The organism is Pseudomonas pudica, from assembly GCF_015680405.1.
In the GTDB taxonomy this organism is placed as follows: Bacteria; Pseudomonadota; Gammaproteobacteria; order Pseudomonadales; family Pseudomonadaceae; genus Aquipseudomonas; species Aquipseudomonas pudica.
This window is the reverse complement of the sequence record NZ_JADLJS010000002.1, coordinates 114,141-227,263: the sequence shown is the minus strand read 5'-3', so window position 1 is coordinate 227,263 and position 113,123 is coordinate 114,141. Positions and strand designations below refer to the sequence as shown.

General features: G+C 65.6%; 100 protein-coding genes and 2 pseudogenes (2 of these 102 cut by a window edge). 28 read left to right on the top strand and 74 right to left on the bottom strand.

All coding sequences use genetic code 11. The features are described 5' to 3' along the window. Positions 1–805: the 5' portion of an APC family permease gene (locus IRZ77_RS02650; RefSeq protein ID WP_108479810.1), read on the bottom strand. 518 nt of this gene lie to the left of the window's left edge; only the first 805 of its 1,323 coding nucleotides appear in the window; it begins with the start codon at positions 803–805; its stop codon lies beyond the left edge, outside the window. A gap of 99 nt (positions 806–904) precedes the next feature. After that, positions 905–1,726: a carbon-nitrogen hydrolase family protein gene (locus tag IRZ77_RS02645; RefSeq protein WP_108479809.1), complete on the bottom strand. Its 822-nt coding sequence runs from the start codon at positions 1,724–1,726 to the stop codon at positions 905–907. A gap of 162 nt (positions 1,727–1,888) precedes the next feature. On the opposite strand from IRZ77_RS02645, the gene IRZ77_RS02640 reads away from it, so the two are divergent. Continuing rightward, positions 1,889–2,677, top strand: coding sequence for a helix-turn-helix transcriptional regulator (locus IRZ77_RS02640; RefSeq protein WP_108479808.1), 789 nt, complete (start codon positions 1,889–1,891; stop codon positions 2,675–2,677). A gap of 92 nt (positions 2,678–2,769) precedes the next feature. Continuing rightward, positions 2,770–3,423: a dTMP kinase gene (locus IRZ77_RS02635; protein ID WP_085600938.1), complete on the top strand. Its 654-nt coding sequence runs from the start codon at positions 2,770–2,772 to the stop codon at positions 3,421–3,423. A gap of 13 nt (positions 3,424–3,436) precedes the next feature. On the opposite strand, the gene IRZ77_RS02630 is transcribed toward IRZ77_RS02635, so the two are convergent. From IRZ77_RS02630 to IRZ77_RS02620, 3 genes are all read right to left on the bottom strand, one after another. Then, positions 3,437–4,570: an HlyD family secretion protein gene (locus tag IRZ77_RS02630; RefSeq protein WP_108479807.1), complete on the bottom strand. Its 1,134-nt coding sequence runs from the start codon at positions 4,568–4,570 to the stop codon at positions 3,437–3,439. Then, positions 4,567–6,216 (bottom strand): MFS transporter, encoded by a 1,650-nt coding sequence (locus tag IRZ77_RS02625; RefSeq protein WP_046614268.1) that lies wholly within the window; start codon positions 6,214–6,216, stop codon positions 4,567–4,569. Before IRZ77_RS02625 ends, IRZ77_RS02630 begins: the two co-directional genes overlap by 4 nt. Before the next feature lie 159 nt (positions 6,217–6,375). Further along, the gene (locus IRZ77_RS02620) at positions 6,376–8,892 is read right to left on the bottom strand and encodes an excinuclease ABC subunit UvrA (RefSeq protein ID WP_108479785.1); all 2,517 of its coding nucleotides are present in this window, start codon (positions 8,890–8,892) and stop codon (positions 6,376–6,378) included. Positions 8,893–9,094: 202 nt separating this feature from the next. Between IRZ77_RS02620 and IRZ77_RS02615 the strand changes: the two genes are divergently transcribed. From IRZ77_RS02615 to IRZ77_RS02600, 4 genes are all read left to right on the top strand, one after another. After that, complete coding sequence (locus tag IRZ77_RS02615; protein ID WP_108479786.1) at positions 9,095–10,270, top strand: M20 aminoacylase family protein; 1,176 nt, start codon at positions 9,095–9,097, stop codon at positions 10,268–10,270. An 81-nt stretch (positions 10,271–10,351) separates the two neighbouring features. After that, on the top strand, positions 10,352–11,662 hold the full coding sequence (locus IRZ77_RS02610; protein WP_039613655.1) for a citrate-proton symporter: 1,311 nt from the start codon (positions 10,352–10,354) through the stop codon (positions 11,660–11,662). Continuing rightward, entirely contained in the window at positions 11,662–13,116 is a 1,455-nt protein-coding gene (locus IRZ77_RS02605) for an amidase (protein WP_153670939.1), read from the top strand. The genes IRZ77_RS02610 and IRZ77_RS02605 overlap by 1 nt, the downstream gene beginning before the upstream one ends. A 65-nt stretch (positions 13,117–13,181) precedes the next feature. Further along, entirely contained in the window at positions 13,182–13,955 is a 774-nt protein-coding gene (locus tag IRZ77_RS02600) for an IclR family transcriptional regulator (RefSeq protein WP_046614263.1), read from the top strand. 146 nt (positions 13,956–14,101) lie between these two features. On the opposite strand, the gene IRZ77_RS02595 is transcribed toward IRZ77_RS02600, so the two are convergent. From IRZ77_RS02595 to IRZ77_RS02580, 4 genes are all read right to left on the bottom strand, one after another. Next, a complete protein-coding gene (locus tag IRZ77_RS02595) occupies positions 14,102–15,013 on the bottom strand; it encodes a LysR family transcriptional regulator (protein WP_046614262.1) in 912 nt (303 codons plus the stop codon). A 91-nt stretch (positions 15,014–15,104) separates the two neighbouring features. Further along, the gene (locus tag IRZ77_RS02590) at positions 15,105–15,761 is read right to left on the bottom strand and encodes an HAD family hydrolase (protein ID WP_046614261.1); all 657 of its coding nucleotides are present in this window, start codon (positions 15,759–15,761) and stop codon (positions 15,105–15,107) included. A gap of 224 nt (positions 15,762–15,985) precedes the next feature. After that, a complete protein-coding gene (locus IRZ77_RS02585) occupies positions 15,986–16,231 on the bottom strand; it encodes a DUF2790 domain-containing protein (RefSeq protein WP_052970511.1) in 246 nt (81 codons plus the stop codon). Positions 16,232–16,444: 213 nt separating this feature from the next. Further along, positions 16,445–16,840, bottom strand: a complete 396-nt coding sequence (locus IRZ77_RS02580) for a RidA family protein (protein ID WP_108481400.1) — start codon at positions 16,838–16,840, stop codon at positions 16,445–16,447. A gap of 141 nt (positions 16,841–16,981) precedes the next feature. On the opposite strand from IRZ77_RS02580, the gene IRZ77_RS02575 reads away from it, so the two are divergent. The 5 genes from IRZ77_RS02575 (at position 16,982) to IRZ77_RS02555 (ending at position 23,765) form a co-directional block, all read left to right on the top strand. After that, the gene (locus IRZ77_RS02575; RefSeq protein ID WP_108481399.1) at positions 16,982–17,896 is read left to right on the top strand and encodes a LysR family transcriptional regulator; all 915 of its coding nucleotides are present in this window, start codon (positions 16,982–16,984) and stop codon (positions 17,894–17,896) included. 138 nt (positions 17,897–18,034) lie between these two features. Then, positions 18,035–18,643, top strand: coding sequence for a transcriptional repressor LexA (lexA, locus tag IRZ77_RS02570; protein ID WP_013972727.1), 609 nt, complete (start codon positions 18,035–18,037; stop codon positions 18,641–18,643). Continuing rightward, on the top strand, positions 18,643–19,263 hold the full coding sequence (gene imuA, locus IRZ77_RS02565; RefSeq protein WP_108481398.1) for a translesion DNA synthesis-associated protein ImuA: 621 nt from the start codon (positions 18,643–18,645) through the stop codon (positions 19,261–19,263). The genes lexA and imuA overlap by 1 nt, the downstream gene beginning before the upstream one ends. Positions 19,264–19,269: 6 nt before the next feature. Then, entirely contained in the window at positions 19,270–20,688 is a 1,419-nt protein-coding gene (locus IRZ77_RS02560; RefSeq protein ID WP_046614257.1) for a Y-family DNA polymerase, read from the top strand. After that, positions 20,685–23,765, top strand: a complete 3,081-nt coding sequence (locus IRZ77_RS02555) for an error-prone DNA polymerase (RefSeq protein ID WP_153670938.1) — start codon at positions 20,685–20,687, stop codon at positions 23,763–23,765. Before IRZ77_RS02560 ends, IRZ77_RS02555 begins: the two co-directional genes overlap by 4 nt. Before the next feature lie 278 nt (positions 23,766–24,043). Here the strand turns inward: IRZ77_RS02555 and IRZ77_RS02550 are convergent, their stop codons facing one another. Next, positions 24,044–24,865 (bottom strand): aldo/keto reductase, encoded by an 822-nt coding sequence (locus IRZ77_RS02550; RefSeq protein ID WP_085600927.1) that lies wholly within the window; start codon positions 24,863–24,865, stop codon positions 24,044–24,046. Next, on the bottom strand, positions 24,853–25,758 hold the full coding sequence (locus IRZ77_RS02545) for a LysR family transcriptional regulator (protein WP_153670897.1): 906 nt from the start codon (positions 25,756–25,758) through the stop codon (positions 24,853–24,855). The genes IRZ77_RS02550 and IRZ77_RS02545 overlap by 13 nt, the downstream gene beginning before the upstream one ends. A 140-nt stretch (positions 25,759–25,898) precedes the next feature. Between IRZ77_RS02545 and IRZ77_RS02540 the strand changes: the two genes are divergently transcribed. The 3 genes from IRZ77_RS02540 (at position 25,899) to IRZ77_RS02530 (ending at position 28,898) form a co-directional block, all read left to right on the top strand. Continuing rightward, on the top strand, positions 25,899–26,597 hold the full coding sequence (locus tag IRZ77_RS02540) for a CoA transferase subunit A (protein WP_015270421.1): 699 nt from the start codon (positions 25,899–25,901) through the stop codon (positions 26,595–26,597). A 35-nt stretch (positions 26,598–26,632) separates the two neighbouring features. Then, entirely contained in the window at positions 26,633–27,289 is a 657-nt protein-coding gene (locus IRZ77_RS02535) for a CoA transferase subunit B (RefSeq protein ID WP_025339254.1), read from the top strand. 190 nt (positions 27,290–27,479) lie between these two features. Then, positions 27,480–28,898, top strand: coding sequence for a short-chain fatty acid transporter (locus IRZ77_RS02530; RefSeq protein ID WP_013972720.1), 1,419 nt, complete (start codon positions 27,480–27,482; stop codon positions 28,896–28,898). A 60-nt stretch (positions 28,899–28,958) separates the two neighbouring features. On the opposite strand, the gene IRZ77_RS02525 is transcribed toward IRZ77_RS02530, so the two are convergent. The 16 genes and pseudogenes from IRZ77_RS02525 to paaF all read right to left on the bottom strand — a co-directional run bounded on the left by IRZ77_RS02525 (position 28,959) and on the right by paaF (position 44,833). Further along, positions 28,959–29,129, bottom strand: coding sequence for a hypothetical protein (locus IRZ77_RS02525; RefSeq protein ID WP_158090599.1), 171 nt, complete (start codon positions 29,127–29,129; stop codon positions 28,959–28,961). Between the two features lie 156 nt (positions 29,130–29,285). Beyond that, positions 29,286–31,337 (bottom strand): phenylacetic acid degradation bifunctional protein PaaZ, encoded by a 2,052-nt coding sequence (paaZ, locus tag IRZ77_RS02520; RefSeq protein ID WP_153670894.1) that lies wholly within the window; start codon positions 31,335–31,337, stop codon positions 29,286–29,288. Positions 31,338–31,364: 27 nt separating this feature from the next. Then, a complete protein-coding gene (locus IRZ77_RS02515) occupies positions 31,365–32,597 on the bottom strand; it encodes an OprD family porin (protein ID WP_108481394.1) in 1,233 nt (410 codons plus the stop codon). Positions 32,598–32,637: 40 nt separating this feature from the next. Then, positions 32,638–34,206 (bottom strand): annotated as a pseudogene (locus tag IRZ77_RS02510) (cation acetate symporter); the annotation flags it as partial. Then, positions 34,197–34,505, bottom strand: a complete 309-nt coding sequence (locus IRZ77_RS02505) for a DUF485 domain-containing protein (protein ID WP_046614155.1) — start codon at positions 34,503–34,505, stop codon at positions 34,197–34,199. The pseudogene IRZ77_RS02510 and the gene IRZ77_RS02505, both read right to left, overlap by 10 nt. A 169-nt stretch (positions 34,506–34,674) precedes the next feature. After that, positions 34,675–35,751, bottom strand: a complete 1,077-nt coding sequence (gene paaE / locus IRZ77_RS02500) for a 1,2-phenylacetyl-CoA epoxidase subunit PaaE (RefSeq protein WP_025339106.1) — start codon at positions 35,749–35,751, stop codon at positions 34,675–34,677. A gap of 15 nt (positions 35,752–35,766) precedes the next feature. After that, positions 35,767–36,300, bottom strand: a complete 534-nt coding sequence (gene paaD, locus IRZ77_RS02495) for a 1,2-phenylacetyl-CoA epoxidase subunit PaaD (RefSeq protein ID WP_153670893.1) — start codon at positions 36,298–36,300, stop codon at positions 35,767–35,769. After that, entirely contained in the window at positions 36,287–37,045 is a 759-nt protein-coding gene (paaC, locus tag IRZ77_RS02490; RefSeq protein ID WP_085600921.1) for a 1,2-phenylacetyl-CoA epoxidase subunit PaaC, read from the bottom strand. The genes paaD and paaC overlap by 14 nt, the downstream gene beginning before the upstream one ends. An 8-nt stretch (positions 37,046–37,053) precedes the next feature. Continuing rightward, on the bottom strand, positions 37,054–37,335 hold the full coding sequence (paaB, locus tag IRZ77_RS02485; protein ID WP_013972614.1) for a 1,2-phenylacetyl-CoA epoxidase subunit PaaB: 282 nt from the start codon (positions 37,333–37,335) through the stop codon (positions 37,054–37,056). 25 nt (positions 37,336–37,360) lie between these two features. Continuing rightward, entirely contained in the window at positions 37,361–38,350 is a 990-nt protein-coding gene (gene paaA / locus IRZ77_RS02480; RefSeq protein ID WP_015270325.1) for a 1,2-phenylacetyl-CoA epoxidase subunit PaaA, read from the bottom strand. 276 nt (positions 38,351–38,626) lie between these two features. Then, on the bottom strand, positions 38,627–39,946 hold the full coding sequence (paaK, locus tag IRZ77_RS02475; RefSeq protein WP_046614151.1) for a phenylacetate--CoA ligase PaaK: 1,320 nt from the start codon (positions 39,944–39,946) through the stop codon (positions 38,627–38,629). Positions 39,947–40,067: 121 nt separating this feature from the next. Further along, a complete protein-coding gene (gene pcaF, locus IRZ77_RS02470) occupies positions 40,068–41,288 on the bottom strand; it encodes a 3-oxoadipyl-CoA thiolase (RefSeq protein ID WP_108481034.1) in 1,221 nt (406 codons plus the stop codon). Then, the gene (gene paaI / locus IRZ77_RS02465; RefSeq protein ID WP_085600918.1) at positions 41,281–41,721 is read right to left on the bottom strand and encodes a hydroxyphenylacetyl-CoA thioesterase PaaI; all 441 of its coding nucleotides are present in this window, start codon (positions 41,719–41,721) and stop codon (positions 41,281–41,283) included. Before paaI ends, pcaF begins: the two co-directional genes overlap by 8 nt. Continuing rightward, a complete protein-coding gene (paaH, locus tag IRZ77_RS02460; RefSeq protein WP_108481035.1) occupies positions 41,714–43,231 on the bottom strand; it encodes a 3-hydroxyacyl-CoA dehydrogenase PaaH in 1,518 nt (505 codons plus the stop codon). Before paaH ends, paaI begins: the two co-directional genes overlap by 8 nt. A 2-nt stretch (positions 43,232–43,233) precedes the next feature. Further along, positions 43,234–44,025: a 2-(1,2-epoxy-1,2-dihydrophenyl)acetyl-CoA isomerase PaaG gene (gene paaG / locus IRZ77_RS02455; protein WP_013972608.1), complete on the bottom strand. Its 792-nt coding sequence runs from the start codon at positions 44,023–44,025 to the stop codon at positions 43,234–43,236. 34 nt (positions 44,026–44,059) lie between these two features. After that, positions 44,060–44,833, bottom strand: a complete 774-nt coding sequence (paaF, locus tag IRZ77_RS02450) for a 2,3-dehydroadipyl-CoA hydratase PaaF (protein WP_108481036.1) — start codon at positions 44,831–44,833, stop codon at positions 44,060–44,062. A 354-nt stretch (positions 44,834–45,187) separates the two neighbouring features. Between paaF and paaY the strand changes: the two genes are divergently transcribed. The 5 genes and pseudogenes from paaY to IRZ77_RS02425 all read left to right on the top strand — a co-directional run bounded on the left by paaY (position 45,188) and on the right by IRZ77_RS02425 (position 50,286). After that, positions 45,188–45,787: a phenylacetic acid degradation protein PaaY gene (paaY, locus tag IRZ77_RS02445; RefSeq protein WP_046614145.1), complete on the top strand. Its 600-nt coding sequence runs from the start codon at positions 45,188–45,190 to the stop codon at positions 45,785–45,787. Between the two features lie 77 nt (positions 45,788–45,864). Next, complete coding sequence (gene paaX / locus IRZ77_RS02440) at positions 45,865–46,788, top strand: phenylacetic acid degradation operon negative regulatory protein PaaX (RefSeq protein ID WP_181381639.1); 924 nt, start codon at positions 45,865–45,867, stop codon at positions 46,786–46,788. Between the two features lie 870 nt (positions 46,789–47,658). Continuing rightward, positions 47,659–48,458, top strand: a pseudogene (locus IRZ77_RS02435) (DUF1264 domain-containing protein). Between the two features lie 120 nt (positions 48,459–48,578). Next, positions 48,579–49,328, top strand: coding sequence for an electron transfer flavoprotein subunit beta/FixA family protein (locus tag IRZ77_RS02430; RefSeq protein WP_108481038.1), 750 nt, complete (start codon positions 48,579–48,581; stop codon positions 49,326–49,328). Between the two features lies 1 nt (position 49,329). Then, positions 49,330–50,286, top strand: coding sequence for an electron transfer flavoprotein subunit alpha/FixB family protein (locus IRZ77_RS02425; RefSeq protein ID WP_153670890.1), 957 nt, complete (start codon positions 49,330–49,332; stop codon positions 50,284–50,286). Between the two features lie 62 nt (positions 50,287–50,348). Here IRZ77_RS02425 and IRZ77_RS02420 read toward each other — a convergent pair whose 3' ends face one another. The 17 genes from IRZ77_RS02420 to IRZ77_RS02340 all read right to left on the bottom strand — a co-directional run bounded on the left by IRZ77_RS02420 (position 50,349) and on the right by IRZ77_RS02340 (position 66,655). Next, on the bottom strand, positions 50,349–50,522 hold the full coding sequence (locus IRZ77_RS02420; RefSeq protein ID WP_153670889.1) for a hypothetical protein: 174 nt from the start codon (positions 50,520–50,522) through the stop codon (positions 50,349–50,351). Positions 50,523–50,575: 53 nt separating this feature from the next. Continuing rightward, on the bottom strand, positions 50,576–51,616 hold the full coding sequence (locus IRZ77_RS02415; RefSeq protein ID WP_108481040.1) for a Rieske 2Fe-2S domain-containing protein: 1,041 nt from the start codon (positions 51,614–51,616) through the stop codon (positions 50,576–50,578). Between the two features lie 129 nt (positions 51,617–51,745). Beyond that, positions 51,746–53,074: a DUF1329 domain-containing protein gene (locus IRZ77_RS02410; protein WP_375136303.1), complete on the bottom strand. Its 1,329-nt coding sequence runs from the start codon at positions 53,072–53,074 to the stop codon at positions 51,746–51,748. Between the two features lie 192 nt (positions 53,075–53,266). Next, positions 53,267–54,262, bottom strand: a complete 996-nt coding sequence (locus IRZ77_RS02405; protein ID WP_108481042.1) for a WD40/YVTN/BNR-like repeat-containing protein — start codon at positions 54,260–54,262, stop codon at positions 53,267–53,269. 174 nt (positions 54,263–54,436) lie between these two features. Next, positions 54,437–55,645, bottom strand: coding sequence for an acetyl-CoA C-acyltransferase (locus tag IRZ77_RS02400; protein ID WP_153670888.1), 1,209 nt, complete (start codon positions 55,643–55,645; stop codon positions 54,437–54,439). 6 nt (positions 55,646–55,651) lie between these two features. Continuing rightward, positions 55,652–56,122: a MaoC family dehydratase gene (locus IRZ77_RS02395; RefSeq protein ID WP_108481174.1), complete on the bottom strand. Its 471-nt coding sequence runs from the start codon at positions 56,120–56,122 to the stop codon at positions 55,652–55,654. 10 nt (positions 56,123–56,132) lie between these two features. Continuing rightward, positions 56,133–56,918: an SDR family oxidoreductase gene (locus IRZ77_RS02390; protein ID WP_108481175.1), complete on the bottom strand. Its 786-nt coding sequence runs from the start codon at positions 56,916–56,918 to the stop codon at positions 56,133–56,135. Between the two features lie 39 nt (positions 56,919–56,957). After that, on the bottom strand, positions 56,958–57,836 hold the full coding sequence (locus tag IRZ77_RS02385) for an SDR family oxidoreductase (RefSeq protein WP_108481176.1): 879 nt from the start codon (positions 57,834–57,836) through the stop codon (positions 56,958–56,960). Between the two features lie 35 nt (positions 57,837–57,871). Continuing rightward, positions 57,872–59,023, bottom strand: a complete 1,152-nt coding sequence (locus IRZ77_RS02380; protein WP_108481177.1) for an acetyl-CoA C-acetyltransferase — start codon at positions 59,021–59,023, stop codon at positions 57,872–57,874. Positions 59,024–59,026: 3 nt separating this feature from the next. Then, complete coding sequence (locus IRZ77_RS02375; RefSeq protein ID WP_196172802.1) at positions 59,027–60,085, bottom strand: acyl-CoA dehydrogenase family protein; 1,059 nt, start codon at positions 60,083–60,085, stop codon at positions 59,027–59,029. Between the two features lie 10 nt (positions 60,086–60,095). Further along, the gene (locus tag IRZ77_RS02370) at positions 60,096–61,259 is read right to left on the bottom strand and encodes an acyl-CoA dehydrogenase family protein (RefSeq protein WP_108481179.1); all 1,164 of its coding nucleotides are present in this window, start codon (positions 61,257–61,259) and stop codon (positions 60,096–60,098) included. Between the two features lie 9 nt (positions 61,260–61,268). Further along, entirely contained in the window at positions 61,269–62,021 is a 753-nt protein-coding gene (locus IRZ77_RS02365) for an enoyl-CoA hydratase family protein (protein ID WP_108481180.1), read from the bottom strand. Next, entirely contained in the window at positions 62,018–63,142 is a 1,125-nt protein-coding gene (locus tag IRZ77_RS02360) for an NAD(P)H-dependent flavin oxidoreductase (protein ID WP_258229938.1), read from the bottom strand. Before IRZ77_RS02360 ends, IRZ77_RS02365 begins: the two co-directional genes overlap by 4 nt. Beyond that, positions 63,139–64,056, bottom strand: a complete 918-nt coding sequence (locus tag IRZ77_RS02355; RefSeq protein ID WP_108481182.1) for an enoyl-CoA hydratase — start codon at positions 64,054–64,056, stop codon at positions 63,139–63,141. Before IRZ77_RS02355 ends, IRZ77_RS02360 begins: the two co-directional genes overlap by 4 nt. Positions 64,057–64,066: 10 nt before the next feature. Beyond that, the gene (locus IRZ77_RS02350; protein ID WP_108481183.1) at positions 64,067–64,864 is read right to left on the bottom strand and encodes a CoA-transferase subunit beta; all 798 of its coding nucleotides are present in this window, start codon (positions 64,862–64,864) and stop codon (positions 64,067–64,069) included. An 11-nt stretch (positions 64,865–64,875) separates the two neighbouring features. Further along, positions 64,876–65,751, bottom strand: a complete 876-nt coding sequence (locus IRZ77_RS02345) for a CoA transferase subunit A (RefSeq protein ID WP_108481184.1) — start codon at positions 65,749–65,751, stop codon at positions 64,876–64,878. A gap of 13 nt (positions 65,752–65,764) precedes the next feature. Next, the gene (locus IRZ77_RS02340) at positions 65,765–66,655 is read right to left on the bottom strand and encodes a VOC family protein (protein WP_196172800.1); all 891 of its coding nucleotides are present in this window, start codon (positions 66,653–66,655) and stop codon (positions 65,765–65,767) included. Between the two features lie 232 nt (positions 66,656–66,887). Here IRZ77_RS02340 and IRZ77_RS02335 point away from each other — a divergent pair, with 232 nt between their 5' ends. Together IRZ77_RS02335 and IRZ77_RS02330 are read left to right on the top strand one after the other, a co-directional pair. Next, entirely contained in the window at positions 66,888–68,048 is a 1,161-nt protein-coding gene (locus IRZ77_RS02335; RefSeq protein ID WP_196172798.1) for an acyl-CoA dehydrogenase family protein, read from the top strand. Then, positions 68,045–69,235: an acyl-CoA dehydrogenase family protein gene (locus IRZ77_RS02330; RefSeq protein WP_108481206.1), complete on the top strand. Its 1,191-nt coding sequence runs from the start codon at positions 68,045–68,047 to the stop codon at positions 69,233–69,235. The genes IRZ77_RS02335 and IRZ77_RS02330 overlap by 4 nt, the downstream gene beginning before the upstream one ends. Before the next feature lie 131 nt (positions 69,236–69,366). Here the strand turns inward: IRZ77_RS02330 and IRZ77_RS02325 are convergent, their stop codons facing one another. Genes IRZ77_RS02325 through IRZ77_RS02315 form a run of 3 tightly spaced genes read right to left on the bottom strand, consistent with a single transcriptional unit; the run spans position 69,367 to position 71,521 of the window. Further along, complete coding sequence (locus tag IRZ77_RS02325) at positions 69,367–70,005, bottom strand: nuclear transport factor 2 family protein (RefSeq protein ID WP_108481186.1); 639 nt, start codon at positions 70,003–70,005, stop codon at positions 69,367–69,369. Further along, positions 70,002–70,772, bottom strand: a complete 771-nt coding sequence (locus IRZ77_RS02320) for an SDR family NAD(P)-dependent oxidoreductase (RefSeq protein WP_108481187.1) — start codon at positions 70,770–70,772, stop codon at positions 70,002–70,004. The genes IRZ77_RS02325 and IRZ77_RS02320 overlap by 4 nt, the downstream gene beginning before the upstream one ends. A gap of 14 nt (positions 70,773–70,786) precedes the next feature. After that, the gene (locus tag IRZ77_RS02315; RefSeq protein ID WP_108481188.1) at positions 70,787–71,521 is read right to left on the bottom strand and encodes an SDR family NAD(P)-dependent oxidoreductase; all 735 of its coding nucleotides are present in this window, start codon (positions 71,519–71,521) and stop codon (positions 70,787–70,789) included. A 175-nt stretch (positions 71,522–71,696) separates the two neighbouring features. On the opposite strand from IRZ77_RS02315, the gene IRZ77_RS02310 reads away from it, so the two are divergent. Beyond that, positions 71,697–72,530, top strand: coding sequence for an alpha/beta fold hydrolase (locus IRZ77_RS02310; RefSeq protein WP_108481189.1), 834 nt, complete (start codon positions 71,697–71,699; stop codon positions 72,528–72,530). Positions 72,531–72,608: 78 nt separating this feature from the next. On the opposite strand, the gene IRZ77_RS02305 is transcribed toward IRZ77_RS02310, so the two are convergent. From IRZ77_RS02305 to IRZ77_RS02285, 5 genes are read right to left on the bottom strand one after another with little or no spacing between them, the layout of a single operon-like run. Then, positions 72,609–73,838 carry an NADH:flavin oxidoreductase gene (locus IRZ77_RS02305; protein WP_196172796.1) on the bottom strand — a complete coding sequence of 410 codons (1,230 nt, stop codon included), beginning with the start codon at positions 73,836–73,838 and terminating at the stop codon, positions 72,609–72,611. Between the two features lie 28 nt (positions 73,839–73,866). Next, a complete protein-coding gene (locus IRZ77_RS02300; protein WP_153670886.1) occupies positions 73,867–75,507 on the bottom strand; it encodes a DUF1302 domain-containing protein in 1,641 nt (546 codons plus the stop codon). Positions 75,508–75,552: 45 nt separating this feature from the next. Beyond that, a complete protein-coding gene (locus IRZ77_RS02295; protein WP_196172794.1) occupies positions 75,553–77,160 on the bottom strand; it encodes a FadD3 family acyl-CoA ligase in 1,608 nt (535 codons plus the stop codon). Between the two features lie 20 nt (positions 77,161–77,180). After that, entirely contained in the window at positions 77,181–78,203 is a 1,023-nt protein-coding gene (locus tag IRZ77_RS02290; protein WP_108481193.1) for a ferredoxin--NADP reductase, read from the bottom strand. Between the two features lie 26 nt (positions 78,204–78,229). Further along, positions 78,230–79,417 carry an acyl-CoA dehydrogenase family protein gene (locus IRZ77_RS02285; RefSeq protein ID WP_196172792.1) on the bottom strand — a complete coding sequence of 396 codons (1,188 nt, stop codon included), beginning with the start codon at positions 79,415–79,417 and terminating at the stop codon, positions 78,230–78,232. Positions 79,418–79,609: 192 nt separating this feature from the next. Here IRZ77_RS02285 and IRZ77_RS02280 point away from each other — a divergent pair, with 192 nt between their 5' ends. From IRZ77_RS02280 to dmpG, 4 genes are all read left to right on the top strand, one after another. Then, positions 79,610–80,383, top strand: coding sequence for a glucose 1-dehydrogenase (locus tag IRZ77_RS02280; protein ID WP_085677279.1), 774 nt, complete (start codon positions 79,610–79,612; stop codon positions 80,381–80,383). Between the two features lie 109 nt (positions 80,384–80,492). Further along, complete coding sequence (locus tag IRZ77_RS02275) at positions 80,493–81,284, top strand: fumarylacetoacetate hydrolase family protein (protein ID WP_108481195.1); 792 nt, start codon at positions 80,493–80,495, stop codon at positions 81,282–81,284. A 21-nt stretch (positions 81,285–81,305) separates the two neighbouring features. Next, positions 81,306–82,226 (top strand): acetaldehyde dehydrogenase (acetylating), encoded by a 921-nt coding sequence (locus IRZ77_RS02270; protein ID WP_108481196.1) that lies wholly within the window; start codon positions 81,306–81,308, stop codon positions 82,224–82,226. A gap of 10 nt (positions 82,227–82,236) precedes the next feature. Further along, entirely contained in the window at positions 82,237–83,259 is a 1,023-nt protein-coding gene (gene dmpG, locus IRZ77_RS02265; RefSeq protein ID WP_108481197.1) for a 4-hydroxy-2-oxovalerate aldolase, read from the top strand. Positions 83,260–83,299: 40 nt separating this feature from the next. Here dmpG and IRZ77_RS02260 read toward each other — a convergent pair whose 3' ends face one another. The 10 genes from IRZ77_RS02260 to IRZ77_RS02215 all read right to left on the bottom strand — a co-directional run bounded on the left by IRZ77_RS02260 (position 83,300) and on the right by IRZ77_RS02215 (position 96,925). Then, positions 83,300–84,133, bottom strand: coding sequence for an SDR family NAD(P)-dependent oxidoreductase (locus IRZ77_RS02260; protein WP_108481198.1), 834 nt, complete (start codon positions 84,131–84,133; stop codon positions 83,300–83,302). Between the two features lie 12 nt (positions 84,134–84,145). Next, positions 84,146–84,913, bottom strand: a complete 768-nt coding sequence (locus IRZ77_RS02255) for an SDR family oxidoreductase (protein ID WP_108481199.1) — start codon at positions 84,911–84,913, stop codon at positions 84,146–84,148. 93 nt (positions 84,914–85,006) lie between these two features. Continuing rightward, on the bottom strand, positions 85,007–86,236 hold the full coding sequence (locus tag IRZ77_RS02250; protein WP_108481200.1) for a helix-turn-helix transcriptional regulator: 1,230 nt from the start codon (positions 86,234–86,236) through the stop codon (positions 85,007–85,009). 123 nt (positions 86,237–86,359) lie between these two features. Further along, positions 86,360–88,762, bottom strand: coding sequence for an efflux RND transporter permease subunit (locus IRZ77_RS02245; protein ID WP_196172790.1), 2,403 nt, complete (start codon positions 88,760–88,762; stop codon positions 86,360–86,362). A gap of 233 nt (positions 88,763–88,995) precedes the next feature. After that, complete coding sequence (locus IRZ77_RS02240) at positions 88,996–89,940, bottom strand: bifunctional OB-fold nucleic acid binding domain-containing protein/MaoC family dehydratase (RefSeq protein WP_108481207.1); 945 nt, start codon at positions 89,938–89,940, stop codon at positions 88,996–88,998. 5 nt (positions 89,941–89,945) lie between these two features. Next, on the bottom strand, positions 89,946–91,157 hold the full coding sequence (locus IRZ77_RS02235) for a thiolase family protein (protein ID WP_108481202.1): 1,212 nt from the start codon (positions 91,155–91,157) through the stop codon (positions 89,946–89,948). Positions 91,158–91,206: 49 nt separating this feature from the next. After that, a complete protein-coding gene (locus tag IRZ77_RS02230) occupies positions 91,207–92,874 on the bottom strand; it encodes a DUF1302 domain-containing protein (protein WP_108481203.1) in 1,668 nt (555 codons plus the stop codon). Next, the gene (locus IRZ77_RS02225; RefSeq protein ID WP_108481208.1) at positions 92,852–94,000 is read right to left on the bottom strand and encodes an MBL fold metallo-hydrolase; all 1,149 of its coding nucleotides are present in this window, start codon (positions 93,998–94,000) and stop codon (positions 92,852–92,854) included. The genes IRZ77_RS02230 and IRZ77_RS02225 overlap by 23 nt, the downstream gene beginning before the upstream one ends. Next, positions 93,993–95,846 (bottom strand): long-chain-acyl-CoA synthetase, encoded by a 1,854-nt coding sequence (locus IRZ77_RS02220; RefSeq protein ID WP_108481204.1) that lies wholly within the window; start codon positions 95,844–95,846, stop codon positions 93,993–93,995. The genes IRZ77_RS02225 and IRZ77_RS02220 overlap by 8 nt, the downstream gene beginning before the upstream one ends. Beyond that, on the bottom strand, positions 95,843–96,925 hold the full coding sequence (locus tag IRZ77_RS02215; protein WP_153670882.1) for an alkene reductase: 1,083 nt from the start codon (positions 96,923–96,925) through the stop codon (positions 95,843–95,845). The genes IRZ77_RS02220 and IRZ77_RS02215 overlap by 4 nt, the downstream gene beginning before the upstream one ends. A 239-nt stretch (positions 96,926–97,164) precedes the next feature. Here IRZ77_RS02215 and IRZ77_RS02210 point away from each other — a divergent pair, with 239 nt between their 5' ends. After that, entirely contained in the window at positions 97,165–98,490 is a 1,326-nt protein-coding gene (locus IRZ77_RS02210) for a spinster family MFS transporter (RefSeq protein WP_108481101.1), read from the top strand. A 201-nt stretch (positions 98,491–98,691) separates the two neighbouring features. On the opposite strand, the gene IRZ77_RS02205 is transcribed toward IRZ77_RS02210, so the two are convergent. The 10 genes from IRZ77_RS02205 to IRZ77_RS02160 form a co-directional block, all read right to left on the bottom strand. Then, on the bottom strand, positions 98,692–100,050 hold the full coding sequence (locus IRZ77_RS02205) for a DUF1329 domain-containing protein (protein ID WP_108481043.1): 1,359 nt from the start codon (positions 100,048–100,050) through the stop codon (positions 98,692–98,694). Positions 100,051–100,157: 107 nt separating this feature from the next. Then, on the bottom strand, positions 100,158–101,846 hold the full coding sequence (locus IRZ77_RS02200; protein WP_196172789.1) for a class I adenylate-forming enzyme family protein: 1,689 nt from the start codon (positions 101,844–101,846) through the stop codon (positions 100,158–100,160). Between the two features lie 22 nt (positions 101,847–101,868). After that, positions 101,869–103,023 (bottom strand): acyl-CoA dehydrogenase family protein, encoded by a 1,155-nt coding sequence (locus IRZ77_RS02195; RefSeq protein WP_196172788.1) that lies wholly within the window; start codon positions 103,021–103,023, stop codon positions 101,869–101,871. Then, complete coding sequence (locus IRZ77_RS02190; RefSeq protein WP_108481046.1) at positions 103,020–104,225, bottom strand: acyl-CoA dehydrogenase family protein; 1,206 nt, start codon at positions 104,223–104,225, stop codon at positions 103,020–103,022. Before IRZ77_RS02190 ends, IRZ77_RS02195 begins: the two co-directional genes overlap by 4 nt. Positions 104,226–104,311: 86 nt before the next feature. Then, a complete protein-coding gene (locus IRZ77_RS02185; RefSeq protein ID WP_108481047.1) occupies positions 104,312–105,481 on the bottom strand; it encodes an acyl-CoA dehydrogenase family protein in 1,170 nt (389 codons plus the stop codon). Between the two features lie 10 nt (positions 105,482–105,491). Continuing rightward, positions 105,492–106,670 carry a lipid-transfer protein gene (locus IRZ77_RS02180; RefSeq protein WP_196172787.1) on the bottom strand — a complete coding sequence of 393 codons (1,179 nt, stop codon included), beginning with the start codon at positions 106,668–106,670 and terminating at the stop codon, positions 105,492–105,494. A 14-nt stretch (positions 106,671–106,684) separates the two neighbouring features. Continuing rightward, the gene (locus IRZ77_RS02175) at positions 106,685–107,104 is read right to left on the bottom strand and encodes a MaoC family dehydratase (RefSeq protein WP_108481049.1); all 420 of its coding nucleotides are present in this window, start codon (positions 107,102–107,104) and stop codon (positions 106,685–106,687) included. Beyond that, positions 107,076–108,209, bottom strand: a complete 1,134-nt coding sequence (locus IRZ77_RS02170) for an acyl-CoA dehydrogenase family protein (RefSeq protein WP_108481050.1) — start codon at positions 108,207–108,209, stop codon at positions 107,076–107,078. The genes IRZ77_RS02175 and IRZ77_RS02170 overlap by 29 nt, the downstream gene beginning before the upstream one ends. 10 nt (positions 108,210–108,219) lie before the next feature. Further along, a complete protein-coding gene (locus tag IRZ77_RS02165; protein ID WP_108481051.1) occupies positions 108,220–109,188 on the bottom strand; it encodes an OB-fold domain-containing protein in 969 nt (322 codons plus the stop codon). Positions 109,189–109,245: 57 nt separating this feature from the next. Then, positions 109,246–110,019, bottom strand: a complete 774-nt coding sequence (locus tag IRZ77_RS02160) for an SDR family oxidoreductase (RefSeq protein ID WP_108481052.1) — start codon at positions 110,017–110,019, stop codon at positions 109,246–109,248. A 135-nt stretch (positions 110,020–110,154) separates the two neighbouring features. Between IRZ77_RS02160 and IRZ77_RS02155 the strand changes: the two genes are divergently transcribed. Then, the gene (locus tag IRZ77_RS02155) at positions 110,155–110,940 is read left to right on the top strand and encodes an enoyl-CoA hydratase (RefSeq protein ID WP_108481053.1); all 786 of its coding nucleotides are present in this window, start codon (positions 110,155–110,157) and stop codon (positions 110,938–110,940) included. Between the two features lie 23 nt (positions 110,941–110,963). Here the strand turns inward: IRZ77_RS02155 and IRZ77_RS02150 are convergent, their stop codons facing one another. Together IRZ77_RS02150 and IRZ77_RS02145 are read right to left on the bottom strand one after the other, a co-directional pair. Continuing rightward, positions 110,964–111,731, bottom strand: a complete 768-nt coding sequence (locus IRZ77_RS02150; protein WP_196172786.1) for an SDR family oxidoreductase — start codon at positions 111,729–111,731, stop codon at positions 110,964–110,966. Continuing rightward, positions 111,728–113,123, bottom strand: partial view of an FAD-binding protein gene (locus tag IRZ77_RS02145; RefSeq protein ID WP_108481055.1) — the 3' portion only. 281 nt of this gene lie beyond the right edge of the window; only the last 1,396 of its 1,677 coding nucleotides appear in the window; its start codon lies off the right edge, out of view; its stop codon occupies positions 111,728–111,730. The genes IRZ77_RS02150 and IRZ77_RS02145 overlap by 4 nt, the downstream gene beginning before the upstream one ends.

The window sequence follows — 113,123 nt, the reverse complement described above, 5'->3', positions numbered from 1 at the left end:
CGATGTTCTGGGCAATTTCATAAGCCGCCGCGTCGGCGTTGGCAAAGTCTGTGGACGGGTGAGCAAGCTGAACGAAGTAGCTGCAGGCGATGAACAGCCCACCGCCGATCAGGGTGATCAGCAGGATGGCTTTCGGGATGTTCTTGCGTGGTTCCTTGGTTTCTTCAGTCAGGGTGCTGACCGCGTCGAAGCCCAGGAATGAATAGCAGGCAATCGCCGCACCGCTCATGATCAGCGGCAACTGGGTGCCTTCCTTGTAGAACGGCTCGAGTGTCCACAGCGCCACCGTGGGGTCACCCCATACATAGTGCACCGCGAGTGCAACGAATGCCGCCAGCACCAGCAACTGGATGAACATCAACAGGCCATTGACGGTCTTGGCCAGCCGCAGACCGATCACATTGATCGTTGTGGTGATGCCAATGAATGCCAGCACCCAGATGGCTTGCGGCACGCCCGGGAACGCCGAGTGCAGATAGGCCGCGCCAATGAGCCAGATCGCCATGGGCAGGAACAGGTAGTCGAGCAACACCGCCCAACCGGTGATGAAGCCCAGCTGCGGGCTGATCGATTTGCGCACGTAGGTATAGGCGGACCCTGCGACCGGAAAGGCACGCGCCATGTGGCCGTAGCTCAAGGCGGTGAAGAGCATGGCGATGGCGGCAGCGAGGTAGGCTGCGGGTACCTTCCCTCCCGTCGTCTCGGCGAGGATGCCGAATGTGCCCAGAACGATGATGGGGGTCATGTAGGCGATGCCGAAAAGCACCACCGAGCCCAGCGAAAGCGTTCGCTTGAGTGTGGCCATTACTGCTTGCTCCAGCTTGTGATTGTTATTCAGAGTCGAACACGCTGCCGTCCCTGGCGGCCTTGCATTCCAGTAAGAGAGCCTGGAAGGGTGGAATATTCAGGAGGGGATGATCAGTTCGCGAAGGCCGTTGGCATGCTCGACCTGTTCACCCGGCAGCCGGATGCGGCGCTGGGCGATGTAGGTGTAATCGCGCCGCGACTGCTGCAGTTGCTCCATGCCCAGCTCGACGGTCATCCGGCACTCGCCCCGGCCGGCTTCGCACAGCAACTGGCCGTACGGGTCGACGACGGCACTGCCGCCAGCGAAAACCAGGCCGCCATCACCGTCGCCCACGCGGTTGACCATGACCGCAAAGGCCTGATTTTCCATGGCGCGTGCGGTGATGGCGGTTCTGTGGGTGGGCCCGTACGGGTCCATGTTGCCGTTGGTGACGATGATCAGTTCTGCGCCCAGCTGCCCCAGGGCACGGGCGGTTTCGGGGAATTCGATGTCAAAGCAGATCAGCAGGCCGACACGGATGCCTTTGAACAGGGCTGTCGCAAAACGGTCGCCTGGGGTGAAAACCCCGCAGTCCGATGCCCAAAGGTGGGTCTTGCGGTAGGTGAGCGCTACGCCTTCAGGTGTGACCAGTACGGTGGTGTTGTAGAAACGACCGTCGTCTGCGGCTTCGGCCATCCCGACGACCACGGCAACGTTTTGCGCTTGTGCAGCCTGTTGGACTGCCGTGATGCTCGGGCCATCCAGTGGCTCGGCGAGGCGGCCGATATTCTCTTCGGTCGGGAAGCCCATCAGTTGGGTTTCCGGGAAGACCAGCAGATCGGTATCGGCGCCGCAGTTGCCGATCGCCTCGATGGTGCGCTGCAGGTTGTACGCGGTATCGCCATCGCGACCGGCCAGTTGGACAAGCTCTACCTTCATTTCCAATCCTCGACTAACAGCTTCGACCGCCATGCCCTGGCGGCATGGGGTGTAAAAAACGATCCCGGTACAGGTTCGCTCAGCGTAAGCTAGCCCGGATTATGGGGTGGTCATCATGGCGGGGGGTATTACGCCCACGTGGTAACCCAACAGGGGTAGAGGATGAATCTTACGCTGCACGACATCGCCTGGCACCGATCGGTAGGCCAATTGATCGAAACCCTCGACAAGGACCACTTCTGGACAGCCCTGGTGCGGTTACTGAACGAGTACGTTGCCTGCGACAGCTGGGTTGCGCTGCTGTTTTCCGCTGGGCGCCCACAGGTGTTCGCCGAATGCCCCAGTGCAGACGGCAACCCTGATCCGCTGTTTCAGGATTATCTGAAGGGCCTGTACCTGCTGGACCCGTTCTACGTGGCCAGTCGGGAGTCGGCAGCGTCCGGCCTGGTGCGCCTGGCGGATGTAGCCCCTGAGTGTTTCGAGCAGACGGACTACTACCAGCGCTATTTCCGGCTTAACGTGGTTGCCGATGAAATTCAGTTCAACGTGCAGCTGGATGCGCAGCGCACGCTGTGCCTGTCGTTGGGTAGCAAACGCCGATTCAGCATCGAACAGGTCACCCTGCTGGAGCTGTTGCGGCCGTGGGTCACTGCGCTGATGCGCCAGCGCATGACCTTCGAGCGGGAGTTGCTTGAAGAGGCCACCAAGCCCGCACCGCACTGGCAAAGCCGCATGGAGGACAGGGTCGAGCAGATGGAGTCGCCATTGACCGGTCGTGAACTGGAGGTGGGGCGGCTGATGCTGAGTGGGTGTTCCAGCAAAGAGATCGCGCGCAAGCTTGAAATCTCCGTGGAAACAGTGAAAGTGCACCGCAAGCATATGTACAGCAAGCTGGGTATCAAATCGCAGTCGGAGCTGTTTTCGCTGTTTCTTCAGGCCCAGCTGGGTTGATTCAGGCTGGCTGCATGCCCCAACTGGCTTGTGCTGAATGTTTTGTCACCTGGGGCCTGTGCTGCATCTTCAGATTTGACTGGTAATTAAAAATGACCCGCCCGCTGTTTGTTTCCATCGATGGGCCCAAGGGCACCGGCAAAACCACGCTTCTGGAGGCGGTTACCAAGGCCCTGAGGGCTGACAACAAGAAAGTGATCCGGCTTTGCGAGAAAAAAAGCGACCCCTACCGGGGAGAAACCATGGCCCTCGTCAATCAACTGGTCAGAAGCCCCTCCCGGGCCCTGGAAATGAGGGTATGCGAGCGCTTCGCCGAAAGCCGTGCCTGGATTTCCCGGCACGTGCTGCCCAGGCAGCCCGCGGGCAGCATCATCCTGATCGATCGCTGGTACCCGTCTGACGCCGCATTTCGGCGCAGCGTGGCGTTCGACGAGATCTTGCGCCTGAACCTCGAGCGAAATGTGCAAGTGCCCGATTTGCATGTCGGCGTTGTCACGCTCCCCGATACTTCATGGGCAAGGGCCGCGGCACGAACACGTGGGTTGGGCAGTACGGTGATCCATAGCCTGGACGAGCAGGTTGCCTGTACCGAGGCGTTCGAACGTGCGGTTGCGCAATACGGCTGGGTACTGTGCCGTAATGAAGGGGCCATCGAGGATGCAACGCGGCAGGTAGTGGCCGAGATCGATGGCGTGCTTCGGTGTATTGAGCGGGTTGGTGGGTGGCCTGTTCGCGATGGTAGCTGACTTCCAGCTTTCATCAGTGTTCGCCACGGGTATCGATACTGACCACCACCGACATTCCCGGTCGCAGGCGCCGAGCCTCCGGCTGGTCTGCATCCACGGTGATCCGCACCGGTATGCGCTGGGCAATCTTGACGAAGTTGCCCGTGGCATTGTCCGCCTGCAGCAAGGCGAACTCGGAGCCGGTGGCCGGTGATATCTGCTGCACGTGCCCATGCAGCTTCAAGTGGTTCAGCGCATCCACGGTGAAACTCACCGGCTGGCCAATGCGCACGTTGGCCATCTGGGTTTCCTTCATGTTGGCGATCACCCACAAGGTGTCGGGTACCAGCGCCATCAACTGCGCACCGGAATTTACATAGGCCCCCAGTCGCGTGCCGATCTGCCCAAGCTGGCCGTCGCGCGGGGCGGTGACACGGGTGTTGTCGAGATCGATGCGGGCCAGCTCCACGGCGGCCTTGGCGCTTTCCACCGAGGCCTCCAGCGCGGCCCGGTTGACCACCACGGTTTCGCGGTCCTGGCGGGCGATTTCCAGTGCCGCCCTGGCCTGGGCCAGGCTGGCGACAGCTGCGGCCTCGCTGGCCCGGGCCAGGTCCAGGTCGCGGCGCGACACCGAGCCGTCGCTGACCAGCGCCTGGTTGCGGCCAAGGTCGGCCCTGGCCTTGGCTGCCTGGGCAGCGGCATCGCCAATGGCCGCCTGGCGCTGCGCAATGGTGGCTTCGGCACTTTTACGTTGCTGCAGGTTGTTGGCCAGCGCCGCCTGTTGTTGCTGCAGCTGGGCGATGGCCTGAGCCAGGCGCTGCTTGTAGATGCGGTCGTCCAGTTGCACCAGCAGGTCGCCGGCCTTGACGAACTGGAAGTCGTGCACCGGCACATCGACGATATAGCCGCTCAGCTGCGGCCCGATGATGGTCACCTGGCCGCGCACCAGGGCGTTCTCGGTACTTTCGATGGCGCTGCTGAATGGCGGCAGGCGCCAGGCATAAAGCACCAGCAGGATACCGGCCAGGGCCACACAGGCGAAGCTGATCGACGACAGGATACGCACCCGCCGCGAACGCACCGGGCTGGTCGGCTCGCTGGGCGGCGTGGCGCCTTCCGGGGTTTCGGCAATGGCGGTGGTGGTCGTGGTGCGGGTGTCGTCGGTCATCGGGTGGGCGCGCCGGGGGTGGAGTCAGGGGAAATGGCCCGGCGTTTGGTGTGCCAGAGCCAGGTGCCACGGATGCAGATCCAGATCATGGTCAGGATAGCGATGCAGCCGATCAGCACGAACACATCGTTGTAGGCCATGATATTCGCCTCGCGGGTGGCGGCACTGGCCAACAGGCGCATGCCGGCTTCGCTGCGCAGCGCCGGGTCGGCAATGATGCCGCCGTAGCCGGCACCGCCGCTTTGCACGCGGGCCGTAACCAACGGTTCCAGGTAGCTGAGGCGGTCCATCAGGTGGCTGGAGTGGAATTTTTCCCGCCAGGTCTGGAAGGTGCCCAGCAGCGCCGCGCCAATCAGGCCGCCGAGGTTGTTGCAGATGCCGAACAGCACCGAGAAACTCACCAGGTTGCGCGGGTTGGCGCGCACATGGCTGATGCCCAGGGCCATGGATGGGCCGAGGAAGAAGGTGCTGCCGAACGCCAGCAGGAACTGGCTGAGGTACATCTGTGCCGGGCGGGTGAGGTTGCTCGAACTGCTGTCCATGAAGGCGCCGGTGGCCATGGCCAGCAGCGAGATGAACAGCGGGATCACCAGGTGGTTGGGGTTGATGGTGAGGGCACTGCTGGCCAGGCCGGCCACTGCGCCCAGCAGCATGACCGCGTACAGCGTGCGCATCTGTTCGCTGCCCATGTTCAGCGCCTGCAGGAAGCCGACCGCCCCGGTGGACTGCTCCGAGGTGACCATGCGGATCAGCACCACGCACAGGGCCAGGCGAATGATCGCGCCGCTGCCCAGCCAGCGGGTCATCAGCAGCGGGTTCTGGCGGTTGTGCTCGATGGCCAGGCCGCTGAAGATCAGTGCGATCGAGGCCGCCAGCGCCATGCCGATCCAGGGCGCCTCCAGCCACCAGTCGATACGCCCGAGTGACAGCACGGCGCACAGCAGGGCGGTGCCGCTGGCCATCAGCGAGAAGGTGAGAAAGTCCAGCGGCTCGAAGGTCTTGAAGCGGTCACCGGGGGGCAGCTTGAGCATCAGCACACAACCCAGCGCAGCCAGTGCAAGGCCCAGTTCGAACAGGTACAGGCCGCGCCATTCGGCGATCTGCAGCAGGTCTTCGGAAAATATCCGTGCCAGTGGCAACGCCAGCTGCGAGGCGCCCAGGCCAAGCACCATCGCCTTTAGCCGCCATTGCGCCGGGAACGCCTGGATCATGTAGTACAGCCCCAGCGAGCTGAGCGCCGCACCGACCATGCCATGGGCCGCCCGCACTGCGATGGCCGAGTTGAGGTCGTTGACCAGCAGGTGGGCGAAGGTGACCAGGGCATAGAGCACCAGGAACACCTCGGTGAACGCGCGCAGGCCGAATTGCTGGCGAAACTTCACCAGCAGCAGGTTGATGGACACGTTGGTCATTACGTAGGCAGCCGGCAGCCAGGCCATTTCCGCCGTGGTTGCGCCCAGCGCACCTTGCAGGAACACCAGGTTGGCGGTGACCAGCGCGTTGCCCAGCCCACCGGTGATCGCCACCAGCAGCCCGACGACTCCGTAGGCCAGGCGCTTTGCGGGCGTGTGCAGGGGCGTGGAGGGGGAGCCCGGCAAGCTGGGCTTTTCGTGGGGGAGCCACTGGCGGGGGGCGTATTTGTCCATGGGGCAGACTGTACTTGAGGGCGCCGGGGGATGAAAACAGTCTATCGCCTGCACTGGCCTCTTCGCGGGTAAACCCGCTCCCACAGGTACTGCACAGCTTGCAAGATCTGTGGTGACCCTGTGGGAGCGGGTATACCCGCGAAGAGGCCGGTGCAGGCGCTACAAGGCCTTGGCCAGAAACTCTGCAGTGCGGCTTTCGGCACACCCGGCCACCACCTGTGGCGTACCGCTGACCACCACCTGGCCCCCGGCATCCCCGGCCCCCGGCCCGATGTCGATCACCCAGTCGCTCTGCGCCACCACTCGCATGTCATGCTCGACCACCACCACGCTGTGCCCGCCATCGACCAGGCGGTTGAGCTGCACCAGCAGCCGGTCGATGTCCTGCGGGTGCAAGCCGTTGGTAGGTTCGTCCAGTACATACAACGTCGCCCCGCGGGCCATGCGTTGCAGCTCGGTGGCCAGCTTGATGCGCTGCGCCTCGCCGCCGGACAGTTCGGTGGCCGGCTGGCCCAGGCGCAGGTAGCCCAGGCCGATGTCCTGCAGCACCTGCAGGCAGCGCCGCGCCGCAGGCTGTTCGGCAAACACCTGCAGGGCCTGGTCGACCGTCAGCTGCAGCACCTGGGCAATGTTCATGCCCTGCCAGCTCACCGCCAGGGTTTCCGGGTTGTAGCGGGCGCCATGGCAGGTCGGGCAGGGCGCATAGACGCTGGGCATGAACAGCAACTCGACGCTGACGAAGCCTTCGCCCTCGCAGTTCTCGCAGCGCCCCTTGGCAACGTTGAAGGAGAAACGCCCGGCATCGAAGCCTTTTGCCTTGGCCTGTTCGGTAGCGGCGAACAGCTTGCGCACATGGTCGAACAGGCCGGTGTAGGTGGCCAGGTTGGAGCGGGGCGTACGGCCGATCGGCTTCTGGTCGACCTGCACCAGGCGCCTGATGCTGCCAAGGCCGGCGCTCACATGCCCGCCGCTGGCCTGTTCGGGTTCATCTTCCAGGCTCTGTTCTTCGGGCTCGTTGCGCTGGGCGGCATGGCCCAGGTGCGCACCCACCAGCTCCAGCAGGGCCTGGCTGACCAGGCTCGACTTGCCCGAACCGGAAATACCGGTGACGGCGGTAAAGCAGCCCAGCGGGAATTGCGCACTGAGGTTGTTCAGGTTGTTGCGGCTGATGCCTTCGAGCTTCAGCCAGTCGCGGGCCTGGCGTGGTGTGCGCGTGGTCTGGGACGGTGCACTGAACAGGTAGGCACGGGTGCTCGACTGCTCGACCTCGGCCAGGCCCTTGGGCGGCCCGCTGTAGAGGATGGTGCCGCCATGCTCGCCAGCGGCAGGCCCTACATCCACCAGCCAGTCGGCGCGGCGCATGGTGTCCAGATCATGTTCCACCACATAGACCGAATTGCCAGCGTGCTTCAGGCGCTGTAGCGCCTCGAACAGGGCTTCGCTGTCGGCCGGGTGCAAACCGGCCGAAGGCTCGTCGAGCACATAGATCACGCCGAACAGTTGCGAATTCAGTTGTGTGGCCAGGCGCAAGCGCTGCAGCTCGCCAGAGGACAGGGTCGGCGTGCTGCGCTCCAGGGCCAGATAACCCAGGCCCAGGTCGAGCAGGGTGTCGATGCGCTCGAGCAGCTCGTTGGCGATGCGTTGGGCAGCCAGGCGCTTTTCCAGGGTCAGGTCGTCCTGCTGTTGTGCCAGGTAGTCTGCTGCCGCCACCTTGCGCAACACCTCGGCCAGCGCCTGCAGCGACAGGTGCGACAGCTCGGCGATGTCCAGGCCGGCGAAGGTCACCCCCAGCGCCTCGCGCTTCAGGCGCTTGCCTTGGCACAGCGGGCACGGGCTGGGGCGCATGAACTGGGCAACGCGCTTGCGCATCTGCGCGCTTTGCGAGTGCATGAAGGTGTGCAGCACGTACCGCCGGGCACCCATGAACGTGCCCTGGTAGCTGGGCTCTAGCTTGCGCTTGAGGGCGGCGCGGGTCTGCGCCGGGGTCAACCCGGCATACACCGGCGCGGTGGGTGTTTCTTCGGTGAACAGGATCCAGTCACGCTGCGCCTGTGGCAGGTCGCGCCAGGGGATATCGACGTCGTAGCCTAGCGTCACCAGAATGTCGCGCAGGTTCTGGCCCTGCCAGGCCATCGGCCACGCCGCCACGGCGCGCTCGCGGATGGTCAGCGACGGGTCGGGGACCATGGTCGCTTCGTCCACTTCGTAGACCCGGCCCATGCCATGGCATTCCGGGCAGGCGCCCTGCGGCGTGTTGGGCGAGAAATCCTCGGCATACAGCATCGCCTGGCCGGCTGGGTAGTGGCCGGCGCGGGAGTAGAGCATGCGGATCGAACTGGACAGGGTGGTCACGCTGCCCACCGAAGAACGTGCACTCGGCGTGCCGCGTTGCTGCTGCAGGGCCACGGCCGGGGGCAGGCCTTCGATGGCGTCGACATCCGGCACGCCAACCTGGTCGATCAGGCGTCGCGCATAGGGCGCGACCGACTCGAAGTAGCGGCGCTGGGCTTCGGCGTAGAGAGTGGAGAAGGCCAACGAGGACTTGCCCGAGCCGGACACGCCGGTGAATACCACCAGTGCGTCACGGGGAATATCGACATCGATGTTCTTGAGGTTGTGCTCGCGGGCGCCACGGACGCGGATGAAGCCGGTGGGGGTGGTGGGGCGTGGGGGCATGACGCAGTCCTTGGCTTTGGCTGAACAGTGCGCTCAAGGTAACAGCAAAGGCACGACTTTGTGTTCCACCGTGTGAAACCAGATTCGATTGTGCTCCCAGCTTCCTCGCGCTTATCTGTCAGCCAAGCACGACCTGCCATACCCGTCGTGACCTCAAGGCGAACAACAAGAACGGGAATCCACCCGCGCGAGGAGACTCTACATGTCCCGACATCAGCACATCCTGGCCTGGCTGAACGATGTGGCCAGCGACCTGCACGCAATCCGTCACGATATCCACGCTCACCCGGAACTGGGTTTCGAAGAAAGCCGCACTTCAGCGCTGGTTGCCCGACTGCTCGAAGAATGGGGCTATGAAGTGCACACCGGCATCGGCAAGACCGGCGTGGTCGGCGTACTGCGCAGCGGCAGCAGCCCACGCCGCCTGGGCCTGCGCGCCGACATGGACGCGCTGCCCATCCACGAAGCCACCGGCGCAGCGTACAGCAGCCAGCACCAAGGCTGCATGCACGCCTGCGGCCATGACGGGCATACCACCATGCTGCTTGGCGCCGCGCGCTACCTGGCGGCGACCCGGCAGTTCGACGGGACGCTGACGCTGATCTTCCAACCGGCCGAGGAGGGCCAGGGTGGCGCCGAGGCAATGCTGGCCGATGGTTTGCTGGAGCGCTTCCCTTGCGATGCACTGTTCGGCATGCACAACATGCCCGGGCTGCCGGCCGGGCACCTGGGCTTTCGCGAGGGGCCGATGATGGCCTCGCAAGACCTGCTCACGGTGACCCTCGACGGGGTTGGCGGCCATGGCTCGATGCCGCACCTGACCGTCGACCCGCTGGTGGCGGCGGCCAGTGTGGTGATGGCCCTGCAAACCGTGGTGGCGCGCAATATCGATGCGCAGGAGGCGGCCGTGGTTACCGTCGGCGCCTTGCAGGCCGGCGAAGCGGCCAACGTGATCCCGCAGCAGGCGCTGCTGCGCCTGAGCCTGCGAGCGCTGAACGCCGAGGTGCGGGCGCAGACCCTGGAGCGGGTGCGGGCGATCATCGTCAACCAGGCCGAGAGCTTTGGCTGCCGTGCCACCATCGAACATCGCCCGGCCTACCCGGTGTTGGTCAACCATGCCGCGGAAAACGCCTTCGCCCGGCAGGTGGGGGTGGAGCTGCTCGGTGCCGAGGCAGTGGATGGCAACACCCGCAAGCTGATGGGCAGCGAAGACTTCGCCTGGATGCTGCAACGCTGCCCGGGCGCCTACCTGTTCATCGGCAATGGCGTATCGCGGCCGATGGTGCACAACCCGGCCTACGACTTCAATGACGACATCCTGCTGACCGGCGCCGCCTACTGGGGCGCGCTGGCAGAGCGCTGGCTCGCGCCCGCCTGACCTTCCTGTTGACGACTGCCGCTGGAATCCGGGCGCGACCGCGCCTGGGCGATCACCCAATCATTGTGTGGAGTGTTTCCTATGCAGACTTCGAGCACCGGCGTGTCGCGTACCCGGCAAGTGGTCGCCGCCGTCATCGGCAACGCCCTGGAGTGGTATGACTTTATCGTGTACGGCTTTCTGGCCAGCATCATCGCCCGGCAGTTCTTCCCCTCCGACGACGAGTACGCCTCGCTGCTGATGGCCCTGGCCACCTTCGGCGTCGGCTTTTTCATGCGCCCGGTGGGCGGCGTGCTGCTGGGCATGTATTCCGACCGCAAGGGCCGCAAGGCGGCGATGCAGATGATCATCCGGCTGATGACCGTGTCGATTGCCATGATCGCCTTTGCCCCCGACTACCTGGCCATCGGCATGGCCGCGCCGCTGCTGATCGTGGTGGCGCGCATGCTGCAGGGTTTTGCCACCGGCGGCGAGTACGCCAGCGCCACGGCCTTCCTGGTGGAGAGCGCGCCGGCCCACCGCAAGGGCCTGTATGGCTCGTGGCAGCTGGTGGGGCAGTGCCTGGCGGTGTTCTCGGGGGCGGCGATGGTGGCCCTGGTCACCCACTTGTGCACGCCTGCGGCGCTGGACAGCTGGGGCTGGCGTATCCCGTTCGTGCTCGGCCTGCTGATCGGCCCGGTGGGGCTGTGGATTCGCAAGCACATGGAAGAGCCCGAGGAATTCATCGAGGCGCGCCGCCAGGCCAAGGGCCAGTCGCCCAGCCTGTGGCAGGTGCTGCGTGAGCATCGGCGCAGCCTGTTGGTATCGATGGGCCTGGCCTGTGGCGCGACGGTGTCGTTCTACGTGGTGCTGGTGAACATGCCGACCTTCGCCCACAAGAACCTCGGCCTGCCGCTGGACCAGGTGCTGCTGGTGCAGATGCTTGCCGTTGGGCTGATGACCGTGGTGATCCCGCTGTCCGGGGCGTTGTCTGACCGGCTGGGGCGGCGCCCGGTGCTGATGGCCTTCACCCTGGCGTTCTTCGTCATGGTCTACCCGTTGTATGTGTGGGTGGCTGCCGCGCCGTCGCTGGAGCGCCTGCTGGTGATGCAGCTGCTGCTGTGCACCGCCATCGGTGGCTTCTTCGGGCCGGCGCCCACGGCCCTGGCCGAGCAGTTCCCGGTCGAGGTGCGTTCTACCGGTGTGTCGGTGGCCTATAACGTGGCGGTGATGGTATTCGGCGGCTTCGCCCCGTTGATCGTCACCTGGCTGAGCAAGGTACTCGGTACCCCAGTGGCGCCATCGTTCTATGTGCTGTTCGCCTGCCTGCTGACACTGCTGGGCACCTATTGCCTGAAAGAAGCCCCACGCGCGGGCAAGCCTGCTGCTTTCAACCTTGGAGTGAAACCGTGATGCCGCTAGCCATCGACCCCATCGTTGCCCTCGATGCCGAGGCATTGTCCCGGGCCATCCATGCCCGCCAGATGTCGTGCCGGGAGGTGATGCAGGCTTATCTGGCGCATATCGAACGCTTCAACCCGCAGGTCAATGCGCTGGTGTCGCTGCGCCCGGCCGAGGCACTGCTGGCCGAGGCCGATGAGCGTGACCGCGAGTTGGCCCGTGGTCATTCGCGCGGCTGGATGCATGGCATGCCCCAGGCGATCAAGGACCTGGCCGCCACTGCCGGGCTGCGCACCACCCTGGGCTCGCCGCTGTTCGCCGAGCAGGTGCCCGATCAGGATGCAATCAGCGTGGCGCGGGTACGGGCCAGTGGGGCGCTGATCGTGGGCAAGAGCAATGTGCCCGAATTCGGCCTTGGTTCGCAGACCTACAACACCCTGTTCGGCACCACCACCAACGCCTACGACCCGGACAAGGTGGCCGGAGGCAGCAGCGGCGGGGCGGCGGCGGCGCTGGCCATGCGCCTGCTGCCGGTCGCCGATGGCAGCGACATGATGGGCTCGCTTCGCAACCCGGCGGCATTCAACAACGTGTATGGCCTGCGCCCGTCGCAGGGCCGTGTTCCCCACGGGCCGGCGCCGGAACTGTTCGTGCAGCAGCTGGCCACCGAGGGGCCGATGGGCCGCAGCGTGGTGGATGTGGCGCGGCTGTTGTCGACCCAGGCGGGCTTCGATGCGCGGGCGCCGTTGTCGCTGGGTGAGGGCCGGCGCGATTTTGCCGCCGGGTTGCAGCGCGATTTCCGCGGCGTGCGGGTTGGCTGGCTGGGCGACTACGACGGTTACCTGGCGATGGATGACGGGGTGCTGAGCCTGTGCGAAGCGGCCCTGGCGGACTTCGCCGAACTGGGCTGCCGGGTCGAAGCCTGCCAGCCGGCGTTCGACCTGGCGCGCTTGTGGCAATGCTGGCTGACCCATCGCCACTTCCTGGTGCACGGCAACCTTGGTGCGGCCTATGCCGACCCTGGCAAGCGCTCGCTGCTCAAGCCCGAGGCGCAGTGGGAGGTGGAGGGTGGCCTGCAACTGAGCGCGACGGCGGTGTACCAGGCTTCGGTGGCCCGCAGCGACTGGTACCGCGCGCTGGGCAAGCTGTTCGAGCGTTACGATTACCTGCTGTTGCCATCGGCCCAGGTGTTCCCTTTCGATGCACGGCAACCTTGGCCAACGGTTGTCGGGGGGCGGACAATGGACACCTATCACCGCTGGATGGAAGTGGTGATAGGGCCGACCCTGGCCGGCTTGCCGAGCATCAGCGTACCGGTCGGTTTCAACGCTGCCGGGTTGCCGATGGGTCTGCAGATCATCGGCCCGGCCCAGGCCGACCATGCGGTGTTGCAGCTGGCCCATGCCCATGAACAGCTCACCCGTTGGGTAGCGCGGCGCCCGCCCCGGAGCCTGCAAACGCCATGAAACTGCTGGGCAGGCGCGGATCTTGCTGGCTATCCTGACCATCCAGCTACAGGGAGGTCACACTCATGGGTATCACGGCAGACAGTGGCGGCGTGCGTTCGGTGGAGCGGGCGCTGGCCATCGTCGACCTGCTGGGCGAACACCAGGCGCTGGGCCTGGAAGAACTGCATTACCTGACCGCGCTACCCAAGGCCACGGTGTCGCGCATGCTCGCCACCTTGCAGGAGCAGGGCTGGGTCTACCGCGGCCTCAGCGACCGGCGTTACCGGCTGTGCGCGCGGCGCCTGTTCGGCGACCGCCAGCTGCGTTTCAAACGGCGCCTGGTGGAGCACGCAGCGCCCATGTTGCTGGAGTTGAGCGAGCGCACCGGGCTGGTGGCCGACCTGTCGTGTTTCGACGGCGAGCGGCTGGAGGTGATGGAAAGCGCCATCCCCCAGGTATTGCGCAAGCGCTACCCGCACACCTGCCAGATCGTCGGGCACCATGCCAGCCTTTTCCACTCGGCGATGGGGCGGGCGTGCCTGGGTGAGTTGGCGGTTGATGAAGTGCAGCGCCTGGCGGCCCATGAGCGGGTGGGCGACGAGACGGTGCTGCGCGATATCGAGGAAGAAGCGAACAAAGGGTTCGGCCAGCGCACCGAAGGGCACTGGGAGTACCCGGTGCGCTTGCCGTTCCTGATCCGCGCGATAGCCCTGCCGGTGCATGCCGAAGGGCGCCTGGCCGGGAGCATTGCCTTGCACTGGCCGCTGGACCAGGCGCCGGTGGAACGGGTGTTGAACCTGCACCTGAACAGCCTGGCGACAACGGTGGGGGAGGTGCAGCGGGCCTTGGTGGTTTGAGTCAGCCTGTACCGGCCACTTCGCGGGCTTGCCCGCTCCCACAGGTACCGAGCAGGTCTCAGGCAATGCACCATCCCTGTGGGAGCGGGCGAGCCCGCGAAGAGGCCAGTGCAGCAAACAACAAAAGAAGCTGTGTCCGAGGCCCCTCAGCGCTCCAGGCTGTACATCCGGCACTCCGCCAGCAGCGCCAGCAGGTTCGGCTCACGCTCCCGCGCCTTGAGGAACACCACGCCGATGTGCTGCTGCAAGCGATATTGCGGCTTCAGGGCAATCAACCTGACCCGGTTTTCGTACACCGCCGCGATCCGCCCGGGCAGCAGGGCAAAGCCCACGCCCGAGCTGACCATGCTCAGCAGGGTGAAGATATCGTTCACCTGCATGGCCACCTTGGGTTCGAAGCCGGCCTGCTGGAACACCCGGGCGCCATCGCGGTGGGTGGCAAAGCCCTGGGTCAGGGTGATGAAGGTGGAGCCGGCCAGGTCGGCCAGGTCCACTTCGGCCTGCTCGGCGAAGGGCGAATCGATGGGCACGGCGAGGAAGATGTCGTCGGAGAACAGCGGCAGCTGCTCGCAGGCCGGGTCGCTGACGCTTTCGTCGAGCGACACGAGGATGGCCTCCAACTCGTGATTCTTCAGGCGTTGCAGCAGGTCGACGTTGGAGCCAAGGGTCAGGTCGATGTTGAGTTCGCTGCGGCGCAGCTTGAGGCCCATGACCAGCTTGGGCACGGTTTTCACCGTCAGCGAGTAGAGCGCACCCAGGCGGAAGCGCTCGGCGTAGAAGCCGGCGGCCTCGCGGGTCTGGCGGACCATCTGCTCGGCGTCCTGGATCAGCTGCCGGGCCTTTTTCTCAAGCACGTAGGCGCTTTCCAGCGGGATCAGCTGGCGGCCTTCATGCTTGAACAGCGGGCAGCGCAGTGCGCTTTCCAGCGAGTGGATGGCGCGGTGCACGCTGACGGCACTTGTGGCCAGCTCCGCGGCAGCGCGGCCGAGGTTGCCGGTGCGCATGAAGGCGAGGAAGGTTTCCAGCTTCTTGAGGGTCAGTTCTTCGTCGATCAGCATGGGGGCCTGGGGTGTGCGGCTTGGGGGGTATGGTGGGTTTGAGATCGAGCGCCGCCCGCGCGGCGCCTCGATCTCAAACCCACCAGATACCTCAAGCCCGACGCTCGATCAACGCCCACAACGCCGGGTCGTTGAAATCATCGATCACCAACCCAGCCCCCGCCGCCAGCAACCGCTCCGGCGTCTGGGTAGTGGCCACGCCCACGGTAAAGATCCCCGCGCCACTCGCTGCCGCCACCCCCGGCAGCGAATCCTCGAAGGCCAGTGCCTGGTCGGCTTCGGCACCCAGCCGCTGCAAGCCGGTCAGGTAGGGCAACGGGTCCGGCTTGGGCCGTGCCAGTTCCTCGGCCACCAGCACATGCTCGAAGCGCTGGCCCAGGCCCATGGCGTTCAACATGTGCTCGGCGTTCAGCCGCGGTGCGTTGGTCACCACGCACATGCCGATGTCACGAGCCCGGGCATGCTCCAGCAGGCGCACAAGGCCCGGCATCGGCTCGAGAGACGGCGACATGTCGCGGAACAGCGCCTCCTTGCGGTCGGCCAGCACCTGGCATTGTTCGGCACTGGCACCGGCAAACAGCTCGGCGAACAGCTCGCCGTTGGCGCGGCCGCTGACCTGGGCATCGAACTGCGCCTGGCTCAGCTCGCGGCCGTCATGCTCGCGCAGCAGTTGGCGAAAGGCCTGCAGGTGCAGGGTGTCAGTGTCGGTGAGGGTTCCGTCGAGGTCGAACAGCAGGGCAGTCAGCATTGGGTATTCAGGTCCAGAAATCGTGGGCGGGCCAGAAGGGAGATTCTTTGCCTTTGGAGTTACGTGAACTTCGCGACTTCTGAGTGTACTGGAGTACGGCAGCCTTGGCAGAGCTGTGCTCGAACTCGAGGTTGGCGCCTGCGCATCGAGTCAGCAACTGCCAAAGCTGGAAAGGCAACCGAGTAACCGGCCGTTGGCACGCTCCGGCTTTCGAAGTTTGGTCATCAGTTCTGGTTGGCGTAGGTGGCTGGGCGCAGGTAGCTGATCTTCTGTACCTTGCCGTCGCTGTCACGGTAGGTGAGGGTGGCGATCTCGGCGTTGCCGGTGGTGTGGCTCGAAGCCTCCACAGCGATCACCTGGGCGATGTCCAGGTTCATGCCGTACTGGTACGCAGAGGCTGTCTGGGCGAAGGCGCCGACGCTGCTGCCGAAGGTCAGGGTGGCGAGAGTGATTGCTTTGATGATGTTCATGGTCATGCTCCGTTAGCTTGGGTAGTGGGATCAGCGACTGCTTGCTGCCTGGGTTTAATATTGCGCGATGGTATTTAGTGCGCAAAATATATTTCCACTATCCGGTCTATTGGAGCGCTGCATCGCCTGAACGATGGTGCGGATCGCCGCGAGGGCTTCCCGCACACCGTCTTCCGCAGTCAGGTTCCCGGACCAGCCATATAGCTTTCAGCATCATTGCGGTAGTTTCGCGATCACCTTGATCTCGAAGTCGAAGCCCGACAGCCAGGTCACGCCGATAGCGGTCACCGTCGGGTAGGGAGCCTCACCCCAATACTCGGCCGCCACCTCCCAGATGGTCTCGAATTTCGAGTCCGGGTCGACCATGAAGATGGTCGTGTCAACCACATCCTCGAAACTACTGCCGGCTTCGGCCAGGATCGCGTTGAGGTTGGCGAAGGCCATGCGAACCTGCGCCGCGAGGTCCGGCTCGGCCGAGCCGTCCTTGCGGCTACCTACCTGGCCGGAAACGAACAGAAAACCGTTGGAACGAATCGCTGGCGAGTAACGGTGGCGCTCATACAAAGCATGGCGATCAGGCGGGAAGACGACATCACGTTTGCTGGACATTGCGTACCTCGTTCGGGGCGCTGGCGGCCCGGTGATTAGGGTGAAGCCACTATAAGAAAGGCCGCCGGCCTGAATAAACGGGCAGCGCTGGCCATGACTGTTTGTATAATCCAAACAATCCAGGCGCGAGTGAGACGTGGAATGGACCGTTTCGATGCAATGCAGGCATTTGTCCGCGTGGTGGAAACCGGCAGTTTCACCAAGGCGGCAGCCACGCTGCACATGAGCAAGACCACCGTGACGCAGCTCGTTCAGCAACTGGAAGCGAGGCTGCGTGTGCGCCTGCTCAACCGCACCACACGCAAGGTCAATGTCACCGCCGACGGTGCGGCCTACTACGAACGCGTCGTCCGGCTGCTGGTCGACATGGACGACGCCGAGACCAGTTTGTCCAGCGCGTCGATGACACCACGCGGGCGGCTGCGAGTCGATGTACCCAGCCCACTGGCGCGAATGCTGCTGATACCAGCCTTGCCAGGGTTCTTTGCACGCTATCCAGAAATTCAGCTGACTGTGGGCGTGAGCGATCGTATCGTCGACATCATTGGTGAAAACGTCGACTGCGTGGTGCGTGGCGGCGAGATCACCGATCAATCCCTGGTGGCAAGGCATGTGGGCGATTTGAAACTCGGCATCTATGCCGCGCCCAGCTATTTGCAGCGCTTCGGTACGCCGGTGCACCCCCGTGAGCTGGAGGAGGGCCGACACAACACCGTCGGCTTCCTCTGGTTTCGTACAGGCAAAGCCTTGCCCTACGCGATGCAGCGGGGCGAGGAGCGCATGGAAGCCCACGGCCGCTCGCAGCTGATGGTCGACGACGGCAATGCGTACCTTGCCGCCGGCTTGGCTGGCCTGGGGATAATCTGGCTCCCGCAGTACATGGCCAGACCGCACCTGGCCAGCGGCGAGCTGCTGCCGTTGTTCGAAGACTGGCAGATGACGCCAATGCCGATGTACCTGGCATTCCCGCCGAATCGCCATGTCAGCGCCAAGGTGCGGGTATTTATCGACTGGATGATCGAGTTGATGGCCGAGCATGCGCCTGTGGCTGGGTGAAACAGGGGTAAACCCATTTCGCCATCCAAAAGCATCAGCCTTTTCCCTGGAGTATCAGCCCAGCCATTGAACGCAGCCGTCAAGCCGTCGACGAAGGGGGCTGTTCAGCGCGCCCCGAAAAGAGTACAAATGTGCTCCATGGACAATCTAACCCCAAAACGCCGCGCCATCTTCGAGTTCATCCGTGAACGCATTGCCGATCACGGCCAGCCGCCGAGCCTGGCCGATATCGCCACGCGCTTCGGTTTCGCCTCGCGCAGTGTCGCGCGCAAGCACATCACCGCCCTGTGTCAGGCCGGCTACATCGACGTCACGCCAAACCAGGCGCGGGGCATACGCCTGGCCGAACGGCTGCGCCGCCCGGAAATCCTCGAAGTGCCGGTGCTGGGCCAGGTGGCGGCAGGCGCCCCCATCGGCCCGGACCTCGACATTCACGAGCAGTTGCTGCTCGACCCCAGCCTGTTCCGCCGTACCCCCGACTACCTGCTGAAGGTGCGCGGCGACTCGATGATCGACGACGGCATTTTCGACGGTGACCTGGTTGGCATCCTCCAGCAGGCCGATGCCCGCGATGGCCAGATCGTGGTCGCGCGCCTGGACGGCGAGGTGACCATCAAGCGCCTGCAGCGCCAGGGTGGCAATTACCGGCTGTTGCCACGCAACCCGGCCTATGCGCCCATCGATGTGCGGCCTGAACAGGAGTTCTTCATCGAAGGCGTGTTCTGCGGCTTGCTGAGGCGTGACTGATGGGCGCGGTGGTCGACCTCGACAGGTTGCTCGACCAGCGCCGGGTATGGCGCGGTCGGCAGGCCCAGGCGCGGCCGCTCGGCCTGCAGCCCACGGGCCATGCCACCCTTGACCAATGCCTGCCGGAAGGCGGTTGGCCCGCGGCTGCGCTCAGCGAGCTGTTGCTGGCCAGCCCCGGCTGTGGCGAATTGCAGCTGCTGTGGCCAACCCTGGCCCGCTTGAGCGCTGAGGCCAGCCGAATCGTGCTGGTGGCTCCGCCATTCATTCCTTACGCCCCGGCCTGGCAGGCCGCGGGGGTGGACCTGCGCTGGCTGGTACAGGTGGACGCCGCACCTGCCGATGCCCTGTGGGCCGCCGAGCAGTGCCTGCGCTCTGGCAGTTGCGCGGCGGTGCTGTGCTGGCCGGAACGAGCCGATGACCGCGCCCTGCGGCGCTTGCAGGTGGCTGCCGAAACCGGGCAGGCGCTGGCCTTCGCCTGCCGGCCGCAACAGGCGGCCCACAACCCTTCACCCGCAGCGCTGCGCATTGCCGTCGACACCCGTCCGGCACAATGGCGCGTGCTGAAAAGCCGTGGCGGCATGCCTCCGGCGCTGCCCATCGCCTGCCCGGGGCGGGGCTGATGCAACATGCTCTGGGCCTGCATCCTGTTCCCTCAGCTGGCGCTGGACACGGTCCTGCGTGAGCGTGACGACCCCGATACGCCCCTGGTGCTGCTTGGCGGGCCGACCCAGCGACGCGTGCTGCAGGCGGTCAACACGGCGGCGGCCGCGCTCGGCCTGCGGGCCGGGCAAACCCTGACGGCGGCGCGTGCGCTGGCCGATGGCTTCAGCTGCGTCGAAGCCGACCCCAGGCGCATCGACCAGGTGCAGCAGTTGCTGGCAGCCTGGGCCTACCGCTTCAGTGCCCAGGTCAGCCTGCACTACCCACGGGCGCTGTTGCTGGAGGTGGGCTCCAGCCTGCAGCTGTTCGGCCCCTGGCCGCTGTTCGAGGCACGCCTGCGCCAGGAACTGGCGGAACTGGGCTTGCGCCAACGTATCGTCCTGGCCAGCAACCCGGTGGCGGCGCGCATGCTCGCCAACGCTCACGATGGCCTGGCCGTGAGTGACGCCGATGCCACCCGTGCGGCGCTGCTGGGCATGCCCATCGAGCGTATCGGCCTGCCAGCCCAGGCTGCCGAGGCCTTTGCCCGCATGGGCCTGCGCCAGTTGAGCCAGGTGCTGGCCTTGCCCCGCGACAGCCTGGCCAGGCGCTTTCCGGCCCAGGTGCAACTGCACCTTGACCAGTTGCTCGGCCTGCGCAACCTGGGGCTGGGCTTCTACCAGCCGCCGGACCGTTTCGAGACCCGGCTGGAGCTGAATTTCGACGTCGAATCGCACCAGGCCCTGCTGTTCCCGCTGCGGCGCATGCTCAACGACCTTGCCGCGTTCCTCGCCGGGCGTGACTGTGGCGTGCAGCGTTTCTGCCTGCACCTGGAGCACGTCGAAGGGCCGGATACCTTGCTGAAGGTAGGCCTGCTGGCCGCCGAACGCGATGCCGCGATGCTGTTCGAACTGGCGCGCGGGCGCCTGGAACCGCTGCGCATTCCCGCACCGGTGCGCAACCTGCGGCTGGTTGCCGAGGACCTGCCACCCTTCGTGCCGCAACGCCAGGCATTGTTCGACCCGCGTGCGCAACAGGCGCAACCTTGGGAACAATTGCGCGAAAGGCTGCGTGCCCGCTTGGGCGATGAGGCGGTCAAGGGCCTGAGCGCGGCAGCCGATCATCGCCCTGAATGTGCCTGGCAAGCGGTAGAGCAGGGTGCCCAGGGCAACATGCCGGTCGTCCCTGGCAGCCGTCCTGGCTGGCTGCTGTCGGCTCCCATGGCGCTGGACGAAAGCGGCTATCGCCTGCAAGGCCATGCCGAGCGCATCGAATCGGGCTGGTGGGATGGCGGCGATGTGCGCCGCGACTATTACCGCATCGAAACCCGTGACGGCCTGCGCGGCTGGGCCTACCGCGACCTGGGCAAGGCCGGCCCGTTGTGGCTGCATGGCTGGTTCGCATGAACACCCCGGGGTATGCAGAGCTGCACTGCCTGTCCAACTTCAGCTTCCAGCGCGGCGCGTCGAGCGCCGACGAGCTGTTCCGGCGCGCGCGTGAACAGGGCTACCAGGCGCTGGCGATCACCGACGAATGCACCCTGGCCGGCATCGTCCGTGCCTGGCAGGCAGCCAAGGAACACCAGCTGCGGCTGATCGTGGGCAGTGAAGTGCAGTTGCAGGGCGGCCCAAAGCTGGTGCTGCTGGTGCAGGACCTGGCCGGCTACCAGAACCTGTGCGCGCTGATAACCCGGGCCCGGCGGCGGGCGCAGAAGGGCGAATACCAACTGTTTGGCGATGACCTGCAGCAGCACCATCAGGGCCTGCTGGCATTGTGGGTACCCGATGACAGCGGCGATGCCACCCCCGGGCAGTGGCTGCACGGTGTGTTCGGTGAGCGTCTGTGGCTGGCGGTGCACCTGCACCGCGGCAGTGACGATACCTTGCGCCTTGAACGCTTGCGTAGCCTGGCGGCCAGGGTCGGCATCCGCGCCGTGGCCTGTGGCGACGTGCACATGCACGTGCGTGGTCGCCGCGCCTTGCAGGATTGCATGACCGCCATTCGCCAGCATTGCCTGGTGGCCGACGCCGGGCGCTTCCTGTTTGCCAATGGCGAGCGGCACCTGCGCAGCCAGGCGCAACTGGGCGAACTGTATCCCGCCGACCTGCTGGCCGAGACCCTGGCCATCGCTGCGCGCTGCCAGTTCGAACTGAGCGAATTGAAATACCAGTACCCACGCGAACTGGTGCCACATGGGCATACCCCGGCGAGCTGGTTGCGCGAATTGTGCCAGCAGGGTTTGCCGTCGCGCTGGCCAAACGGGCCGAGCAGCAAGGTGCGGGATGTGCTGGCCAAGGAGCTGGCGCTGATCGAGGAGCTGGGCTACGAAAGCTACTTCCTGACGGTGCACGACATCGTCGCCTTCGCCCGCAGCCAGCGCATTCTGTGCCAGGGGCGGGGGTCGGCTGCCAACTCGGTGGTGTGCTTCGTGCTGGGCATCACCGAGCTCGACCCTATGGAACACCACCTGTTGTTCGAGCGCTTCCTGTCGCGAGAGCGCAACGAGCCGCCGGACATCGACGTGGACTTCGAGCACGACCGGCGCGAGGAGGTGATCCAGTACGTATTCCGTCGCTATGGCCGGCACCGGGCGGCGCTCACTGCGGTGGTCAACACCTATCATGCCGCCGGTGCGGTGCGGGATGTGGCGCGGGTGCTGGGGCTGCCCGCCGACCAGGTGGACGCCCTGGCCAAATGCTGTGGCCGCTGGAGCGATCGCATACCCGATGACCAGCGCCTGGCCGAGGCCGGTTTCGAGGCGGGCAGCCCTTCGCTGCGCCGTGTGCTGGTGCTGGCCGGCGAACTGATCGGCTTCCCCCGGCACCTGTCACAGCACCCGGGCGGTTTCGTTATCGCCCAGCAACCCCTGGACGAGCTGGTGCCGGTGGAGAATGCCGCGATGCCGGAGCGCACGGTGATCCAGTGGGACAAGGACGACCTGGACATGCTCGGCCTGCTCAAGGTCGATGTGCTGGCGCTGGGCATGCTCAGCGCCTTGCGCCGTTGCTTCGACCTGCTGCAACGCCACCGCGGTCGGCACCTGACCCTGGCGACCATCCCCGGCGAAGACCCGGCCACCTACGCGATGATCAGCCGTGCCGAGACCATGGGCGTGTTCCAGATCGAGTCACGCGCGCAGATGGCCATGTTGCCGCGGCTGCGGCCCGAAAAGTTCTACGACCTGGTCATCGAGGTGGCCATCGTCCGCCCCGGGCCGATCCAGGGCGACATGGTCCACCCTTACCTGCGCCGACGGCTGAAGCAGGAGCCGGTGACGTACCCTTCACCGCAACTGAAGGAAGTGTTCGAGCGCACCCTGGGTGTGCCGCTGTTTCAGGAGCAGGTGATGGAACTGGCGATGGTCGCGGCCGACTATACCCCGGGCGAGGCCGACCAGTTGCGCCGCAGCATGGCCGCCTGGAAGCGCCACGGCGGCCTGGAGCCGCACCGCGAGCGGCTGGTGCAGGGCATGTTGCGCAATGGTTACGACCTGGCGTTTGCCGAGCGCATCTTCGAGCAGATCAAAGGCTTTGGCAGCTATGGCTTTCCGGAATCGCACGCGGCCAGCTTTGCCTTGTTGTGCTATGCCAGCAGCTGGCTCAAGTGCCATGAGCCGGCGATTTTCACCTGCGCGCTGGTCAACAGCTGGCCCATGGGCTTCTACAGCCCCGACCAGTTGCTGCAAGAGGCCCGGCGCCAGGGTATCGAGGTCAGGCCGGTGGATGTGTGCCACAGTGACTGGGACTGCACGCTCGAGCCTGAGCCTGGAGAGGTGCTGGCCATTCGCATGGGCTTGCGCCTGGTACGGGGCTTTGCCGAGGCCGACGCCAGGCGCCTGGAGCAGGCGAGGGCGCAGCGGCCATGGCGCGATGTCGAAGACCTGTGCCTGCGTGCCGGGCTCGATTCGCGGGCCCGGGCCCGGTTGACCGATGCCGGCGCGCTGCGCGCCTTGGCCAGCGACCGGCACCAGGCGCGCTGGCAGGTGGCGGCGGTGCAGCCGCAACTGCCTTTGTTCGCCGATATGCAAGCCTTGCCGGAAAGCACCGTCGAACTACCCGTTCCCAGCGTGGCAGAGGACCTGATGGCCGATTACCGGGCCCTCGGTACCACACTTGGGCCGCATCCCTTGACCTTGTTGCGCTCACGCCTGCGGGCACTGGGCTGTCGCAGTTCGCGCGAGCTGCAAGGTGTCGGGCATGGTGACAATATTGCCGTGGCTGGGCTGGTGGTGGGCCGCCAGCGGCCACAGACCGCCAGCGGCGTGACCTTCGTCACCCTGGAGGACGAGCACGGCATGGTCAATGTGGTGGTGTGGCGGGAGCTTGCCGAACGGCAGCGGCGGGCGCTGGTGGGGGCGCAGTTGCTCAAGGTCAGCGGGCGGCTGGAGCAGGCGAATGGCGTACGCCACCTGATCGCGCGGCGGCTGGAGGATGTGAGCCCGTTGTTGCAAGGGCTGGACGTACGCAGCCGGGATTTTCACTGAATCCCCATCTTTGCGCGGGCCCTTGTGGGAGCGGGCAAGCCCGCGAAGCAGGCACTGCGGTGCATGGCACCGGCTTTGCGGTGTTCGCGGGCGCGCCCGCTCCTACAGGAGTCTCGCCATAGTCCGGATTGCGCTGACCTGTGGGGGCGGCCTTGCGTCGCGAAAGGGCTGCGTAGCAGCCCCAGGATTTCGGCGTCACTGCAGATAATGCTGGGGCCGCTTTGCGGCCCTTTCGCGACGCAAGGCCGCTCCTACAAAAAGCGATTTCGTGCCAGTCGCTACACCATCGCCAACCGTTGCTTGCGTGTCGGTGCCGGGAACGCCCGGTCGATCGCCCGCAGGTCTTCGCTGGTCAGGGTCAACGAACCCGCAGCCGCATTCAGCCGCACATGCTCGGGCGCCACGGCCTTGGGGATGGCTATCACCCCGTCATCCCGGGTCACCCAGGCCAGGCTGACCTGAGCCGCCGTGGCGCCATGGCGCTCGGCGATTTGCGCCAGCACCGGGTGCTGCAGCAGGCGCCCGGCCTGGGCCAGCGGGCAGTAGGCCATGGTCGGCAGGGCGCGCTTTTCGCACCACGGCAACAGGTCGAACTCGATGCCACGCTGGGCCGGGTTGTACAGCACCTGGTTGGTGGCGCAATCGGGGTTGTGCAGCTCGCGCAGGTCGTCGACGTCGAAATTGGAAACACCCCAGCGCTTGATCTTGCCTTGCTCGCGCAAGCGCTCGAAGGCCTCGACGGTTTCCTCCAGCGGGTGCTGGCCACGCCAGTGCAACAGATACAGGTCGATGCAGTCAGTGCCCAGGCGCGTGAGGCTGCGTTCGCAGGCCGCCGCCATACCGAGCCGGCTGGCATTGTGCGGGTACACCTTGCTGACCAGGAACACCTGGTCGCGGCGCCCGGCAATGGCCTGGCCGACCACTTCTTCCGCGCCACCTTCGGCATACATCTCGGCGGTATCGATCAGGCTCAGGCCAAGTTCGATGCCCTGTTGCAGGGCCGCCACCTCGGCCGCCTTGCGGGCCGGATCTTCACCCATGTACCAGGTACCCTGGCCGATGGCCGGAACGCTCGAACCTGCCAGTTTCACGTAACGCATGTCACCTCCGGTATGCGGGTATTGGTAAGCAGTACCTCAAGCAGCGCTTGCGCCGCCGTGGAAAGCTTGTGTTCGCTGAGGGCAACCACGCCAATGCGGCGCTCGACCGTGGGCTCGACCAGGGTCACGCAGCGGGCGCCAAGCTCCTGCATCTGGTTGATGCACAGTGCCGGCACGGCACTGACCCCCAGGCCACTGGCAACCATGCGGCCGATGGTCGACAGCTGGTGGCTTTCGAAAGCCACCGCCAGTTTGCCGTGCTGGGCGGCCACGTTCTGTTCCATCAGCAGGCGCACCGCCGAAGGGCGTTGCAGGGCAACGAAGTCTTCGGCCAGCAACTGTGCCCAGCTGACCCGAGGCAGCTGCGCCAAGGGCGAATCGGCGGGCACCACGGCGACGAAGCGGTCCATGTACAACGGGTGGAAATCCAGGCCATCGATGTTGTCCGGTTCGAAGCCGATGCCCAGTTCGACGCGACGATGGCGCACCAGTTCCTGCACCTGTTCGTTGATCACATCGTGCACCGTGACGTTGACCTTCGGGTAACGCTGGCGAAATACCTTCAGCGAGTAGGGCAGCAGGTTGCCGGCAAAGGCCGGCATGGCCGCCACCGAAACCCGGCCCAGTTGCAGGGTGAAACGCTGGCGCAGCATTTCTTCGGTGTCGTCCCAGTCGGCCAGCAGGCGCCGCGCCAGCGGCAGCAGCACCTCGCCCTCGGCAGTCAGGCTGACGCTGCGTGTGGTGCGGCTCAGCAGGGCGCCGCCAAGGTTTTCTTCCAGGGCCTTGATGGTCAGGCTCAGGGCCGGTTGTGAGACATGCAGGTGTTCACCGGCCTGAGCGAAGCTCTGGTACTTGGCCACAGCGACAAAGGCGCGCAGTTGCTTGACGTTCATGACAGGCCTTTTGGTTGTTTTGCAAAAGTTATCAATCGATGATGAAAACAAAATTAACAAATCAGTCGCTTACGGTGAAGATGTCCTCACACGCTCACCGACAGCCTCGTCGGTTCAACAACTACAAAAGGCGGATCAGCATGGCCGGACTGGACAAGCGCGTTGCAACCTATGAACAGGCACTCGAAGGCCTGACCGACAACATGACGGTACTGGCTGGTGGTTTCGGCCTGTGCGGCATCCCGGAAAACCTTATCAGTGAAATCAAGCGCCGTGGCGTCAAGGGCCTTACGGTGGTTTCCAACAACTGCGGTGTCGATGGCTTTGGCCTGGGCGTGCTGCTGGAGGACCGGCAGATCCGCAAGATGGTCGCTTCCTACGTGGGGGAGAACGCCGAGTTCGAACGCCAACTGCTGAGCGGCGAGCTGGAAGTGGAACTGACCCCGCAAGGCACCCTCGCCGAGAAAATGCGCGCCGGTGGCGCCGGCATCCCGGCCTTCTACACGGCCACCGGCTACGGCACCCCGGTTGCCGACGGCAAGGAAGTGCGCGAGTTCAACGGCCGCAAGTACATCCTCGAAGAATCCATCACCGGCGACTTCGCCATCGTCAAGGGCTGGAAGGCCGACCACTACGGCAACGTGGTGTACCGCAACACCGCGCAAAACTTCAACCCGCTGGCAGCCACTGCCGGCAAGATCACCGTGGTCGAAGTGGAAGAGATTGTCGAACCTGGCGTGCTGTTGCCCAGCGAGATCCACACCCCGGGCATCTATGTGGACCGCGTCATCGTCGGCACCTTCGAAAAGCGTATCGAAAAGCGCACCGTCAAGGCCTGAGCGCCATCCACCAGAACAACAAAGAGATCCTGACCATGGCACTGACCCGCGAACAGATGGCGCAACGCGTCGCCCGTGAACTGAAGGACGGCTACTACGTCAACCTGGGCATCGGCATTCCGACCCTGGTGGCCAACTACGTACCCGCCGACATGGATGTGATGTTGCAATCGGAAAACGGCCTGCTCGGCATGGGCGAATTCCCCACTGAAGGCACCATCGATGCCGACATGATCAACGCCGGCAAGCAGACCGTCACCGCCCGCCGCGGTGCCTCGATCTTCGATTCTGCGCAGTCGTTCGCCATGATCCGTGGCGGCCATGTCGACCTGACCGTGCTCGGCGCTTTCGAAGTGGATGTGCAAGGCAATATCGCCTCGTGGATGATCCCGGGCAAGCTGGTGAAGGGCATGGGCGGCGCCATGGACCTGGTGGCCGGTGCCGAGAACATCATCGTCACCATGACTCACGCCTCCAAGGACGGCGAGTCCAAACTGCTGCCGCAGTGCAGCCTGCCGTTGACCGGCGCTGGCTGCATCCGCAAGGTGCTGACCGACCTGGCCTACCTGGAAATCGAAGACGGCGCCTTCATCCTGCGCGAGACTGCGCCAGGGGTGAGCGTTGAGGAAATCATCGAGAAAACCGCCGGCAAGCTGATCGTGCCGGATGATGTGAAGGAAATGACCTTCTAATCTATCGCCGCGCACCGCCCCTGTAGGAGCGGCCTTGTGTCGCGAAAGGGCTGCACCGCAGCCCTTCGATTTTGGCATCGATGCCGAGATCGAGGGGCCGCTTTGCGGCCCTTTCGCGACACAAGGTCGCTCCTACAGGGGTTTTGCGTTTGCTGATGTATCCGATAAAACCAATAAAAGGAATTGAACTGTGGCCGCTGAAATTCAAGACAGCCGTTCCGCGCGCTTTGCCTTGCGCTGCTCCAACTGGGCCGAACGCTGGTTCCCCGATTCCTGGGTGTTTGCCGCCCTGGCGGTGCTGCTGGTGTGCATCGGTGCCCTGGCCATGGGCGCCAAGCCGACCGACACCGCCAAGGCCTTTGGCGATGGCTTCTGGAGCCTTATCCCGTTCACCATGCAGATGGCCTTTGTGGTGATCGGCGGCTATGTGGTAGCCAGTTCGCCGCCCGCGGCGCGGCTGATCGACCGCCTGGCGCGCATCCCCGGCAATGGCCGTTCGGCGGTGTGCTGGGTGGCGCTGATCTCGATGCTGGCATCGCTGCTCAACTGGGGCCTGTCGCTGGTGTTCGGCGGCCTGCTGGTGCGCGCCCTGGCCCGGCGCACCGAGCTGAAGATGGACTACCGCGCCGCCGGCGCCGCCGCCTACCTGGGCCTGGGCGCGGTGTGGGCGCTGGGCCTGTCTTCGTCGGCGGCGCAACTGCAGGCCAACCCGGCCAGCCTGCCACCTTCGATCCTGTCGATTACCGGGGTGATCCCGTTCACCGAAACCATCTTCCTCTGGCAGTCCGGCGTGATGCTGGCGGCGTTGGTGGTGGTCTCGCTGGTGATCGCCTACGCCACGGCCCCGGGCCCGAATAGCGCGCGCAGCGCCCAGGACTGCGGAGTCGACCCAAGCTTCACCGCGCCACCGGCACCCCAGCGCACCCGCCCGGGCGAATGGCTTGAACACAGCCCCATTCTGATCCTGCTGCTGGTGGCCCTGGCCGCCGGCTGGCTGTACCAGGAGTTCGCCACCAAGCCGGCGATTACCGCCATTTCCGGGCTGAACACCTACAACCTGTTGTTCATCATGCTCGGTGCCTTGCTGCACTGGCGCCCGCGCAGCTTCCTCGATGCGGTGGCGCGTGCGGTTCCGACCACCACCGGGGTGCTGATCCAGTTCCCGCTGTATGGTTCGATCGCGGCCATCCTCACGCAAGTGAAGGGCGTCGACGAGCAGACCCTGGCCCACCACATTTCGCTGTTCTTCACCCAGATCGCCACGCATGACACCTATGCCGTGCTGATGGGCGTGTATTCGGCGGTGCTGGGCTTCTTCATCCCTTCGGGCGGTGGCAAGTGGATCATCGAGGCGCCGTACGTGATGCTGGTGGCCAATGACCTGCAGTACCACCTGGGCTGGGCAGTGCAGATCTACAACGCCGCCGAAGCCTTGCCGAACCTGATCAACCCGTTCTACATGCTGCCGCTACTGGGGGTGCTGGGGCTCAAGGCACGTGACCTGATCGGCTTTTCGTTCGTGCAGTTGCTGGTGCACGTGCCGCTGGTGCTGGTGTTGCTGTGGGCATTGGGCACGACGTTGCAGTACCTGCCGCCGGTGATGCCGTAACCCGAGGGTTATGTTGGCAAGGCCGTTCCTGCAGGTATGTGCAGGCCGCCCGCATGAGTGTCAGGCACCGGACTCGGGGTCGCTGGCCGGCACGCCCGGGCGGTTTTCTTCGTCATCTGTCACGTTGGGGTCGGCATCCGGGTCATCTGCCCGGTCATTGCCCCGGTCCGGTTCGAGTTCAGGCCAGTCATCCGGTGCGCTGCCGCCACCCATACCAAGCAAGTCTTCCATCCTGCAACCCTCGTTCTCGATGAAAAAACGGCCCGCGATCAGGCGGGCCCAATACAGGAGTGAGAGGCGAAGCCATTGACCACCCCTCATTGAATGAGAGCGGCCATAGCCAGGGGAGGTCGGTTGGATACCCACCGCCCCTGACCAACGGCACTGTCAGGGCTGTTTCAGCACCAGGGTGAGAATGTCATAGCTGGCGACCAGCTCACCCAGCTGGTTGGTCACCTCCACATCCCAAGCCACCACGCCCTGGGGCTGGCCCAGCGGGCTGGTCTTGCCCTGGTCGATCTTGCGCTTGCAGGTCAGCCGAGCCTGGATGGTGTCGCCGATGCCCACCGGGTTGATGAAGCGCAGGGTATCCAGGCCATAGTTGGCCAGTACCGGGCCTGCACCCGGGGAGACGAACAGCCCGGCCGCTGCCGACAACACGAAATAGCCGTGGGCGATGCGCTTGCCGAACTGCGATTGCTTGGCGGCGATCTCGTCGAAGTGCATGTAGAAATGGTCACCCGACAGGCAACCGAAGTTGACCAGGTCGGCTTCGGTCACGGTGCGCCGGTGGGTGAGCAGCGACTCACCGATGCGCAACTGCTCGAAATAGCGGCGGAACGGGTGCACTTCGGTTTCGATCACTTCGCCACCGCGCACGTATTCGCCGGTTACCGCCGAGAGCATGCTCGGCGAACCCTGGACTGCGGCACGCTGCAGGTAATGCTTGACGGCACGCAGGCCACCCAGCTCCTCACCACCACCAGCGCGGCCCGGGCCGCCGTGCTTGAGCTGTGGCAATGGCGAGCCATGCCCAGTGGATTCCTTGGCCGCCTCGCTGTCGAGCACCAGCAGACGGCCATGCCAGGCGGCAGCCACCGGAATGGCCTTGGCTGCCACGCTGCGGTCGGCGGTGACCAGGGTTGCCACCAGGCTGCCTTTGCCCCGCGCGGCCAGCGCCAGAGCTTCATCGAGGTCGTCATAGGCCATCAACGTGCTGACCGGGCCGAACGCTTCGATATCGTGGACACCGCCTTCGGCATGCGGGTCACGGGCCTGCAGCAGGGTCGGGGCAAAGAAAGCCCCCTCGGCCACACCTTCGCCACGCGGTGCAAAACCATCGCTGGCACCGAACAGCTGATCGCAGCTCTGCAGCAGGCTGCGCACCCGTTCGGCCACATCGTGCTGCTGGTCGTGGGAGGCCAGGGCGCCCATGCGCACACCTTCCAGCGACGGGTCACCGACCACCACCTTGGCCAGCCGTTCCCGCAGGCGGGTGGCAACGGCGTCGATGTGCCTGGCCGGTACGATGGCACGGCGGATGGCGGTGCATTTCTGGCCGGCCTTGGTGGTCATTTCGCGGACCACCTCCTTGATGTACAGGTCGAACTCTTCGCTGTCCGGGGTCACATCCGGGCCGAGGATGGCGCAGTTCAGCGAATCGGCCTCGGCGGTGAATGGCACCGAGTTGCGCACCAGGTTCGGCGTGACGCGCAACTTGGCGGCGGTGTCGGCGGAACCGGTGAAGGTCACCACGTCCTGGCCTTGCAGGCGGTCGAGCAGGTCGCCGGTGCTGCCGATCACCAGTTGCAGGCTGCCTTCGGGCAACAGACCGGATGCATTCATCAGGCGCACCACGGCCTCGGTCAGGTAGCTGGTCGAGGTCGCCGGCTTGACGATGCACGGCATGCCGGCCAGGAAGGTCGGGGCGAACTTCTCCAGCATGCCCCAGATGGGGAAGTTGAAGGCGTTGATGTGCACCGCCACGCCGGCGCGCGGCACCAGGATGTGGCTGCCGGCGAAATGGCCTTGCTTGCCCAGTGGAATGGCCGGGCCTTCATGCACCAGGTTGCCCGACGGCAACTCGCGGCTGCCAATGCCCGCATAGGAGAACAGCGTGGCGTTACCGCCTTCGATGTCGATCCAGCTGTCGGCACGGGTGGCGCCGCTGTGGTGGGACAGGGCGTAAAGCTGCTCCTTGCGCTCGGCCAGGTACAGGGCCAGCGCCTTCAGGCGGGCAGCGCGTTGCTGGAAGTCCATGGCCATCAGCGCAGCCAGGCCACGGGCGCGGGCAAAGTCCACGGCTTCGGCGAAATCCGGGCGCTCTTCGTGGCTGTAGGCCAGAACGTGGCCATTTAGGGCGCTACGCAGGGCCTGGGCGCCGTGCTGGCCAAGCCAGCGGCCAGCGATGAAGCTTTGCAGGGTAGGGGCGGCAGACATGCTGTTCTCCAAAGTAGAGGGGCGCTGTTACCACAGCGCCACGGTGTAGCCGATGATCAGGCGGTTTTCGTCCACGGCGTTGGTCAGGCCATTGCCGGAACGGAAGGTGACGTTGCGCCAGCGCAGGCTGACGTCCTTGAACGGGCCGCTCTGGATGACATAGGTGATGTCGGTGTCGCGTTCGCGCTCACGGCCATTGCTGACGGTGGCGGTTTCGGCGTGGCGGCCATCGGTGTAGCGGGTCATGAAGCTCAGGCCAGGGATACCCATGGCGACGAAGTCGTAGTCGTAGCGCACCTGCCACGAGTCCAGCCCGGCGCGGGTGAAGGTGTTGTAGGTGACCAGGTTGACGGTGAACGGGTCGCCGCCGTTCACGAACGGGAAAGCACTGTCGCCGGACATCTGCTGCCAGGCGGCGGTGAACTTGTGGGCCCGTACGCCAAGGGTGAACATGGCGTTGAAGTTGCGGTTGTCGATGTTGCCGGCACGCTCGGCGCCGTCGTTGCGGCTGTCGAAGTAGCGCAGGTCGGTGCGCAGGCTCAGGCCTTCGCCCAGCGGGCGGGTATCGATCAGGCCGACGAACTGCTGGCGGTAGATGTCCTCGAGCTTGGCGTAGTAGTAGCTGACGCTGGTTTGCGGGGTGATGGCGTAGCTGCCGCCGCCGAAGTCCAGGTGGTCGCTGCTGGCGGCGCCGTAGCCGATGTCGTCGCGGCCCGAGGAATCACGCAGGTTGGCCTTGGTCAGGCGGCCGGCGTTGAACGTCAGGCCGGCCAGATCCTGGCTGGTGAGCAGGCCACCCTGGAAGGTAGATGCCAGCAGGCGCGTGTCGTTGTACACCACCACTGGCAGGATCGGTTGCAAGGTACCCAGGCGCAGGGTGCTCTTGGACACCCGCACCTTGCCGGTCAGGCCCAGTTCGCTGTAGTCATCGACCGGCTCATGGCTGTTCGGGCCGAAAGGCAGCAGGCCGGTATTGCGGCGGTCGCGGCTGGAGTCGAGCTTGATGCCCAGTTGCCCCATGGCGTCGACACCAAAGCCGACCGGGCCTTCGGTGAAGCCCGACTCCAGCTTGGCGGTAAAGCCCTGGCCCCATTCCTCGGCCTTGGCCTGCGGTGCGTTGCTCTGGCGGAAGTCGCGGTTGAGGTAGTGATTGCGCAGTTCCAACCGGGCGTGGCTGTCGCCGATGAAGTCCGCCATGGCCGGCAACGGCATGGCGAATGTGGCCAGCCAGGCGGCCGAAATGAAGTGCGTGCGGTTCATTGTTGTTGTTTTACCCGACATGGTTGTTCTTCCCTGAAAGTCAGTGCTTGCTGGCGCCGGCAGCGCCGATTCCGGTCATCGAGCGGATGAACTGGGCCAGGTAGCGGCCACGTTCCTGGCTGGCCCGTTCGGAGCTGTCCGTGACCGAGAACACCCAGGCGCCGAGGAAGGCCAGGCTCATGGAGAACAGCGCCGGGTTGCTGTAGGGGAACAGCGCCTTTTCGTGATGCAGCACGTTGACCCATACCGCCGGGCCCAGCACCACCAGCAGCACCGCCGAAACCAGGCCGGCCATGCTGCCGCACACCGCGCCGCGGGTGGTCAGGCCTTTCCAGAACATCGAAAGCAGCAGCACCGGGAAGTTGACCGAGGCGGCCACCGCCAGCACCAGGCCGGAAAGGAAGGCGATGTTCTGCGACTCGAACATCAGGCCGAGAATGACCGCCAGCAGGCCGATCAGCAGGGTGGCGATACGCGAGACGCGCATTTCCTCCTGCTCGCTGGCCTTGCCCTGGCGCACCACGCAGGCATACAGGTCGTGGGAAACGGCCGATGCACCGGACAGCGCCAGGCCGGCGACCACCGCCAGGATGGTGGCGAAAGCCACAGCGGAGATGAAGCCGAGGAACAGGTTGCCACCCACGGCCTGGGCCAGGTGCACGGCGACCATGTTGCCGCCGCCGATGATCGCGCCGGTGGCGTCACGGTAGGACGGCTCGGTACCGACCATGACGATGGCACCAAAGCCGATGACGATCAGCAGCAGGTAGAAGTAGCCGATGAACCCGGTGGCATAGAACACGCTCTTGCGCGCTTCCTTGGCATCGCTGACGGTGAAGAAGCGCATCAGGATATGCGGCAGGCCGGCGGTACCGAACATCATGCCCAGGCCCAGGGAAATGGCATCCACCGGGTTGGACAGCAAGCCACCTGGGGCCATGATCGCCTGGCCCTTGGCATGCACGGCCACGGCGCTGGCGAACATCGCCTCGGTGCTGAAGCCGAAATGCCTGAGCACCATGAAGGCCATGAAGCTGGTGCCCGACAGCAGCATCACCGCCTTGATGATCTGCACCCAGGTGGTGGCGAGCATGCCGCCGAAGGTGACATAGGCGACCATCAGCACGCCGACCAGCATCACCGCGTACAGGTAGCTGATGCCGAACAGCAGCTCGATCAGCTTGCCGGCACCGACCATCTGCGCCACCAGGTACATCAGCGCCACCACCAGGGTGCCGAAGGCCGAGGTCAGGCGCACCGGGGTTTGCGCCAGGCGGTAGCTGACCACGTCGGCGAAGGTGTACTTGCCCAGGTTGCGCAAGCGTTCGGCGATCAGGAACAGGATGATCGGCCAGCCGGCCAGTACGCCCAGGGCATACAGCAGGCCGTCGTAGCCGTTCATGAACATCATGGCCGAAATGCCCAGGAACGACGCGGCGCTGATCATGTCGCCGGCGATCGCCAGGCCGTTCTGCATGCCGGTCAGGCCCCCGCCGGCGGTGTAGAAGTCGCTGGCCGAGCGGGTGCGCATGGCAGCCCAGCGGGTGACCAGCAGGGTGAAGCAGACGAACACCATGAACATCGAGATGGCAGTCCAGTTCATTGCGCGCACTCCTGCTTGACCTTGTCGTTGAGCGGGTCGAGCACATTGTTGGCGCGGTGCACGTAGATACCGGTCAGGGCGAAGGACAGCAGCACCATCAGCACGCCCACCAGCATGCCGACGGTGGTGACGCCACCGCTGAGGGACTGGCCGAGGGTGCTGGGGGAGAACGCCACCAGCAGGACGAAGCCGTAGTAGATCACCAGCATGGCCAGGGTCAGGCTGCCGTTGAGGCGGCGTTTGCGTTGCACCAGGTGCTGGAAGTCGGGGTGGTTGACGATGCTTTCGATGCGTTCGGGTGTCATGGGTTGCGGTCTCTGGGTGTTGTAATTGTTTTGTTGAGGTCACGCGGGTGTTGCGGTGTTGCTTAGGGCCTCTTCGCGGGCATGCCCGCTCCCACAGGTGCGGCGGTGTGCTTGAGACTTGCGCTATCCCTGTGGGAGCGGGCGCGCCCGCGAAGCAGGCGACGCGGTTTCAGAGCTGGTCGAAATCGAGCACCACCTTGTCGCTCACCGGGTAGGTCTGGCACGACAGCACGTACCCGGCCGCCACTTCGTAGTCCTCCAGGGCATGGTTGCTGTCCATCTCCACTTCGCCCTCGATCACCCGGCACTTGCAGGTCGAGCACACGCCGGCCTTGCACGAGTACGGCAGCTCGGCGCCGATGGCATTGCCGGCGTCCAGCACGTTCTGGGTGTTGCGTGGCAGGTCGAAGGTGAGGGCGCGGCCGTCGCTGATCACGGTGATGTGGCTGAGCGCCGAGTCCACCTGGCGCGCCGCTTCACGAGCCTCACGACGGGCTTCGCTGCCGGCTGCGGCGAACAGCTCGAAATGGATGCGTTCCTTGGCCAGGCCATTGGCCCGCAGGCTGTCGCGCACCGTCTCGGTCATCGCCTGCGGGCCGCAGATGAATGCGGCATCCAGGTTGGCAACGTCCATCCAGCGCGAGAACAGCTGGCCGCACTTGTCGGCATCGATGCGACCGTTGTACAGGTCGACATCCTGCTGCTCGCGGCTGAACACGAAAATCAGGTTCAGGCGGTCGAGGTAACGGTTCTTCAGGTCTTCCAGCTTGTCGCGAAACAGTGCGCCGGAGCTGGAGCGGTTGCCGTACAGCAGGGTGAAGCGGCTGTGTGGCTCGCTGGCCAGGGTAGTGGCGATGATCGACAGGATCGGGGTGATGCCGCTGCCGGCAGCCACGCCCAGGTAATTGCCCTGGCGGGCCGGCTCCAGTGGCACGAAGAAGCTGCCCGATGGCGGCATCACTTCCAGTTGCTGGCCGGCCTTGAGCACGTCATTGGCAAATGCCGAGAAGCGCCCGCCAGGCACGCGCTTTACCGCCACACGCAGTTCGCCGTCCTGCACGGCACTGCAGATGGAGTAGGAACGACGGACTTCTTCGTTGTCCAGCTGGGTACGCATGACCAGGTACTGGCCCTGGGTGAAGCGGAACTGCGCCTGCAGGTGCTCGGGCACGTCGAAGGCAATCGACACCGCATCGCGGGTCTCGTTGCGCACTTGCTTGATGGTCAGGCTGTGAAACTGGCTCATGGCGTTCTCCACGGCTCAAATGCATTTGAAATAGTCGAACGGCTCCAGGCACTCGCGGCAGCGGTAAAGCGCCTTGCAAGCCGTGGAGCCGAACTGGCTGAGCAATTCGGTATGGGCACTGCCGCACTGCGGGCAACACACCTGCGGCGCCTCGCCGAGCAGGCTGCGTTTGCTGGCGCTGCCCTGTGGCGGGGCGATGCCGTAGGCGCGCAGGCGCTCGCGGCCCAGTTCGCTGATCCAGTCGGTGCTCCAGGCCGGGGTCAGCCGACGGTCGAGAGCCGGCGCGGGGAAACCGGCCTGCTCCAGCGCCTGGCGGATATCCCGTTCGATCACCTCGGTGGCCGGGCAGCCGGAGTAGGTCGGCGTGACGACCAGGTGCAGGTGCCCGGCGCACCAGTCGAGGTCGCGCACGATCCCAAGGTCGACCACGCTGACCACCGGCACTTCCGGGTCCATGACCTGGGCCAGTACCGCCCAGGCCCGTGCCAGGTCGTCGCTTTGTTGCGCGCGGGCACCACGGTCGCCGGCAATCAGCTCACCAGGTTGCATCGGGGTACGCCCTTGGCAGGAACTGCATCTCGGCCAGCAGCAGGCCCAGATGCTCGGTGTGCAGGCCTTTGCGACCGTCCAGGTAAAAGTGGCTGGCGGCCTTGGGCAGTGGCAGCTCGACCGAAGTGAAGGTTTCGCCAACCTGGTTGAGCCAGGCCGCGCCGACGGCAGCGGGGTCGGCGGCGACGCCCGCTTGCGCCAGGCACACTTCGTTGTCGCTACCAGTGGCCAGTTCGACGGTGAAGCGCCACAGTGCCGGGATGGCCGCGAGCATGCGTTGGCGGCTTTCTTCGGTGCCACCACCCAGGCGCTGCACCCACTCGCTGGAACGGCGCAGGTGGTAGGTGACTTCCTTCAGGGCCTTGGCGGCGATACCGGCGATACGTTCGTCGTTCGAGCCGGCCAGGCCCTGAAGCACGGCGAAATGCCAGGCGTCATACAAGAACTGCTTGGTCATGGTCACGGCGAAATCGCCGTTGGGCTGCTCGACCAGCAATAGGTTGCGATAGGCCCGCTCGTCACGGCGGAAGGCCAGGGCATCGGCGTCACGGCCATCATCGAGCAACTCGGCGGCGTACTCCAGCCAGTTGCGCGCCTGGCCGACCAGGTCGAGGCCGACGTTCATCAGGGCCAGCTCTTCTTCGATGGCCGGGGCGCGGCCACACCATTCGCAGAGGCGCTGGCCCTGCACCAGGGCACTGTCGCCGAGCAGCAGCAAGTAGGGGACAAGGGCTTCGTTGTGCATGGCCAACCTCACATGTGCCCGACTTCGTCGGGCAGTTCGTAGAAGCTGGCATGGCGGTAGACCTTGTCGTCCGCCGGGGCGAACAATGGGTCTTTCTCGTCCGGGGAAGAGGCAGTGATCAGTGCCGAAGGCACCACCCACAGGCTCACGCCTTCGCTGCGGCGGGTGTACAGCTCGCGGGCGTTTTCGATGGCCATGGCGGCATCGGCGGCGTGCACGCTGCCGACATGCTTGTGGTTAAGGCCGTGCTTGCTGCGCACGAACACTTCGTAGAGGGTCCAGACAGACATTTTCGATCTCCGCATCATTCGCCGCTCAGGCGGCGTTCTTGTTCTGTTGCTTGCGCGCGTAGGCCACGGCGGCCTCGCGTACCCAGGCACCGTCCTCGATGGCCTTGCGCCGGGTGGCGACACGTTCCTGGTTGCACGGGCCATTGCCTTTGATCACCTCGTAGAACTCGTCCCACTGGATTTCGCCGAAGTCGTAATGGCCGCGCTCGGCGTTCCACTTCAGTTCAGGGTCGGGGGCGGTGCAGCCGAGCAGTTCGAGCTGCGGCACGGTCTGGTCGATGAAGCGCTGGCGCAGTTCATCGTTGGTCTGGCGCTTGATCTTCCAGGCCATGGACTGGGCGCTGTTGGGGGAGTGCTCGTCGCTGGGGCCGAACATCATCAGTGCCGGCCACCACAGGCGGTTGATCGCGTCCTGGACCATGTCCCGCTGGGCCTGGGTGCCGTGGCGCATCATGGTTAGGAGGATTTCGTAGCCCTGGCGCTGGTGGAAGCTCTCTTCCTTGCAGATACGGATCATCGCGCGCGAATACGGGCCGTAGGAGGTGCGCTGCAGCACCACCTGGTTGACGATGGCGGCGCCATCGACCAGCCAGCCCACTGCGCCCATGTCGGCCCAGCTGAGAGTGGGGTAGTTGAAGATGCTCGAGTACTTGGCCTTGCCACTGTGCAGCTTGGCGATTTCTTCGTCACGGTCGGCGCCCAGGGTTTCCATGGCGCTGTACAGGTACAGACCGTGGCCGGCTTCGTCCTGGATCTTGGCCATCAGCTGCAGCTTGCGCTTGAGGCTGGGGGCCCGGGTGACCCAGTTGCCTTCGGGCAGCATGCCGACGATTTCCGAGTGGGCGTGCTGGGAGATCTGCCGGATGAGGGTCTGGCGATAGGCCTCGGGCATCCAGTTCTTGGCTTCGATCTTGATTTCGGCGTCGATCTTTTCCTGGAAGTTGCGCTCCTCGGGCGACATCTCCTCCAGCGACTTGACGCGCTTGACTCCGGTTTCCACTAGCTGTGCGTACATGTGTTCCGACTCCTGCTAAGGCATGAGTCATTTGTAAGCGATACAAAACATAACGTCAAACTGTTTTATGTGTATCGAATAAGATTTGTGTATCGCTTTGCGGGCCAAGGGGGCTGCTGTACAGCCCTTTCGCGACACAAGGCCGCTCCTACAGAAGATTGCGTTCCCCTGTAGGAGCGGCCTTGCGTCGCGAAAGGGGCGCAAAGCGCCCCCAGCAATCTCTAAGGCAAAAAAAAGCCCCGGACGATGCCGGGGCCGTAAAGGCAGCCGAATGAATCAGCTGGCCAACCGTTTGTCGAACACGTGACAGGCCTTGCCCTCGGAACGCTTGAGGGTGCCGCAGGGCTGCAGGCATACCTGGGTGCTGATGCCGATATAGGTCTTGATCTGCTTGGTCAGCTCCCCGGTCAACAGCTTGCGCTGGCCTTCATCGAGTTGCTGGCACTCCGCACGCAGTTCCACATGCACCTCGACACTGTCCAGGTTGCCATTACGATACAGGTGAATCTCATAAAGCTCTGAAAGCTGTTTTATTTTCAGCACCTGCTCCTCGATCTGGGTCGGGAACACGTTGACCCCGCGAATGATCAGCATGTCATCGCTGCGGCCGGTGATCTTGCCAATCCGCCGCATCGGCCTGGCGGTGCCGGGCAGCAGGCGAGTGAGGTCGCGGGTGCGGTAGCGCACCATGGGCAACGCTTCCTTGCTCAGCGAGGTGAACACCAGTTCGCCCAGCTGGCCGTCCGGCAGCACCGCGCCGGTGACCGGGTCGATGATCTCGGGGTAGAAATGGTCCTCCCAGATGGTCGGGCCATCCTTGGTTTCGATGCACTCCATCGCCACTCCTGGCCCCATGATTTCCGACAGGCCATAAATGTCGAGGGCATCGATGCCCAGCCTTTGCTCGATCGAGCGGCGCAGCTCATCGGTCCACGGCTCTGCGCCGAATATGCCCAGGCGCAGCTTGAGGTCTTGCGGGTCGATGCCCTGGCGCTCGATCTCGTCGGCCAGGTTGAGCATGTAGGAAGGGGTGACCATGATGATGTCGGGCTGAAAGTCGCGAATCAGCTGCACCTGCTTTTCGGTCTGGCCACCGGACATGGGGATCACCGTGCAGCCCAGGCGCTCTGCACCGTAATGCGCGCCAAGCCCGCCAGTGAACAGGCCGTAGCCATAGGAGACATGCACCTTGTCCCCCTTGCGCCCGCCCGCGGCGCGGATCGAGCGGGCGACCACATTGGCCCAGGTGTCGATGTCGTTCTGGGTGTAGCCCACCACTGTCGGCTTGCCGGTGGTGCCACTGGAGGCGTGCAGGCGCACCACCTCTTGCTGGGGCACGGCGAACATGCCGTAGGGGTAGTTGTCGCGCAGGTCGTTCTTGCCGGTGAAGGGGAACTTCGCCAGGTCTTCCAGGCACTTGAGGTCGTCGGGGTGGGCGCCGTATTCGGCAAAACGCTGACGGTACAGCGGCACGTTGTCATAGGCGTGCTTCAGGCTCCAGCGCAGGCGCTCCAGCTGGTGCTGGCGCAAGGCGTCGACACTGGCGGTTTCCATCGGGTCCAGCAGAGCACGATCGGCATCATGGTACATGTTCATGGCTTCACTCGAATTGTTCTTGTACGCCGCGCGGCACCGGTTGCAGGCCGTGCGGTGAGTGTCATGGAAGCAGCATATACGGCTGCGTTCGGTTCGGTAACAAGGCGATGGTCCCAGCCGCTCAGAGGCGTTCGATGACCATCGCGATGCCCTGGCCAACGCCGATGCACATGGTGCACAAGGCGTAGCGTCCGGCGGTTTCTTCCAGCTCGTGCAATGCGGTGGTGACCAGGCGTGCACCACTCATGCCCAACGGGTGACCCAGGGCGATGGCACCACCATTGCGGTTGACCCGCTCGTCGTCGTCGGCCAGGCCGAGCTCGCGCAGCACCGCGAGGCCCTGGGCGGCAAAAGCCTCGTTGAGCTCGATGACGTCCATGTCGGCCAGCGACAACCCGGTAAGTTCCAGCACCTTGCGGGTAGCCGGCACCGGGCCGATGCCCATCAGCCGTGGTTCGACCCCTGCCACCGCCATGCCGACTATGCGGCCGCGGGCCTTCAGGCCATGGCGACGCGCGGCAGCGCTGCTGGCGAGCAGCAGGGCGCAGGCACCATCGTTGACCCCGGAGGCATTGCCGGCGGTCACGCTGCCGCCGTCGCGGAACGGGGTACCCAGCCTGGCCAGTTGCTCCAGGGTGGTATCGCCGCGGGGATGTTCGTCGTGCTCGACCACTTTGGCCGGGCCTTTGCGCTGCGGGATCTGGACCGGCACGATTTCCCGTGCCAGGCGCCCACGTACCTGGGCGGCGGCGGCCTTGTGCTGGCTGCGCAGGGCAAAGGCGTCCTGGTCGGCGCGGGAAATACCGAACCGCTCGGCAACGTTCTCGGCCGTTTCCGGCATCGAATCGGTACCGAAGGCTGCCTTCATCAGCGGGTTGACGAAGCGCCAGCCGATGGTGGTGTCGAACAGCTCGGCCGCACGGCCGAACGCCTGCTCCGACTTGCCCATGACGAACGGTGCGCGTGACATCGACTCCACGCCGCCGGCCAGCATCAGCCCGGCTTCGCCGCAGCGCAGGGCGCGGGCTGCATTGCCGATGGCGTCCAGGCCGGAGCCACACAGGCGGTTGATGGTGGTGCCGGGCACTTCGATCGGCAGCCCGGCCAGCAGGCTGGCCATGTGCGCGACGTTGCGGTTGTCCTCGCCAGCCTGGTTGGCGCAGCCGAGGATGACGTCGTCGATGGCTTTCCAGTCCAGCCCGGGGTGGCGCTGGATCAGGGCCTTGAGCGGGATGGCGGCCAGGTCATCGGCGCGCACGCCGCTCAAGGCCCCGGCATAACGGCCGATGGGGGTGCGCACGGCGTCGATGATCAAGGCATCGGCCAAGGTGTGTTCAGTCATCTTGCGTCTCCTGCGCCAGCACGGTGCCGCGCACTTTGTAGGACTTGCCATGGAACATCGCCACCAGCTCACCGCGCTGGTTCTCGATGCGGACATCGTAAAGGCCGGTACGGCCCTTGCGGCTGACCTCGCTGGCGCGGGCGGTAAGTACATCATCGCGCAGCGCCGGGGCCAGGTAGTCGATGCTGCAGCCCAGGGCGACAGTGGCCTGGTCGTAACTGTTGCAGGCGAAGGCAAAAGCCGAGTCGGCCAGCGCGAACAGGAAACCGCCATGGCAGGTGCCATGCCCCTGGATCATGTCGGCGCGTACCAGCATGCGCAGGCACGCCTGGCCCGGGCCGGCTTCCAGCAGGCGGATGCCCAGGCCCTGGGTGGCCTGGTCGCGGGCGTACATGGCCTCGGCACAGGCTTGTGCCAGTTCGACTTCAGTCATGCAGGGTGCCTCCTTTGGCTTCGCAGCGGCGTAACAGCAGGGAAGGGCGGTAGCGGCTCTCGCCGTAGCTGCGCTGCAGGTTGTCGAGCACGCGCAGGGTGTGGGGGATGCCGATGTTCGCGGCCCAGGCCAGCGGGCCGCAGGGGTAGTTGACGCCGGCACGCATGGCCAGGTCGATGTCAGCGGCGCTGCCGACACCTTGCAGCACAGCATCGGCGGCCTCGTTGGCGAGCATCGCCACGGTACGCAGCACCACCAGGCCGGGCAGGTCGGCGACCGCCGTTACCTTCAGGCCGGCACGCCGCAGCAAGGCCACCGCCTGGTCGCGAGCGTTGTCGCTGGTGTCGGCCGACCAGCTGATGGCGAGGCGGGTGGCGGTGGTGTAGTCCAGCGCGAGGTCCAGCAGCACCAGGTTGCGCAGGCCGTCGTCCCGGGCCCGCTGGCTGGCCAGGCGGCCATCGGACAGCGCCAGGGTGGCATCGCCCACGTGGAGCAAGCCGCTGCCGGCGCGCTGGGTCACGGCGATGCCGCTTTGGCGCAGGCGTTCGATCAGCGGCTGCATCACCCCCAGGTCGCCTTCGACGACGCAGGCGTCGACGATGGCGGGGCTGTGCAGTTCGGCTGGCTGCGGGCGTTCGGCGCCTTCGGCATAGCTATAGAAGCCTTGGCCGGTCTTGCGCCCGAGGCGGCCCGCGTCCACCAGTTCCTTCTGCACCAGCGAAGGCTGGAAGCGGAAGTCGCCGTAAAATGCATCGAAGACCGAACAGGTGACGGCGTAATTGACATCGTGGCCAATCAGGTCGGTGAGTTCGAACGCGCCCATGCGGAAACCACCGGCATCACGCAGCAGCGCATCGAGGCTGGCGCAATCGGCTGCGCCTTCCTGCAGCAGGCGCAGGCTCTCGGCGTAGAACGGCCGCGCCACACGGTTGACGATGAAGCCCGGCGTGGAGCGTGTGTGCACCGGCTGCTTGCCCCAGGCCTGGGCGGTGGCATGAATGCACGTGGCAACGGCCGGGGCGGTGGCCAGGCCCGCGACCACTTCGACCAGGGCCATCAGCGGTGCCGGGTTGAAGAAATGCATGCCAACCACCTGTTGCGGGCGCTGCAGCCCGGCGGCGAGGCTGGTGATGGACAGCGACGAGGTGTTGCTGGCGAGTATGCAGTCGGTGGCGCACAAGGCTTCCAGCTGGTTGAACAGCGCTTGCTTGACCTGCAGGTTCTCGACGATGGCCTCGATCACCAGGCGAGCATCGGCCAGGGCTTCGAGGTGGTCCACCGGGCACAGCCGGGCGCTGATGGCTTCCCGTTCGGCAGCCGGCAACTTGCCTTTTTCCACCAGGCGGGCAAGTTGCCGCTCTATGCCGGCCACCGCCTGGGCTGCCGCGCCAGGGCGGTTGTCGTAGAGCTTTACCGGGTGGCCGGCCTGAGCCGCAACCTGAGCGATGCCTGCGCCCATGGCGCCCGCACCGATCACCGCCACCTGAGCGTTGCTTGCGAGTGCGCTCATGATCAACGCCCCTTGAATGCCGGCGTGCGCTTGTTCATGAAGGCACTCACGCCTTCACGATAGTCCTCGCTGCGCCCGGCCAGGCGCTGCAGGTCGCGCTCCAGTTCCAGCTGTTCATCGAAACCGTTGTCGAAACTGGCGTTGAGGCTGCGCTTGATCAGGGCCAGGCCGTAAGTGGGCTGGGTGGCGAGCTGTCGGGCAAGGGTGAGGGCTTCGTCGCGCAGCGCGGCATCGTCCACCACGCGGTGGATCAGCCCCCATTGCTGGGCCTGTTCGGCGCCCAGGCGCTCGCCCAGCATCGCCAGGGCCTTGGCCCGCGCCATGCCGACCAGGCGCGGCAGCAGCCAGGTACCGCCGGAGTCGGGTACCAGGCCAATCTTGCAGAAGGCCTGGATGAAGCTGGCCGAGCGGGCCGCCAGCACCAGGTCGCAAGCCAGCGGAATGTTGGCACCGGCACCGGCAGCCACACCGTTCACCGCGCAGACTACCGGCAGCGGCAGGTCGCGCAGGGTGCGCACCAGCGGGTTGTAGAACTTGTCGATCGATTCGCCCAGGTCCGGCATCTCGGCGCCCGGGGCGACGTTGCGGTCGGACAGGTCCTGGCCGGCGCAGAATCCACGGCCTTCGGCAGTCAGCAACAACACCCGTGCTTCGCTGCTCTGGCGTACTTGCTTGAGTGCCTCGCGCACTTCCAGGTGCATGGCGGTATTGAAGCTGTTCAGCTGCTCGGGGCGATTCAACGAGAGGAGGGCGACGCCGTCCTCGATGGAAAACAGGATGTGCTGGAAAGTCATGACAGACTCGCTCCGTCAGTCGAGGGAAAGGTGATCAGCGGCCCTGGAAGCGGGCCTGGCGTTTTTCCTGGAAGGCACGGATGCCTTCGTCGCGGTCGGCGGTGCCGGCCAGCAGGGTGAAGGCATGGCGTTCGAAACGCAGGCCGCTGGCCAGGTCGGTATCGCCGGCCTTGAGCAGCGCTTCCTTGGCCAGGCGCACCGCCAGCGGGGCCTTGGCGGCGATGCTGCGGGCGACGTGCAGGGCGCGTTCGACGGTGAGTTCCGGCTGGGTGATTTCGCTGACCAGCCCGGCCTGCAAGGCATGACGGGCGGTGATGGCTTCGCCGGTCAGCACCATTTGCATGGCCAGCGGCTTGCCTACAGCCCGCAGCAGGCGCTGAGTGCCACCGGCGCCGGGGATGATGCCGAGGTTGATTTCCGGCTGGCCGAAACGGGCGTCGCTGCCGGCGATGACGATGTCGGCGCACATCACCAGTTCGCAGCCGCCACCCAGGGCATAGCCGTTGACGGCGGCGATCAGTGGCTTGGGGAAGGCGGCGATGCTTTGCCAGTGGGCCACCCGGGGGTCGTTGAGGATGCCGACCAGATCGCGCTCGGCCATTTCGCGGATATCGGCGCCTGCGGCGAATGCCTTGCGGCTGCCGGTGATGACCACCGCGCGGGTCTGCTCGTCTTGCCCGGCCGCTTCCAGCGCGGCGGCCAGCTCTGCCAGTAGCTCGGTGCACAGGGCGTTGAGTGCCTCGGGCCGTTGCAAAGTAATGAGCAGCACACCGTGGTCGGGCGCCTGCACATCGAGATATCGCGGCATGTCGGGTTCCTCTGGCTGCACGCACGGCACATCGTGGGGCCGGCATTTCTTGGAATTGTTTGCAGGGGCGTGATGCGGGATCACGTCCAGGTGGAACCAGTATATGCATTACGCGATACAACAATGCAACATCCAAAATTGTTTCATGTATCTCTTTTTGTGTGAGTGACAACTGCCTCAGCAAAGGGTTTCATGATGTTGAATCGCTTCATCACCCTGTATTCAACGCATAATGCTGAATTTATGGGAGCGCGATGACTCCAGCAAAAGCGATACACGACCATGCTGATTGACGCACCACAAGATTGTGATACAAGATCAAGGCGCATTTGAAATCATTTCAGGAGCTTTGCCATGCCTTGCTATCGACTGGACGGCCTGACGCCCGTGGTTCATCCGACAGCCTACGTGCACCCCAGCGCCGTGCTGATCGGTGATGTCATCGTCGGCCCTCGTTGCTACGTCGGCCCCCTGGCATCAATGAGGGGGGATTTCGGTCGTATCGTGCTGGAGGAGGGCGCCAACCTGCAGGACACCTGCGTGATGCACGGTTTCCCGGGTGGCGATACGGTGGTCGAACGCAACGGGCATGTCGGGCACGGTGCCGTGCTGCACGGCTGCCGCGTGGGCGAAGACGCCTTGATCGGCATGAACGCAGTGGTGATGGATGGTGCCCATGTGGCACCGCGTTGCATTGTCGCGGCCACGGCATTCGTCAAGGCGGGCTTCGAATGTGCGGCGCAAAGCCTGGTGATGGGCTCGCCAGCTCAGGTCAAACGCCCGTTGACCGAACAGGAACTGGCCTGGAAGCAACGCGGCACGGCGGAGTACCAACACTTGGCGCAACGCTGCATGAACAGCATGGTCGAATGCCCGCCGCTGACCGAGGTCGAGCCCGAGCGCCCACGCATGGAAGACACCGGCGTCAGGCCCAAAGGCCAGGCATCGGCATGAGCCTGGCAGCGTCGCGCAATGGCCACGCGGCACGCCGCGCAGGTATAGTCGGTGCTTTAACCGCGCATAGTTCGCCCATGAGCAATCTCGCCCCACTGAACAACTTGATCACCCGCTTCCAGGAACAGACGCCAATCCGCGCCAGTTCCCTGATCATCACTTTATACGGCGACGCCATCGAACCCCACGGCGGAACCGTTTGGTTGGGCAGCCTGATCAACCTGCTGGAGCCGATCGGCATCAACGAGCGCCTGATCCGCACATCGATCTTCCGCCTTACCAAGGAAGGCTGGCTCACCGCCGAAAAGGTCGGCCGCCGCAGTTACTACAGCCTGACAGGTACGGGCCGCCGGCGGTTCGAGAAAGCCTTCAAGCGGGTCTACAGCCCGAGCCAGCCAGCCTGGGACGGTGCCTGGACGCTGGTGTTGCTCTCGCAACTGGAGGCCGGCAAACGCAAGGCTTTGCGTGAAGAGTTGGAATGGCAGGGCTTCGGGGCCATGGCGCCGAACCTGCTGGGCTGCCCACGGGCAGACCGCGCCGACCTGGCCACCACCTTGCGTGACCTGGAGGCGAGCGACGACAGCATCGTCTTCGAAACCCACACCCAGGAAGTGCTGGCATCCAAGGCCATGCGCGCCCAGGTTCGGGAAAGCTGGCGAATCGACGAGCTGGGGCAGCAGTACAGCGAGTTCATCCAGCTGTTCAGGCCACTTTGGCAAGGTTTGAAAGAGCAGCAACAGCTCGATGCGCAGGATTGTTTCCTGGCACGAACGCTGCTGATTCACGAATACCGCCGGCTGCTGCTGCGCGATCCGCAGCTGCCGGACGAGCTACTGCCTGGGGATTGGGAGGGAAGGGCCGCGCGGCAGTTGTGCCGTAACCTCTATCGGCTTGTGTTTGCCAAGGCGGAAGAATGGCTGAATGCAGCGCTGGAGACGGCTGATGGGCCTTTGCCGGATGTGAATGAAGGCTTTTACAGGCGTTTTGGCGGGCTTGTTTGAGGATTGGGTGCAGAGGCGGGTTCTATATAACTACGCTAAATGAGTATTTAGTGTAGTTATACCCATTTTGCATATTAAGCGCGGCAAATGGGGAGTGCCTTGGCCTCAAGTATCGCGCGGTCCTGATGTGTCTGATGTCGCTTGCACTGGTCATAGCGCTTGCAGGCTTGAGGCCTGCATTAAGTGTAATCAACTTTCTTCCCAATCCTGCGCGGGCCCTTGTAGGAGCGGCCCTGTGCCGCGATGGGCTGCGCAGCGGCCCCAAAGTTTCAAAGAAAAGGCATGAATTGCCGGGGGCTACCTTGCAAGCCCATGGCGACACAAGGCGGGCTCCAACAATTGACCGCGTCAAGCGATCCACCGGGTGTTCGGTTGCCAGCGATGAGCAGCGTGGCAACCTCCAAGGCACTGACTGACAGGCACTTGTCGTCAGCGTGGCAATGCATGCACCGGGTTTTCCTGGGAAACAAAGTCGAAGGTGACCGTACCAAGCTTCATTTAAACACTCTGGGTTCAGGTGCAATGGCCTGGCCTGATGTCCAGCTGTAACCAACAGTCCAAAAGACGAGGCTGACGCATACAGGCCCCAAGTTGGCGCTTGTGATGGTAAGCGAGCGACGGATCAGGACGGTTTATCTAGACCAGGGAGCATTCCTTGGTCCCAAAGTGGCTCACTCGTGGTCAAGTGACCAAATACAGACTAGCGCATAATGAGTATTATGTTAAATGACGTATTGGGTGAGCTTCGCACATGCAGTGACTGTGACTGTCACCACCGCGTTTGCTCTCTGAATCCGGCCATTCGTCTGTTGGGCTGTCCGCTTACCAAGCCAAGGTTGTCCTCTAGGGACTACAACCAGAGACATGCTCATGCGCCAGTTACTTCAATCGATTTCCTTTTCTCTCGCCTGTAGCCTGCTGTGGGCTTGCTCCGCTACCGATACAAAGTCACCAGTGGAGACACCTGGCAGGCCCGCGTCAGCCAAAACCCACCTGCTGGAAGCCGGAGCAGCCGCATTGCAATCCAAGCCCCCCATTGAGGCTATCAACGCCTACCTGGATGGCTTTCACTTTTACAACGGGCATCCGGACCTGCAGATGGAAGCGCATCATTACTGCTCCATCCTGAATGAGGATGTCATCCAGTGCGTCATCTTCGACGGCAACACCAAGGATGCGAAGATCATGGGCGTCGAGTACATCATCGACGAGAAGCTGTTCGCTTCGTTGCCGATCAAGGAGAAGTCGATGTGGCACAGCCATGGCTATGAGGTCTCCTCTGGGCAATTGATCGCTCCCGGGATCCCTGCGTCTGCTGAACATATGCTCGTGGAGCGGCTTGCTCATACTTATGGGAAGACATGGCACACCTGGCACACAGACCAGGACAAAGCACTTCCCGTCGGCGTACCACAGTTGATGATGGGATTCACAGCAGACGGCCAAGCGAACGCTGACATGGTCGAGCAGCGCAATCGCGTCTGGGAGTGGATTCTGCCAAGATCAAAGCTCAGCGGGCCAACATTCGAGTCCCAGCAGCAGACCCCCATGCTGATGGTTGGCGGCACGGTAACGTCTTCCAGATTACCGATCCGAACGGTACCTACCTGCACCATCCCGCTACATCAACCCCAGAGAAAACCAATAGCCGCTCAAGTGAGCCGCTCTGATCCGAGGTAACAGCCGGCCGCTAGTTGAAACGGACGATCCCCACCCGCACCCGCTGCGATACCGTCATTACCAGGCAACCCCCCTACCCCGCATTCGTAACATCAATGACTGGAGAGCCTATGAGGGTATTGGTAAGCGTCAAACGAGTGGTCGACTACAACGTCAAGGTTCGCGTCAAGGCGGACAGCTCCGGCGTCGACCTTGCTAACGTCAAGATGTCCATGAACCCCTTCTGCGAAATCGCCGTGGAAGAAGCCGTACGCCTGAAGGAAAAGGGTGTCGCGTCCGAGATCGTCGTCGTTTCCGTCGGCCCGGCCACTGCCCAGGAGCAACTGCGTACCGCCCTGGCCCTGGGTGCCGATCGTGCCATCCTGGTCGAAGCCGCTGACGAACTGAATTCCCTGGCCGTGGCCAAGGCGCTGAAAGCCGTTGTCGACAAAGAGCAGCCGCAGCTGGTCATCCTCGGCAAGCAGGCCATCGACAGCGACAACAACCAGACCGGCCAGATGCTGGCTGCGCTGACCGGTTTCGCCCAGGGCACCTTCGCCTCCAAGGTCGAAGTGGCTGGCGACAAGCTGAACGTCACCCGTGAAATCGACGGCGGCCTGCAGACCGTTGCACTGAACCTGCCGGCCATCGTCACTACCGACCTGCGCCTGAACGAGCCACGCTACGCGTCGCTGCCGAACATCATGAAGGCCAAGAAGAAGCCGCTGGAGACCGTTACTCCAGACGCGCTGGGCGTTTCCCTCGCCTCCACCAACAAGACCCTGAAGGTTGAAGCTCCGGCTGCCCGTAGCGCTGGCATCAAGGTCAAATCGGTGGCCGAACTGGTCGAGAAGCTGAAGAACGAAGCGAAGGTAATCTGATATGACTATCCTGGTTGTCGCTGACCTTTCACAAGGTCTGGAAAACGGTGCCGTAGCCCCGGCCACCCTGAACACTGTTGCCGCTGCCGCCAAGATCGGTGGTGATGTGCACGTGCTGGTCGCTGGCCAGAACGTGGGCGGCGTTGCCGAGTCCGCTGCCAGGATCGCTGGCGTGGCCAAAGTGCTGGTTGCCGATAACGCTGCCTACGCCCACGTGCTGCCGGAAAACGTCGCGCCGCTGATCGTTGCTCTTGTTGAGCAAGGCGGGGCCAAGGGCTACAGCCACGTGCTGGCCCCGGCCACTACCAACGGCAAGAACATCCTGCCGCGCGTTGCCGCGCTGCTGGACGTGGACCAGATTTCCGAGATCATCTCGGTCGAGTCCGCCGACACCTTCAAGCGCCCGATCTATGCCGGTAACGCCATTGCCACCGTACAATCGAGCGCTGCCATCAAGGTCATCACCGTGCGTACCACCGGCTTCGACGCCGTGGCTGCCGAAGGTGGTTCGGCTGCCATCGAAGCGGTCGGCGCTGTGCATAACGCTGGCATCTCGGCCTTCGTGGGCGAAGAGCTGGCCAAGTCCGACCGCCCAGAGCTGACCGCTGCCAGGATCGTCGTTTCCGGCGGCCGTGGCATGGGCAATGGTGACAACTTCAAGCACCTGTACAGCCTGGCCGACAAGCTCGGCGCTGCCGTCGGTGCTTCGCGCGCTGCAGTCGACGCCGGCTTCGTGCCGAACGACATGCAGGTCGGCCAGACCGGCAAGATCGTCGCGCCACAGCTGTACATCGCCGTCGGTATCTCCGGCGCGATCCAGCACCTGGCTGGCATGAAGGACTCCAAGGTGATCGTGGCGATCAACAAGGATGAAGAAGCACCGATCTTCCAGGTAGCCGACTACGGCCTGGTCGCTGACCTGTTCGAAGCGGTTCCGGAGCTTGAACAACTGGCCTGATCCACCAATGCAAGAAGCCCGGCCTTCAAATCGAGGGTCGGGCTTTTTTGTGGCTGCACCATTCAGCGAACCCCAGGGAACCCCTGGAAGCTCGGCAGAATGCTCATGCAACCCGGTATCTGCCGACAAGCCCTGGCCCCGGCAGATTCCGGTGCAGCCGAGGCCAGCAACGTCAGGCCGATGATCAACATCACCGACAGCGGCACGCAATAGGCCAGCAAGCGCTGTATCTTCATGGCAAACCTCTTGATCCGGCGCCCTGCCAGGCTGGCAGGCAGGGCGCAATCACTCAGCGTTCATCCACCGTGACGATCCTGCGCAGCTCGGCCATGCTCGCCGGTACCTGGTCTTCGTCGGTGAAAAATTGCTGGTACCACTCGCGCAGCTGGTACACCGGGCCGTCGTTTTCAGCCAGTACCGGCTTGTCGATGCGCACCTTGTGCTTCCAGATGTCCACATCCTGGTAGAATGACTCGCGGTTGCTCCTGACGTAGGCTTTGGCGATTTCGCCGTTCTGCTCATCGGTAAGGCCCGGCACGCGCTTGACCATGCAACCAAAACGCAGCACGAAGCTGTCCGGGGTCACCGGCACGTGGCTGTTGAGCAGGATCGCATGCACCCGCACCTCGCCGAACATCGAGCTGAGCTCGGTGAAGTGGGTGGCCGGGCCGTAGTACGCCGACGGCGCAATCAGGTCGCCGCCCAGGCGCTCCGAGTCGCCATGGAAGATCTGCCGGCCGATATGCCCTTCGAACTCGTTGGCGAAATACTTGGTCGGGGTGCCATGCACAGGCCCGAAATGCTGGGCGTCAACCAGGTTGTCGACCAGCTCGCGCGGGTTGGTCTCGATCAACATGGTGTCGATGTTCCAGTCATGGATCCACTCAGGGTCGTCCATCTCCGGCAGGCGCGGAATGACCACGCCCTCCTTCGGCGGGCGCCCTTCCGGGTTGTTCCAGATGAACAGCAGGTTGTTTGCCTCACAGGTCAGCCAGCTGCGGGTCTTGGCCTTGGGCGGGATGCGTTTGCAGTAAGGGATTTCCACGCACTTGCCGCTGGTGTCGTACTTCCAGTGGTGGAACGGGCAGACCACGGTGTCGTTCTCGATGGTGCCCTGGGACAGGTCGGCGCCCATGTGCGGGCAGAACGCATCGAGAATGCTGATGGCACCGGTACTGCTGGCAAAGGCCACCAGGCGCGTGCCGAACACGTTCAGAGTGTGCAGCTTGCCATCACGGTAGTCGTCGGCGACCCCCAGGCAATGCCAGCCGCGGGCGTAGCGGTGGGTGCGCTGGGCGCTGTCGATGGAGAGTTCGGCGAGTTTGGTCATGTTCTTGTTATTCCTGTAGGGGGTACGCCAATCACCGGCAATACCCCTGCGGTGCGGAGGGGATTACCTGGCAGCTATCTTTGAGCAGCCGTGCCGGGCCCTCATCCTTCATTCGGACTAGGTCGGCACTCATTGGCCAAAGCGTCGTGCCGCCTCCGGGCCAAAGTCGCGCGGGCTGAAGCCTGGACGGTTGAGCAGGTAGCCGGTGCGCTGCTGGTTGATCAGGTTGAACGCCAGGTAGCTGCCGGCGTTGAGGTCGTGGTACAGGCCGACGCCGGCCTGGGGCCGTTGCGACTCGTAGGCATAGAAGTAGTTGACCATCGAGGTCCGCCACAGCTCGCCACGGCTGTCGTAGTTGTCGGCCAGCATCGGGAACCAGGTGTCTTCGTCGATGTACAGCTTGCGCTTGCCATACAAGTGGCGGTAACCCGGTTTCAGCGTGCCTTCCAGTTCCCATACCCGGTGGCGCTCGTAGCGCATGGCCTGCGGGTTGATGTGCCCAGGCATCAGCAGATCGGCGTACTTGAGGTCCGGCGCATGCAAGCGGTATGCGTTGTAGGGGATGAACATTTCCCGTTTGCCGACGATCTTCCAGTCGTACCGCTGGCCCGAGCCGTTGAACAGGCGTACCTCATCGACGGTGATCGAGCCGCCACTGCCCGGGAACGACATGTCGAAGCCATAGCCAGGCGACTGCCGCACCCGCCGCGTGCCTGGGTCGTAACGCCAAGCCTGGCGCGGCTCGGCCTTGTCGTTCCAGAACTCGGTGCCAGTGTTGATCTCGCCCTTGTCGCGTTGCGGCAACAGGGTTTCGTTCAGGTAGAACGACGAGTTGCCCACCGTGTCGCCGACCTTCCCCGGCTCCAGTGCCGGCGCCAGGTTGCGCGAATGCACGCGGCCCCAGTTGATGTTGCCATCCCTGAGCACGTAGGCGTTGTCGGAGATGTATTCCTCGGTCCAGGCCCGCAAGGTGAAGGTCGAAGCGTTCTTCAACAGTTCCAGGCCGCTGCGCGGTACCGGGAATGGCGTGCCGCCGGTCTTGCCGACCACGCCTTCACCGTCGTCCACCAGCCTGGCCACCTTGGCGTTCTCGCGGGTCGCCTGGCACACCGCGTCGTCGAAGCGGAAATCCCGATGGCTGGGGTAGACCGGCATCCTGAAGGTGGCCGGGTACAACTTGAACAGCGCCTTCTGCCCGTCAGACAGGGCATCGGCGTATTGCCCCAGGTTGTCTGCAGTGATCACGAACAAAGGCTTCTCGTCCGGGTACGGGTCGACCGGATGCTGGCCGGTACCCTTGAACGCAACGTGCGGCGGCACGCCCAGCCACTTGCCGGAGAATGGCGGGATGCTGCCGTCGGCATTGCCGCTGGGGTCGGCGCCGACGCAGGTCAGGTCCTTGCCCAGGCGCTCGACATCCGCAGGCTCGGCCAGCGCCACACCCGGCGCTGCAACCATCAGCAGCAAGCTCAGGGCCAGGCCGTGGCGCGCCAGTGTAGTCTCGGTCATTGTTGTTCTCCTTGGTTACCGATAGCGGTGGCCAAGTATCGGCAGGCCCTCGCAGCAGCAGCATCGTCCGCACGGACTAACGCAGCGGCCGGATGCGATGGGTTCAGGCCAGCAGCGCCGGCACCAGGAATACCGCGCCGCTCATGGCCGCGCCTCCAGGCTCAGCGCCACGTCAGGTTGTGCCCCCTGGAACACGCCACGTTCGCCGGCTACCAGCAGGTGGCGACCGCTCAGGCCCACGGCCGATGTCAGGGTACCCAGGCCACTGAGCTGGTCGATGCCGAGCAGGTCACCCTTGGCATCCAGGTGAATCAGCCGGCTACCGCCGCCCACGAGCACCAGCCCGGCCTGCCCTGGCAAGCGGGCGTGACCGTAGATCGGCTGGCTGCTGCCGACCTCTACCCGCTCCCAGCTGTCGCCAAAGTCGCGGCTGCGGAAGACATGGCCACGCATGCCATAGGCCAGCCAGGAGTTGGCCGAGAGGCGCACCACCCCGAACAGCGAGCCATTGTAGAAGGCAGCCAACTGCTGCCAGTGCTGGCCGCCATCGCTGGAGCGCAGCACCAGGCCCTGCTCGCCGACCAGCATCTGGCGGCCGTCGGCGTCGCCATCAAGGCCGTTGAAGTGGGCACCGTCGCCAGGCATCTCACGCGCGGCCCAGTGCTCACCGGCATCGTCGGAGACCAGGAACTTGCCATAGCTGCCGTAGGCCACCACCCGCTTGCCGTCTGCGCTCCACACGCCCAGCAATGGCTCCCCCAGGTCGGCATCGTAGTGTTTTTCCTGCCAGGTCTGGCCCGCATCGCCCGAGCGCAGGATCCAGCCATCGTGGCCCACTGCAACCAGGACCTGATCGCTCAGGGCGGCCACGCCGGTCAGGGTTACCGCGCGCCCGGCGCCGGGCTGGCTGGCGCGCCAGCTGCGACCGCTGTCGCGGCTGGCCAGCAGCGTGCCGCGCTCACCGACGGCAATCAGCCGGTCCCCGCTGCTGATCAGCGCATTGACCTGGACCCGGTCGGCCAGCACCTCGGTGACGGCCAGCGGCGCGGGTTGACGGGGAGCGAACGCAAAGACCACGGCGGCGATGACGATGGCGCTCATGACATAACCGGTCAGCTGGCGCGAGGCAGGCTTCATTAGGATGACCCTCTTGGAATTGTGCCTGGATCATCCGGCTGGGGGGGGCTGGGGACATCGTCCAAATGGGGTAGCGGGGAGTGGGATCAGCGCCGCCCCCGCGGCACTCGATCTCACAGGCGCTGGAAAACTCAAGGCAAGAAAATCCCAGGTACCAAAAATCCCAGGCACGCTTCAAGGCAACTCGAACAACCCCGCCGCCCCCATTCCACCCCCGATGCACATCGCCACCACCACATAGCGCACCCCTCGCCGGCGCCCTTCCAGCAACACATGCCCCACCATCCGCGCACCCGACATGCCAAACGGATGCCCGATGGCAATCGCCCCGCCGTTCACATTCAACCGCTCCGGCGGAATCTCCAGCGCATCCCGGCAATGCAGCACCTGGCAGGCAAACGCCTCGTTGATCTCCCACAGGCCGATATCCGCCACGCCCAGGCCAAAGCGCTTGAGCAGCCTCGGCACGGCCAGCACTGGCCCGATGCCCATTTCCTGCGGCGCGCACCCTGCCAGGGCGATGCCACGATAGATGCCCAAGGGCGTCAGACCACGCCTGCGCGCCTCGGCGCGGCTCATCAGCAGGCTGGCCGACGCACCATCGGAAAACTGCGAGGCATTGCCCGCCGTGACGAATTCGCCGTGGCTCACCCACCTGCCCTCCTTCCATACCGGCTTGAGCGCGGCCAGGTCCTCCAGGCGGGTGCCCGGGCGGTTGCACTCGTCACGCTCGACGCGCACCCGCTGATGCCCGGCGGGCTGGCCGTCCTGGTCGAACAGCAGCTTGTCGACCTCCAGCGGCACCAGTTCATCGTCAAACAACCCGTCACGCTGGGCAGCCGCTGTACGCAGCTGGCTCTGCAGTGAATACTCGTCCTGCGCCACGCGGCTGATGCCATAACGGCGCGAAACGATCTCGGCGGTTTCCAGCATCGGGATATAGGCGTCCGGCATCACTGCCTGCACCGCCTGGGACTGCGCCCGGTAGCTGTTCTTGTGCTTGGTCTGGGTCAGCGACAGCGACTCCACGCCCCCACCGACGGCAATGTTCAGTTCGCCAGTGACGATGCCCTTGGCGGCCATGCCGATGCTGATCAGGCCAGAGGCGCACATGCGGTCCACCGCCATGCCCGGCACACTGTGTGGCAGCCCGGCGGTATAGGCACACAGCCGGCCAATGTTGTAGGCCTGGGTGCCCTGCTGCACGGCGGCGCCCATGATCACATCGTCGATCGCCGCGGGCTCGACCCCGCTGCGCTCGACCACGGCACGCACCACGTGCCCGCCCAGCACAGGGGCCTCGGTGTCGTTGAACGACCCACGGAACGACTTGGCCAACGCGGTACGGGCGGTGGCAACGATGACGGCTTCATTCTGGTCCATGACGGCTCACTCGGTAACGGGGTTGAAGGTGTAACGGCTGATGGTGTCGATCACGCAACCAGGGCGGCTTTCGCCCTCGATCTCGACGCTGACCCGCACCACCAGCTGCACGTTGTCGGCCAGCTGCTCGGCGCGCAGGATCTGGCCACGGCCCCGCACTCGCGCACCGACGCGCACCGGCGCCGGGAAGCGCACCCGGTCGCTACCGTAGTTCACCCCCATGGCCAGGTTGTCGATGGTGAGCAGCTGCGGCAGGAACAGGTTGACCAGCGACAAAGTCAGGTAACCGTGGGCAATGCAGGCACCGAATGGACCTTGCGCGGCCCGTTCCGGGTCGACATGAATCCACTGGTGGTCACCCGTGGCTTCGGCAAACAGGTCGATGCGCGGCTGGTCGATGGTCAGCCATTCAGTGTGACCCAGGTCGATGCCCTCGGCGGCGAGCAAGGCCTGGGCGCTGTCGAATACATGGCTCATGGTGCGCTCCTCAGGCTTGCTGCGAACTGACCGACAACACTTCACCGACCATGTACGACGCGTAGTCGCTGGCCAGGAACATCATCACGTTGGCGACCTCCCAGACCTCGGCGGCACGGCCAAAGGCCTCGCGGCTGGCAAGGCTGGCCAGCAACGCTTCGCTGGAGGCCTTCTTGAGGAAGTCGTGCAAGGCAATCGACGGCGACACCGCGTTGATACGCACGCCATGCTCGGCCGCCTCCAGCGCGCTGCAGCGGGTCAGTGCCATTACCCCGGCTTTGGCCGCGGCATAGTGGGCCTGCTCCTTCTGTGCCCGCCAGCCCAGCACCGAGGCGTTGTTGACAATTGCTCCGGCGCCGCGTCGCTGCATGTGCGGCAGCATCGCCCGGGTCATGCGGAAGGTGCCGGTCAGGGTCACATCCAGCACCCGAGACCACTCCTGGTCGGTCATCTCGACCACGGCCTTCTGGCCGCCGAGCCCGGCGTTGTTGATCAGCACATCGACGCCGCCCAGCAAGCTCTCGGCGCGGTCGACCAAGGCCTGCACATCGGCCTCCACGGTGACATCGCACAGCTGGCCGTAAATGGCGTGCAGGCCGGTTTCCACCTTCAGGCGCTCCACCGCCTCTTCCAGGCGTCGTGGGTGCACATCGGAAATCATCAAGGCTCGGCAGCCTTCCTCGGCGCTGCGCCGGGCTGCCGAATAACCGATGCCCGCACCGGCGGCAGCAGTGATCAGCACCGACTTGCCAGCCAGCAGCTGGTGGCCGGGTACATAAGGGGGAACGTGTATCATTGGGGGTTTTCCTCGGTTCGATGGTCTGCAGGCGCTGAATCAGCTGCCCCAGACCCGTTGTGCAGCGGGTGCCTCGGCCAGGATCTGCGCCACGGCCGGGCCGATTTCCTCGACCTGCCAGCGCCCGCCCTTGTCCTGGGTGGTGCCGGTGCGCCAGCCATCGGCCAGCGAGATCCGCCCACCCTGGCTTTCGAACACCTGCCCGGTCACCTGGGCGGACTCGACACTGCCCAGCCACACCACCAGCGGCGCGACGTTCTCCGGCGCCCAGGCATCGAAACTGCCGTCCTCCGGCGCCTTGACCACATCGGGCATCGCGCTTTCGGTCATCGCCGTACGTGCGGCTGGTGCCAGGGCATTGGCCGTGACCCCGTAGCGCGCCAGCTCCGCCGCCTGCACCAGCGTCAGCGCGGCGATGCCGCCTTTGGCCGCGGCATAGTTGGACTGGCCGATCGAGCCCTGCAGCCCGGCCCCGGAGCTGGTGTTGATGATCCGCCCGGCCACCGGCGTGCCGGCCTTGGCCAGGTCGCGCCAACGGCGCCCGAGCAGGTTGGCCAGGCAGTAATGCCCCTTGAGATGCACGCGCATCACTACATCCCAGTCGTCCTCCTCCAGGCTGATGAACATGCGGTCGCGCAGTACCCCGGCGTTGTTGACCAGTACGTGTACCTCGCCGAACGCCGCAAGCGCCGCGTCGATGATGCGCTGGGCGCTGGCCAGGCTGGTGATGTCGTCGCTGTTGCCAATGGCCTGGCCACCGCTGGCACAAATCTCGTCGGCCACCGCCTGGGCAGCGTCGGCACGGATGTCGTTGACCACTACCTGCGCGCCCTGCGCGGCAAATGCCAGTGCATAGGCGCGGCCCAGTCCGCCGCCGGCACCGGTGATGATCACGGTGCGGCCTTCACATATCGCCATGTCAGAATCCTTTTGCTTGGAATGAAGAGCGCGGCTCAAAGGCGCTCGATGATCGTCACGTTGGCCTGGCCGCCGCCCTCGCACATGGTCTGCAAGCCATAGCGGCCACCGGTGCATTCCAGTTCGTTGAGCAACGTCGTGGTCAGCCGGGCGCCGGTCGCGCCAAGCGGGTGGCCGAGGGCGATGGCACCGCCATTGATGTTGGTGCGTGCCGGGTCGTAGTCGAGTTCCTTGGCCCAGGCCATCACCACCGAGGCGAACGCTTCGTTGATTTCCACCCGGTCGATATCGGCCATGCGAAGGCCGGTACGTTGCAAGGCCCGGCGGGTGGCGGCGATCGGCGCGGTGAGGTGCCAGATCGGGTCGTCGCCAAGCACCGTCAGGTGGTGGATGCGCGCCCGTGGGGTCAAGTCATAGCGCTTGAGCGCGGCCTCGGAAACCACCAGTAGCGCCGCCGAGGCGTCGCAGGTCTGGCTCGACACCGCTGCCGTGATGGACGGAAACCGCGGATCGACCGGCTGCAGCTCGGCCATTTTCGCCAGGCTGCTCTGGCGCGGCGTTTCATCTACGCTCAGCCCCCGATAGCCAACGATCTCGCGAGCGAAGCGCCCACTGGCAGCGGCCGCCAACGCCCGACGGTGGCTTTCCAGGGCGAACACCTCCATCTGCTCGCGGCTGATCTGCCAATGGTCGGCGATACGCTGGGCAGCATAGAACTGGTTGACCGGTTGCGTGCCGAAACGTGCACGCCAGCCCTCGCTGCCACTGAAAGGGTCGGCGAAGCCCAGCGGCTGCCCGGCGAGCATCGCCGACGAGATCGGAATGCGGGTCATGGTCTGCACGCCGCCGACGGCGACGACATCCTGGGTGCCGCTCATTACCGCCTGGGCGGCAAAGTGCAGTGCCTGCTGAGACGAACCGCACTGGCGGTCGACCGTGGTGCCCGGCACCGACAGCGGCAGGCCGGCGGCCAGCCAGCTGGTGCGGGCGATGTCGCCGGCCTGGGCACCGATGGTGTCGACACAGCCGAAGATCACGTCGTCGTAATCCTCGGCCGGGATGGCGTTGCGCGCCACAAGGGCCTTGAGCACATGCGCGCCCAGGTCGATGGCGTGCACCTCGGCCAGCGCGCCCTTGCGCTTGCCGGTAGGGCTGCGCAGTGCATCGACGATATATGCCTCTGCCATGTGCTACTCCTCGAAGGTATGCCCCGGCCCGAGCCGGGTGTTGTCGGCGAACAGGTAGGCGCCGACACGGGACTTGTGGAAACCGCGTTCGCCCCAGGACGCATCCAGCGCCCAGGCCCGCTTCATGAACATCTGCAGGTCGACTTCCCAGGTGTACCCCATTGCCCCATGTATCTGGATGCCCTGACGCGCCGCCAGCCAGCTAGCCTCGCAACACGCCAGGCGGGCCTGCGAGACCCACACCGAGGCGCTCGCCTCGCCTTGGGCCAGGCCATGGGCGGCGCGGTACAGCACCGGCTTGGCCTGCTCGATCTGGCGCGCCACGTCGGCCAGGTGGTGCTTGACCGCCTGGAAGCTGCCGATCGGCCGGCCGAACTGCTTGCGCTGGGCCACGTAGTCCACCGACAGGTCGAGCATGCGCTGGGCCAGGCCGAGCAACTGCCCCGCCACCGACAGCGCGCCGCGGTCGAGCATCTGCGCCTGCAGGCGCCGGCCTTGCTCGCCGGCGGCCAGCAGGGTTTGCGGCGTCGGGTTCCAGCTGACCTGGCCGAGGCGCCGCGAGGCATCGATACTCGCGTTGGCCTGCACATCCACCGCCGCACGCGGCACCAGGTGCAGGTCGTCGCCCGCCGGCAGGATCAGCACCTCGGCCAGCTGGGCATCGCTGACCAGCGGGTTGATGCCGTGGCTGATCGCCAGGCGCACGCTGCCCTCGGCAATGCGCGGCAGCAGCTCGGCCCGCGCCGGGTGGCCGGGGTCGAGGCTGGCCAGCAGGCCGGTGGCCACATAGGCAGTGTCAGCCAACGAGTCGGGGATGCCGTAGTAGCCCAGCTCCTGGGTCATCAGGGCCCAGGCCACGTCGTCCATGCCCAGCCCGCCCTCGGCTTCGGGCACCGACAATGCGGTCAGGCCCTGGGCGGCGATGCGGTTGCGCAGGTCCGGCGAGCGGCCGGCGTCGGTTTCCCAGATTTCGCGGAGCATCTCCGGGGCGGCCTCGGTCATCAGGAAACGGCTGATGGCCTCGCGGAACGACAGCTGGTCATCGGTAAAGGTGAAGTCCATGGCCTGGTCCTTACTTGGGCAGGCCGAGCATGCGCTCGGCGATGATGTTGCGCTGGATCTCGTTGGTACCGGCGTAGATCGGCCCGGCCTGGGCAAACAGGAAGCCTTCCAGCCAGCCAGCGGCGTCGCCCGCCGCCGGTGCACCGGCCAGCAGCTCGCCACGGGCACCCAGCAGGCGCATGGCGGTTTCGTGCATCTTCAGGTCAAGCTCCGACCAGATGATTTTGTTGATGCTCGACTCGGCACCGATATGCTCGCCGCGGGCCAGCCGCCCGACCGTGTGGTAGGCCGACAAGGCATAGGCTTCGGCGCCCATCCAGCAGTCGATCACCGCATCGCCCAGCGCCGGGTCGCGCCCGGCGCTTTCAGGGTGGGCCTTGAACAGCTCCACCAGCTTGCGCGCGGTGTACTGGAAGCGCGCCGGCGAGCGCAGCAACAGCCCGCGCTCGAAACCGGCGGTGGCCATCGCCACATGCCAGCCCTGGCCCTCGGCACCGATGCGGTTGGCCACCGGCACGCGTACCTCATCGAAGAACACTTCGGCGAAGGCATCCTTGCCGTTGAGCGCCTTGATCGGGCGAATGCTGACCCCGGGCGCGTCGAGCGGCACCATCAGGAACGACAGGCCATGATGGCGGCTGGAGCCGGGTTCGCTGCGGAACAGGCCAAACAGCCAGTCGGCGAAGATCGCCCGGGTCGACCAGGTTTTCTGGCCATTGAGCACGTAGTGGTCACCGTCGAGCAGCGCCTTACTGGTGATCGCCGCCATGTCGGAGCCGGCGTTGGGTTCCGACCAGCCCTGCGCCCACATGTCGACGCTGGCCGCCATGCGCGGCAGGAAGCGGCGCTTCTGTTCGGCTGTACCGAACTCCATCAGGGTCGGGCCGAGCAACAATTGGCCGTTCTGGTTGACCCGCATCGGCGCCCCGGCGCCGTAGTACTCTTCCTCGAAGATCAGCCATTCGATCAGGTCGCAGCCGCGCCCACCGAGCTCGGCGGGCCACATCACCATCGACCAGCGGCTCTCGAACAGCTTGGCTTCCCAGGCGCGGTGCTGCTCGAAGCCTTCCCGGGTGTCGTAGCTGGCCAGCGGCTCGCGGGGCAGGTTGTGGGCAAGCCATGCCCGCACTTCGGCGCGAAAGGCCTGCTGCTTGGGGGTATAGGTCAGTTGCATGGCGTTCCCTCAGAACTTGGCGTCGCGTTTTTCGACAAACGCCCGGCGGGTTTCCGCCGAGTCGGGGCTGGAGTAGGCCTGCAGGGTGAAGCCCTGCTCCCAGCGGTACTTGTCTTCCAGGTTGCCGTCCTCGATGCCGTTCAAGGCCTCCTTGGCGATGCGGATCATCCCCGGGCTCTTGGCGGCGATGCGTGCGGCAATCTCCAGCGCCGTTTCCCGCAGTTGCGCCCGGGGCACCACGCGCTCGATGAAGCCGTAGGCCTGGGCCTGGGTGGCGTCGATGCTGTCCCCGGTGAAGAACAGGTAACGCACCTTCTGCACCGGGAACAGTCGCTGCAGGTGGGCGCCGCCGCCCATGGCGCCACGGTCCACTTCCGGCAGGGCAAAGCGCGTGCAGTCGGCGGCCACGACGATGTCGGCGGCACCGGTGATGCCGATACCGCCGCCCAGCACGAAGCCGTGCACGGCGACGATCACCGGCACCGGGTTGCGGTGCACGGCCTTGAAGGTCTCGTAGTTGCCGGCGTTGACCTCGACGATGCGCTCGGGGTGGGCGTCCAGTTCCTTGATGTCGACGCCGGCACAGAAGCCGCGGCCCTCGGCGCGGATAACGATGACGCGCACCTCCGGGACGGCGCCCAGTGCCGTGATTTGCGCGGCCAGGGCGCGCCATTGCTGGCTGTCGAGGGCGTTGACCGGTGGTTTGTCGATGACCAGCTCGGCAATGCCCTGGTCGATCTGGGTGGTGAAGGCCGGGTTCATGAGCGTTCTCCGCTGTGGGCAAGTCTGTCGTTGGGGGTTGCCGAAGGTTCGGCCGGGCAGCGGGCGAGCAAGGTTTCCAGGCACTGGTTGGCCTCGGCGACGATGCCGTCGATGACCTCGCGGCAGCTCAGCAGCTCGCTGATCACCGCCGCCACCTGGCCGCTGGGCAGGATGCCGGCGTCCGGTTCGCCATCGACCATCGAGCGCTGCAGCAGCACCGGCTGGTTGGCGGCCATGACCACCTGCGACAGCGCCGCCGGGTCTTCGCGCAGGGCCCGGACGAACACCGTGCCCATGTGCGCCAGGCTCATGCCGGTCTGTTGCTTCCATTGCCAGGCACTCGCCAGGGCGATGCGCAGGCGACCGAACGGCCCGGCCTGCTCGAGGCGATTGATGAAGCGGTTCTCGATCATGCGGTGGCGCATGCCGTCCACCGCCGTGGTCACCCGCACCTGCTGCGGGTCGTCGACCTTGAGGTAGCGCGCCAGGGTGCTGGCCGGGGTCGGCGATTCGCGAGTCATGAGGAACCGCGTGCCCATGGCGATGCCACTGGCACCGGCGGCAAGTGCGGCGGCCAGGCCACGCCCGGTGGAATGCCCGCCCGCGGCGATCACCGGCACGCTTACCGCTGCCAGCACCTGCGGCAACAGGATCGAGCCCGGTACGCCACCGGTATGGCCACCACCCTCGCCCGCCTGCAAGGTGATCAGGTCGGCGCCGAGCTGCTGGGCCTTAAGCGCATGCTTGAGAGCGCCGACGGTGGGAATGCACAGCACCCCGGCCGCCTTGAAGCGGGCGATGGTCTGCGCATCCGGCCCGCGCCCGTAGCTGACGGCGCGCAGGCGATAACGGATGGCCAGGTCGACGCACTGCGCGGCGTTGTCCTGGAACATGTGGAAGTTGAGGCCGAAGTTGCTGCTGCCGGTGGCGTCGATCACCTTGCGGATCTCGCTCTCCAGCGCCTCGGCGGCAATCGTCGCGCCGGCCAGGAAGCCGAAGCCGCCGGCCTGGGTGGTGGCGATCACCAGGTTGGCATCGGAGACCCAGCCCATGGCCGTCTGCACCACCGGGTAACGGCAGCCCAGCGCCTCGGTCAGCGCGGTGTTCATCCAGCGGCTCACCGTTCGCCCCCTTCGGCGCGCAGCGCCTGCTTGTTGGCCTGGGCCATCCCTTTGGCATCAAAACCGCCGAGCTTGTCACCCGAAAGTAGCTCGTTGTGGGCATGGGCGAAATGGTGCCAGGCGAACGCAGCATCCATGGCCGTGCGCTTGCCTTGCAGGTCTTCAACGTGGTTGATCGCCTGCTTGGTCAGGGCCAGGCCCATGCGCGGCTGACGGGCGATGCTCGCCGCCAGGGCGTAGGTCACCTCCTGCAACTGGTCGCGCGGCACCACACGGTTGACCATGCCCATCTGGTAGGCACGGTCGGCGCTCATGCGCTCGCCACAGAACAGGAATTCCTTGGCGATGCGTGGGTTCAGCTCGTAGGGGTGGGCGAAGTACTCCACCCCCGGGATGCCCATGCGCACCACCGGGTCCTGGAAGAACGCATCGTCGCTGGCGACGATCAGGTCACACACCCATGCCAGCATCAGCCCACCGGCCACGCAGGCGCCATGGACCATGGCGATGGTCGGCTTGGGCAGCTCGCGCCAGCGTCGGCACATGCCCAGGTAGACTTCCTGCTCTCGGGCATACAGTTGCTCGCCACCGGGCTTGTTGGTGTGGTCCCACCACAGGTGCGCACGTTCGAACGGCTTGTTGATGTCGCGGCCGGGGGTGCCGATGTCGTGGCCTGCGGAAAAGTGCCGGCCCTCACCGCACAGCACGATGACCTTGACGCTGTCGTCGTCTACTGCCTGGCGCAAGGCCGCGTCCAGGGCGTAGGTCATCTGCGAGTTCTGCGCGTTGTTGAACGTCGGGCGATTGAGGGTGAGCGTGGCGATCCCGTCCGCCACGGCATACAGCACCGGGTCCTGGGTCTCGTACACGGCCACGTCCTCGCGGCTGACGAATTGGCTGTCGCTGCTGTGCATGTGCGAGTCCTCAGGCGGCGCGGATGCCAGGCGGGTTGCCTTTGATCGCGCTGGCACGCAGGCCATGGGGGTCGAGACGGCGGATCAGCGCCAGTTGCTCGGCATTCGGGTGCACGGTCTCGCGCAACTGCGCCGAGCGCAGCAACGGGAAGCCGGTCTTGTCCTGCACCTCATCGAAGCTCACGCCCGGGTGCAGGGTGCGCACCTGCACGGCGCGGCCTGGGCCGTCGAAGTCCAGGGTGCACAGGTCGGTGATGACATGGCGGATGTCCATCAGGTCGCGGCGTGCGCCCTCAGGCCAGCGCTCTGCCTTGAAACCGACGCCAGAGACCATGTCCACTTCGCCACTGACGAACACCCGGGTGCTGTGGTTGGGCACGAAGAACGAGTTCAGGTGGTTGATGCTGTTGCCCGGCAAGCCACGCACGCCGAGCATCGCGGTGCGCGGCTTGTGGTAGTCGCCGACGCAGGACAGGTTGGTCTGGCCCCAACGGTCGACCTGGGTCGGCCCGATCATGGCGTGGCGGCGGCCGCCCCAGACGCATTCGAATACCCGCTCGAACGACAGGTAGCCGCTGTAGCGTGGCGCCTGCTCGCCACGCGGGCCCAGTGGGATAGGCTCCTCGACCAGGAACGCCTCGCTGTCGGTCATCAGCAGCTCAGGGCTGTGGGTGAGCTTGGCTAGGCTGGCGCCCAAGCGCGGAATCACGCCCAGGCCCGAGGCAATGATCTCGCCATTGCCGCGCCAGGCTTCGGCGGCGGCGACGATCAGCAGTTCGGCAAGGGTGAATTCTTGGGTGGCTGTCATACAGGGAATCCTCAGAACACGGGAAGGGGCAAGGCGCCCATGCGCGCGGCGCCGCCGTTGTACGCCTGGTAGGCCTGTTCGCCGCCGGCCACGCAGGCCTCGACATAGCGTTGCCAGCCGCCCTCTTCCTGGGCGCTGGCGACATAGCCCTTGAGGTGCTCCAGGTCCCAGCCGTAGTCCGACGGGCAAGAGGTCGGGTGGGCACCGAGCGGAGCATGCACCACGCCGGTCACCAGGTAACGCTCGAAGGTGTTGCCGCGGGCCTGCTCGGCGTCGAGTTGCAGGCGCTCTTCCAGGCGCTCGCAAGAGACGAAACACTGCTTGGAGGCGCGGGCGAACAGGTGGTCGAAGTACGGATCAGGGCCGGTGACCAGGCAATTGCCCAGGCGGTCGGCGACGTTCACATGCAGAAACGCCACGTCCAGCTCCAGCGCCGGCATGGCCAGCAGCACCTCACCGTCGTCATAGGGCGAGCGCACGGTCTTCAGCGACGGGTTGAGCCGCGTCACATCGGTGCCCAGGCCACAACGGGTGGGCAGGAACGGCAGGCGCATGCCCGCCGCGCGCAGGCCCCACTGGAACATGCCCTCGTCCAGTTCCATCAGCTCCAGCTCGCCCGCCTCACGGGCCTTGCGGTAGTAGGGTTCAAGCGGGATAGCATCGAGGGTGACAAAGCCGAACACCAGCTTGCGCACCTTGCCGGCCGCACACAGCATGCCGACCTCCGGGCCGCCGTAGGCGACCACGGTCAGGTCCTTGACCGGCGAGCGGAGGATTTCCCGGACGATGGCCATCGGCTTGCGCCGCGGGCCCCAGCCACCAAAACCGATGGTCATGCCGTCGCGCAACTGGGCGACGGCATCGGCACTGGTCATTTGCTTGTTCATGCTCAACTGCTCCTTACTGGCGGCCGACCGAGAAGTCGTGGCCCCAGATACTCACGCGGGTGAACTCGAAGGCCAAGTGCTCGGCCCAGTCGACCTGCAGCCCGCCATAGCCGTACTCCAGGTCGAAGCCGGACGGTGTCTTCATGTAGAAACTGGTCATGCGGTCGTTCAGGTGCTGGCCGAGCGTTGCCGACAGCTGCCCGCCGTGGGCCTGCAGGCGGTCATGGGCGCGGCCGACCTCGGTCATCGAGTCCACCTCGACCATCACGTGGACGCAGCCGGACGGCACCGGGTACTCGGCCAGTGCCAGGCTGTGGTGGCGGGCATTGGCGCAGTGCAGGAAGTGGATACGCACCGGCGGCGCCGACGGGTCTGGGCGGAAGTTGAAGATGTCCGACAGGCCGAAGCCGAGCACGTCCTTGGCAAAAGCCAGGGTTGCATCGAAGTCCGGCGCCGGCAGCACGGTGTGGCCAAGGCCCATGTCACCGGTGACGAAACGCGGTACCCCTTGTGGCGAGATGAACGGCTGGCAGTCTGAGCGGTGGCCCCAGCTCAGCTCGTGCTGGTTGCCGGACGGGTCGCTGATGGTGACCAGCGCCTGCACGCCGCGCTGCTCGACTGCAGCACGGCTGCCGACCTGCCAGGACACGCCGCAGCGTTCCAGGTGCTGCAGGGCCTGGTCGAAGGCCAGCTCGCCGGGCAGTTCCCAACCACTGGCCAGGTAGCGCGGCGAATCGCCCTCGACCACCAGCATGCGGTAGGGCCGCTCGTCCATCTTCACGTACAGGCCGCCGCCGGGGGCTGCCTGCACCTGCATGCCGAGCACCTCTTCGGCATAGCGTTGCCACTGGCCAAGGTTTTCGATCTGCGCGACGAAGTAGCTCAAACCACGTATGTCGATCATGCCCATGTTCCTCCAGGCTCGATGGGTTGCCTGGCGAACATTGTGCAAAGCGCCCACGCCTTGCTCATCGTCCGTTGAGACTAAGCGCAATGCGTGGCGCAGCGGGCCCGCAGTGGGCTGAGCCTAGTCCGTTTCAATGATTCGCAGTGCGTGGCCCAGCCCTAGATTCGCGGTGTTGTCTCCCTGAACCCCGGGGCTGCGCTGCAGCCCCACCAGCCTAGAGATGCCCCCTATGGAGTTCGCTTTCACCGAGGAACAGTTGCTGATTCGCGACAGCGCCGAACGTTTCCTCGCCCAGGCCAGCGATTCACACGCGGTACGCGCGGGCATGAGCCGTGCTGCCGATTACGACCCCGAACTGTGGCGGCAGATTGGCCAGGAACTGTACTGGCCAGCGCTGCTGGTGCCCGAGGCCTACGGTGGCATGGGCCTGGGCTTCGTCGAACTGGCCGTGCTGCTGGAGCAATGCGGGCGCTTTCTGCTCGGCTCGCCACTGTTCACCACGACTTGCCTGGCCACCCCGGCCCTGCTGCTGGCCGACAACCCCGCGTTGCAAGCCCGCTGGCTGCCGGCCATCGCCAGCGGCCAGTTGCACGCCACCCTGGCCTGCCCACTGGAGGCCGCGCAGCTGCAGGCTGAAGTGCGCCCCGATGGCGACGGCTACCGCCTCGATGGCTGCCACACCCAGGTCGTCGATGGCGCCCAGGCCGACTTGCTGCTGATCGCCGCCCGCCGCCCGGGCAGTGCGGGTGAACACGGAATCAGCGTGTTCGCCGTACCGACCGACACGCCTGGCATGGTACGTACAACGTTACATACCCTCGACCAGACCCGCCGGCTGGCACGCATCGAGTTGCAACAGGTTCCTGTCAGCGAGGCCCAGCGAGTAAGCGCCATCGACCAGGCCTGGCCCTTGCTGCAGGCCACTCAGCGTATCGCCGCCATTGGCCTGGCCGCCGAACAGCTCGGCGGTGCCCAGCAGGCGCTGGACCTGACCCTGGCCTACACCGCGGAACGTCACCAGTTCGGCCGCTCGGTGGCCAGCTTCCAGGCCATCAAGCACCGCTGCGCCGACATGATGCTGCACATCGAGTGCACCCGTTCGGCGGTGTGGTACGCCGCCTGCGTAGCCCGGGAATATCTGGCCGAAGATGGTGACCCGATGGTGCGCGGCGAACTGCTCGCCGCCGCAGCCACCGCCAAGGCCCATGCCAGCGAGACGTTCTTCCACTGTGCGGCCGAGTCCATCCAGTTGCACGGCGGGGTCGGTTTCACCTGGGAATACGACCCGCACCTGTACTTCAAACGCGCCAGGGCCAGCGAACAGCTGCTGGGCAACCCGGCCTGGCACCGTGAATGCCTGGCCACCGAACTGCTGGGAGCATGCGCATGAAGATCGGTTTCAGCAAATCAGACGAAGCATTCCGCCAGGAGGTCGCCGGCTGGTTGGCGGCGCACCTGCAGGGTGAATTTGCGCAACTGCGCTTTCGTGGTGGCCCTGGCGACGAACACAGCTTCCCTGCCGAGCGCAAAGCCTGGGAGCGGGAACTGGCGAGCGGTGGCTGGGTCGGGGTGGGCTGGCGAGCGGAAGACGGTGGGCGTGGCCTGAGCATCAGCCAGCAGGTGATCTTCCACGAGGAATATGCCCGCGCCGGCGGCCCCGGGCGCATGGGCCATATTGGCGAAGGGCTGGTCGGCCCTACCCTCGCCGCGTTCGGCACGCCCGAGCAACGCCAGCGCCTGCTGCCGGGCATTCTTCAGGGCCAAGCGTTCTGGTGCCAGGGCTATTCCGAGCCTGGCGCGGGCTCGGACCTGGCCAACGTCCAGACCCGCGCCCGCCTCGACGCCAGCGGCGAGCGCTGGCTGATCAGCGGGCAGAAGATCTGGACCTCGCTGGCCCATGAGGCCGACTGGTGCTTCGTGCTGGCTCGGACCGAGCCGGGCAGCGTCGGCCACCAGGGCCTGTCGTTCCTGTTGGTGCCCATGGATCAGGCGAACATCCGCGTGCAGCCGATCCAGCAGCTGACCGGCACCAGCGAGTTCAACGAGGTGTTCTTCGACCAGGCCGAAACTGCGGCAAACAACCTGGTCGGGCAGCCCGGTGAAGGCTGGAAGATCGCCATGGCCCTGCTGGGCTTCGAACGTGGCGTGTCGACCCTGGGCCAGCAGATGCAGTTCCATAACGAACTCGAGGAGGTGTTGCGCATCGCCCGCGCCAATGGCGCCGCCCGCGACCCGCTGCTGCGCCAGCGCCTGGCACGAGCCTGGTCGGGGCTCAAGGTGCTGCGTTACAACTCGCTGCGCATGCTCTCCGGGCCGCAGGACGGCAGCCTGGCGCGTGAAGCGATGATCTACAAGCTGGCCTGGTCGAACTGGCATGTCGAACTGGGCAAGCTGGCCATGGATGTGCTGGGGGATGCGGCCGAAGTGCTGGACAGCGCGCCTTACGGGTTGAGCCGGTTGCAATCGCTGTTCCTGTTTACCCGGGCTGACACGATCTATGGCGGCAGCAACGAGATCCAGCGCAATGTGATTGCCGAACGGGCACTGGGCATGCCGCGCGAGGTGAAGGGGCGCTGAAACCCTGGGGCCGCCTCGCGGCCCATCGCCGGCAAGCCAACTCCCACAGACACCGCACAGTATTCAAGACCTGTGGCGTTCCTGTGGCAGCCGGCTTGCCGGCGATGGGCTGCACAGCAGCCCCTTTGCAGTTAGCGAACGCGAATCTTCGGGTCCCCTGCCCCCCGCCGCATGGCCTGCAGAAAACCCTCCAGCGGCGCCGGCTCGGCAATCTGCGGGAGGGCATCCTTGTCGGGCCGCTGGGCCCAGAACGCATCCCACGACGGGAACAGCTCGTGGAAACTCCCGGCATATGGCTCGCGCCCCGGCCAGCGCATCTTCAAGCCACCTATCGGCGGCTTGTTCAGGTCAGTGGCGTACCAATAGCACGGCAACCGCCGGCGGAAGCACCAGCGCCCATCGATGCGCTCGTAATCGTCCCAGTACAGCATCTGCATGATCACCCACTCCGGCCCGGTCTCATGCTCGTTCTTCGAATAAACAACGCCCGTGGCGTGGTCGGCATCGCTGAATTCGATGATGTGCTGGCCCAGGTGGTGCGAGGTGCCGTGGAACTGCTTGCGCATGGTTTCGTCTAGCCAGGCCTTGAGGTGCGCACGGCCGAACTTGTCGCGGCCGACCCTCACGTCCTCGGCAAAACAATTGGCCATGGCGTCCATGTCGCGCATGTCCAAAGCCAGCGCGTACTTGCCTGCCAGTTGGCGGATCGCGTCCAGCGACTCCAGGCGGTCGATGCGCTGCAGCAGCGCGGTGCTTTCAAGGGCCGTCATTCCAGCACCGTGTACAGGTCCGAGCCGCGCCCGCCGTCCACCGCCAGGCTCGCCCCGGTCACGTACGAGGCCTCATCGCTGGCCAGGAACAGGATGGCATTGGCCAGTTCCTGCGGCAGGCCGACCCGGCGCATCGGGATGACCTTTTCGGTATTGGCCCGCGCCCTGGCGTCGCCAAGCATGCCCGCGGTCGCCGGGGTGTCCACCACCCCGGGGATAATCACGTTGCAGCGGATATTGTCCACCGCGCCTTCACTGGCCGCGGCCCGGCTGAAGTTGATCACCGCCGCCTTGGCGGCAGAGTAACCGGCCATCCAGGCGGTGCCGAAGAGGCCGCAGATCGAGGCGATGTTGACGATCGAGCCGCCCTTGCCCTTCATCAGCTGCATCGCTGTGCGCGTGCCCCAGAAGGTGCCATCCACGGTGGTGGCGAAGTTAGCATGCCAGTCGGCGGTGCTCATGCCGGCGATGCCGCCCCAGGTGTAAGCCATGGCGTTGTTGACCAGGATGTCGAGGCCACCGTGGCGCTGCGCGGTGGCTTGCAGTGCGGCAACATAGGCCTTTTCGTCACTGACGTCGGCCACCGCCACCTCGGCGCAGCCGCCGCGGGCGAGGATCTGCTCGCGCACCCCTTCCAGCGGCTCGCGGCGGCGCCCACACAGCACCACCAGGGCGCCTTCTTCGGCAAATCGCAGTGCGGTCGCCTCGCCTATGCCGGAGCCGGCCCCGGTGACAAAGGCGATCTTGCCTTGCAGACGTTTGCTCATCAGTCGCTCTCCTGTCAGATAAAGGCCATGCCGCCGTTGACGGCAATGTTCTGCCCGGTGATGAAGCTGGCATCATCACTGGCCAGGAACACCGCCACCCGGGCGATCTCGTCGGTTTCGCACATGCGCCCCAGCGGCACGTTCTTCAGCAGCGCCTGCATGTGATCATCAGGAATGCCAGCCATCATCGGCGTGTTGGTCGGGCCCGGTACCAGGGTATTGACGCGGATGCCCTGCGCCGCCAGTTCACGGGCGATCGAGCGGGTCAGGCCCATCACTGCGGCCTTCGAGGCGCAGTAGTGGCTCGGCCCTTCGCCGGTCAGCGCGGCGGTGCTCGACAGGTTGATCAGCACCCCCTGGCGCTTGCCCTTGAGCATGAGCCGGGCGCCTTCACGGCAGCACAGGAAGGTGCCGCCCAGGTTGACCCCGATCACCCGTGCCCAGCTGTCGTCCGGCGTGTCGAGGAAGGCATCGAGGGCGCCGACGCCAGCGTTGTTGACGACGATGTCCAGCCCACCGAAATGCGCTTCGACCTGGCCCATGGCATCGGCCACCGACGCGGCATCGGCGACGTTGCAGCCCAGCGCCAGGACCTGTTCGCCCAGGTCGGCAAGGCTGGCGGCAAGCGCAGCCTGGTTGAGGTCGACCGCCACCACCTTGGCCCCTTCGGTGACGAAGCGGCGCACGATGGCCTGGCCCATGCCCTGCCCGGCACCGGTGACGAAGGCCACCTTGTTCTGCAGTTTCATAGCGTTCTCCTTGGTTGACGCTTTTTGGTTTTCACCATCATTGGGCGCCAGCCGGTGCCGAACATCGTCCGATAGGACTAGCGCCATGCGCACCTCTTGGTCCGGATGGACGATGCCGGCACGCCCCGGGCGGGACAGGATCGACCCTCCCCCATCCGCGAACTGGAGAACCGGCATGAACCAACCCGTCGACCTGCCCTTGCCCACCGGCCATTACGCCACCCTGCCCAACGGCCTGCGCCTGCATTACCTGGACGAAGGCCAAGGCCCGGTGGTGCTGTGGCTGCACGGTAGCGGCCCGGGTGCCAGCGGTTTCAGCAACTTCAAGGGCAACTACCCGCAACTGGTAACGGCCGGCTATCGCAACATCCTGCTCGACCTTCCAGGCTTCGGCCGCTCGGACAAACCTGAAGATGTGCTTTACGAGCTGGATTTCTTTGTCGATTGCGTGGCCGCCTTGCTCGACCAGCTCGGCATCAGCAGCTGCACTCTGCTCGGTAACTCCCTGGGCGGCGCCATCGCCCTGGGCCTGGCCCTGCGCCGGCCACAGCTGGTGGAACGCCTGATCCTGCTGGCACCCGGTGGCGTCGAAGAGCGCGAAACCTACTTCCAGATGCCGGGCATCCAGCGCATGGTCGGGCTGTTCAATGCCGGCCCGATTGGCCTCGAGGAAATGCGCAGCATGATGCGCCTGCAGCTGTTCGATGACTCGATCCTGCCGGAAGAGCTGCTGCTGGAGCGGGTGGCTGTGGCGGTGACCCAGCCGAAGAACCTGTTCAGCACAATGTTGGTGCCGAACATGCGTGCGCGCCTGGGGGAGATCGAGTGCCCGATCCTCGGGTTCTGGGGCAGCAACGACAACTTCAACCCGGTCAGTGGCGCCCGGTACATCATCGATGGCGCACGCCAGGCACGGTTCATCGTGCTCAACCGTTGCGGGCACTGGGTACAGGTGGAACACCGCGAGCTATTCAACCGCAGCTGCCTGGAGTTCCTGCAGCACGGCTGACAAGGACAGGATTACGTTGTACGTGTGGGAGCCGCGCTTGCCGGCTCCCACAGAGGTCGCACAAGATTTCGCTCGTACTCAGCCAGCAGCGCGCTGGCTGTTGAGCTGGGCATCCCCCGGCTGCCCCAGTACACAGGAGGTCCCGCCGGGGGTATACATCATCGCCACGCAGCGGTTGCACGCCGTGCAGATCGAGTTGCGGCTCGCGCCACTGGCCAGCTTGTTCACGTAATCCGGCTCGGCAATCAACACCCGCCCCATGGCCACCAGGTCGAAGCCCTCGGCCATCACCTGTTCGATGCTGGCCAGGCTCTTGGCCCCGCCCAGGTAGGCCAGCGGCATTTTCACCGCCGCCCGCACCTTGCGCGCGTGTTCGAGCAGGTACAGCTCGCGAAACTCCACCACCGGGTCCATGCGCCGTTGCAGCGCCATCGCCAGGGCAATCACCGGGTTCTTCTGCTGCACGCGGTTTTCCTTGGGAAACGACGAGCCGAACATGGTGGTGATCGACTCGGCGTTCATCCCGGCGCTCAGTACCAGCAGGTGGGCGCCCTCCTGCTCCAGCATGCGGGCGATCTGTGCACCGTCCTCGGCACTGTTACCGGCGCGCACGCCCTCGGTGATGCTGTACTTGCACACCACCGCCAGGTCCTGGCCCACGGCATCCAGCACCGCCCGCAGCACCCGGCGCGGAAAGCGCAGGCGGTTTTCCAGGCTGCCGCCGTACTGGTCGCGGCGCTTGTTGTACAGCGGCGAGATGAACTGGCTGAGCAGGTAGCCGTGGCCCATGTGGATTTCCACAGCGTCGAAACCGGCTTCGCGGGCTAGCCGTGCACCTTGGGCAAAGTCGCGCACTACCTGCTCCATGTCAGCTTCGTTCATCGCCTGCTTGAGGAACATGCCGCTCATCATGCCGATCTTGTTGAACCCGCCACTGGCCGACAGCGGCCTGGGCGTGGAGCGCTCGCGGATGAAGGTGAAACAGCCGCCATGGGTAATCTGCGCGCTGGCCTTGCCGCCTTCGCGATGCACCGCATCGGTCAGGGCCTTGAAGTGCGGCAGGCTGTCACGTTCCAGGATCAGCTGGTTGGGCAGCGTGCGGCCGTCGCGGCTGACCGCGCAGTAGGCCACGGTAGTCAACGCAACGCCGCCACTGGCCAGGCCCGCGTGCAGCTTGGCCAGTTGCCGGGACGGCACGCCCTGGGCGCTCATGCCCTCGTTGGTGGCGGCCTTGATGAAGCGGTTTTTCAGGGTAAGCGGGCCAATGTTGACCGGGCTGAACGGCGATCGATCGGGGTTCTGGTGCATGTCAGGCCTCGTTCTGGTTTTACTGGGCTCAGAAGGTGTATTTGGCGTTGAACGACAGGTAGTCGCGGTCCGCCAGCAGGCGGCCCTGGGCGACGTCCGGGGAGCTCAGGTAGGCCACGTAGGTCAGGCCGACCTGGAAGTTGCCCAGGTACTTGAAGTCGCCGCCGACGGTCAGGCGCTTCTCGGCACGGCCCAGGCCCTGGTAGGCGCTGCCGTCGACGTTCTGCTGCCAGACCACGCGGGTGGTCAGGTCCAGGCCGTCGGCAATCGACGGGTAGTCCATGTAGGCGCCTACGCCCAGCAGGGTCGAGCCACGGCTCTGGGTCTTGGACTGGAAGTCGTCGAAGCGGCCATCGACGCCTGCACCGCCCCCGGTGATGACCAGGGTGTCGACGCCCTCGATGTACTGGTGCACCACTTCACCCATGAAGGTGGTCTGCTGGGCCAGCCAGCTCGGGCCGAGGATGTACGAGGCGTTGAGGTTGCCTTGCCAGATCTGCCCGGTGGTCGGTGCGCCATTGTTCAGGTACACCGAGGCGCCGTTGCGGTAGCTCAGGTCACCGGCGTACTGCACAGAATCGCCGACCTTGGAGCTGAAGCTCACCCCGGTCAGCTCGACATCCTCGAAGTAGCCCAGGCGGTAGGCCGGCGCCGCGCCGGTGTTGGCGCGTGCGCTGATGCGCGAGTTCGACGAGTACTGGGTCTGCCCGGTGAAGTCGAAGTACAGCGAGCCGACCCGCTCGTGGTAGCGGTAGTGGAACAGCCCCAGCTCGGTGTTCTCGGTGACCCGGTAGCGCACGCCCATGCCCCACTGGCCGCCGTCACGCGGCTTGACCTCGCCGGCATAGTTGACGCCGGTGAAACGCTTGTCCGGCAGGCTGTCGATGACCCCGGTATTGAGCCGGAAGAATTCCGCGCCCGGGCCGAAGTAGTCGCTGCCAAAGTAGTCGCCCACCGGGTTGAGCTGAGTCTTCTCCCACTCGTACTGGTAGAAGCCGACCAGCGCCAGGTCTTCGTTCAACGACCACGAGGCCGACACCTGGCCCACCGGCAGGTAGGCGTCCTTGGCCTCGGTGCCCGGCACGTTGAACTTGGTCGCGTCCACCGGTGCCTGGCCTTGGCTGATGTTGGCCCAGAACAGGCTCTCGCCCCAGGCCACCAGGTGGCGACCGGCCTTGAGCGACAGGTACTGGATTTCGCCCAGCGTGTAATTGCCGTACACGTAGGCATCGAGCAGGCGCGCCTTGCTGCCGCTCAGGCGACGGGTATCTTCGACGAAGCCGTCGGGGCGGCCGACCTTGTTCACCGTCAGCGGTGAGTCGTTGGCGTTGCGCTCGTGGTAGACATCGTCGTAGAAGTGGCTGCCACGGACCACAGCGCCGACATTGTCATGGCGCAGGCGCAGTTCGCCGAACAGGCTGAGACGGTTGGTGATCAGCGAACCGCGCTTGAAGTTACGCGTGCCGTCGTCATTGTTGATGTCGTTGAGGTATTGGTTGGCCTGCTTGGCGGTACGCATCGACGCCGTGTAGTTGACCGTGAGCGACGAGTCCAAGGTGGTGTCCTCGCCCAGCTCCAGGGTCGGCCCGGCATTCGCACTTGCGCTGGCCAGGCCGATGGCCACGGCCAGCCAGCAGCGCCGGGCCAGGCCCGTATTCGCGGTAGACATGCTGTTCTCCTTTGTTGTTATTGTTTTTCTCCGTGGGCGGAACATTCAGGCCTGGGCCACGGCATGCCTGAGGTCGTTCTTGGCGACCTTGTTCGACGGGTTCAGCGGCAACGCCGTGAAAAACCGCACCTGGCGCGGCACCTTGTAGTTGGCCATGCGCTCGCGGCTCCAGCCGATCAGCGCCTGCTCATCGAGCTGTTGCCCCTCGCGCAGCACCACGCAGGCGCAACCCACCTCCCCCATGCGTGCATCGGCAATGCCGATCACCGCCACCTGGGCAATGGCCGGGTGGGCCAGCAGTGCCGCTTCGATTTCCGCCGGGTAGCAGTTGAAGCCGCCGACGATGTACATATCCTTTAGGCGGTCGGTGATGGCCAGGTTGCCTTGCGGGTCCAGGCGCCCGACATCGCCGGTGTGCAACCAGCCTTCGGCGTCGATCGCCTCAGCGGTGGCGTCCGGGTCCTGGAAGTAGCCCTGCATGACGTGGAAGCCGCGCAGGCAGATTTCCCCGGTTTCACCCTCGGCCACGGCCCGGTTGGCGGCATCGCGGATGCTCACTTCGGTGCCCGGCAACGGCCGCCCGCTGGTGCTGGCAATCACCTCGGCCGGCGCCTTTGGGTCGCACAGGGTGGCCAGGCCACCGCATTCGGTCAGGCCATAGGCGGTGGTCACCACGCTGAAGCCCAGCTCGCTGCGCATGCGTTCGATCAGGCTGGGCGGGATGCTCGCCGAGCCGGTCACGGCAACGCGCAGGCTGGACAAGTCGGTTTCAGCCAGGCGCGGGTGGGCCAGCAGCGACAAGTACAGGGTCGGCGCGCCGGGTAGCACGCTGATGCGCTCGCGGGCGATGCGCTGGAACACTGCCTCGGCATCGAACACCGCGTGCGGCAGAATGGTCGCCCCGGCGATCAGGCAGGTCAGCCAGCCGGCCTTGTAGCCAAAGGCATGGAAGAACGGGTTGACGATCAGGTAACGGTCGCCCGGCACCAGCCCCAGGACCCGCACATACTCGGCAAAAGCCCGCAGGTTCTGGCCATGGGCGCTCATCACGCCCTTGGGCTTGCCGGTGGTACCCGAGGTGAACAGCAGGTCGCAGATCGCCTCCGGCTGGATGCTCAGGGCGCGGCGCCTGGCTGTCAGCCGCTCGATGGTCGCGGCGCCGAGCAGAAAGCGCTCATGGCTCAGGTCCTGGGCGACGGCGGCCTGGTCGCAGGCGAAGATCACCTGGTGCTCCAGGGTCGCTGGGCGATGGGGTGCGAGCAGCGCCGGGTAGTCGACGTCGAGGAAGCGCTGTTGCACGAACAGCACCCGGCAGCCACTACGGGCCAGCACATCGGCGGCTTCGGCACCTTTCATGCGGGTGTTGACCGGTACCAGTACCGCGCCGGCGCAGTGGATGCCCAGCGCGGCAAGGATCCACTCGCGGCTGTTGGGCGCCCACAGGCCGACCCGGTCGCCCGGCTGGATGCCCAGCGCCATTAGCCCGCGGGTCACCTGCAACACCTGCTCTGGCAGGTCGGCGTAATCCAGGCATTCGCCATGCTCCTCGATGGCGACATGGCCGGCAAAGCGTTGCGCGCTGTCGAACAGAAGGCGGGCGATGGTGGCCGGCGCAGCGGCCGGCTCGTGGGTGGTAGCGGAGTTCGGGTTCATGCAAGGCTCACTCATCGGCATCACTCGGGAAAGCGGATACGCAGCACCGGGCTGGTGGGCACGGCCTGGCACGCCAGGATCCAGCCTTCGGCCAGCTCGTCGGCATCCAGGGCGTCGTTGTGCAGTAGCTCGACCGCGCCGCTCTCCAGGGTGCACATGCACGAGGCGCAACCGCCCACGCGGCAGGCGCTGGGCGGGTCGAGGCCGGCGCGCTGCATGGCATCGAGCAGGGTCTCGCCGCTGGCGCAGTCCAGGGCGTGGTCCTCGCCGTCCAGGCGCACCGCCAGCTTCGCGGCCATCGCCGCCTCGCTGTGGCTGGCCTGGGGCAGCTCGCCTTCGCCCGGCAGCGAAACGAAACGCTCCACCTGCACGCGGGCGCTGGGCATGCCGAGGCTGGCCAGGGCTTGTACGGCGGCATCCATGAACGGCCCCGGGCCACAGATGAACGCCTGGGCATCGACCATCGGCCGGGCCAGCTCGGCCAGTTGCGCCACGGCCGGCACGCCCTGCACCGAGTCCAGCCAGTGCACCACCTGCAGGCGCTGCGGGTGAACCGCCGCGAGAAAGCGCAACTCGTCGCGGAAGATCACCGACTGTTCGTCGCGGTTGGCATAGATCAGCAGGATGCGCCCCTGCCCGGCCAGCAACGCCGAGCGCAGGATCGACAGCACCGGCGTGACGCCGCTGCCGCCTCCAAACAGCAGCAGGTCGCCTTGCAGGTCGCGGGGCACAAACACCCCGGCCGGCGGCAGCACCTGCAGGGTCTGGCCTTCCTGCAGCTCTTCGCACAACCAGTTCGAGGCGCGCCCGTCACGCACCCGCTTCACGGTCACCCGCAGCGGCTCGTCGAGCAGCGGCGTGCTCGACAGCGAATAGCAGCGTGGCAGCCAGCCACCTTCATAAGGCACGCGCAGGGTCAGGAACTGGCCGGGTTTGTAGTGAAAACGCTCGGCCAGCGACGCGGGCACATCGAACACCAGCGACCGGGCATCGGCGGTTTCCTCGATCACCCGCGCCACACGCAAGGCAAGATAGTCATTCATGGTTCAGGTACTCGCTGTCACCTGGCTCAGACGAACGGGTCCGGGTTGGGCAGGCCCAGCTGCACCGCGCCGAAGCTGCGCCCGTAGGCCATGAAGTTGTTTGCGATGTGCCCGCGCGCCTGGTGCAGGTCGCGGAACAGCCGCGCCACCGGGTTGCTGTTGTAAAGGCCCGACGCTGCCATGCTGCGCAACAAGTCGCTGATGCGTTCGGCACAGATGTTGGTCACGTAGGAGGACTGGTAGCGGTACAGCAGGCGCGTTTCGGTGTCCGGGTACTCGCCGGCGCGGGCCAGTTGCATCAGGTGCTCGTAGTTGCGTTCGAGCACAAGCTTCAGGCTGTCGACGGTGATCACTGCCTCGGCCACCGCCGTTTGCGCGACCGGGTCATCGGCGGTGCGCGCACCGTGCTTGCCGATATGCCGGGCGGCGTTTTCGCGGAAGGTATCGATCGCCCCTTGCAGGGCGCCGATAGCCGAGGTCGAGACCGCACGGGAGAACACCTGGGCGAACGGGATCGCGTAGATCGGGTTGGTGTTCACCAGGCGCCCCGGGGTCGCCTCGATCTGCCAGTTGTTGGTGCGCTGCACGCGATGGGCCGGAACGAAGGCATCCTCCACCACGATGTCGTGGCTGCCGGTGCCGCGCAGGCCGAGCACATCCCAGTTGGGCTCGATGCGGTAGTCGGCGCGCGGCAGCAGAAAGGTGCCGTGCTCGCTGGCAAAGTCACCATCGGCCGGCAGGATGCCGCCAAGCAGCACCCACTGGCAGTGCTCGCTGCCACTGGAGAAACCCCACCGCCCACTGATGCGGTAGCCGCCCGGCACCACGCTGACCTTGGCTGCCGGCATGTAGGTCGAGGAAATCAACGCACCGTGGTCCTGCTCCCAGACCTCGCGCTGCGCCTCGACCGGGTAGCGCGCCACCTGCCACGGGTGCACGCCCATCACGCCATAGACCCAAGCGGTCGACATGCAGCCTTCACCAAGGGTCATCTGGATCTCGAAGAAGGTTCGCGGGTCCACTTCATAGCCGCCAAAGGCGCGCGGTTGCAGGGCGCGCAGCAGGCCGGCCGACTGCAGTTCGGCAATGGTCTGGTCGGGGATGCGCAGGTCGCGCTCGGCCTGCGCCGCACGTTCCTTGAGCTGCGGCACCATGCGCCGCGCCCGTTCGATCAGTTCGACTTCTTCCTGGGTCTTTTCTCGCAAGCTGTACATCACTGGTCTCTCCCGGTCTCGCTGCGCCACTGCGCGAGCTGGGATCGATCATCGGTGTGGCCAGGCAATCGATCATCGTCAAAGCGGACTAGTGCCGGCGCGCCCTGGGCGCTAGTCCGTTGAGACGATGCCGGTGGCCGCCGGCGTGACCATAGTCGGTGCCATCGACAGCCCTGATGAGGAGAGACCGTCATGAGCATCCTGCAGCGATTCCGCCTCGATGGCGGCGTGGCAATCGTCACCGGCAGCGGCCGGGGCATCGGCCGTGCCATTGCCCTGGCCTATGCCGAAGCCGGTGCCGATGTGGTGTGCGCTGCCCGTTCGTTGGACGATGTCCAGGCGGTGGCCGAGGAAGTGCGTGCGCTGGGCCGCAACGGCCTGGCCTTCGCCTGCGATGTCAACGACGCCGAGCAGCGCCAGGCGTTGGTGCGCCAGAGCCACGAGCACCTCGGGCGCATCACCCACCTGGTCAACAATGTCGGTGGCGGTGGCCCCAACGACCCGCTGGGCCTGAGCCCGGAGCAGTTCGACGAGATCCTGCGCTTCAACGTGTCCAGCGCCTACGCGTTCTGCCAGCTGTGCGTGCCTCTGATGCGCGACGCGGGTGGCGGCAACATCGTCAACATCAGCTCCGTGGCAGCGCGCTACTCCCAGCGCCACTTCAGCGCCTACGGCACGGCCAAGGCGGCGCTCAGCCACCTGACCCGCCTGCTGGCCCAGGACTTCGCGCCGCAGGTGCGGGTCAACGCGGTGGCGCCTGGCCCTACCCTCACCGCCGCGCTGAACAGCGTGATGCCGGCCGCCATGCGCCAGGCCATGGAGGCCAACACCCCGCTCAAGTGCCTGGGCAGCCCCGAAGACATCGCCGCCGCCGCACTGTACCTGGCCTCGCCGGCTTCGGCCTGGGTCACCGGCAAGATCATCGATGTCGACGGCGGTGCCGACTCCAGCGTCTGGGTTGGCTGACACACCGCTTCCTCAGCCGGCCTCCCCTTTGCTCGGGCCGGCTTTTTTTATTCCCGAAAGCAGCTGCCCCTTGAAACGCTGCCCCTTGAAATGAAATGAGAGCCCAGCCATGGATGCCCATCTGATCACCGCGCTCGGCGACGAGCTGTTCGCTGCCCTGCGTGGCCGCCATACCCTGCAACCGCTGACCAGCCGCTACCCTGACCTGACCCTCGACCAGGCCTACCGCATCTCGCTGGCCTTCCTGCAGCGCCGCGAGGCCTTGGGCGAGCGGGTGGTCGGCAAGAAGATCGGCGTGACCAGCCGCGCCGTGCAGGAAATGCTCGACGTGCACCAGCCGGATTTCGGCTTTCTCACCGACGCCATGCAGGTCGCGGACGGCGGCGATGTCAGCCTGGCCCGGCACCAGTTGATCCAGCCGCGTGCCGAAGGCGAGATCGCTTTCATCCTCGGCGAAGACCTGCACGGCCCCGGCATCTCCGCCGAGGACGTGCTCGCCGCGACCCAGTCGGTGATGCCGTGCTTCGAGATCGTCGACTCGCGCATCGACAACTGGCAGATCCGCATTCAGGACACTGTGGCCGACAACGCCTCGTGCGGCGTGTTCGCCCTCGGCACGCAACGCCTCGACCCGCGCACGCTGGACCTGGCCAAGGTGCAGATGCAGCTGCTGAAGAATGGCCAGCCGGCCGGCGGCGGCCTGGGTTCGGCGGTACAAGGCCACCCCTGCGCGGCGGTGGCCTGGCTTGCCAACACCCTGGGCGAACTGGGCATCCCGTTCCGCCGTGGCGAAATCATTCTTTCCGGCGCCCTGGCGCCACTGGTACCGGTGGCCGCCGGCGACCGTATCAGCCTGAGCATGAGCGGGTTGGGCCAGTCCAGCCTGCGCTTCGTGCCCTGACCTTTGCGTGGAGCGTTTAAAATGAAGAAAATCCGATGTGCGTTGATCGGGCCGGGCAACATCGGCACCGACCTGCTGTACAAACTCAAGCGCAGCGAGGTGCTGGAGCCGGTCTGGATGGTCGGCATCGATGCCAGCTCCGAAGGCCTTGCACGGGCCCGCGAGCTGGGCCTGAAAACCACCGCCGACGGCGTCGACGGCCTGTTGCCGCACGTGCTGGAAGACAACATCCAGATCGCCTTTGACGCCACCTCGGCCTACGTGCATGCGCAGAACAGCCAGAAGCTCAACGCGCTCGGCGTGCTGATGATCGACCTCACGCCGGCGGCCATCGGCCCCTACTGCGTGCCGCCGGTCAACCTCAAGGCCAATCTCGGGCTGGGGGTGATGAACGTCAACATGGTCACCTGCGGTGGCCAGGCGACCATCCCGCTGGTCGCGGCGGTGACCAGCGTGCAGCCGGTGGCATATGCCGAGATCATCGCCACCGCCGCGTCTAAATCGGTGGGCCCGGGTACGCGCAAGAACATCGACGAATTCACCCGCACCACCGCCAGTGCCGTGGAACAGGTCGGCGGCGCCCGTCAAGGCAAGGCGATCATCATCATCAACCCGGCCGAGCCGCCGCTGATCATGCGTGACACCGTGCACTGCCTGACCGACGACGAGCCGGACCAGCCAGCGATCCGCGCCGCGATCGAGGCCATGATCGAACAGGTGCAGCGCTACGTGCCGGGCTACCGGCTGGTCAACGGCCCGGTGTTCGACGGCAAGCGCGTATCGATCTTCATGGAGGTGGAGGGCCTGGGTGACTACCTGCCGCGCTATGCCGGCAACCTCGACATCATGACGGCGGCAGCGGCGCGTACCGCCGAGCTGTACGCCGAAGAAATCCTCAAGGGCGAGCTGACGCTGCGCCCTGCCCCCACTGCCCTGGCCTAAGGAGCCGACCATGGACCTCAACGGCAAACGCATTACCGTACATGACATGTGCCTGCGCGACGGCATGCACCCCAAGCGCCACCAGATCAGCCTCGATGAAATGCAGCGCATCGCCTGCGGCCTGGATGCCGCCGGCGTGCCGCTGATCGAAGTCACCCACGGCGATGGCCTGGGCGGCAGCTCGGTCAACTACGGCTTCCCAGCGCACAGTGACGAGGCCTACCTGTCGGCGGTGATTCCGCTGATGAAGCAGGCCAAGGTCTCGGCGTTGCTGCTGCCAGGCATCGGCACGGTCGAGCACCTGAAGATGGCCCACGGCCTGGGCGTGAGTACCTTGCGGGTGGCCACCCACTGTACCGAGGCCGATGTCAGCGAACAGCACATCGCCCACGCCCGCCACCTGGGCATGGACACCGTGGGCTTCCTGATGATGGCGCACATGAACAGCCCCGAAGGCCTGGCTACCCAGGGCAAGTTGATGGAAAGCTACGGCGCCAACTGTATCTACCTGACCGATTCGGCGGGCTACCTGCTGCCGCACCAGGTCAGCGAGCGGGTGGCGGCGATGCGTGCCGCGCTGCGCCCGGAGACCGAGATTGGCTTCCATGGCCATCACAACCTGTCGATGGGCGTGGCCAACTCGATTGCCGCGATCGCCGCGGGCGCCAACCGTATCGACGCGGCCTGCGCGGGGTTGGGTGCCGGTGCCGGCAACACGCCGATGGAGGTGCTGGTGGCGGTGTGCAAGCGCATGGGGATCGAGACCGGGGTGGATGTGTTCGCCATTCAGGACGTGGCCGAGGACCTGGTGGTACCGATCATGGACTTCCCCATCCGCAGTGACCGCGATGCACTGACCATGGGTTATGCCGGGGTGTATGGCTCGTTCCTGCTGTTTGCCAAGCGTGCAGAGCAGAAGTATGGCGTGTCGGCGCGAGAGATCCTGGTGGAAATGGGCCGGCGCGGGATGGTTGGCGGCCAGGAAGACATGATTGAAGATACGGCGATGACCCTGGCCAAGCGCCGAGCCTGAGGCTAAGCGGAGTATGGCACCGGCGAAGCCGGTGCCAGCCTCAGCGCCAATCGGCGACGATCCCGTGCTCCAGCGCCAAGGCCTGCGCCGCCACGGTCCGCCTTTGGTACTGCGGAGCCTGCGGGTCAGTGGCCAGCCACAACATCACCGCCGCCGGCACTTCGGGTGGAGCGCTACCTGCGCGCAGGGCAATCACCCCCTTCTCGCCGATGGTCACCTTCAGCGCCTCGGTGGTCACCACACCTGGGTTCAGGGTATAGGCACGAATCCCCTGCTCGCCCAGTTCGGTCGACAGAATGCCCGACAGCCGCGACACCGCCGCCTTGCCGGCGCCATAGGCATAACCCCAGCCGCCCTTGTCCGCCGCCACCGGTGGATCGCTCTCGCCGGCGCCTGAGGTGACGTTGATCACCACCCCTCCGCCCTGCCCGAGCATCCGCTGCACCACCGCCTGGGTCAACAGCAAGGGCGTGAGGATATAGCCCTTGAACATCCGTTCCAGGGTGTCCGGCTGCAGCGCCAGGAAAGTCGAGTTGAGGTCATTGCCCTGGTAGATGGCATTGTTCACCAGCACATCGATACGCCCGTATTCGGACAGCACGGCCGCACAGGCCTGCTCGGCCGTGGCACTGTCGAGCAGGTCCATCGGCACCACCAGGGCGCGTGCGCCCAGCGCCCGGATTGCCTCGGCAGTACCATTGAGGCTGCCGGACAGCGGTGCCCCCGCTGCATCGCGCAGGGCGTGCTGATGTTGCTCGCCCTCCTCCAGCGTGCGTGCGCTGATCGCCACATCGTAACCGGCACGGGCAAACGCCAGCGCCGCCGAACGGCCGATGCCACGGCTGGCACCGGTAATGAAGGCCACTTTGTTCATGGGTGATCCTTGTCAGAAACGCGGCGCACGCACCATCGCGTCCATACCGCCGTCGATGAATACCACGCTGCCATGGACGAACCGCGCCTGCTCGGACTGCAGGAACGTCACCAGCGCAGCGATCTCTTCCGGGCGCCCGGCACGCCCCAGCGGCGCGACGAACTCGCGCACCGCCTTGCCGAAACGCGCATCCTCCAGCGACGCCTGATGCAACGGGGTCTGCACCGCGCCGGGCGCCACCACGTTCAGGCGCATGCCACGCTGGCCCCAGCCCGATGCCAGGCTTCGTGCATGGTGGGTGATGGCATATTTGGAACAGGCGTAGGCCAGATGGGGCTGGCCAAGGTCATTGGCCAGGTCCAGCGCCCGTGTTTCGTCGCCTTCAAGCATGGCGCCGGTCATCGGCTGCTGCTCGGCGCCAGGCTGGGTGGCGGCCACCGAGCCGATCACCAGCGCAGCCGGGTTGCGACCGCGAGCCAGGGCACCTTGCAGGCCTTCGAGCAACTGGCTCACGCCAAAGTAGTTGACCGCCAGGATCAACCCGCAGGACGGCGCGGTCACGCCGACCCCGGCGCAACAGACCAGGCCGTCAAGCACCCCGCCGCTGCGTTCGAGCACCCCGGCAATCGCCGCCGCGCGCCCTTGCTCGGTAGAAAGGTCGGCCACCACCTCGGCATCGGCACGGTCGATACCGATGACTTCATTACCCGCCGCACGCAACGCCGCGGCGACGGCGGCACCAATACCCGAGGCACTGCCGCTGATAGCTGTAACAGACATGATCGATCTCCAGGATAGGTCGGTACAGTATCGGCAGAAGGCCAGCGCGCCAGCATCGTCCTTGCGGACTACGGCTGGCGCCCTGGATGCGCCTCAGGCGCGGCGCGCCACGGCCAGCTGCGGCAGCGGCACCTTGAGGCGCTCGGGTGCCTTCAGCGCTACCTTGGGCTTGCCAAGGGCGACCACGCTGTTGAGCAGGATGCGCACCAGCTCGGTCTGCCGACGCACCCCGGTCTTGGAGAAGATCGAGCGCAAGTGCGCCCGCGCGGTATTGCGGCGGATGTTCAGTTCCTCGGCAGCCTCCTCCAGCGACAGGCCGTTGGCCAGTTCCATGGCCAGCGCGGTTTCGGCGCGGGTCAGGTTGAAGAGTTGCTTGGTTACCACCTCGCTGGCCAGCGACTTGCTGGCCGCATCACGGATGTACACCAGCGCCGCCGGCTTGCCGCGTTCATCGGCCCAGTCCAGCGAGGGGATCGACTCGACCACAAGGCCCAGATTGACCAGGCCCGAGGGGCGGGTCACCGACATCGCTTCGGCGCCCTTGGGCGCATCCGGGGAAAATGCGGCGCGAATCAGCCGCTGCAGTTCGCGGTTGTCGCTGGGGTAGGTCGCCTCCAACCGCCCGCCCACCAGCTTCAGGCCGTCGGCGCTGGCGAGAATCTCCTGGGCCACCGGGTTGACCCGCAGCACGCTGCCGCTCTCGTCCAGCACCAGGGTGGCCACCGACAGGCGGCTGATGGCCTGGGAATAGAGCTCGCTGAGCGATTCGCTGCGGTCGAGCAGGTTGTGCACCTGCAGGGCCCGGCGCAGGTGCGGCAGGAACATCCCGCACAGGGCGCGCTCATCGGCAGAGAAGTTCGGTTCACGCCTGGATCGGGTGATGCGAAAGCGCAGCTTGCCGCCGTCGGGCGTGGAAATGTCGGCGCCCATCACGTGGTATACATCCTGCTGGCTGCAGAACATCTTGAAATAGGCGCTGCGCTCCCACTCGGCCGGGGTCATGACGTCGTCGACCGTGAACACATGGTCCGGTGGCTGGTTGGTGAAGGGCGTGTTGGTTTGCGGGTAGGTCATGTAGCTGACGTCCCCGGCACCTTCGATGTCGCCGGAAATGATCATCACGCCCATGTCCGGCTGGTCCGGCACACGCAGGATCAAGGTTGCGTAGTTGGCGGCATACAGAGTGCGGAAGCTGGTCAGCGCACGGGCCATCAGCTTGGGGTCGAGGGCGCCTTCATAGACTTCACCGACCAGGCGATCGAAGGTTGCCAGGTCGCAGCCGAGTCCGGCCAGCGCATCATGGGTCAAGACAGCTTTTTCCACAGTCTTCTCCTCGCTCGGGCAGGCATTGGCCTCCCCTTCTTATTTTTATTTGGCGATGTGGCCGCGGCACAGTCTCGCTGGCCGCCCTGGCGCCGACAATAGGGCGCCAGGGTTTATTTTTTATTACCGGATGTCTCCTGCGCTTTCGCCCACCAGCACCGGCCTGGTTGCCGCCTGCCGGGCGACCAACGGTCGCCCGCGGTTGAACCAGGCCGCCAGCGCGGGGAGGAGGAAGATCGCCCCCAGCACGTTGACCAGGAACATGAACGACAGCAGCACGCCCATGTCGGCCTGGAACTTCAACGGTGCGAACCCCCAGGTACACACGCCGATCGACATGGTCAGGGCGGTGAACACCGCCGCGGTGCCGCGCTGGCACATGGCCAGGTAGAACGCCTCGCGCAGGTCCGCGCCGGCGGCCATCTCATGCTGGATGCGCTCGTACAGGTAGATGCCATAGTCCACGCCGACCCCGACACCCAGGGCCATCACCGGCAAGGTGGCGACTTTGAGGCCGATACCGAGCATCGCCATCAGCGCGTTGCACAGGATGGCCACGATGGCCAGGGGCACGAGGATGCACAGCACTGCCCGCAGCGAGAAGAAGCTCAGCCAGCAGAACAGCGTTACCGAGCCGAACAGCGCCGCCAGCATGGTCACTTCTGCACGTTTGACCGCCTCGTTGGAGGCCGCCATGACCCCGACGTTGCCACCGGCCAGCAGGAAGTCGACCTTCGGCGTGCGCACATCGGCGATGATCCGCCGCGCTTCACCGATGGCGTGGCTGATCGTGGCGCCTTCGTGGTCGGCAAGAAACACCAGGATCTGCATCTGCTGGCAGCCTTCGGTGACCAGCCCGTCGTCCGGCATGTAGGCCCGCGCCCCCTGGCTCAGGCCGCGTGCCGAACCCGGGATGGCCGCCCAGCGCGGGTTGCCTTCGTTGTTGCCGGCGATCACCCGCTTGCCCATGCCGGCCACGCTCTGCACCGACTGCACGCCACTGACCGCACGCATGCGGAAGTCGAAGGCCTCGACCGCGCGCATCACTTCTGGCGACAGGCAGCCTTCCTCCACGCCCTTGACCTCGACGAACACGGACAGCACATCGAGGCCGATCGAGTAACTGCCGATGATCCGCGCATTGTCCTGGTTGTAGCGCGAGTCACCGCGCAGCTCTGGTGCCCCGGCGCCGATATCGCCCACTGCCAGCTCGCGAGCCTTCCAGACACCGCCCACCAGCAGGGCCAGGCTCACGGCGAACACCACCAGCGCCGGGCCCGGCTCGGCCAGCGCCGACAGCCGCCACCACAAACGATGGCGGCCGGCCTCGCTGGCCTGGGCCTTCTGCAGCGTGGCAGGCTCCAAGCGCAGCCAGGACAGGATGATCGGCAACATCAGCTTGTTGGTAATGATCATCAGCATCACCCCGATACAGGCGGTGACCCCCAGTTCATGCACGATGGGGATGTCGATCAGCATGATCACGGCAAACCCCAGGGCGTTCATCAGCAAGGCCAGCGAACCGGGGATGAAGATCTTGCAGAACGCCGATTGCGCCGCCTGCCGGGCACTGGCCCCTGCCACCACATCCTGCTTCCAGGCATTGGTCATCTGCACGGCATGGGACACGCCGATGGAGAAGATCAGGAACGGCACCAGGATCGACATCGGGTCGATGCCCAGCCCCAGCAGCGGCAACAGGCCCAGCAGCCACACCACCGGCAGCAGCGCCACCACCAGTGCGACCAAGGTCAGGCGCCAGGAACGGGCATACAGCCACAGCAGCAGCGCGGTGATGGCGAAGGCAATGACGAAAAAACCGATCACGGTGTTCAGGCCTTCGACCACATCGCCGACCAGCTTGGCAAAACCGACCACGCTGATTTCGATGTCGTCGCTGGCGTATTTCTGGCGCAAGGCCTCGAGCCGTCTGGCGACTTCGACATAGTCGACCGCCTTTCCGGTCCGCGGGTCGATGTCCTGCAGGTCGGCACGCACCATCGCCGACTTCAGGTCGTTGGCGATCAGCCGGCCGATCTGCCCGGAGGCTGCGGCGTTGCTGCGTACCTGGGCGAGGTCGACGGCGCTGCCACTGAAGCGTGGCGGCACCACCACATCGCCGTAGAAGCCTTCTTCGGTGATCTCGATGTAGCGCACGTTGGCAGTGAACAGCGAGGTGACGCTGGCCCGGTTGACCCCGGAAATGAAGAACACGTCATCGGTGACCTTGCGCAGGGTGTCGAGGAATTGCGCGTTGTACAGGTCGCCCTCGCCTTTCCAGCGCACGCTGACGAGCAAACGGTTGGCACCGGTGAAGTACTGGCTGAAACGCAGGAAATTGACCATGTAGTCATGTCGTACCGGGATCTGCTTGTTGAACCCCGGGTCCAGCTGGGTATGGGTTGCGCTGTAGCCCAGGCCCAGGGTCAACAGCACGAACAGCAACAGCAGGCCTTTGCGCCCGTTCATCAACGCCTGGGCCGTGGCCTCGACACAGCGCGCGGTTCGGGAGTCAGCTCTTTTCATGGTTTGCCTCTCATTCGGCCAGCGCGACTTCGGGGCGCATGGGGATAGTCGGCCGGGGGCGATCGGGAAACATCGTCCAAATGGCCTAAGGTTTGCCTCGATCGACCTGTCGCCTTCAGGCGCGGCGTAGGCATGCCCCACAGGTAAATTGCACGACTGGACGCCGAGATAATCCTGTGGGAGCGGCTTTAGCGGCGAACACCGGCAAAGCCGGTGCCATCCAGCGCCCGGCTTCAACGCTGGTACAGGATCACCAGGTCGTTGATCACCGACGGTCGCTCCTGGCCGACCACATGGGTATTGATCTCCAGGGTCAGCTGCGTGCCGCGCTGGTTCAGCTCGACCGCCTTGAGCCGGGCCCGGGCATGGATGCGCGAGCCGGCCGGCACCGGCGCGGGGAAGCGCAAGCGGTCGGAGCCGTAGTTGATCTGCGTGGTGAAGCCGGTGATCTCGAAGCCCAGCGCCAGCTTCAGCCGCGATTGCAGCACCTGTACCAGCGCGCCATGGGCGATGGTGCCGCCAAACGGGCTGTTGCGCCGGGCCCGCTCAGGGTCGGTGTGGATCCAGTAGTCATCACCAGAGAGTTCGGCAAAGGCATCGATCAGCGCCTGGTCCACCAGCAGGCTGTTGCTCCAGTCGCTGTACTGCTCGCTGACCAGCGCCTGCAGCGCGGCCTGGTCCTGGCAGTCGACCTTCAGGCGGTTGTCGGACGCCTCGACAGGCGCTACCGCCTCGACCACCGGCGGCGTTTCCAGCGCTGCGGTGTCCTGCTCAAGGCTGGTGAAGCGCAGCAGCCGGGTACCCTTGGCATCGACCTCGGCAAACACCGGTTGCAACGGCATGCCGACGCTGATCTGGCCTTCCTCCAGGCCCACCAGGGTGGTGTTGATCCGCACCCCTTCGGCCAACTCGACTACCGCCAGCTTCTGAGGCATTTCATCGATGAAGTCCGGCAGCGTCGGAATGCGCGTCAAGGTGTAGCTGTACAACGTCGCCTGGCCGCTCACTTCACGCCACGCCGGGTCCGGCGCCAGGCAGGCCGGGCAATGCCGACGCGGGTAGAACAGCCACTGGGCACAGGCGCCACACTGCTGGATCAGCAGGCGACGGGCCTTGAGCCCTTCCCAGAACGGCGCGGAGATCTCGGTCGCCACGGGCATCGGTTTGTTGTTAGACATGATCGTCATGCTCCCTGAAGAATCAATGCGCCCTGCTCGCTCATCACGCCGCCGGTACCGGAGACGTAGACGCTGTCGCAGCGCTGCAACTGGCGTTCACCCGCAGCCCCGGCGATCTGCGTGACCGCCTCGATGACTTGGGACATGCCGCCGGCCGAGCCGGCCTGGCCAAAGCTGAGCTGGCCACCATGGGTGTTCATGGGGAAGTCGCCACGCCAGGTCAGGTCGTGCTCGCGGACGAACGCCATGCCCTCGCCCTTGCCGCAGAAACCGGCGTCTTCAAGGGTCAGCAAGGCGGTGATTGTGTAGCAGTCGTAGATCTGCGCGGCATCGACGTCTGCCGGTTTCAGCCCGGCCATGGCGAAGGCACGGCGAGAGGCCGGGCCGATCGGCGTGTGCACCATGTCCTCGGCGTAGGTTGGCGACTTGAAGGCCAGGTGCTCGCCAAAGCCTGTGATGAACGCCGGGCGTTTGCGAGCCCGCGCCGCCAGTTCCTTGTTGGTGATGATCAGCGCCGCGCCGCCGGCCACCGGCATGACGATCTCCAGCACGTGCAGCGGGTCGGCGACCATGCGGCTGGCCAGTACCTGCTCCACGGTCAGCGGCTGGCCATGGAACATCGCCTGCGGGTTGGCCTGGGCGTTGGTACGCTGGTCCACGGCGATTTTCGCCAGGGCCCGTGGGTCGTAGCCGAACTGGGCGGCGTAGCGCTGGGCGATCATCGCGTAGCCCGTGTTCTGGCCCATGTGCCCGTAAGGCAGGTCGAACTCCGCCTCCGGCGCACCGAATGCCGTGCTGTGCCCGCCAAAGCGCATGGCACGCGCCATCCAGCCGGGGTCTTCATCCGGCCCCAAGGGTGCCATCCGCGCCGGCAGCACGCACAACACCGCCTGGCACAAGCCCAGTTCGATGGCGGCAGCGGCGCGCCAGACCATGCCGACCGAGGTGCATCCGCCCAGGTCGACCACTTCGGCGAAGTTGAGCCGCAGGCCCAGGTATTCGGCGGCCATGGCCGGGACGAACACCGAGGCTTCGTGGAACTGCGGTCCGTTGATCACCAGGCCATCGAGGTCCGAGGCCTGAAGGCCGGCATCGCGCAAGGCCTGGGCAGCCAGGTCGGCGACCTGTTCGAGGTGGAACATCTTCGGTGCCGTGGCGTACTTTTCCGGCTTGTACTGTGCGGTACCGACTATTGCTGCATGGCCTTTGAGCCCCATGGTGCCTCCATGCCGGTGCCCGCGGGCACCAGCGTTGTCAGGTGATCGGTCAGAAGGTGTATTTCAACGAGAAGGTGGCGTAGTCACGGTCGGCATAGGGCCGTTTGATCGGGTCGGGCGAGCCGAGGTATCCGACATAGGTCAGCGCAGCTTCCAGGTTGCCCAGGTATTTGAAGGTCGTGCCCACGCTGATCCGCCGGTCACCCTGCACCCCGGAAATGCTCCCGGCCATCGGCGTGGAGCCGCTGAACACATTGGAGAAGCGCACCGGCACCTCAAGGTCCCAGCCCTGGAACACTCCCGGGTAACTGAACGATGCGCCAACCGTGTAGGCACTGGCATCCCGCGAGCGCCAACCGGTCGCGGTCTTGTAGGTGTAGTTGTCGGACGGCGTGACCAGGGGTGCCAGGCTCGGCAGCAGCGCCACGCCCTGCAGGTTGCCGGCCGCAGAGGTGGCGTCGACACTGTCGACCTTGACATGGATGATCTCGCCGGTGAGGGTGGTCTGGCTGGCCCATGGCCGGTCGCCCAGCACGCGCATGGCCGACAGCTGGAACTGCTGGCCCTTGCCACGCGCCGGGGTCGGCCCGAGGCCGGTGTTGACCATCACTGGCGCACCATCGCGGTACGACCATTCAGCGCCGATCTGAGTCTCGCCCAGCTTGGTCGAGGCGCTGATGCCGGTGAGTCTGATGTCTTCGAAGTACTTCACCCGGTAGCCGTTGGCGGCGAAGGCAAACAGGCCGCCACCCACCGGCACCGGGCTGTAGCCAACCAGCGCGGTGGCCGGGTTCTTGTCGTGGTAGTTGACGTGGAACAGCGACAGCTCCAGCGCCGACACCGGCCGGTAGCGCAGTTGCACGCCCCACTGGCCGCTGTCGCGGGGCTCGTCGGTGCCGCGGTAAGGCACGTTGCCGGTCGGCGTGATCAAAAACTCTCGGCCTGGGCCGATCACGTCGGTGCCCGACAGGTAGCTGCCCACCGGGGCCAGCTCGGTGCCCTTCCACTCGTACTGCATGTAGGCGCCGAAGGTGAATTGTGGGTTAAAGCGGTACGAAGCCGACACCTGGCCCACCGGCAGCAGCACTTCCTTGACCTCGACACCGGGTTGCGCGGCCTTGACCGCATCCGAGGGGTTCTGCACGCCGTTGACCCCGGGGTAGTACAGGCTCTCGCCCCAGGATTCGATATGGCGGCCGGCCTTGACGTCGAGCATCGAGTCGTTGTCGAACCGCCAGCCACCGAACACGTAGGCATCCAGCAGGCGGGTACGGCCACCGCTGTAGTACTTGGCATCGCTGGTGAATTCGTCGTTGTCACCGTCCTTGTTGACGGTGGCCGGCGAGTTGTTGTCGTTCTTGCGGTGGTAGACGTCGTCGTAGAAGGTACTGGCGCGTACCACGGCGCCGTAGTTGTCCATGCGCATGATCATCTCGCCCAGTGCGCCCAGGCGGTTGGTGGTCAGGCTGCCCTGGTTGAAGTTGCGGTCACCGTCGTCGGCGTTGACCCCCATCAGGCGGTCGCTGGGTTTGGCCAGGCGCACGCCGATGCCGTAGCTGGTGGTCACCGACCAGTCGATGGTGGCGCCATTGTCGAACTCGATGGTCTCCCCCGCCCAGGCCGACGCCGATGCCAGGGCAATCGCCGCCGTCAGGCCGGCCAGCGGCAAGCCGCGGCTGGCAAGGCCAGTATCGTTATTGTTGTTCTTGTCGATCACACGGACTCTCCTGAAGGGCAACCGGCTGGCTGCCTGGAATGGTCAACGTTGCCGTCGGGCCGGACGCAGGTTGCCCCGGCGCGCCACGGCGGTAGCGGTAGTGCGCCTGGTGCAGCTCGCGCACCAGCAGCCCTTCGGTCATGAGGTAGTTGGCATGGGCCAACGTTTCGCCAAGCGCCATCAGTTCGTCGAAACGACCTGACAGCCTGGGGAACAGCGCGGCCATCAGTTCGAGCGCGCTGCGCGGCTCGTCACAGCTGACCAGCAGGCGCGACAACTGGGCCTGGTGATGCGTCTGCAACTGGTCCAGGCGCGCATGCAGGTTGTAGAACGGCCGCTCGTGAGCCGGCAGCACCAGCACGCTGTCGGGCAGCGTGCGCAGGTGTTCGAGCGAGGCCAGCCAGTCACGCAGCGGGTCGGCCTCGGGTTCGGTGGCATGCACGCCCACCGTCGGCGTGATGCGTGGCAGCACCTGGTCGCCGGCAATAAGCACACTGCCGTCCTCGGCAAACAGGCACGCGTGCTCGGGGGAATGGCCACGCCCCACCACCACGCGCCACTGGCGGTTGCCGATGGGCAGGCGATCGCCGTCCCGCAGGCGCCGGTAGCTGTTGAAATGCAGGGGGCGGAAGTGGCCGCTCTGAATCAGCCGGTATAGCTCGTCGATCTGCGCGTCATTGAAGCCCGCCTTGGCATGGAAATCGTGGAAATCCCAACCCGGTGACTGCCCCGCGGGCACCGTCACGTACAGCGAGCGGTACTCACTGGCCGTCATGTAGATCGGACAGCGGTAGCGTTCGGCGAGCCAGGCGGCGACGCCGGCATGGTCGGAATGGTAGTGGGTACAGATCACCGCCAGCACCGGCTGCCCGGCGAACAGCCCGGCAATCACCTGCTCCCAGGCTTTACGGGTCTGTTCGGTGTTCATGCCGGTGTCCACCACGACCCAGCCGTCGCCATGGCGCAGCAGGTACAGGTTGATGTGGTCGAGGCGGTACGGCAGCGGCATGCGCAGCCACCACACGCCATCCAGCACCTCGCGCCACTCGCCACTGCCCTGTGCTTGCGCCCAGGGGTAGCGCAGGCCGTCCACCCGTGCGGGTTCGTTACCGGTGCGCTCAGCCATGCCGACCACCGATGAAGGGAGGCAGGCCGACCTGGGCCAGCACCTGCAAAGAATAGGGCTGATAGGTGGCGCTGGCTTCATCGCGGATGAACAGCGGATCGGTGCAAGCTTGCGGGCAGTAGCCCTGGCGCTGCAAATCGACCTTGCGCAGCTTGAAGGTACTGGTCAGGTCGGCTGCCGCACTCACCCGCACGAACAGCGGCGCGGCATAGCGCGGCAGGCGTGCCTCGGTCAGTTGGTAGAACGCCTGCGGGTCGAATTCCGCCCCTGGCTGCATCAGCACCGCTGCCATGCCCGCCCTGCCCTCGTGCTCCGGCACCTGCACGCCGTACACGTTGATCAGCTCAAGGCCCGGCAGGTCGCTGAGAGCGTCAGCCACTTCCTGGGTGGAAACGTTTTCGCTTTTCCAGCGGAAGGTGTCGCCAATGCGGTCGACGAAGTAGCAATAGCCATCGGCATCCTGGCGCAGCAGGTCGCCCGAGCTCCACCAGGCATCGCCCGTTTGCAGGACGTCGCGGCGGATCTTGCTTTCGGTGGCCGCCGCGCAGGTATAGCCCTCGAAGCGGCCACCGCCGATGTCGGGATGGTCGACGATAAAGCCCATGGCCTCGCCCACTTCACCGACTTCGCACAGCTGGTAGAAGCCGTTCGCGTCACGCGGGTGGCAGTCGTTTTCCACGTCGTAGCGCACCAGGCGCAGGTTGGTACGGTTCCAGTCCGGCACCCGGCCGCAGGACCCGCGATAGTTGTCGACGTTGATCAGGTTGGTGTTTGCTTCAGTGGCACCCCAGCCCTCGAACACCTGGATCGGGCCGAACCGGTCGATCCAGCGTTGCCAGGCCTCTGCCGACAGGCCGGCGCCGAGCATGCAGCGCAGGCTGTGCTCGCGTTCCCCGGCCTGGACCGGGCGGTTGAGCAGGTAGCGGCAGATTTCGCCGATGTACTGGAACACGCTGATGCGATGGCGCCTCACGTCGTTCCAGAACTCGCGCACGCTGAACTTGCGCCGTACCACGATGCTGGCACCCACGCGCAGGGCTGTGGAGGTGACCGAGGTGGCGGCCGCGCCGTGGTACAGCGGCAAGCAGCAATAGAAGACATCGGCGCGAGTGGCCTGCAAGGTGACTTCCATCACATCGCCGGACGACATCCAGCGCATGTGGCTGTAACGCGCGGCCTTTGGCAAGCCGGTGGTACCCGAGGTGAAAATCAGCAGGGTCGGCGCCTGGGCCTCGATCTGCGCACGCAGCTCCCGCGGGAAGCGACTTCGCGGCGCGGCGGCGAGGTTCTGGGCGAACGTGGTGTCGATACCGGCCGGTAGCTCACCCGACCATGGCTGTTCGGCGTCGTTGACCAGCCACATCGGCAGCTGCGGCAAACCTTCGGTCGCCTGCAGGTTGCCCAGGCACTCCTCACCGACCAGCAAGGCCTTGGCGCTGGTTGTTTGCAATGCATGCACCAAGGGTTTGCCGGCCACCTGGGTGTTGATGAATGCCACCACCACACCGAGCTTGACCAGGCCGAACCAGCAGGCGAAGAACGCCGGGCGGTTTTCCATCGCCAGGGCGCAGACGTCACCGGGGCGCAGCCCGCGCGCCTGGCAGGCATGGGCCACCTGGTCGGCAAGGCGGTCGACTTCGGCGTAGCTGAGCACCTGCTCGCCATCGATGAGGAACGGGCGTTCGCCTTGTCGATCAGCCTGCGCTTCCAGGCGGTCGGCCAAGGTGTAAAGGTCACGTGGCTTGATCTGCGCGCTGGCAGCGCTGCGCAGGTCCAGCAGGGCCTGGGTCTGTTCGCGGCTGACCGGCCGTTGCGCTGGCGCATGCAGGGGTTGAGGCAAGTTCATTGCGCCACCTCTGCCCTGGCCTGCCAGCTGGGGTAGTCGCTGTAGCCGCGTGCCCCTGGGGTGTACAGGGTCTTGCGGTCGAAGCCAGCCAGGGGCCGCCCGTGGCGCAGGCGCTCGACCAGGTCCGGGTTGCCGATGAAGTGCCGGCCGAAGGACACTGCGGCGCCCTCGCCGGCCGCCAACGCAGCCTGCGCCGAGTCACCGTCGAAACCATCGTTGAGGATCAGCGCCAGGGGGCTGCTGCTGCGCGCCACGGCGAACGCATCGAGCCCTGGTACCGGCGAGCGCATGACATGCAGATAGGCCAGGTTCAATGGCGCCACCGCCGCACACAGCGCCGCGCAGGTGATGGCCGGCTCGTGGTCGTCGATGTCGTTGTAGGGGTTGCCGGGGCACAGGCGCAGGCCGACCCTGCCCGCGCCAATGGCGCCCGCCATGGCCGCCAGCACCTCTTCGGCGAAGCGCACCCGGTTGCGGGCGTTGCCACCGTAGGCGTCGCTACGCTGGTTGCTGCCGGCAGCCATGAACTGCATGGGCAGGTAACCGCTGGTGCAGTGCAGCTCGACGCCATCGAAACCCGCCTCGCGAGCATTCAGCGCGGCCCGACGATAGTCGTCGATCACCCCGGCGATACCCTCAAGGGTCAGCGCCTCGGGCAACTCGGTGTCGACCATGCCGGCGGTGTCGCTGAACACTTGGGTGCGGGCACGGATCGCCGAGGGTGCCACCGTGGCAGCACCGAGCGGCTTGTTGTGGTGGCTGGCAGCACGCCCCACGTGCATCAATTGCAGCACGATGCGCCCCCCTTCGCCATGCACGGCGCGGGTCACCTGGCGCCAGCCGGCTACCTGTTCGGCGCTGTAGATGGCTGGGGTACGGCAGTAGCCCAGGCCGCTGGCCGAAGGTGCGGTGCCCTCGGCCACGATCAGCCCGGCGCTGGCCCGCTGACGGTAGTAGGCGACCATTTCGCTGCCTGGCACACCTTGGCGGTCGGCACGGCTGCGGGTCATCGGGGCCATGACGATGCGGTTGGCCAACTGCAGGTCACCCAGCCGCACAGGCTCGAACAAGATGCTCATTTCAGCTCCTTCATTCTTTTTGTTGCCGGTGCGCAAGGGGCGCGCGACACCGGAGATGGGCTGAATGATTCACCGTGGCCAGGTGCGAAACATCGTCCGTCGAGACTAGTCCTTAAGTGCTCGCTGCAAGGCTGGCCAAGGCCTTGGTCCAGCAGCGAAACTGGTCTGAACAGACGATGAAATCGCGCCACGATGCGTCGAGCATCGGGCGTACCCAAAACAAGAAGCGGAGCTGTGCTGTGAACCCATCCCCTCCCGTGACCTGGCGTACTCACTACGCCTTGCTGGTGCTGGCCAGCATCTATGTTTTCAACTACATCGACCGCCAGCTGATGGCGATCCTGATCGAGCCGGTCAAGCTCGAATTCGGCATATCCGACACCGGTATCGGGCTGCTTTCAGGGGTAACCTTCGCGGTGTTCTACACGGTGTTCGGCCTGCCCCTGGGGCGCCTGTCGGACCGCATCGGGCGCAAGCCGGTGATCGCCTTCAGCTGCATGGCCTGGAGCCTGATGACCATGCTCTGCGGCATGGCCGGCAGCTTCTTCACCCTGGTGCTGGCGCGTATCGGCGTGGCCATCGGCGAAGCCGGCGGCACCGCGCCGTCGGTGGCGATGGTCTCTGACCTGTACCCGCCGCAGCGGCGCTCTACTGCCTTGGCAGTGCTGATGCTGGGTTCAAGCCTGGGCGCCATCGTCGGCCTGGGCCTGGGTGGCTGGATTGCCCAGCAGCACGGCTGGCGCTATGCGTTCCTGCTGATCGGTGCGCCCGGCATCCTGCTCGGCCTGTTGCTATTGCTGACCGTGCGCGCACCAAAGCCCGTGCGCCTGCAGCAGGCCAACGCCGCACCGGCCGAAGGCTGGCTGCGCACCTTGGGCGAATTGCTGCGCATGCCGTCGTTCCCGTGGCTGGTGTTGACCGGTGGCGCAGCGGCGATCGCCGGCTATGCCATCGGCACCTGGAGCCCGAGCTTCCTGATCCGCTCCCACGGCCTGAACATGCAGCAGGCAGGCTTCCTGGTGGGAGTGATCGGGGGTAGCGGTTCGACCATCGGCACACTGGTATGTGGCATGCTCACCGACCGCCTGGCCCGGCGCGATGTCGGTTGGCAGATCGGCGTGCCGCTGCTGGGCACGCTGCTGAGCATTCCGTTTGCCCTGGCCTACTTTTTGTGGCCGCAGGGCATTGCCTTCTACATCGGCGACACGCCGGTACCCCAGGCATTTCTGTTCTACAGTGCGTTCGGTTTCTTTGGGGTGTGGTGGGCGACGCCGTGCCTGGGCGCAATCACCCATCTGTTCCCGGCCAATCGTCTGGCTCAGGCTACGGCGATCTTCGTCATGGCCATGACTTTGCTGGGCGTTGGTCTGGGGCCGTTGTTGATCGGAATGCTCAGTGACCTGTTCCTGCCACGCTTGCAGGGGGAGTCGCTGCGGTATGCCTTGGCGGCTTCGGTGGTGTTGCTGGTGTTGGCGGCAGTGTTTCTGGCGCTGGCGTTGCCACGGTATCGGGCGCAGATCAAGGGGTTGGCAAGCGGCAAGGTGGTTGGTGCGGTAGCTGTGTAGGGGCTGGAGTGCCTGCTTCTATTTATGTAGCGCCCTTGAGACCGAGCGCCGCCCGCGCGGCGCTTGATGTGTACCCCCTCTGCAAATCCCGAAACAGGCCCCAGGCAGCACTCCCGCAATCTGCCGAAAAGTCATCACACAAACAAAAGGCCTGGCAGGGTAAGCCTGCCAGGCCTTGTTCACTTGCGAGGTATCACCCCATCAACGCCCGATAGCCCGCGCCGCATCCGCGGTATACATGTCCGGCGTAAACTTGCTCTCGTTGAGAATCGGCCCCTTCTTCGCCTCGTTGGTCATGCCGTACCCGGTGTACTGCCCCGAGTTCAAGTCCATGAAGAACTGCGACCCGGCCTGCCAGCCACTCATGTCAGGATGGTAGTAGTAGTTGACCATGGCGTGTTTCCACAGCTGCCCACGGGCATCGTAGTTGTCGGCCATCACCGCGTTCCAGGTGTCCTCGTCGATGAACAGAACGCGCTTGCCGTACACATGGCGGTAGCCTTCCTTCAGGTCGGCCTCGACCACCCATACCCGGCGCAGCTCATAACGCATGAACTCGGGGTTGGGGTGGTTGGGCGTCAGCAGTTCGGCGTACTTCACCGTGCCGGCATTGGCCTTGAAGGCGTTGGCCGGGCTGTAGATCTCGCGCTTGCCCAGCAGCTTCCAGGTGTAACGCTCCGGCGCGCCGTTGAACAGGCGGTCCTCGTCCACCGTCATGGTGCCGTTGGTGCCGATCATGGGCTGGTCATAACCGTACCCCGGCATCTGCCGCACACGCCGGGTCGACGGGCTGTAGGACCACGCCTGGCGCGACGAGGTGACGAAGTTGTAAGGCTCGTGGGCAATGCTGATCACGCCATTGTCACGGGCTGGCTTGAGCGTGGTGTTGTAGCTCATCGCCTGAATCAAATCGGAGGTCTTCGGTTCCACCGTCGGCGAGTTTGCCTGCGACAGGTTGCGCGCATGGGCGCGACCCCAGCCGATGCTGCCGTTGGGCAGTACCGAGGCAAGGTCGGAAATCTTCTCCTCGGTGTAGGCACGCGCCGGCAACTGATGGTTCCACAGCACCTCCATGCCGTTCTTGGGGATCGGGAACGGCACCTGGCCCAGCCCCTCGACCCCCTGCCCATCGTTGACCAGCTGGGCGTGCAAGGCATTGTCCATCACCCGCCGGCACACATAGTCGGGGTAACGGAAGTCACGATGCCCCGGGTAGATGTTCATCTTGTAGGTGGTCGGGTACTTCTTCAGCAGCGCCTTCTGGCCGTCGGTCAGGTGCGCGGCGTACTGGTCCATGTTCTGCGCTGTGATCACCAGGATCGGCTTTTCATTGGCATAGGGGTCCACCGGCTGGCCACCGGAGAACTTCACGTGGTTCCAGCCCGGCACCTCGCCCAGGTACTTGCCGGTGTACGGCGGGATAGTGCCCTCGGCATTGCCGGCCTGCTCTGCGCCAACGCAGGTCAGGTCCTTGCCCAGGCGGGCGGCCTCCGCAGGCGGCACGGCGGCGTGGGCGCTGGTCAGCAGCCCGTTGTTGAGGGTCAGAGCGGCTGCGAGCATCACAGTTGTTGTTGTTTTCATGTACTGCCTCCTTCGCTGATAAGGCTTGTGGTATGGCTTCATTGTTCCGGTTCCAGCCGGCACGGCATCGTCCGGAGGGACTAAGATCACGCGCTGACCAGGCGCGTCTTGAGCTCGCCCTTGAGCACCTTGCCGGTGGCGTTGCGTGGCAATGGCTGGTCGACGCGGTAGACCTGGGCCGGCACCTTGTAGGCAGCCAGGCGCTCGGCGATGAACGCGCGCACCTGCTCGTCGGCCGGCAGGCTGCCCGCAATGCCGTGAATCGCCAGCGCCACCACTTCCCCATGCAGCGGGTCAGCGACCGCAAACGCTGCCGCCTCCAGCACGCCAGGCATGTCGCTGATACAGGTTTCGATCTCGGCCGCGGAAATCTTCTCGCCACCACGGTTGATCAGGTCTTTGACCCGGCCACTGATGAACAGGAAGCCCTCGTCGTCGAGGTAACCGAGGTCGCCGGTGTCGAGCCAACCCTCGCACAGGGTCTGGTGGCTGGCCTCGAGGAGGTTCCAGTAGCCCTGCATCAAGGTCGGCGAACGCAGCCAGATCAACCCTTCGCGGCCAGCCGGCAAAGGCCGCGAAGGGGCGTCGCCGATGCGCACCTCGACGATCGGCAACGGCCAGCCGGCGCTGGCCGGGCAGTAGGCGAACAGGTCACCTCCAATCGCCGCACCGATGCCGTTGCTCTCGGTCAGGCCGTAGCCACTGCCGGCGATCACCTGGGGCTTGCGCACCAGCATCTCGTTCAGCAACCCGGCCGAAGAGGCGCCACCGCCGAGGCCCAGGCCAAACAGGCTGGCGGTATCGCCGCCGTCATAGCGAGGCGAGGCCAGCAGCTGCTGCATCATCACCGGGGCGCCATTGAACTGGGTGCAGTGCTCGTCACGGATCAGGTCCAGCGCCTGCTCGGCATCCCACTTGTACATCAGCAGCAGGCGCCGACCGCCTCGCAACGCCGAGAGAAACTGCGCGTGCAGGCCGCTGACATGGAACAGCGGCACCGCCATCAGGGTGGTCGAGGCGAAGCCACTGCCGAGCATGCCCGCCACCCGCTCGGGCGAAGTCAGCGCACAGAACGCGCCCTGGAACTCCAGCGCGGTCAGCGCCTGGCAAATCGCCCCATGGCTGGACAACACGCCCTTGGCACGGCTGGTGGTGCCGGAGGTGTAAAGGATCAGCGCCGGGGCTTCAGGCGGCAGCTCCACGGCTGCCAGCGGCAGCGGTTCGGCAGCCAGCAGCTCCTCGTAGCGCAGGCAATGCGCAGGCAGCTCGGCGTCGGCGGCACGCCCGACCACGATGAAGGTGCGCCCGGCTGCTGCCAGGTCGCCCTGAAGCAAGGACAGGCGCGCATCATCGCCGATCAGCACACGCGCACCGCTGTCCTCCACACCATGCAACAGCTCATCGTGCAGGCCCCAACTGTTGAGTGGCACGCACACCGCACCGCAGCGCTGAATGGCGGCAAACGCCACCAGCCAGGCCGGCTGGTTGCGCATGGCAATCGCTACCCGCTCGCCAGGGCGCAGGCCCAAGCGGCCTGTCAGCTGGCCAGCCAGCCGGTCGACCGCGTCGAAATAGTCGGCAAAGCTCAGGCGCTGCTGCTGCCAGACGACAAATTCCTTGTCGCCGTGTACCCGTGCGGCGTCGATCACCTGCAGCAGGTTGCGCGGTGCATGGCGAAAATACCGCGGGCCACCTGCGGCTGGGGTCATCACTTCAAATGGTGCACCGGGGGCTATCAACTGTTCCCAGGCGTGCCGCCAATGGTCAATGCTCATCAGGGTTCTCCAGGCGCCGGGCTCACGCACAGGCCGCGTCGAGGGCGGAATAACGTTCGCAATGGAAGTCGCGATCACCCAGGCAGGCCTGGGCCACCCGCACCCGTTTGAGGTACAGGCCGACATCCAGTTCGTCGGTGACACCAATGCCGCCATGCATCTGCACCGCTTCGTTGGCAACCTGCAGTGCGGTATCGCCAGCCTTCCACTTGGCCAGGCTGACCAGCCGCCCGCGCTGTGGGGCGTCCAGTTGCGGGTCGTCCAGCGCGGCCAGGCCGGCCATCACCGCACTGCGCGCCAGGGCCAGCTCGGTGTACAGGTGCGCAGCGCGGTGCTGCAGCGCCTGAAACGAGCCGATCGGCACATCGAACTGGACCCGGGTCTTCAGGTATTCCACGGTGGTTTCGAACAACTGCTGCGCAGCGCCCAGCAACTCCGCCGCCAGGCACGCCCGGCCGCGGTCGAGCACTGCGTCCAGCACCTCCCAGGCTGCCCCGGGTTCCCCCAGCAGCGCTTCGCGGCTCACTCGCACCTGGTCCAGGCGCAGGCGCCCGCTGTTGCGCGAATCGATCAGGGGCAGCGCCGTGCACTGCACGCCTTGGCTGTCGGCTGGCACCAGGAACAGGCTGATGCCCTGCGCTTCGCCCGGCTGGCCGGCGGTACGCGCCGCCACCACGTAGGCATCAGCACCGACGCCATCGATGACCCAGAACTTTTCCCCGCTCAGGCGAAAACCTTCGCCCTCGGCGACCGCAGCCACGGATACGTCACTGGGGCGGTGGCGGGGCCCCTCCTCCAGCGCCAGAGCCAGGCGCCGCTTTCCCTGGATCACCGCCTGCAGCCAGTCGCTGTGCTGTTGCGCCGAACCGGCCAGGGCCAGCAGCGAGCCGGCCAGGACAACGCTGGACAGCAATGGCGTCGCCGACAGGTGCTGGCCCTTGGCTTCGAAGATCGGCCCCAGGCCCATGCACCCGAAGTCCAGCCCCCCGAGGTGCTCGGCAAACGGAATCGCACTCCAGCCCAGCGCCACGGCATCGCGCCATAGCTGGGTATCGAAGCCTTGCGCCACGCCCTGGTCACGCAAGCGCCGCTGCGCCGCAACCGGGCTGCGTGCGGCCAGAAAGTCGCGGGCACTGTCAGCCAGCAGGCGTTGTTCTTCGTTGTAACGCAGGTTCATGCCGACACTCCTTTCTTGCCGTCGGGCAAACCAAGCACACGCTTGGCGATGACGTTGAGCTGCACTTCCGATGCGCCCCCGGAAATGGTCAGGGCATAGCTGTTGAGCCAGGCGCGGGTCACGGCCAGCTCGCGCTCGCTGAAGCCCGGCGCCTGCCAGCCGAAGGCGTGGCCGCCCAGGGCGTCGAGCAGCACCTCGAACTTGTCGCGTTCCTGCTCGGTGTGCAGCAGCTTCATGATCATCATCAGGCCGCTGATGTCGTCACCGGCACGCCCCTCCTCGGCCATGCGCTGCACCGTCAGGCCGTAGGCATGCTCGTCCATGGCGCAGGCCACCGCCCGCGCCTGCAAGGCCAGCTCGCCCTGGCTGCGCGGCTGCGGCAGGTATTCGCGCAGCAGCGCCAACAGGTCGAAGTGCGACGGCAGGCTGAATTCGCCGAACTTGGACATGGCCTTGCGCTCGTGCTGCAGCAGGTACTTGCCGAGGTTCCAGCCACCATTGAGCGGGCCGATCAGCTGGCTCTTGGGTACCTTTACGCCATCGAAGAACACCTGGCAGAACGCCGACTTGCCGCTGATCAGGTCGATCGGTACCGCCTTGACCCCAGGGCTGCGCATGTCCAGCACGATCAGGCTGATACCTTCATGCTTGGGCGCCTGGCTGTCGGTGCGCACCAGCGCATACATCCAGTCGGACTTGTCGCCGTAGGAGGTCCAGATCTTGCTGCCATCGACCACGAAGTGATCGCCGGCGTCACGGGCGGCCATCTTCAGGCTGGCAAGGTCGGAGCCGGCATTGGGTTCGGAGAAACCCTGGCACCAGCGCACCTCACCACGTGCCATGGGCGGCAACAGGCTGCGCTTCTGCTCTTCGGTGCCATGGGCCAGCAACACCGGCCCGAGCATCCAGATACCCAGGTTGATCTGCGGCGGCCGGCATTTCAGGCGGCGCATCTCGCTTTCCAGTACCGCCAGCTGCTCGGCATCCAGCCCGGCACCGCCATAGGCTTCGGGCCAATCGGGGCAGAACCAGCGCTTGTCGCGCATGCGCTCGAACCACAGGCGCGCATCGTCGTTGGCGAACTGCGGCTGGCTGGCCCCCCACACCACATCGCCTTCGCCCATGGCGGTGCGCATCGATTGCGGGCAGTTGGCTTCCAGCCAGGCGCGTGTCTCGTGCCTGAATTGCTCTATCGTGCTCATCGGATGCAACCCTCGGCCCAGGCCCCGGGCACTGCCGGGGCGGGGCATTTCTTGTGGTTGTGTTGGCTGAACCGAGCGCGCTCGGCTCAGCGCTGGGTGCGCGGCATGCCCAGGCCGAACTGGGCGATCAGCTCGCGCTGGATTTCATTGGTGCCGCCGCCAAAGGTCACGGTGACCGAGGCGCGCAGCTCGTATTCAAGGTCACCGTGCAGCGCCGCTGCGGCCGAGCCGCCACGCACCACGCCATTGGCGCCGACGATGGCCGAAAGGCGGCGCAGGATCTCGATCGCCGATTCCGAGCCGTACACCTTGGTGGTCGAGCTCAACGCCACGTCCATCTGCTCGCGCTCAAGGTTGGCGGCAATGCGCAGGTTGATCAGGCGCATCGCTTCCAGGCGCGCATAGCACTCGGCCAACGAGCTGCGCACCCAGGCCTTGTCCATCGCCCGTCGGCCCTGTTCGTCGCGGGCCTTGGCCCACAGGTAGACCCGGCGGAACAGCCCGGCGACCTTGTCCGACCAGGAGCCCAGGCCCAGGCGTTCATGGTTGAGCTGCGCGGTGATCAGCTTCCAGCCGCCGTGCAGCTCGCCGACCAGCATGTCCCTGGACACCTTCACGTTGTCGTAGTAGGTAGCGGCGGTCGGGTTGCTGGTGGTCGGGATCACCGTGCTGGAGAACCCTGGCAGGCGGGTATCGAGGATCAGGATCGACACGCCCTTGTGCCGCGCCTGGCTCGGGTCCGTGCGCGCAGCCAGCCAGATGTAGTCGGCTGACTCGGCGCCCGATGTCCACAGCTTGTTGCCGTTGACCACGAAATGCTCGCCATCCAGCCGCGCGCTGGTGCGCAGCACCGCCAGGTCGCTGCCGGCATCGGGCTCGGAGTAGCCAATGGCGAACATGATTTCGCCAGCGGCGATGCCCGGCAGAAAGCGTTCCTTCTGAGCCGTGCTGCCGTGCTCCATCAGGGCGGGGCCCACCGTGCTTATGGTCACGAACGGCAGCGGTGCGCCGGCGATGTTGGCCTCTTCGAAGAAGATCAGCTGCTCGGTGGCGGCATAGCCCTGGCCGCCATGGGCCTTCGGCCAGCCCACCGCCAGCCAGCCGTCACGGCCCATCTGGCGGACGGTCTGGCGATACAGCTCGCCACCTTCCTGGCCGCGCAGTCGCTCGCGCAGCTCGGGGGTCATCAGCGCCTGGAAGTAGTCGCGCACCTGGCGGCGCAGCGCATGTTGCTCGGGGGTAAGATCGACGAACATGCTGTGCTCCTCAGGCCGCGCCCAGAATCAGGCCGCTGGTGGGCACGCCGGTACCGGCGGTGACCAGAACGTTTTCCACATCTGCCACCTGGTTGACTGCCGTGCCACGCACCTGGCGCACCGCCTCGGCGATGCCGTTCATGCCGTGGATGTAGGCCTCGCCCAGTTGCCCACCGTGGGTATTGATCGGCAGCTTGCCGCCACGGGCATGGTGCCCGGCGCGGATGAACTCCTTGGCCTCGCCACGCCGGGCAAAGCCGAACTCTTCCAGTTGTGGCAGCACGAACGGGGTGAAGTGGTCGTAGATCACCGCCGTCTGCAACGCCTCGGGGCCGAGCCCGGACTGGCGATACAGCTCCTTGGCGACCACGCCCATTTCAGGCAGGCCGGTAATGTCGTCGCGGTAGAACGAGGTCATGCTCTGCTGGCCGTGGGTGATGCCCTGGGAGCCGGCCTTGATGGTCACCGGTTTCTGCCGCAGGTCACGGGCACGCTCGGCCGAGGTGATGACCATGGCCACTGCCCCGTCGGACTCCTGGCAGCAGTCGAGCAGGTGCAACGGTTCGCAGATCCAGCGCGAGGCCTGGTGCTCTTCGAGAGTGATCGGCTTGCCGTGGAAGAACGCCTTGGGGTTGGTGGCCGCAAAGTCCCGGGCAGCCACGGCGACGCGGCCGAAGTCTTGCGAAGTGGCGCCGTAGGTGTGCATGTAGCGCTGGGCGAACATGCCGACCCAGGCGGCCGGGGTATGTAAGCCGTGGGGCATGTACCAGCCGTAGTTGGCGTTGTCGAAGATCGGCGTGGCGGCAAAGCCGTAGCTGCCGCTGCCGAAGCGGTACCAGGAACGTTCGTTCATCGCCCGGTACACCACCACCACCTTGGCCACGCCGGTCGCCACCGCCATGGCCGCATGCATCACCGGCGCGCAGGCGGCACCGCCGCCGTGGGGCACCTGGGAGAAGAACTTGACGTCCTTGCAGCCCAGCAGGCGAGCGATTTCGTACTCCGGGACCTTGTCCACCGAATAGGAGCTGAAGCCCTCCACTTCCGACGGGTCGATACCCGCGTCGCGCAAGGCCTCGAGGGTGGCTTCAAGGGCCAGGCGCAGTTCGGTGCGCCCGGAGTTCTTGGAAAACTCGGTGGCGCCCAGCCCGACAATCGCGGCACGCCCGGAAATCGAAAGGTTGTTCATGCTGCCTCCACTGGTCATGGCAGCACCAGCGCGACCGTACCGGTCACGTGGTTGCCCATGGAATTCTTGCCGCTCAGGGTCACTTCCACCGTGCGGCTCTCGGGGTCAAGGCCGGTCACGCTGCCGCTGAAGGTCATGCAGTCGCCGGGGTAGTTGGGCACGCCCAGCTTGATCTTCAGCGAGGTGAAGCGCGCCAGCGGGCCGGCCCAGCCTTCGACGAAGCGCTGCACCAGGCCATTGGTGGTGAGGATGTTCATGAATACATGGGGCGAGCCCAGTTCACGGGCGGCATCCAGGTCGTGGTGGCCGGGGAAGTAGTCGCGCGTGGCAATCGCGCCGCCGGCGATCAGCGCCACCGTGATCGGCACCTGCAGCGCTGGCAGGGTTTCGCCGGGGCGCACATCGTCAAAGCGCTTGGTGTTCTTCGAGGTCATATTTCCATCCCAGCTTGTCGTTGTCGCTCAGCCAGTCGCCGAGCCGTTCCAGGCATGCCGCCGAACCGCCCAGGGCTATGCCCAGGGCGCGGCTCCAGTACAGATAGCGATGAATCGGGTAGGTCAGGTCGACGCCAATACCGCCGTGCACGTGCTGGGCGACATGGCCGATGCGGTGGCCGGCTTCACAGGCCAGGTAGGCAGTGGCCAGGGCCTCGGACGGTGCCGGCAAGCCGGCGTCCAGCCGGTAGCACAGCTGCCAAAGGGTGCTGCGCAGGGCCTCCAGGGCGATATGCGCATCGGCCATGCTCATCTGCACTGCCTGGAAGCTGCCGATGCGCCGGTCGAACTGCTGACGCTCGCCCACATAGGCCACGGTGCGCTGTATGTGCTCGGCACTGACCCCCAGCTGCAGCGCCGCGAGGGCTGCGATGGCACGGGGCTCGATCCAGGTCAGCGCGGCGGCGGGCAATACACGGTCGGCACCGACCCGCAGGCCCTCGATGTGCAGGTCGGTGATCGCTTCACCGTGGGTCAGCAGCCCCGGCACACGGCGGATCGCCGGGTTGTCGAGCTCTAGCAGCAGCAGCCGCGGCTGGCCGTCGGCAAGCACGAGCAACAGCGCCGCGTGGGCCTGCCCACCCAGTGGCAGTGCGGCCACCCGCCCGCTCACCTGCCAGCCCTCGGCACAGGCCGTGGCCTGCAATGCGATGCCGTTCGAGGCGTGCAGGCCGTCCAGCGACAGGCTCAGCAACCGCTCGCCCGTAGCCGCGCTGGCCGCCAGCTGCGCCAGTTCACCCAGGCCGAAGGCCCCCAAGGCCGCCGCCGCCAACTGGTGCCGCCACAGCGGTACCTGGCCGAGGCTGCGCCCCTGAGCCTGCAGCACCAACATCAGCTCGGTCATGCCCAGGCCGCTGCCACCCAGTTGCTCGGGGATGGCCAGGGCGTGCAGCCCGGTTTCCTGGCACAGCGCCCAGAGTGACACCATCAGCTGCTCGCCGCTGACATCCCACTGGCGCAGGGCATCGTCATGGCAGTGGTCGCTGAACAGGCTCGCGGCCATCTGCTCGATTGCCCGCTGGTCTTCGCTCAATTGAAAGTCCATGGGCGCCCTCCTATTCAGTTACAGGCCGGAACAACGGCAGGGTCTGTTGCTCGTCGAAACGATGGAACTCGACCTGCAGGCGCTGGCCAATCTGCAATTGCTCGCGCTGCCCGCCGATCAGCCCCGCGACCAGGCGCACCCCCTCGTCCAGTTCGATGAGGCCGATCGGGTTGGGGTGGTCGAACGGTGGCACTTCGGGGTAGTGCATGACCACGAAGGAATACAGGCTGCCGCGCCCGCTCGCCTGGACGCTGTCCCACTCGAAGCTGTGGCAGTGCATGCATACGGGGGCCGGTGGGTGGCGCAAAGTGGCACAGGCGCTGCAACGCTGGATCAGCAGGCGGCCTTCGGCGCAGCCTTCCCAGAAGAACCGGGTGTCGTCGCTTACCCCTGGCAACGGGCGCTTGGCATTGGCCGGTGCGGCCTCTGGCTTGGCCACTGGTTGCGGGTTGGCCGGGCGGAACTTGAACACGCGGAACAGCAATTCGCCCACTGGCTCGTCGCCTTCGGGCTTTTCGACGAAGTGGCTCATCACCAGGGTGACGAAGAACCCGGTGCCCAGGGCGGTCGTCTTCTCGTCGCCCACCGCGTCCAGGCGAGTGGTGTAGTACAGTCGCTCACCCAACTGCACAGGGCGTGTGAAGCTCAGCTCGGAGTTCACCGCCACCACCGAGGCGTAGCCATATTCCTCGATCAGCTTGAGCACTTCGTACGGGTTCTGCTGGGTGGAGCCCGGCGGGTAGTTGTTGGCGTGCAGCCCTTCCATGGTCCACACCTGGAGCATGGCCGGCGGGGCGACGATCGCCTGGTACGGGCTGTTCTGGGCAAAGTCGGGGTCGCTGTAGAGCGGGTTGTCGACACCCATGATCTCGCACCATTGGCGGATCATCGGCGCATTCACCGCATCCCAGGCATACACCCGGCCATATTCGCGGCCCACCAGGGCGCGCACGCTGGATAGCAATTGTGGGTCAGCCAAAGTCGTCTCCTGCAACGTGAGGGCGGCGGGCCGATGCGGCCGCCGCCAGGTGGTTGATCAAGTCGGTAGGGCCTGGGCTGCGCTGAGAAACGCCGGGCGTTCGCCACCGCCGTGCAGCAGCAGGTTGCAACCGCTGGCATAGCTGGCCAGGGGTGAGGCTATGTACAGGCAGGCATTGGCGATGTCGCAGGCAGAGGCCATGCGCCCGGCGGGTATGCCGGCGCTGACGGCAGCGATGCCGTGCTCGCTGCCGTAATGCAGGTGGGCCTGGTCGGTCAGCACCAGGCCGGGGCTCACCGCGACCACACGTACTTTCGGCGCCCACTCCACGGCCAGCGATTGCACCAGTGCGAGCACCCCGGCCTTGGCCGCGCCATAGGCGGCGGTGCCAGGCGAGGCACGCAAGGCGCTGATGCTGCCGATGAAGACGATGCAGCCGCCCTGCGCCTGCGCCTGCATCAGGCGGTTGGCATGTTGAGCGGCGTTGAGCGGTGCGATCAGGTTGAGCCGCAGCACGCCCTCGTGAAAGCGTGGCGAGGCGGTGGCAGCCACGGCCGACGGGCTGCCACCGGCATTGTTGACCAGTACATCGAGGCGGCCAAAGTCGCGTTCGATGGTGTCGAACAGCGCCTGCAGCGACTCGCCATCGCGCACGTCGGCGGCGATGAACACCGCGCTGCGGCCCCGGGCGCTGGGCAGTTGCTCCGGCTGGCTGCGGGCGCAGACGATCACCTGCGCCCCGGCCGCGAGAAAACCTTCGGCAATACCCGCGCCGATCCCTTTGCTACCGCCGGTGACGAGCACCACCTTGCCGCTGTAATCAAACACCATAGCCTGTTCCTCGTTCTGCCATGGCAACCGACTCTAGAGGCTCGATGACGGTCGTACTTCGTCTGAACGGACGATGAATGGCCAGAGGTGCGGGGCAACACTGGCGGGCATTGCACCCTGTACATGAGGAACACCATGCCTGATTCAGCTGCTCCACCGGTCCTGCTCGAACGCCCGCTGGCTGGCGTTGCGCTGCTGCGGCTGAACCGCCCGCACGCCACCAATGCCCTGAGCCTGGAGCTGCAAGCGCTGTTGTCGCAGCACTTTGCCGAGCTGGGCGCAGACCCGCAGGTACGCTGCATCCTGTTGACCGGTGGCGACAACGTGTTCGCCGCCGGCGGCGATATCGGCAGCATGGCCGGGGTCGGCCCGATCGATATCTACCAGCGCCACACCGAGCGAGTCTGGGCGCCGATCCAGCACTGCCCGAAACCGGTGATAGCTGCGGTCTGCGGTTACGCCTATGGCGGCGGCTGCGAGCTGGCGATGCTCGCCGACCTGATCGTCGCCGGGCGCAATGCGCGCTTCTGTCAGCCGGAGATCCGCATCGGCATCATGCCTGGCATCGGCGGCACCCAGCGGCTGGTGCGCGCAGTGGGCAAGGCCAAGGCCATGCGCATGGCCCTGACCGGGCAGCCGATCAGTGCCGAAGAGGCCTGGGTGGCGGGGTTGGTCAGCGACCTGGTCGAGGACGACCAGGTGCAGGCCCGCGCGCTGGAGCTGGCGCGGGTGATTGCGGGGATGCCGGCGCTGGCGGCCGAGCAGATCAAGGAGGTGATCCTGGCGGGGATGGATGCGCCCCTGGACGCGGCCTTGGCGCTGGAGCGCAAGGCCAATGCGTTGTTGTTTGCATCGAGGGACCAGAAGGAAGGGATGCAAGCGTTTATCGAGAAGCGCCCGGCGCGTTTTGAGGGGTGGTGATCTACGGGCTTTCCATTGGGCATTCAGATCGACATCACCAACTGCCCACTGTCGATCCGCAGCTCCACCCCATTTACCGCCCGCGCCTCATCACTGGCCAGGTACAACACGCTGGCCGCCACATCTTCGGGTAGGCACATGCGGTTCATGGGGTCGCTGTCGATGGTCAACCGCGCCGGGTCGACACCGTCGGGAAAGCCGCCACGGGTCATGTCGGTCAGCACACCATCCGGGTGCAACGAATTGCAGCGAATGCGGTAACGCCGCCGCCGGCAGAACGCCGCCACCGAGCGGGTCAACGCCGCCACCGCGCCTTTCGAAGCGCTGTAGGCCAGGTAATCATCACGCCCGGCCAGGGCCGCCACCGACGACAGGTTGATGATCGAACCGCCCTGCGCCTTCATCAACGCGATACCGGCACGGCAACCCAGGAACACACTGGCGGCATTGACCCGCATCAGCCGCTCCCAATCGCGCAGTTCGGTGTCCTCAATGTTGCCGGGCTGCAGCATGCCGGCGTTGTTGAGCAGGATGTCCAGCCGGCCATGGCGTTCGGCGACGACCGCCATCACCTGCTGCCACTGCGCTTCATCACTCGCATCATGGACGATGAAGCTGGCCGCCGAGCCCAAACTTTCAACCAGGGCCAGCCCGACCCGTTCGTCAATATCGCTGACCAGCACTTGGGCGCCCTGCGCCACCAGCAGGCGTGCGCTCGCCGCGCCGATACCCTTGGCGCCCCCGGTGATCAGCGCGACCTTGCCTGCTACCCGCCCGTTACCCTGGTTCATGACCCTACCTCGCAGTCCGTGTTCAGGCGCGCCCCATGCACCACTGCGGCACCGGCACGACGCCCGGAAAACACACAGTCGGCCAGGGACAGGCCACTTATATAAAGATGAGAAGGAATGCCCAGCGCCGTACGCCCAGCCGCGAACAAGCCGCCAATCGCCTGGCCGTCACAGTCCACTACGGCGCCGCTGCCCTCGTCCACGCGCAGGCCACCGAGGGTCAACGCCCCCAGCGGGAAGATCGGGTTACCAACCGATATATCGCAGGCATAGAACGGCCCCTGCTCCAGTACCTGGCGCCCGGCCGCCGACTTGCCGAACGGGTCCGGCGCCTGGCCTCGGGCCGCGGCATTGTTGGCCAGCAACGCCTGGCGCAGGCTTTGCGCCCCCATGCCGGTGGCTTGCGCCAACTGCTGCAGGCTCTTGCCCTTGCGGGCGCCCAACAGCATCAACACCAGCGCAGGTAACGCCTGGAACCACCAATAGCCGCCAAACAGCGCCTCGCGCAGGGCCTGCTTGCGCAACGGCGCATCAAGCACCAGCCAGGCCTGCCCGCCCTGCTCTTCCATCAATGGCTGGCCGAGGGTGGCGCCATACACCTCTTCGTTGCAGAAGCGCTCGCCAGCGCGATTGACCACGATGCCTTTGTGCCAGCTGTACGGCGGGTTGATGAAGCGCCACGCCGATACCCGCTGCAGGCGGTCGCTGGCTGCACCGACGCTGAGACCCAGGCGCAGGCCGCTGCCATCGCAGCCGGTAGCGCCGACCTTGAAATTGCGGCGGAACGCCGGTGCGTGGGCCTTGATCAGCTCGCGGTTGAAGATGAAGCCGCCAGTGCTCAGGACCACCCCGTGCACCGCCCGCACCAGCCAGGGCCGGGCGTGCTTGTGTTCGAGCGCGCTCAATCGACGGCGCAAGCGTTCGCAGTAGCCTGGCATGAAGTTCTGCAGGCGTTCGGCGCGGGCCGCCAGCCGCGCATGCTTGCACGCCACCTGGCTGCCCGGCGGCAGGCGCCACAGCTCGGCACCGATCACCCGCCCCTGCCCGTCGAGCACCAGGCGTCGGGCGGCCGACTGCGGCAACGGCCGCACGCCGGCGCGCAGGCAGGCCGCCTGCAAGTGGCTGTACAGCACCGCGCCGCACTGGCCCTTGCCGACCGTGCGGTGGCCACGCGGCGCCGCTGCCCGCTGGCCGGTATAGGCCGGCACCAGTTCATTGCCCGAGTAGTAGAGAAAGGCGCCGTCAGGTGGGTACGACGTCTTGCCGCCAGGTGGCATTTGATGGGCGAACGGCACGCCGTGGCTTTCCAGCCATTGCAGGTTGGCGACGCTGTCGCGACAGAAGCGCCACAGCGTTTCGTCACTGACCACGCCCTGGGTTTCATGCCGCAGG

Excerpts from the sequence above, each read along its gene's own strand:
- IRZ77_RS02350 (WP_108481183.1), bottom strand. The coding sequence starts at position 64,864 with ATGACAGCCACCCAAGAATTCACCCTTGCCGAACTGCTGATCGTCGCC.
- IRZ77_RS02415 (WP_108481040.1), bottom strand. The coding sequence starts at position 51,616 with ATGACCAAACTCGCCGAACTCTCCATCGACAGCGCCCAGCGCACCCAC.
- IRZ77_RS02605 (WP_153670939.1), top strand. The coding sequence starts at position 11,662 with ATGCCGCTAGCCATCGACCCCATCGTTGCCCTCGATGCCGAGGCATTG.
- IRZ77_RS02270 (WP_108481196.1), top strand. The coding sequence starts at position 81,306 with ATGAAGAAAATCCGATGTGCGTTGATCGGGCCGGGCAACATCGGCACC.
- IRZ77_RS02425 (WP_153670890.1), top strand. The coding sequence starts at position 49,330 with ATGACTATCCTGGTTGTCGCTGACCTTTCACAAGGTCTGGAAAACGGT.
- IRZ77_RS02525 (WP_158090599.1), bottom strand. The coding sequence starts at position 29,129 with ATGGAAGACTTGCTTGGTATGGGTGGCGGCAGCGCACCGGATGACTGG.
- IRZ77_RS02410 (WP_375136303.1), bottom strand. The coding sequence starts at position 53,074 with ATGGTTGCAGCGCCGGGTGTGGCGCTGGCCGAGCCTGCGGATGTCGAG.
- IRZ77_RS02300 (WP_153670886.1), bottom strand. The coding sequence starts at position 75,507 with ATGTCTACCGCGAATACGGGCCTGGCCCGGCGCTGCTGGCTGGCCGTG.
- IRZ77_RS02540 (WP_015270421.1), top strand. The coding sequence starts at position 25,899 with ATGGCCGGACTGGACAAGCGCGTTGCAACCTATGAACAGGCACTCGAA.
- IRZ77_RS02330 (WP_108481206.1), top strand. The coding sequence starts at position 68,045 with ATGAAGATCGGTTTCAGCAAATCAGACGAAGCATTCCGCCAGGAGGTC.
- IRZ77_RS02595 (WP_046614262.1), bottom strand. The coding sequence starts at position 15,013 with ATGCTGATCGACGAAGAACTGACCCTCAAGAAGCTGGAAACCTTCCTC.
- IRZ77_RS02205 (WP_108481043.1), bottom strand. The coding sequence starts at position 100,050 with ATGCTCGCAGCCGCTCTGACCCTCAACAACGGGCTGCTGACCAGCGCC.
- IRZ77_RS02420 (WP_153670889.1), bottom strand. The coding sequence starts at position 50,522 with ATGAAGATACAGCGCTTGCTGGCCTATTGCGTGCCGCTGTCGGTGATG.
- IRZ77_RS02185 (WP_108481047.1), bottom strand. The coding sequence starts at position 105,481 with ATGTTCGTCGATCTTACCCCCGAGCAACATGCGCTGCGCCGCCAGGTG.
- paaX (WP_181381639.1), top strand. The coding sequence starts at position 45,865 with ATGAGCAATCTCGCCCCACTGAACAACTTGATCACCCGCTTCCAGGAA.
- IRZ77_RS02225 (WP_108481208.1), bottom strand. The coding sequence starts at position 94,000 with ATGGCTGAGCGCACCGGTAACGAACCCGCACGGGTGGACGGCCTGCGC.
- lexA (WP_013972727.1), top strand. The coding sequence starts at position 18,035 with ATGGACAATCTAACCCCAAAACGCCGCGCCATCTTCGAGTTCATCCGT.
- IRZ77_RS02280 (WP_085677279.1), top strand. The coding sequence starts at position 79,610 with ATGAGCATCCTGCAGCGATTCCGCCTCGATGGCGGCGTGGCAATCGTC.
- IRZ77_RS02260 (WP_108481198.1), bottom strand. The coding sequence starts at position 84,133 with ATGAACAAAGTGGCCTTCATTACCGGTGCCAGCCGTGGCATCGGCCGT.
- IRZ77_RS02200 (WP_196172789.1), bottom strand. The coding sequence starts at position 101,846 with ATGAGCATTGACCATTGGCGGCACGCCTGGGAACAGTTGATAGCCCCC.
- IRZ77_RS02180 (WP_196172787.1), bottom strand. The coding sequence starts at position 106,670 with ATGAACAACCTTTCGATTTCCGGGCGTGCCGCGATTGTCGGGCTGGGC.
- paaK (WP_046614151.1), bottom strand. The coding sequence starts at position 39,946 with ATGAACATGTACCATGATGCCGATCGTGCTCTGCTGGACCCGATGGAA.
- IRZ77_RS02215 (WP_153670882.1), bottom strand. The coding sequence starts at position 96,925 with ATGAGCATCTTGTTCGAGCCTGTGCGGCTGGGTGACCTGCAGTTGGCC.
- imuA (WP_108481398.1), top strand. The coding sequence starts at position 18,643 with ATGGGCGCGGTGGTCGACCTCGACAGGTTGCTCGACCAGCGCCGGGTA.
- IRZ77_RS02430 (WP_108481038.1), top strand. The coding sequence starts at position 48,579 with ATGAGGGTATTGGTAAGCGTCAAACGAGTGGTCGACTACAACGTCAAG.
- paaC (WP_085600921.1), bottom strand. The coding sequence starts at position 37,045 with ATGCACAACGAAGCCCTTGTCCCCTACTTGCTGCTGCTCGGCGACAGT.
- IRZ77_RS02590 (WP_046614261.1), bottom strand. The coding sequence starts at position 15,761 with ATGCTGACTGCCCTGCTGTTCGACCTCGACGGAACCCTCACCGACACT.
- IRZ77_RS02365 (WP_108481180.1), bottom strand. The coding sequence starts at position 62,021 with ATGAACCCGGCCTTCACCACCCAGATCGACCAGGGCATTGCCGAGCTG.
- IRZ77_RS02640 (WP_108479808.1), top strand. The coding sequence starts at position 1,889 with ATGAATCTTACGCTGCACGACATCGCCTGGCACCGATCGGTAGGCCAA.
- paaI (WP_085600918.1), bottom strand. The coding sequence starts at position 41,721 with ATGACTGAAGTCGAACTGGCACAAGCCTGTGCCGAGGCCATGTACGCC.
- IRZ77_RS02220 (WP_108481204.1), bottom strand. The coding sequence starts at position 95,846 with ATGAACTTGCCTCAACCCCTGCATGCGCCAGCGCAACGGCCGGTCAGC.
- IRZ77_RS02375 (WP_196172802.1), bottom strand. The coding sequence starts at position 60,085 with ATGGACTTCACCTTTACCGATGACCAGCTGTCGTTCCGCGAGGCCATC.
- IRZ77_RS02285 (WP_196172792.1), bottom strand. The coding sequence starts at position 79,417 with ATGTACAGCTTGCGAGAAAAGACCCAGGAAGAAGTCGAACTGATCGAA.
- IRZ77_RS02385 (WP_108481176.1), bottom strand. The coding sequence starts at position 57,836 with ATGGCGATATGTGAAGGCCGCACCGTGATCATCACCGGTGCCGGCGGC.
- dmpG (WP_108481197.1), top strand. The coding sequence starts at position 82,237 with ATGGACCTCAACGGCAAACGCATTACCGTACATGACATGTGCCTGCGC.
- IRZ77_RS02580 (WP_108481400.1), bottom strand. The coding sequence starts at position 16,840 with ATGTCCAGCAAACGTGATGTCGTCTTCCCGCCTGATCGCCATGCTTTG.
- paaF (WP_108481036.1), bottom strand. The coding sequence starts at position 44,833 with ATGCCGCGATATCTCGATGTGCAGGCGCCCGACCACGGTGTGCTGCTC.
- IRZ77_RS02255 (WP_108481199.1), bottom strand. The coding sequence starts at position 84,913 with ATGTCTGTTACAGCTATCAGCGGCAGTGCCTCGGGTATTGGTGCCGCC.
- IRZ77_RS02320 (WP_108481187.1), bottom strand. The coding sequence starts at position 70,772 with ATGAGCAAACGTCTGCAAGGCAAGATCGCCTTTGTCACCGGGGCCGGC.
- IRZ77_RS02400 (WP_153670888.1), bottom strand. The coding sequence starts at position 55,645 with ATGGACCAGAATGAAGCCGTCATCGTTGCCACCGCCCGTACCGCGTTG.
- IRZ77_RS02310 (WP_108481189.1), top strand. The coding sequence starts at position 71,697 with ATGAACCAACCCGTCGACCTGCCCTTGCCCACCGGCCATTACGCCACC.
- IRZ77_RS02340 (WP_196172800.1), bottom strand. The coding sequence starts at position 66,655 with ATGATCGACATACGTGGTTTGAGCTACTTCGTCGCGCAGATCGAAAAC.
- paaE (WP_025339106.1), bottom strand. The coding sequence starts at position 35,751 with ATGAGCCAGTTTCACAGCCTGACCATCAAGCAAGTGCGCAACGAGACC.
- IRZ77_RS02275 (WP_108481195.1), top strand. The coding sequence starts at position 80,493 with ATGGATGCCCATCTGATCACCGCGCTCGGCGACGAGCTGTTCGCTGCC.
- pcaF (WP_108481034.1), bottom strand. The coding sequence starts at position 41,288 with ATGACTGAACACACCTTGGCCGATGCCTTGATCATCGACGCCGTGCGC.
- paaY (WP_046614145.1), top strand. The coding sequence starts at position 45,188 with ATGCCTTGCTATCGACTGGACGGCCTGACGCCCGTGGTTCATCCGACA.
- IRZ77_RS02325 (WP_108481186.1), bottom strand. The coding sequence starts at position 70,005 with ATGACGGCCCTTGAAAGCACCGCGCTGCTGCAGCGCATCGACCGCCTG.
- paaA (WP_015270325.1), bottom strand. The coding sequence starts at position 38,350 with ATGTACGCACAGCTAGTGGAAACCGGAGTCAAGCGCGTCAAGTCGCTG.
- IRZ77_RS02600 (WP_046614263.1), top strand. The coding sequence starts at position 13,182 with ATGGGTATCACGGCAGACAGTGGCGGCGTGCGTTCGGTGGAGCGGGCG.
- paaD (WP_153670893.1), bottom strand. The coding sequence starts at position 36,300 with ATGCAACCTGGTGAGCTGATTGCCGGCGACCGTGGTGCCCGCGCGCAA.
- paaB (WP_013972614.1), bottom strand. The coding sequence starts at position 37,335 with ATGTCTGTCTGGACCCTCTACGAAGTGTTCGTGCGCAGCAAGCACGGC.
- IRZ77_RS02625 (WP_046614268.1), bottom strand. The coding sequence starts at position 6,216 with ATGGACAAATACGCCCCCCGCCAGTGGCTCCCCCACGAAAAGCCCAGC.
- IRZ77_RS02335 (WP_196172798.1), top strand. The coding sequence starts at position 66,888 with ATGGAGTTCGCTTTCACCGAGGAACAGTTGCTGATTCGCGACAGCGCC.
- IRZ77_RS02370 (WP_108481179.1), bottom strand. The coding sequence starts at position 61,259 with ATGCAACTGACCTATACCCCCAAGCAGCAGGCCTTTCGCGCCGAAGTG.
- IRZ77_RS02235 (WP_108481202.1), bottom strand. The coding sequence starts at position 91,157 with ATGGGGCTCAAAGGCCATGCAGCAATAGTCGGTACCGCACAGTACAAG.
- IRZ77_RS02635 (WP_085600938.1), top strand. The coding sequence starts at position 2,770 with ATGACCCGCCCGCTGTTTGTTTCCATCGATGGGCCCAAGGGCACCGGC.
- IRZ77_RS02195 (WP_196172788.1), bottom strand. The coding sequence starts at position 103,023 with ATGAACCTGCGTTACAACGAAGAACAACGCCTGCTGGCTGACAGTGCC.
- IRZ77_RS02345 (WP_108481184.1), bottom strand. The coding sequence starts at position 65,751 with ATGAACAAGCAAATGACCAGTGCCGATGCCGTCGCCCAGTTGCGCGAC.
- IRZ77_RS02160 (WP_108481052.1), bottom strand. The coding sequence starts at position 110,019 with ATGGTGTTTGATTACAGCGGCAAGGTGGTGCTCGTCACCGGCGGTAGC.
- IRZ77_RS02610 (WP_039613655.1), top strand. The coding sequence starts at position 10,352 with ATGCAGACTTCGAGCACCGGCGTGTCGCGTACCCGGCAAGTGGTCGCC.
- IRZ77_RS02515 (WP_108481394.1), bottom strand. The coding sequence starts at position 32,597 with ATGAACCGCACGCACTTCATTTCGGCCGCCTGGCTGGCCACATTCGCC.
- IRZ77_RS02170 (WP_108481050.1), bottom strand. The coding sequence starts at position 108,209 with ATGGACTTTCAATTGAGCGAAGACCAGCGGGCAATCGAGCAGATGGCC.
- IRZ77_RS02175 (WP_108481049.1), bottom strand. The coding sequence starts at position 107,104 with ATGACCTCGAAGAACACCAAGCGCTTTGACGATGTGCGCCCCGGCGAA.
- IRZ77_RS02290 (WP_108481193.1), bottom strand. The coding sequence starts at position 78,203 with ATGAATGACTATCTTGCCTTGCGTGTGGCGCGGGTGATCGAGGAAACC.
- IRZ77_RS02560 (WP_046614257.1), top strand. The coding sequence starts at position 19,270 with ATGCTCTGGGCCTGCATCCTGTTCCCTCAGCTGGCGCTGGACACGGTC.
- IRZ77_RS02645 (WP_108479809.1), bottom strand. The coding sequence starts at position 1,726 with ATGAAGGTAGAGCTTGTCCAACTGGCCGGTCGCGATGGCGATACCGCG.
- IRZ77_RS02555 (WP_153670938.1), top strand. The coding sequence starts at position 20,685 with ATGAACACCCCGGGGTATGCAGAGCTGCACTGCCTGTCCAACTTCAGC.
- IRZ77_RS02585 (WP_052970511.1), bottom strand. The coding sequence starts at position 16,231 with ATGAACATCATCAAAGCAATCACTCTCGCCACCCTGACCTTCGGCAGC.
- IRZ77_RS02150 (WP_196172786.1), bottom strand. The coding sequence starts at position 111,731 with ATGAACCAGGGTAACGGGCGGGTAGCAGGCAAGGTCGCGCTGATCACC.
- paaG (WP_013972608.1), bottom strand. The coding sequence starts at position 44,025 with ATGACTTTCCAGCACATCCTGTTTTCCATCGAGGACGGCGTCGCCCTC.
- IRZ77_RS02545 (WP_153670897.1), bottom strand. The coding sequence starts at position 25,758 with ATGAACGTCAAGCAACTGCGCGCCTTTGTCGCTGTGGCCAAGTACCAG.
- IRZ77_RS02505 (WP_046614155.1), bottom strand. The coding sequence starts at position 34,505 with ATGACACCCGAACGCATCGAAAGCATCGTCAACCACCCCGACTTCCAG.
- paaH (WP_108481035.1), bottom strand. The coding sequence starts at position 43,231 with ATGAGCGCACTCGCAAGCAACGCTCAGGTGGCGGTGATCGGTGCGGGC.
- IRZ77_RS02240 (WP_108481207.1), bottom strand. The coding sequence starts at position 89,940 with ATGTCTAACAACAAACCGATGCCCGTGGCGACCGAGATCTCCGCGCCG.
- IRZ77_RS02575 (WP_108481399.1), top strand. The coding sequence starts at position 16,982 with ATGGACCGTTTCGATGCAATGCAGGCATTTGTCCGCGTGGTGGAAACC.
- IRZ77_RS02155 (WP_108481053.1), top strand. The coding sequence starts at position 110,155 with ATGCCTGATTCAGCTGCTCCACCGGTCCTGCTCGAACGCCCGCTGGCT.
- IRZ77_RS02550 (WP_085600927.1), bottom strand. The coding sequence starts at position 24,865 with ATGCGTTACGTGAAACTGGCAGGTTCGAGCGTTCCGGCCATCGGCCAG.
- IRZ77_RS02305 (WP_196172796.1), bottom strand. The coding sequence starts at position 73,838 with ATGCACCAGAACCCCGATCGATCGCCGTTCAGCCCGGTCAACATTGGC.
- IRZ77_RS02380 (WP_108481177.1), bottom strand. The coding sequence starts at position 59,023 with ATGGCAGAGGCATATATCGTCGATGCACTGCGCAGCCCTACCGGCAAG.
- IRZ77_RS02190 (WP_108481046.1), bottom strand. The coding sequence starts at position 104,225 with ATGAGCACGATAGAGCAATTCAGGCACGAGACACGCGCCTGGCTGGAA.
- IRZ77_RS02390 (WP_108481175.1), bottom strand. The coding sequence starts at position 56,918 with ATGATACACGTTCCCCCTTATGTACCCGGCCACCAGCTGCTGGCTGGC.
- IRZ77_RS02355 (WP_108481182.1), bottom strand. The coding sequence starts at position 64,056 with ATGCACAGCAGCGACAGCCAATTCGTCAGCCGCGAGGACGTGGCCGTG.
- IRZ77_RS02315 (WP_108481188.1), bottom strand. The coding sequence starts at position 71,521 with ATGAAACTGCAGAACAAGGTGGCCTTCGTCACCGGTGCCGGGCAGGGC.
- IRZ77_RS02630 (WP_108479807.1), bottom strand. The coding sequence starts at position 4,570 with ATGACCGACGACACCCGCACCACGACCACCACCGCCATTGCCGAAACC.
- IRZ77_RS02295 (WP_196172794.1), bottom strand. The coding sequence starts at position 77,160 with ATGAACCCGAACTCCGCTACCACCCACGAGCCGGCCGCTGCGCCGGCC.
- IRZ77_RS02535 (WP_025339254.1), top strand. The coding sequence starts at position 26,633 with ATGGCACTGACCCGCGAACAGATGGCGCAACGCGTCGCCCGTGAACTG.
- IRZ77_RS02615 (WP_108479786.1), top strand. The coding sequence starts at position 9,095 with ATGTCCCGACATCAGCACATCCTGGCCTGGCTGAACGATGTGGCCAGC.
- paaZ (WP_153670894.1), bottom strand. The coding sequence starts at position 31,337 with ATGTCTGCCGCCCCTACCCTGCAAAGCTTCATCGCTGGCCGCTGGCTT.
- IRZ77_RS02620 (WP_108479785.1), bottom strand. The coding sequence starts at position 8,892 with ATGCCCCCACGCCCCACCACCCCCACCGGCTTCATCCGCGTCCGTGGC.
- IRZ77_RS02395 (WP_108481174.1), bottom strand. The coding sequence starts at position 56,122 with ATGAGCCATGTATTCGACAGCGCCCAGGCCTTGCTCGCCGCCGAGGGC.
- IRZ77_RS02245 (WP_196172790.1), bottom strand. The coding sequence starts at position 88,762 with ATGAAAAGAGCTGACTCCCGAACCGCGCGCTGTGTCGAGGCCACGGCC.
- IRZ77_RS02405 (WP_108481042.1), bottom strand. The coding sequence starts at position 54,262 with ATGAAGCCTGCCTCGCGCCAGCTGACCGGTTATGTCATGAGCGCCATC.